Source organism: Clostridium carboxidivorans P7 (assembly GCF_001038625.1).
Lineage (GTDB): Bacteria > Bacillota > Clostridia > Clostridiales > Clostridiaceae > Clostridium_AM > Clostridium_AM carboxidivorans.
Map to the genome: position 1 here is coordinate 2,076,176 of NZ_CP011803.1, position 115,343 is coordinate 2,191,518.

At 29.1% G+C, this 115,343-nt stretch carries 116 protein-coding genes and 2 pseudogenes (1 of these 118 cut by a window edge); 35 read left to right on the top strand and 83 right to left on the bottom strand.

The window, feature by feature from the left end:
- A protein-coding gene (locus Ccar_RS08900) for an FAD-dependent oxidoreductase (RefSeq protein WP_007062420.1) crosses the window boundary here: on the bottom strand, positions 1–1,088 show its 5' portion. The gene continues 475 nt to the left of window position 1, outside the view; only the first 1,088 of its 1,563 coding nucleotides appear in the window; its start codon is at positions 1,086–1,088; its stop codon lies beyond the left edge, outside the window.
- Positions 1,089–1,323: 235 nt separating this feature from the next.
- Between Ccar_RS08900 and Ccar_RS08905 the strand changes: the two genes are divergently transcribed.
- Together Ccar_RS08905 and Ccar_RS08910 are read left to right on the top strand one after the other, a co-directional pair.
- The gene (locus tag Ccar_RS08905) at positions 1,324–1,893 is read left to right on the top strand and encodes a TetR/AcrR family transcriptional regulator (RefSeq protein ID WP_007062419.1); all 570 of its coding nucleotides are present in this window, start codon (positions 1,324–1,326) and stop codon (positions 1,891–1,893) included.
- Between the two features lie 42 nt (positions 1,894–1,935).
- Positions 1,936–3,300, top strand: coding sequence for a Na+/H+ antiporter NhaC family protein (locus Ccar_RS08910; protein ID WP_007062418.1), 1,365 nt, complete (start codon positions 1,936–1,938; stop codon positions 3,298–3,300).
- 18 nt (positions 3,301–3,318) lie between these two features.
- Here the strand turns inward: Ccar_RS08910 and amrS are convergent, their stop codons facing one another.
- Entirely contained in the window at positions 3,319–4,173 is an 855-nt protein-coding gene (gene amrS, locus Ccar_RS08915; RefSeq protein WP_007062417.1) for an AmmeMemoRadiSam system radical SAM enzyme, read from the bottom strand.
- 216 nt (positions 4,174–4,389) lie between these two features.
- Here amrS and Ccar_RS08920 point away from each other — a divergent pair, with 216 nt between their 5' ends.
- Positions 4,390–5,712, top strand: coding sequence for a transglutaminase domain-containing protein (locus Ccar_RS08920; RefSeq protein WP_007062416.1), 1,323 nt, complete (start codon positions 4,390–4,392; stop codon positions 5,710–5,712).
- Between the two features lie 631 nt (positions 5,713–6,343).
- On the opposite strand, the gene Ccar_RS08925 is transcribed toward Ccar_RS08920, so the two are convergent.
- Together Ccar_RS08925 and amrA are read right to left on the bottom strand one after the other, a co-directional pair.
- Positions 6,344–7,738 carry a hypothetical protein gene (locus Ccar_RS08925; protein ID WP_007063313.1) on the bottom strand — a complete coding sequence of 465 codons (1,395 nt, stop codon included), beginning with the start codon at positions 7,736–7,738 and terminating at the stop codon, positions 6,344–6,346.
- 119 nt (positions 7,739–7,857) lie between these two features.
- Positions 7,858–9,264 (bottom strand): AmmeMemoRadiSam system protein A, encoded by a 1,407-nt coding sequence (gene amrA, locus Ccar_RS08930; RefSeq protein WP_007064650.1) that lies wholly within the window; start codon positions 9,262–9,264, stop codon positions 7,858–7,860.
- A 333-nt stretch (positions 9,265–9,597) separates the two neighbouring features.
- Here amrA and Ccar_RS08935 point away from each other — a divergent pair, with 333 nt between their 5' ends.
- Both Ccar_RS08935 and Ccar_RS08940 read left to right on the top strand, forming a co-directional pair.
- Entirely contained in the window at positions 9,598–10,554 is a 957-nt protein-coding gene (locus Ccar_RS08935; RefSeq protein ID WP_007063310.1) for an L-lactate dehydrogenase, read from the top strand.
- A gap of 303 nt (positions 10,555–10,857) precedes the next feature.
- Positions 10,858–11,559: a DUF6033 family protein gene (locus Ccar_RS08940; RefSeq protein WP_007063309.1), complete on the top strand. Its 702-nt coding sequence runs from the start codon at positions 10,858–10,860 to the stop codon at positions 11,557–11,559.
- Between the two features lie 96 nt (positions 11,560–11,655).
- Here Ccar_RS08940 and Ccar_RS08945 read toward each other — a convergent pair whose 3' ends face one another.
- The 7 genes from Ccar_RS08945 to Ccar_RS08975 all read right to left on the bottom strand — a co-directional run bounded on the left by Ccar_RS08945 (position 11,656) and on the right by Ccar_RS08975 (position 17,968).
- Complete coding sequence (locus tag Ccar_RS08945) at positions 11,656–12,006, bottom strand: SdpI family protein (RefSeq protein ID WP_007063308.1); 351 nt, start codon at positions 12,004–12,006, stop codon at positions 11,656–11,658.
- Between the two features lie 38 nt (positions 12,007–12,044).
- Entirely contained in the window at positions 12,045–12,953 is a 909-nt protein-coding gene (locus Ccar_RS08950) for a DMT family transporter (RefSeq protein WP_007063307.1), read from the bottom strand.
- An 86-nt stretch (positions 12,954–13,039) separates the two neighbouring features.
- Complete coding sequence (locus Ccar_RS08955; RefSeq protein WP_007063306.1) at positions 13,040–13,429, bottom strand: hypothetical protein; 390 nt, start codon at positions 13,427–13,429, stop codon at positions 13,040–13,042.
- 115 nt (positions 13,430–13,544) lie between these two features.
- Positions 13,545–14,453 carry a DMT family transporter gene (locus Ccar_RS08960; protein ID WP_007063305.1) on the bottom strand — a complete coding sequence of 303 codons (909 nt, stop codon included), beginning with the start codon at positions 14,451–14,453 and terminating at the stop codon, positions 13,545–13,547.
- Positions 14,454–14,741: 288 nt separating this feature from the next.
- Positions 14,742–14,957, bottom strand: a complete 216-nt coding sequence (locus Ccar_RS08965; protein WP_007063304.1) for a heavy-metal-associated domain-containing protein — start codon at positions 14,955–14,957, stop codon at positions 14,742–14,744.
- A gap of 46 nt (positions 14,958–15,003) precedes the next feature.
- Positions 15,004–17,664 carry a heavy metal translocating P-type ATPase gene (locus tag Ccar_RS08970; protein ID WP_007063303.1) on the bottom strand — a complete coding sequence of 887 codons (2,661 nt, stop codon included), beginning with the start codon at positions 17,662–17,664 and terminating at the stop codon, positions 15,004–15,006.
- Between the two features lie 37 nt (positions 17,665–17,701).
- On the bottom strand, positions 17,702–17,968 hold the full coding sequence (locus tag Ccar_RS08975) for a metal-sensing transcriptional repressor (protein ID WP_007063302.1): 267 nt from the start codon (positions 17,966–17,968) through the stop codon (positions 17,702–17,704).
- 396 nt (positions 17,969–18,364) lie between these two features.
- Between Ccar_RS08975 and Ccar_RS08980 the strand changes: the two genes are divergently transcribed.
- Positions 18,365–18,550 carry a hypothetical protein gene (locus Ccar_RS08980; RefSeq protein WP_007063301.1) on the top strand — a complete coding sequence of 62 codons (186 nt, stop codon included), beginning with the start codon at positions 18,365–18,367 and terminating at the stop codon, positions 18,548–18,550.
- A gap of 128 nt (positions 18,551–18,678) precedes the next feature.
- Here the strand turns inward: Ccar_RS08980 and Ccar_RS08985 are convergent, their stop codons facing one another.
- Entirely contained in the window at positions 18,679–19,794 is a 1,116-nt protein-coding gene (locus Ccar_RS08985) for an NAD(P)/FAD-dependent oxidoreductase (RefSeq protein WP_007063300.1), read from the bottom strand.
- 279 nt (positions 19,795–20,073) lie between these two features.
- Between Ccar_RS08985 and Ccar_RS08990 the strand changes: the two genes are divergently transcribed.
- A complete protein-coding gene (locus Ccar_RS08990; RefSeq protein ID WP_007063299.1) occupies positions 20,074–20,478 on the top strand; it encodes a YgaP family membrane protein in 405 nt (134 codons plus the stop codon).
- 460 nt (positions 20,479–20,938) lie between these two features.
- Positions 20,939–21,592 (top strand): pentapeptide repeat-containing protein, encoded by a 654-nt coding sequence (locus Ccar_RS08995; RefSeq protein WP_007063298.1) that lies wholly within the window; start codon positions 20,939–20,941, stop codon positions 21,590–21,592.
- 196 nt (positions 21,593–21,788) lie between these two features.
- On the opposite strand, the gene Ccar_RS09000 is transcribed toward Ccar_RS08995, so the two are convergent.
- Positions 21,789–22,079 (bottom strand): spore coat protein, encoded by a 291-nt coding sequence (locus Ccar_RS09000; RefSeq protein ID WP_007063297.1) that lies wholly within the window; start codon positions 22,077–22,079, stop codon positions 21,789–21,791.
- A gap of 15 nt (positions 22,080–22,094) precedes the next feature.
- The gene (locus tag Ccar_RS09005) at positions 22,095–22,301 is read right to left on the bottom strand and encodes a hypothetical protein (protein ID WP_007063296.1); all 207 of its coding nucleotides are present in this window, start codon (positions 22,299–22,301) and stop codon (positions 22,095–22,097) included.
- Positions 22,302–22,491: 190 nt separating this feature from the next.
- On the opposite strand from Ccar_RS09005, the gene Ccar_RS09010 reads away from it, so the two are divergent.
- Positions 22,492–22,899: a bacteriohemerythrin gene (locus tag Ccar_RS09010; protein WP_048030036.1), complete on the top strand. Its 408-nt coding sequence runs from the start codon at positions 22,492–22,494 to the stop codon at positions 22,897–22,899.
- Between the two features lie 71 nt (positions 22,900–22,970).
- Here Ccar_RS09010 and Ccar_RS09015 read toward each other — a convergent pair whose 3' ends face one another.
- Positions 22,971–23,393 carry a DUF2000 domain-containing protein gene (locus Ccar_RS09015; protein WP_007064275.1) on the bottom strand — a complete coding sequence of 141 codons (423 nt, stop codon included), beginning with the start codon at positions 23,391–23,393 and terminating at the stop codon, positions 22,971–22,973.
- Positions 23,390–24,220, bottom strand: coding sequence for a helix-turn-helix domain-containing protein (locus Ccar_RS09020; RefSeq protein WP_007064276.1), 831 nt, complete (start codon positions 24,218–24,220; stop codon positions 23,390–23,392). Before Ccar_RS09020 ends, Ccar_RS09015 begins: the two co-directional genes overlap by 4 nt.
- A gap of 226 nt (positions 24,221–24,446) precedes the next feature.
- Here Ccar_RS09020 and Ccar_RS09025 point away from each other — a divergent pair, with 226 nt between their 5' ends.
- Positions 24,447–24,779 (top strand): PadR family transcriptional regulator, encoded by a 333-nt coding sequence (locus Ccar_RS09025; protein WP_007064277.1) that lies wholly within the window; start codon positions 24,447–24,449, stop codon positions 24,777–24,779.
- 3 nt (positions 24,780–24,782) lie between these two features.
- Positions 24,783–25,496 (top strand): DUF2812 domain-containing protein, encoded by a 714-nt coding sequence (locus tag Ccar_RS09030; protein WP_007064278.1) that lies wholly within the window; start codon positions 24,783–24,785, stop codon positions 25,494–25,496.
- Between the two features lie 436 nt (positions 25,497–25,932).
- Here the strand turns inward: Ccar_RS09030 and Ccar_RS09035 are convergent, their stop codons facing one another.
- From Ccar_RS09035 to pdxR, 14 genes are all read right to left on the bottom strand, one after another.
- Positions 25,933–26,466 carry a GNAT family N-acetyltransferase gene (locus tag Ccar_RS09035; RefSeq protein WP_007063227.1) on the bottom strand — a complete coding sequence of 178 codons (534 nt, stop codon included), beginning with the start codon at positions 26,464–26,466 and terminating at the stop codon, positions 25,933–25,935.
- Between the two features lie 35 nt (positions 26,467–26,501).
- Entirely contained in the window at positions 26,502–30,062 is a 3,561-nt protein-coding gene (locus tag Ccar_RS09040) for a DUF4132 domain-containing protein (protein WP_007063226.1), read from the bottom strand.
- Positions 30,063–30,105: 43 nt separating this feature from the next.
- A complete protein-coding gene (locus tag Ccar_RS09045; RefSeq protein WP_007063225.1) occupies positions 30,106–30,429 on the bottom strand; it encodes a hypothetical protein in 324 nt (107 codons plus the stop codon).
- Between the two features lie 22 nt (positions 30,430–30,451).
- Positions 30,452–32,131, bottom strand: coding sequence for an SWIM zinc finger family protein (locus Ccar_RS09050; RefSeq protein WP_007063224.1), 1,680 nt, complete (start codon positions 32,129–32,131; stop codon positions 30,452–30,454).
- Entirely contained in the window at positions 32,107–33,231 is a 1,125-nt protein-coding gene (locus tag Ccar_RS09055) for a VWA domain-containing protein (RefSeq protein ID WP_007063223.1), read from the bottom strand. Before Ccar_RS09055 ends, Ccar_RS09050 begins: the two co-directional genes overlap by 25 nt.
- Before the next feature lie 126 nt (positions 33,232–33,357).
- On the bottom strand, positions 33,358–33,729 hold the full coding sequence (locus Ccar_RS09060; protein WP_007063222.1) for a DUF3307 domain-containing protein: 372 nt from the start codon (positions 33,727–33,729) through the stop codon (positions 33,358–33,360).
- A 27-nt stretch (positions 33,730–33,756) separates the two neighbouring features.
- Entirely contained in the window at positions 33,757–36,180 is a 2,424-nt protein-coding gene (locus tag Ccar_RS09065; protein ID WP_007064644.1) for a DUF5682 family protein, read from the bottom strand.
- A complete protein-coding gene (locus tag Ccar_RS09070; RefSeq protein WP_007063219.1) occupies positions 36,141–37,256 on the bottom strand; it encodes an ATP-binding protein in 1,116 nt (371 codons plus the stop codon). Before Ccar_RS09070 ends, Ccar_RS09065 begins: the two co-directional genes overlap by 40 nt.
- 339 nt (positions 37,257–37,595) lie before the next feature.
- Positions 37,596–38,504, bottom strand: a complete 909-nt coding sequence (locus tag Ccar_RS09075) for a sensor histidine kinase (protein WP_007063218.1) — start codon at positions 38,502–38,504, stop codon at positions 37,596–37,598.
- A 27-nt stretch (positions 38,505–38,531) separates the two neighbouring features.
- On the bottom strand, positions 38,532–39,287 hold the full coding sequence (locus Ccar_RS09080; RefSeq protein ID WP_007063217.1) for an ABC transporter permease: 756 nt from the start codon (positions 39,285–39,287) through the stop codon (positions 38,532–38,534).
- Positions 39,280–40,200 (bottom strand): ATP-binding cassette domain-containing protein, encoded by a 921-nt coding sequence (locus Ccar_RS09085; protein ID WP_007063216.1) that lies wholly within the window; start codon positions 40,198–40,200, stop codon positions 39,280–39,282. Before Ccar_RS09085 ends, Ccar_RS09080 begins: the two co-directional genes overlap by 8 nt.
- Positions 40,201–40,318: 118 nt before the next feature.
- On the bottom strand, positions 40,319–41,017 hold the full coding sequence (locus Ccar_RS09090) for a response regulator transcription factor (RefSeq protein ID WP_007063215.1): 699 nt from the start codon (positions 41,015–41,017) through the stop codon (positions 40,319–40,321).
- A gap of 234 nt (positions 41,018–41,251) precedes the next feature.
- Positions 41,252–42,436 (bottom strand): alanine racemase, encoded by a 1,185-nt coding sequence (alr, locus tag Ccar_RS09095; RefSeq protein ID WP_007063214.1) that lies wholly within the window; start codon positions 42,434–42,436, stop codon positions 41,252–41,254.
- Between the two features lie 85 nt (positions 42,437–42,521).
- Entirely contained in the window at positions 42,522–43,919 is a 1,398-nt protein-coding gene (pdxR, locus tag Ccar_RS09100) for a MocR-like pyridoxine biosynthesis transcription factor PdxR (protein WP_007063213.1), read from the bottom strand.
- A gap of 133 nt (positions 43,920–44,052) precedes the next feature.
- Here pdxR and Ccar_RS09105 point away from each other — a divergent pair, with 133 nt between their 5' ends.
- The 3 genes from Ccar_RS09105 to Ccar_RS09115 all read left to right on the top strand — a co-directional run bounded on the left by Ccar_RS09105 (position 44,053) and on the right by Ccar_RS09115 (position 48,014).
- Entirely contained in the window at positions 44,053–44,721 is a 669-nt protein-coding gene (locus tag Ccar_RS09105; protein WP_007064223.1) for a phenylalanine--tRNA ligase beta subunit-related protein, read from the top strand.
- A gap of 34 nt (positions 44,722–44,755) precedes the next feature.
- Positions 44,756–45,310 (top strand): flavodoxin family protein, encoded by a 555-nt coding sequence (locus tag Ccar_RS09110; RefSeq protein ID WP_007064222.1) that lies wholly within the window; start codon positions 44,756–44,758, stop codon positions 45,308–45,310.
- Between the two features lie 130 nt (positions 45,311–45,440).
- Positions 45,441–48,014: a RyR domain-containing protein gene (locus tag Ccar_RS09115; protein ID WP_048030039.1), complete on the top strand. Its 2,574-nt coding sequence runs from the start codon at positions 45,441–45,443 to the stop codon at positions 48,012–48,014.
- Between the two features lie 171 nt (positions 48,015–48,185).
- Here Ccar_RS09115 and Ccar_RS09120 read toward each other — a convergent pair whose 3' ends face one another.
- A complete protein-coding gene (locus tag Ccar_RS09120) occupies positions 48,186–48,719 on the bottom strand; it encodes a GNAT family N-acetyltransferase (protein ID WP_007060385.1) in 534 nt (177 codons plus the stop codon).
- A 270-nt stretch (positions 48,720–48,989) separates the two neighbouring features.
- Positions 48,990–50,462 (bottom strand): protein adenylyltransferase SelO, encoded by a 1,473-nt coding sequence (locus Ccar_RS09125; protein ID WP_179945244.1) that lies wholly within the window; start codon positions 50,460–50,462, stop codon positions 48,990–48,992.
- Between the two features lie 435 nt (positions 50,463–50,897).
- Between Ccar_RS09125 and Ccar_RS09130 the strand changes: the two genes are divergently transcribed.
- The 8 genes from Ccar_RS09130 (at position 50,898) to Ccar_RS09165 (ending at position 58,517) form a co-directional block, all read left to right on the top strand.
- Complete coding sequence (locus Ccar_RS09130; RefSeq protein ID WP_007060383.1) at positions 50,898–51,584, top strand: response regulator transcription factor; 687 nt, start codon at positions 50,898–50,900, stop codon at positions 51,582–51,584.
- 1 nt (position 51,585) lies between these two features.
- Entirely contained in the window at positions 51,586–52,509 is a 924-nt protein-coding gene (locus Ccar_RS09135; protein WP_007064641.1) for a sensor histidine kinase, read from the top strand.
- A gap of 271 nt (positions 52,510–52,780) precedes the next feature.
- Entirely contained in the window at positions 52,781–53,692 is a 912-nt protein-coding gene (locus Ccar_RS09140; protein WP_007060381.1) for an ABC transporter ATP-binding protein, read from the top strand.
- The gene (locus tag Ccar_RS09145; protein WP_007060380.1) at positions 53,693–54,457 is read left to right on the top strand and encodes an ABC transporter permease; all 765 of its coding nucleotides are present in this window, start codon (positions 53,693–53,695) and stop codon (positions 54,455–54,457) included. It begins immediately after the preceding gene.
- Positions 54,458–54,476: 19 nt separating this feature from the next.
- Positions 54,477–55,202 carry an ABC transporter permease gene (locus Ccar_RS09150; protein WP_007060379.1) on the top strand — a complete coding sequence of 242 codons (726 nt, stop codon included), beginning with the start codon at positions 54,477–54,479 and terminating at the stop codon, positions 55,200–55,202.
- Positions 55,203–55,229: 27 nt separating this feature from the next.
- Positions 55,230–56,513, top strand: coding sequence for a S41 family peptidase (locus Ccar_RS09155; protein ID WP_007060378.1), 1,284 nt, complete (start codon positions 55,230–55,232; stop codon positions 56,511–56,513).
- Between the two features lie 199 nt (positions 56,514–56,712).
- Complete coding sequence (locus tag Ccar_RS09160; protein ID WP_007060377.1) at positions 56,713–57,081, top strand: hypothetical protein; 369 nt, start codon at positions 56,713–56,715, stop codon at positions 57,079–57,081.
- Positions 57,082–57,365: 284 nt separating this feature from the next.
- Positions 57,366–58,517: a methyl-accepting chemotaxis protein gene (locus tag Ccar_RS09165; protein ID WP_007060376.1), complete on the top strand. Its 1,152-nt coding sequence runs from the start codon at positions 57,366–57,368 to the stop codon at positions 58,515–58,517.
- A 347-nt stretch (positions 58,518–58,864) separates the two neighbouring features.
- On the opposite strand, the gene Ccar_RS09170 is transcribed toward Ccar_RS09165, so the two are convergent.
- The 5 genes from Ccar_RS09170 to Ccar_RS09190 form a co-directional block, all read right to left on the bottom strand.
- Positions 58,865–61,336: an ABC transporter substrate-binding protein gene (locus Ccar_RS09170; RefSeq protein WP_007060375.1), complete on the bottom strand. Its 2,472-nt coding sequence runs from the start codon at positions 61,334–61,336 to the stop codon at positions 58,865–58,867.
- Between the two features lie 302 nt (positions 61,337–61,638).
- Positions 61,639–62,850, bottom strand: a complete 1,212-nt coding sequence (locus Ccar_RS09175) for an ABC transporter permease (protein WP_007060374.1) — start codon at positions 62,848–62,850, stop codon at positions 61,639–61,641.
- Positions 62,850–63,557 carry an ABC transporter ATP-binding protein gene (locus Ccar_RS09180; RefSeq protein WP_007060373.1) on the bottom strand — a complete coding sequence of 236 codons (708 nt, stop codon included), beginning with the start codon at positions 63,555–63,557 and terminating at the stop codon, positions 62,850–62,852. Before Ccar_RS09180 ends, Ccar_RS09175 begins: the two co-directional genes overlap by 1 nt.
- Positions 63,554–64,654 carry an efflux RND transporter periplasmic adaptor subunit gene (locus Ccar_RS09185; protein ID WP_007060372.1) on the bottom strand — a complete coding sequence of 367 codons (1,101 nt, stop codon included), beginning with the start codon at positions 64,652–64,654 and terminating at the stop codon, positions 63,554–63,556. The genes Ccar_RS09180 and Ccar_RS09185 overlap by 4 nt, the downstream gene beginning before the upstream one ends.
- Positions 64,655–64,823: 169 nt before the next feature.
- Positions 64,824–65,504, bottom strand: a complete 681-nt coding sequence (locus Ccar_RS09190) for a YIP1 family protein (protein WP_007060371.1) — start codon at positions 65,502–65,504, stop codon at positions 64,824–64,826.
- A 334-nt stretch (positions 65,505–65,838) separates the two neighbouring features.
- On the opposite strand from Ccar_RS09190, the gene Ccar_RS09195 reads away from it, so the two are divergent.
- The 5 genes from Ccar_RS09195 to Ccar_RS09215 all read left to right on the top strand — a co-directional run bounded on the left by Ccar_RS09195 (position 65,839) and on the right by Ccar_RS09215 (position 70,212).
- The gene (locus Ccar_RS09195) at positions 65,839–66,555 is read left to right on the top strand and encodes a lantibiotic protection ABC transporter ATP-binding protein (protein WP_007060370.1); all 717 of its coding nucleotides are present in this window, start codon (positions 65,839–65,841) and stop codon (positions 66,553–66,555) included.
- Positions 66,555–67,316 (top strand): lantibiotic immunity ABC transporter MutE/EpiE family permease subunit, encoded by a 762-nt coding sequence (locus Ccar_RS09200; protein ID WP_007060369.1) that lies wholly within the window; start codon positions 66,555–66,557, stop codon positions 67,314–67,316. The genes Ccar_RS09195 and Ccar_RS09200 overlap by 1 nt, the downstream gene beginning before the upstream one ends.
- Before the next feature lies 1 nt (position 67,317).
- A complete protein-coding gene (locus tag Ccar_RS09205; RefSeq protein WP_007060368.1) occupies positions 67,318–68,079 on the top strand; it encodes a lantibiotic immunity ABC transporter MutG family permease subunit in 762 nt (253 codons plus the stop codon).
- Between the two features lie 118 nt (positions 68,080–68,197).
- Positions 68,198–68,860 (top strand): response regulator transcription factor, encoded by a 663-nt coding sequence (locus Ccar_RS09210; RefSeq protein WP_007060367.1) that lies wholly within the window; start codon positions 68,198–68,200, stop codon positions 68,858–68,860.
- Positions 68,851–70,212, top strand: coding sequence for a sensor histidine kinase (locus Ccar_RS09215; protein ID WP_007064638.1), 1,362 nt, complete (start codon positions 68,851–68,853; stop codon positions 70,210–70,212). The genes Ccar_RS09210 and Ccar_RS09215 overlap by 10 nt, the downstream gene beginning before the upstream one ends.
- Before the next feature lie 151 nt (positions 70,213–70,363).
- On the opposite strand, the gene Ccar_RS09220 is transcribed toward Ccar_RS09215, so the two are convergent.
- The 6 genes from Ccar_RS09220 to Ccar_RS09245 all read right to left on the bottom strand — a co-directional run bounded on the left by Ccar_RS09220 (position 70,364) and on the right by Ccar_RS09245 (position 79,468).
- A complete protein-coding gene (locus Ccar_RS09220) occupies positions 70,364–71,470 on the bottom strand; it encodes an XdhC family aldehyde oxidoreductase maturation factor (RefSeq protein WP_007060364.1) in 1,107 nt (368 codons plus the stop codon).
- A gap of 240 nt (positions 71,471–71,710) precedes the next feature.
- Positions 71,711–73,762 carry a leucine-rich repeat domain-containing protein gene (locus Ccar_RS09225; protein ID WP_007060363.1) on the bottom strand — a complete coding sequence of 684 codons (2,052 nt, stop codon included), beginning with the start codon at positions 73,760–73,762 and terminating at the stop codon, positions 71,711–71,713.
- 360 nt (positions 73,763–74,122) lie between these two features.
- Positions 74,123–75,178 carry a C40 family peptidase gene (locus Ccar_RS09230; RefSeq protein ID WP_007060362.1) on the bottom strand — a complete coding sequence of 352 codons (1,056 nt, stop codon included), beginning with the start codon at positions 75,176–75,178 and terminating at the stop codon, positions 74,123–74,125.
- A gap of 272 nt (positions 75,179–75,450) precedes the next feature.
- Positions 75,451–76,437 carry an endonuclease/exonuclease/phosphatase family protein gene (locus Ccar_RS09235; RefSeq protein ID WP_007060361.1) on the bottom strand — a complete coding sequence of 329 codons (987 nt, stop codon included), beginning with the start codon at positions 76,435–76,437 and terminating at the stop codon, positions 75,451–75,453.
- Positions 76,438–76,782: 345 nt separating this feature from the next.
- The gene (locus Ccar_RS09240) at positions 76,783–78,888 is read right to left on the bottom strand and encodes a HAMP domain-containing methyl-accepting chemotaxis protein (RefSeq protein WP_007064636.1); all 2,106 of its coding nucleotides are present in this window, start codon (positions 78,886–78,888) and stop codon (positions 76,783–76,785) included.
- Positions 78,889–79,267: 379 nt separating this feature from the next.
- Positions 79,268–79,468: an alpha/beta-type small acid-soluble spore protein gene (locus Ccar_RS09245; protein ID WP_007060359.1), complete on the bottom strand. Its 201-nt coding sequence runs from the start codon at positions 79,466–79,468 to the stop codon at positions 79,268–79,270.
- A gap of 189 nt (positions 79,469–79,657) precedes the next feature.
- Here Ccar_RS09245 and Ccar_RS09250 point away from each other — a divergent pair, with 189 nt between their 5' ends.
- Positions 79,658–80,473, top strand: coding sequence for a MerR family transcriptional regulator (locus Ccar_RS09250; RefSeq protein WP_007060358.1), 816 nt, complete (start codon positions 79,658–79,660; stop codon positions 80,471–80,473).
- A gap of 113 nt (positions 80,474–80,586) precedes the next feature.
- Here the strand turns inward: Ccar_RS09250 and Ccar_RS09255 are convergent, their stop codons facing one another.
- Positions 80,587–81,054: a hypothetical protein gene (locus Ccar_RS09255; RefSeq protein ID WP_007060357.1), complete on the bottom strand. Its 468-nt coding sequence runs from the start codon at positions 81,052–81,054 to the stop codon at positions 80,587–80,589.
- 212 nt (positions 81,055–81,266) lie between these two features.
- On the opposite strand from Ccar_RS09255, the gene Ccar_RS09260 reads away from it, so the two are divergent.
- Positions 81,267–81,707 carry a nucleoside triphosphate pyrophosphohydrolase family protein gene (locus Ccar_RS09260; protein ID WP_007060356.1) on the top strand — a complete coding sequence of 147 codons (441 nt, stop codon included), beginning with the start codon at positions 81,267–81,269 and terminating at the stop codon, positions 81,705–81,707.
- Between the two features lie 83 nt (positions 81,708–81,790).
- On the opposite strand, the gene Ccar_RS27550 is transcribed toward Ccar_RS09260, so the two are convergent.
- Together Ccar_RS27550 and Ccar_RS09265 are read right to left on the bottom strand one after the other, a co-directional pair.
- On the bottom strand, positions 81,791–81,922 hold the full coding sequence (locus tag Ccar_RS27550) for a hypothetical protein (protein ID WP_007060355.1): 132 nt from the start codon (positions 81,920–81,922) through the stop codon (positions 81,791–81,793).
- Between the two features lie 140 nt (positions 81,923–82,062).
- A complete protein-coding gene (locus Ccar_RS09265) occupies positions 82,063–82,629 on the bottom strand; it encodes a hypothetical protein (protein ID WP_007060354.1) in 567 nt (188 codons plus the stop codon).
- 205 nt (positions 82,630–82,834) lie between these two features.
- On the opposite strand from Ccar_RS09265, the gene Ccar_RS27360 reads away from it, so the two are divergent.
- On the top strand, positions 82,835–83,377 hold the full coding sequence (locus Ccar_RS27360; protein ID WP_007064635.1) for a spore coat protein CotJB: 543 nt from the start codon (positions 82,835–82,837) through the stop codon (positions 83,375–83,377).
- 3 nt (positions 83,378–83,380) lie between these two features.
- Positions 83,381–83,575: pseudogene (locus tag Ccar_RS09280) on the top strand (manganese catalase family protein); the annotation flags it as partial.
- Positions 83,576–83,723: 148 nt separating this feature from the next.
- Here Ccar_RS09280 and Ccar_RS09285 read toward each other — a convergent pair.
- From Ccar_RS09285 to Ccar_RS09295, 3 genes are all read right to left on the bottom strand, one after another.
- Positions 83,724–83,909, bottom strand: a complete 186-nt coding sequence (locus Ccar_RS09285; RefSeq protein WP_007060350.1) for a hypothetical protein — start codon at positions 83,907–83,909, stop codon at positions 83,724–83,726.
- A gap of 95 nt (positions 83,910–84,004) precedes the next feature.
- Entirely contained in the window at positions 84,005–84,421 is a 417-nt protein-coding gene (locus Ccar_RS09290) for a hypothetical protein (protein WP_007060349.1), read from the bottom strand.
- A gap of 48 nt (positions 84,422–84,469) precedes the next feature.
- On the bottom strand, positions 84,470–85,225 hold the full coding sequence (locus Ccar_RS09295) for a hypothetical protein (RefSeq protein ID WP_007064633.1): 756 nt from the start codon (positions 85,223–85,225) through the stop codon (positions 84,470–84,472).
- A gap of 300 nt (positions 85,226–85,525) precedes the next feature.
- On the opposite strand from Ccar_RS09295, the gene Ccar_RS09300 reads away from it, so the two are divergent.
- Both Ccar_RS09300 and Ccar_RS09305 read left to right on the top strand, forming a co-directional pair.
- Complete coding sequence (locus tag Ccar_RS09300) at positions 85,526–87,115, top strand: recombinase family protein (RefSeq protein ID WP_007064632.1); 1,590 nt, start codon at positions 85,526–85,528, stop codon at positions 87,113–87,115.
- Between the two features lie 28 nt (positions 87,116–87,143).
- Positions 87,144–87,539, top strand: a pseudogene (locus Ccar_RS09305) (manganese catalase family protein); the annotation flags it as partial.
- A 114-nt stretch (positions 87,540–87,653) separates the two neighbouring features.
- On the opposite strand, the gene Ccar_RS09310 reads toward Ccar_RS09305, so the two are convergent.
- Entirely contained in the window at positions 87,654–88,295 is a 642-nt protein-coding gene (locus Ccar_RS09310; RefSeq protein WP_007064631.1) for a DUF2238 domain-containing protein, read from the bottom strand.
- 78 nt (positions 88,296–88,373) lie between these two features.
- The gene (locus Ccar_RS09315) at positions 88,374–88,841 is read right to left on the bottom strand and encodes a DUF3189 family protein (protein ID WP_007060341.1); all 468 of its coding nucleotides are present in this window, start codon (positions 88,839–88,841) and stop codon (positions 88,374–88,376) included.
- Positions 88,842–88,981: 140 nt separating this feature from the next.
- Here Ccar_RS09315 and Ccar_RS09320 point away from each other — a divergent pair, with 140 nt between their 5' ends.
- The gene (locus tag Ccar_RS09320; RefSeq protein ID WP_007060340.1) at positions 88,982–89,410 is read left to right on the top strand and encodes a DUF2935 domain-containing protein; all 429 of its coding nucleotides are present in this window, start codon (positions 88,982–88,984) and stop codon (positions 89,408–89,410) included.
- A gap of 130 nt (positions 89,411–89,540) precedes the next feature.
- Here Ccar_RS09320 and Ccar_RS09325 read toward each other — a convergent pair whose 3' ends face one another.
- Positions 89,541–90,236, bottom strand: coding sequence for a manganese catalase family protein (locus Ccar_RS09325; RefSeq protein WP_007060339.1), 696 nt, complete (start codon positions 90,234–90,236; stop codon positions 89,541–89,543).
- Between the two features lie 172 nt (positions 90,237–90,408).
- Here Ccar_RS09325 and Ccar_RS09330 point away from each other — a divergent pair, with 172 nt between their 5' ends.
- A complete protein-coding gene (locus tag Ccar_RS09330) occupies positions 90,409–91,443 on the top strand; it encodes an alpha/beta hydrolase (protein WP_007060338.1) in 1,035 nt (344 codons plus the stop codon).
- A 132-nt stretch (positions 91,444–91,575) separates the two neighbouring features.
- Here Ccar_RS09330 and Ccar_RS09335 read toward each other — a convergent pair whose 3' ends face one another.
- The 31 genes from Ccar_RS09335 to Ccar_RS09485 form a co-directional block, all read right to left on the bottom strand.
- Positions 91,576–91,971, bottom strand: coding sequence for a hypothetical protein (locus Ccar_RS09335; protein WP_007064630.1), 396 nt, complete (start codon positions 91,969–91,971; stop codon positions 91,576–91,578).
- A gap of 248 nt (positions 91,972–92,219) precedes the next feature.
- Entirely contained in the window at positions 92,220–92,801 is a 582-nt protein-coding gene (locus Ccar_RS09340) for a hypothetical protein (RefSeq protein ID WP_007060336.1), read from the bottom strand.
- A gap of 15 nt (positions 92,802–92,816) precedes the next feature.
- Positions 92,817–93,323, bottom strand: coding sequence for an endonuclease V (locus tag Ccar_RS09345; RefSeq protein ID WP_007060335.1), 507 nt, complete (start codon positions 93,321–93,323; stop codon positions 92,817–92,819).
- Between the two features lie 70 nt (positions 93,324–93,393).
- Complete coding sequence (locus Ccar_RS09350) at positions 93,394–94,200, bottom strand: DUF2262 domain-containing protein (protein WP_007060334.1); 807 nt, start codon at positions 94,198–94,200, stop codon at positions 93,394–93,396.
- Between the two features lie 136 nt (positions 94,201–94,336).
- Positions 94,337–94,747, bottom strand: coding sequence for a hypothetical protein (locus Ccar_RS09355; RefSeq protein WP_007060333.1), 411 nt, complete (start codon positions 94,745–94,747; stop codon positions 94,337–94,339).
- A gap of 54 nt (positions 94,748–94,801) precedes the next feature.
- Positions 94,802–95,656: a WD40 repeat domain-containing protein gene (locus Ccar_RS09360; protein ID WP_007060332.1), complete on the bottom strand. Its 855-nt coding sequence runs from the start codon at positions 95,654–95,656 to the stop codon at positions 94,802–94,804.
- 142 nt (positions 95,657–95,798) lie between these two features.
- Positions 95,799–96,578, bottom strand: a complete 780-nt coding sequence (locus Ccar_RS09365) for an alpha/beta fold hydrolase (protein ID WP_007060331.1) — start codon at positions 96,576–96,578, stop codon at positions 95,799–95,801.
- 109 nt (positions 96,579–96,687) lie between these two features.
- Positions 96,688–98,082, bottom strand: a complete 1,395-nt coding sequence (locus tag Ccar_RS09370) for an MATE family efflux transporter (RefSeq protein ID WP_007060330.1) — start codon at positions 98,080–98,082, stop codon at positions 96,688–96,690.
- Between the two features lie 50 nt (positions 98,083–98,132).
- The gene (locus Ccar_RS09375) at positions 98,133–98,915 is read right to left on the bottom strand and encodes an ankyrin repeat domain-containing protein (protein WP_007060329.1); all 783 of its coding nucleotides are present in this window, start codon (positions 98,913–98,915) and stop codon (positions 98,133–98,135) included.
- A gap of 282 nt (positions 98,916–99,197) precedes the next feature.
- On the bottom strand, positions 99,198–99,689 hold the full coding sequence (locus Ccar_RS09380) for an SMI1/KNR4 family protein (RefSeq protein ID WP_007060327.1): 492 nt from the start codon (positions 99,687–99,689) through the stop codon (positions 99,198–99,200).
- Positions 99,690–99,717: 28 nt separating this feature from the next.
- A complete protein-coding gene (locus Ccar_RS09385; protein WP_007060326.1) occupies positions 99,718–100,335 on the bottom strand; it encodes a hypothetical protein in 618 nt (205 codons plus the stop codon).
- A 44-nt stretch (positions 100,336–100,379) separates the two neighbouring features.
- Positions 100,380–100,943 carry a hypothetical protein gene (locus Ccar_RS09390; protein ID WP_007060325.1) on the bottom strand — a complete coding sequence of 188 codons (564 nt, stop codon included), beginning with the start codon at positions 100,941–100,943 and terminating at the stop codon, positions 100,380–100,382.
- 89 nt (positions 100,944–101,032) lie between these two features.
- Positions 101,033–101,473, bottom strand: coding sequence for a hypothetical protein (locus tag Ccar_RS09395; protein ID WP_007060324.1), 441 nt, complete (start codon positions 101,471–101,473; stop codon positions 101,033–101,035).
- A gap of 32 nt (positions 101,474–101,505) precedes the next feature.
- Positions 101,506–102,282 (bottom strand): YwqG family protein, encoded by a 777-nt coding sequence (locus tag Ccar_RS09400; RefSeq protein WP_007064628.1) that lies wholly within the window; start codon positions 102,280–102,282, stop codon positions 101,506–101,508.
- Between the two features lie 31 nt (positions 102,283–102,313).
- A complete protein-coding gene (locus tag Ccar_RS09405) occupies positions 102,314–102,967 on the bottom strand; it encodes a hypothetical protein (RefSeq protein ID WP_007060322.1) in 654 nt (217 codons plus the stop codon).
- Positions 102,968–103,010: 43 nt separating this feature from the next.
- A complete protein-coding gene (locus tag Ccar_RS09410) occupies positions 103,011–103,763 on the bottom strand; it encodes an AAA family ATPase (RefSeq protein ID WP_007060321.1) in 753 nt (250 codons plus the stop codon).
- Positions 103,764–103,824: 61 nt separating this feature from the next.
- Positions 103,825–104,472 carry a hypothetical protein gene (locus tag Ccar_RS09415; protein WP_007060320.1) on the bottom strand — a complete coding sequence of 216 codons (648 nt, stop codon included), beginning with the start codon at positions 104,470–104,472 and terminating at the stop codon, positions 103,825–103,827.
- A gap of 52 nt (positions 104,473–104,524) precedes the next feature.
- Positions 104,525–105,094: a DUF4303 domain-containing protein gene (locus Ccar_RS09420; protein WP_007060319.1), complete on the bottom strand. Its 570-nt coding sequence runs from the start codon at positions 105,092–105,094 to the stop codon at positions 104,525–104,527.
- Positions 105,095–105,217: 123 nt separating this feature from the next.
- Positions 105,218–105,550 carry a hypothetical protein gene (locus tag Ccar_RS09425; protein ID WP_007064627.1) on the bottom strand — a complete coding sequence of 111 codons (333 nt, stop codon included), beginning with the start codon at positions 105,548–105,550 and terminating at the stop codon, positions 105,218–105,220.
- Positions 105,551–105,606: 56 nt separating this feature from the next.
- Complete coding sequence (locus tag Ccar_RS09430; RefSeq protein WP_007060317.1) at positions 105,607–106,098, bottom strand: SMI1/KNR4 family protein; 492 nt, start codon at positions 106,096–106,098, stop codon at positions 105,607–105,609.
- 255 nt (positions 106,099–106,353) lie between these two features.
- Positions 106,354–106,869, bottom strand: coding sequence for a hypothetical protein (locus tag Ccar_RS09435; RefSeq protein ID WP_007060316.1), 516 nt, complete (start codon positions 106,867–106,869; stop codon positions 106,354–106,356).
- Positions 106,870–106,904: 35 nt separating this feature from the next.
- Positions 106,905–107,522: an SMI1/KNR4 family protein gene (locus Ccar_RS09440; protein WP_007060315.1), complete on the bottom strand. Its 618-nt coding sequence runs from the start codon at positions 107,520–107,522 to the stop codon at positions 106,905–106,907.
- Between the two features lie 16 nt (positions 107,523–107,538).
- Positions 107,539–108,453 carry a tetratricopeptide repeat protein gene (locus Ccar_RS09445; RefSeq protein WP_007060314.1) on the bottom strand — a complete coding sequence of 305 codons (915 nt, stop codon included), beginning with the start codon at positions 108,451–108,453 and terminating at the stop codon, positions 107,539–107,541.
- 80 nt (positions 108,454–108,533) lie between these two features.
- A complete protein-coding gene (locus tag Ccar_RS09450) occupies positions 108,534–109,373 on the bottom strand; it encodes a tetratricopeptide repeat protein (RefSeq protein ID WP_007060313.1) in 840 nt (279 codons plus the stop codon).
- Positions 109,374–109,415: 42 nt separating this feature from the next.
- On the bottom strand, positions 109,416–109,832 hold the full coding sequence (locus tag Ccar_RS09455) for a hypothetical protein (RefSeq protein ID WP_007060312.1): 417 nt from the start codon (positions 109,830–109,832) through the stop codon (positions 109,416–109,418).
- Positions 109,829–110,407, bottom strand: coding sequence for an SUKH-4 family immunity protein (locus tag Ccar_RS09460; RefSeq protein ID WP_237737325.1), 579 nt, complete (start codon positions 110,405–110,407; stop codon positions 109,829–109,831). Before Ccar_RS09460 ends, Ccar_RS09455 begins: the two co-directional genes overlap by 4 nt.
- 86 nt (positions 110,408–110,493) lie before the next feature.
- Complete coding sequence (locus tag Ccar_RS09465; protein ID WP_007060310.1) at positions 110,494–111,156, bottom strand: DUF1963 domain-containing protein; 663 nt, start codon at positions 111,154–111,156, stop codon at positions 110,494–110,496.
- Positions 111,157–111,167: 11 nt separating this feature from the next.
- Entirely contained in the window at positions 111,168–111,692 is a 525-nt protein-coding gene (locus Ccar_RS09470; RefSeq protein ID WP_007060309.1) for a hypothetical protein, read from the bottom strand.
- Positions 111,693–111,757: 65 nt separating this feature from the next.
- Positions 111,758–112,174: a hypothetical protein gene (locus tag Ccar_RS09475; RefSeq protein ID WP_007060308.1), complete on the bottom strand. Its 417-nt coding sequence runs from the start codon at positions 112,172–112,174 to the stop codon at positions 111,758–111,760.
- Between the two features lie 71 nt (positions 112,175–112,245).
- Positions 112,246–112,734 (bottom strand): GNAT family N-acetyltransferase, encoded by a 489-nt coding sequence (locus Ccar_RS09480; RefSeq protein WP_007060307.1) that lies wholly within the window; start codon positions 112,732–112,734, stop codon positions 112,246–112,248.
- Positions 112,735–113,514: 780 nt separating this feature from the next.
- Entirely contained in the window at positions 113,515–114,810 is a 1,296-nt protein-coding gene (locus tag Ccar_RS09485; protein ID WP_007064310.1) for an IS110 family RNA-guided transposase, read from the bottom strand.
- Between the last annotated feature and the right edge of the window lie 533 nt (positions 114,811–115,343).

Here is a 115,343-nt window from a genome sequence, read left to right on the forward strand (position 1 = left end):
CCTGTAGCAACATAAATGTTTTTTGATGAGGAAGTTAAATTACCTACATAAGGAATACCGTCTATGGTTATGTAATCCTGGGTTGACCATACATACATAAACTTTTCAATATTAAAGGTGTTTTCAGCATAATTTTTTAAATTCATATAGCATTCTGCCATATCATTGCCATGAGCAGTTTTGTGATCTTGACCTCCTATAATTATCATCTCACCATCTCTGTATTTTTGTGAACGGAAATACCATCCTGCTTCTCCTGCATCTACAAAAGTACCTTTTGGTAATTTATCCTTTATTTTTGCAGTTATTACATATGACCTTTGTGGACGCAGTTTTGCAAAGTATAAGCCTAGACCATCATAAAAAGGAAAATGAGAAGCCAAAACCACCTTTTGAGCTTTTATCTTAATACCTGTATCTGTTATCAAAGTATACACTTCATCATGTTCTATATCTACAATTCTTGTATGTTCATATATTTCGCTTCCACTGCCTGGAATATTTTCTGCAATTTTAAGAAGATATTTTCTAGGATGAAATTGTCCTTGGTTTTCAAAACATAATGCACCCTTTACTTGAAATGGCAAATCTAAATTTTCAACATACTTTGCATTTATTCCTAAGCTTTTAGCTGCTTCAGCTTCTTTTTTTATAGTATCAACATAATTCTCATCTGTGGTATAAATATATGCTGGCAGCCTATAAAAATCACAGTCAATATTATATTTGTTTACCATGTTCTCTATAAAATCTATAGCACCTTCATTGGCTTCTGCATATTGCCTAGCTTTTTCATTTCCCATACTGTTTATTAAATCATTGTATATTATATCGTGTTGTGAAGTAACATAAGCAGTAGTATGACCTGTAGTTCCTTGAGCTATCCTATCTGCTTCAAATAACCCAACTTTAAAACCCTCCTCTTTTAAAAGAATAGCAGTAGTAATGCCTGTAATACCTCCTCCTATAATTGCAATATCAGTTTCAATATCTTTCTTTAAAATAGGATACTTTGTTTCATAAGTTGAATCAAGCCAATAAGATTTTGATATTAAACCACTATTATTAATACATTTATTTTTATCCATAACTTCACTTCCTTATTATTTCTTTAAACAAATACATGTTTTTATTTTGTGTTTCCCTAAGTAAAAATATTTATATTATTAACATTACTTATACTCCATTATTTCAAACTACATTATGTATTTTATAACCATACATCTACCATAACAACAAATATTAACATTTTTAAGGTTGACTTTTCCAAATATTTATTATATTATGAAATAAATTTACGAACGGTCGTAAGGAGGAACTTAAATGACTATTAAAGAAATAAAGAAAGCTGCTCTACTAAACTTTACAGAAAAAGGCTATGATGGTGCTTCACTTTCTGACATTGCTGAAGAAGTTGGAATAAAAAAGCAATCAATTTATTCTCATTTTAAAAGTAAGGATGAATTATTTATTACAGTTATGAAAGAAGTTATTGATGAAGAAACTAAATTTTTACATCAGTTTTTTTCTCATTATCATTCTGACTTAAAAAGCTATTTGGAAGATTTTATATTAAAATTTAAAGAACGATATGTGAACAATGAGGAATGTAATATGAAATTTGTACTACGTATGGCTTATATGCCGCCAGTTCATTTAAGAGAAGAAGTTGTTTATAATTTCAAGCTATACTTTTCAGAACTTGAAAATTTACTAAATGAATTATTTTTAAGTGAAAAAGCTTTTTCGAAAAAAGCTGAAAGAGCTACTCTTTCTTTTTTGACTATTTTGGATGGACTATTGGTAGCATTGATGTATGGAGGAATTGAAAGATTTAATCAAAAATTTAAAGTTTCATGGGAAATATACTGGAATGGATTATTAAATGATTAAATTCTTAAAATCTTCATTTAGAAAGGATTGGTGGGATGGTACATGAATGAAAATAAAATTTCCGAAAAATACACTTACATTATTTTAATATTTACCCTTATTTCAATCACTAGCTGTATTATATTAAACGCATCCTTATTTTATGGTTTTGTTGCTAGCATAATTGTTTCCATATGCTTGTGTGTAAAAAGCGGTTTTTCAATAATTGAACTTTTAAACATGATAAAAAAAGGACTTTATGAATGTAAATCTCTTTTTATTTTAATGCTGCTAATTGGAGCTATGGTTTCCATATGGATGTCTTCTGGAGTTGTACCAACTATGCTGTACTATGGACTTAAATATATGCAGGGTACAAATTTTTTACTTTCTGCTTTTATACTTACGTCAATAGTATCAATATTTATGGGTACAGCATTTGGAACCATAAGCAGTATAGGAATTGCATTATTAGCACTATCAAAAATATTTGGTATACCCAATTATATTCTTTTAGGAGCCATAGTTTCCGGAGCTTTTATAGCAGATAAGAGTTCTCCCTTATCAAATCTTTTTAACCTTACCATTGAAACTGTAAAAATAAATTATAAGGAAGCCATAATATCTATACTAAAGACACTAATTCCAACTTATTTTATATCTGCATCAATATATTATTTTATAGGGAAAAAATACAGTATAGTTGCTGCAAATTCTAATATAGATACCTTTATGTATGCTATTGATAAAAACTTTGTTGTTTCACCTTTAATATTGCTTCTACCCTTAAGTATTATAATCATGTCATTTTTAGGAATTAAAATGTTAAAATCAGTATTTTTAGCATTAATTGCTGGAATAGTTGTTTCTATTGTTTTTCAAAAGGCAGGCTTTAATCATATTATTACAGCTATATTAAGTGGTTACAGTATAAATACCAATTCTGTTCAGTTAAATACAGTATTAGTTAGCGGCGGTATGGTGTCTATGATACCTGTATTGCTTATAATAGCAGGTGCAGTGAGTTTAAGCAGCATATTTCAAGAAACTGGGCTTATAATTCCTATAATTAAGAAAATAACTTTTAAAATTAAATCAAGTGAAGAACTTATTTTAAAAACAGGATTAATAAGTGGTGCCTTAACAGCCATAAGTGATCAAAGTGTTGGCATAATACTTCCCGGAAAACTTTTAAGTGATAAATATAAAGAGTTAGGAATTAAAAATTCTACTTTAGCTAGAACTATGGCTGACACCGGTGCAATTATTGCGCCCCTTATTCCATGGAATGTAAATTCATTATTTATATTTATAACAACGGGAGTTCCTACTACAGCCTATGCTCCTTATGCAATATTATGTTATCTTTCACCTTTAATTACATTTATTTTTGGTTATTGTGTTTTTAAATTCTGCCATTCATATTAATAACCTTATATAATCTATTTATACATTACCCAAAATTACTTTACTCAAGTGTTTTTTAGCAACCTTTTCCGCTTCCATCATAAAGTTTACATCTGTAGGCGAATTTTCAAGTTTATATCTTGGAAAATATCTTGAAAGATGTAGGGGAATATCATGATTTACAGAGTTTATAAACTTTGCAATTTCCTCTACTTCGTCTAAATTATCATTTTCACCACTTACCAGTAATGTGGTAATCTCCACGTGGCAGTGTTTTGCAGCTATTTCAATGTTTTTTAACACAGGCTTTAAACTCCCTCCACAAAGATCTTTATAGTATTTAGTATTAAAGCTTTTTAAATCAATATTCATAGCATCTACATATGGAAGAAGCTTTTTTAAAGGTTCTTCACTAATATATCCATTAGTAACAAGTACTACTGCAGAAGCAGGGTCTGTTTCTTTTAGAAGTTTAGCACAATCGTATACATATTCATACCAAATACTTGGCTCATTATAAGTAAATGCCAATCCTATATTGTTTTTCATAGTTAGTGAAGTTTCTACTAAATTTTCTTTAGGTACAAACCTACTTTCAGCTTTAAATTGTGAAATGTTGTAATTTTGACAAAAACCACAAGTGAAATTACATCCAAAACTTCCTACTGAAAAAATTTCAGTGTTAGGTCTAAAATAATGAAGAGGCTTTTTTTCTATGGGATCCAAAGATGCTGAAGTTATTTCTCCATAATTTATAGTAAAAAGCTCCCCATTTTCATGAGTTCTAACATTGCATTTCCCAAAATGTCCATTTTCAATAACACAATTGTGCGGACACAAAAAACAGTGAATTTTATCTTTAATTTTTTCATAAAACATAGCATGTGTCTTCATAAATTTCACCTCAAATTTTTATGTATTATATACTTAATTTTGTAAATATTAACGCTACAATTTTCTTATAACTACTAACAAAAATAAGTTTTTGTTACATACTATAATCATATATAATTCTCACCTAACTTCCAATTTATGAATAAATTTCCTTAATAACAACGTTAAACCTAATATGCTATAATATAATTAATATGACTCAAAAGGGGTGAAATTATGTTTCTAAAAAATGGTGCTAAAAAATTCTCAATATTTAAAGTACATCTTTTTCTAATTTCATTACTAATATTACTTTCCACTAGTACTGTTTTTGCCCAAAGCAATTACACTATTTTTACTTCCAAGGATAATGTAAATACAGATAAAACTTGGAATATTAAATTTTCAAAAAATATTGATAAGAATACTGTAACTAGTGAAAATGTAAAAATTGTTGATGAGACTGGTAATCCTATAAAATTAGACTTAAATTCTAATGAAAATATTGTTTTCTTAAAACCTTCAACTAAATATACTCCAGGTAAGACTTATACTATGTATATAAACAACATAAAAGCTTTAGATGGAGCTTCTCTTGAAAATCCTGGAACTATGAAATTTACCACTAAAAGTGGTGTACAAGCTATCGATCCTTCCAGTTATTCTTTACTGGATACACATACCTATAAAATTACTGATACCTTAACTTTTACTAGTGATAATGATACAAAATTAGATGTAACCTATAATATCGGAAGTCCAAGTGATTCTCCTTACCAGAAAGAAGTGGACTTAAAAGTAGCTGGTGATAATGCAGAAATTACTTCCTCAAATTCTGTAAATAAAAAACTTACAGCTTCTACTTATTTAAAAGCTGGAGAAAAGTCACAATATCAAGTTACTAGAACTATACAGGTCAGCGGAATAAAATATATAAAAGATCTATCTAAAACCTCTGGAGATTATAGCAACTTTAGTGATTATACTAAATATACATCAGCTTCTGATAAGATAGAAAGTAATAATTCAGCTATTATAGACAAATCAAAAGAATTATTTGCTGGAATAGATAATCCTTATTATAAGGCAAAAAAAGCCTATGAATTTGTAAATAGCTATATGAATTACGATCAAAATAATAAAAACAAAGGAGCTTTAAATGCTTTACAAACATCTAAAGGAGTATGTGAAGATTATTCTGAATTATTTGCTGCACTTTTAAGAGCTTCAGGCGTTCCTGCTAGAATTGTTACTGGATATTGGATTGATGGAGAAAACTTCAATAGTAATATAGCAAGTGGAAATAACTATAGGCATGCTTGGGCAGAGTATTACTTGCCAGAATTCGGATGGATAATTGCAGAACCAACTAATCTATATTATTATGATGGAAATAGAACTATAGATTATGGTTATTTTTCAAACTTAAGCGGTCCAACTCATTTTATTTCTGGTTATGACACAGCTGGTGAAGATAAAGATAATACTATATATTCCCGATATTTTCAAGGAAGTAATGTAAGCAGCAGCATACAAACACAAATTGAAAAATTAAATTAATAAGCATAATGCGACGTAAGTTGCAGTAGATGTTTGGATTTTAGCTTTTATTCCATGATATATGATAAGGGTTAAAATTCAAACTAGCAAGTCAAAATGTACGCACATAATTACATTGTCATAAGTAGTTTTAGTAAGTCAAAATTATATTTATAATCATAACTTATAATGCTTAAAAATTAAGGCGTAGCCTACTGCTAGGCTAATATATTTCATTTAAAAACAAGCTGCGCTTTTTATTGAGAGTCATACAATAATGTATTATGTGTACAAGCAATGTACTAAGAAGTAACTTTCAACTGTACGCAGACTGATATATGCTGTGAAGGAAGATGCGAACGAATTTTAGAAGTTCTTTGCTTGAGATATTGAAAAATGGCGTAATTTTTGCCAGGACGGCAAAAGCTCCGAAAGCGACAGGACGTCGCATTTGAGGAGGTAGCCATTTTTCAATATCTCAAGCATTAGAACTTCTTAATGAAGTGAGTTTTCCTTCACAGCATATATCAATCGGAGTACAGTTGAAAGTTACTTCGTTTAAATTCGGTTGTATCCCTTAATTTTTAAACTGCGAAAGTTAAGTTAGATATCTAAAAACATTTCAAAATTATGCATATTCATAATTTTGAAATCATATAATAAACATGGCAACCACCGTGGTAACAATCAAACCTATAATAACCGGTTTTAAATTCTTCTTAGCTAACTCAAAAGGATCCACTCCACATATAGCTGCTACAGGTATTACAGCCCATGGTATTATGGTTCCTCCACCAACCCATATAGCTGCTATTTGTCCTAATGCAGTAAGAGTTGCTACTCCTCCGCCTAAAGCTGTAGAAAATAGCTTTGCTACAGAACCTGCCAGAGATATTCCTGAAAATCCTGATCCATCCAAACCTGTGATTGCACCAACTATAGTAAGAGTTGTAGATGCAATTGCAGAATTAAGAGGTACTAAATTAGCTAAGCATACACCCAAATCATTAACTATACCATTAGAATGAGCTGGTAATATCTTTCCAAATATTTCAGTAAAAGCTGAATCTCCTAAATAGAAAAATGCAGCTATAGGTATAACTATACCAAATATTTTAAAACCAAACTGTAATCCTTTAACAAGATTATTCGTTATTTTTTCCAAAGCCTGATTTCTATAAGTTACTATAGATAGCAAACTCATTATAAATATAGCTGTTCCACCTATAAGTGCAGTAGCATCTCCTCCTTGTAGTTTAGCAGTATACATAACAAATATGTCTACAATAAATAAAGCCAAAGTTATTAATGCTAAAATTCTCTTAAAATTTTTTGAAAGAGCAACTAAATTAGGTTTTTCTTTGTCACTTTCCTCTTCCATAGTATATTCTGTGGATATTTTTCCTAATTTGATGTCCTTCCTAAGTAAATAAAATGCTGTTATAGTGGTTACTAATCCCATAGTAATTACTAAAGGAATACTTGCGCTAACCACACTAGATACTGGAATGCCTGCTGCATCTGCCGTAAGTTTAGGTGCTGCTTGAATTATATAATCCCCTGACAAAGCTATTCCATGACCAAACAAATTCATTGATATTGCCACCCCTATAGCTGGAAGCCCTACCTTTTTTGCTATAGGTAAAAATAACGCTCCAATTAAAGCTACTGCTGGAGATGGCCAGAAAAACCAAGAAAGTATCATCATAACTATACCAATAACCCAATATGCAATCCAGTAATTTTTTATTATTCCTTTAAAAGGAGATACTATTTCTTCATTTATGCCAGATTCTATTAAGACATTACTCATAGCAACAATAACAGATATAATAAATATAGTTGGCATAAGTTCTTTAGTAGCATAAACAAAGCTGTTAAACACTCCCATAGTAGAATGATACAAGGAACCTGTGCCTATTAATCCAAGTAAAAATATACCAATTATACAGATTAGTGAAATATCTCTTTTCTTGGCCATAGCTGCAATAATTATAAAGATAAAGATTAAATAGATATAGTGAAGGGGCGTTAATACTACACTCATTTTTTCCCTCTTTTAAAATTACTTCACTAATAGATTATGCAAAGCTTATATAAAGTGATATTGTATATTATAGCAATATAATATTTAATTATTTTTTAAAACATAATCTGTATCTATATTTATATTTCTTTATGTCTAATCACTCTAAATTTTTCTATTGTATACTCTTCATCAGATGCTATACCAGCCTTTTGCAAAGCAATTGATAACTGTTCTTCTACAGTGTCTACACCTTCTAAATCTGGAAGCAGCAAGCCTGTTTTTCCCTTACTCCTTACAATTACACCATATTCCTTTGGATCTAATTCTTCCTTGGAAGATGCTTCAGGTTCTGTTAAGACATCCACTGAAAAGATAATATCCAAAAGTTCTTCTTCCTGTACCTCATAAAATCTAGGATCATTAATTCCAGCTTCAATGGCATTTCGTATAATTTCTTCTGCAACACTTTCAGTTGTAGGAAATATAGTTCCAATGCAGCCTCTTAATTCTCCTTGCTTTTTTAAGGATACAAATACTCCTCTTTTATTATTTTTCATTTCTTCTGTTACATAACCTGGAAGCTTTTTCATTTGCTTTCCTACACTTAAATAACTTGTAAGACTTTCCCTAGCTAGTTTTACATAAGCATCACTATCCTTCTGCCTTTTTTCCAAGTAAACTCTTCGAAGCTCCTCTAACTCTCCTAACTTAGGTGAATCTTCAGAAATAATATTGAACCTCATTACACCATAACCTACCCCAAAAGTACCTTCATAACTTAAAAGGTCTCCATTAAATTTTTTACCTTCTAATGTACCAAGTAAAATTACAGTGGAAGGTCTTCCGCACTCTCCAGCATTACATATGGTTTCTCTATCCATATTAAAAACACCCTTCACATCTCCTTGTTCTAAATGATTAAGAAACTCTTTATCAAATTTTTCACCAAAAGGGTTATAACCATAAGGTCCATCTTCCTTTAATCTATGTGACAAATCCCCACTTGCTATGACAACAGCATTTTCGCCTAATTCCTCTACTGCTTTGCTAATGTTAATACCAAATTTATACAAATCAATATCACCTAATCCTGTATAAGTAATATGTACAAGTTTATAATTGTTATAGTATTTATTAATAAAGTACAAAGGAACCATAGCTCCATGATCTAGAAAAACACAAGTATTATACTTATTTAGAAGAGAATCTGTAGCCATTGCAACAGCTATATCTTCTTTATATGATAATTCATAAATTTTACTAGTAAGCGCTTTATTAATTGGAAATTTCATAGAAACACCAGAAACTCCAAAGTTTTTTAAATCTCCAGAAACTTCATCTTCATGACTGAGTGCAATGGCATCCTGGAACATGGTGCCATGAGGAGTTATTATTACAATAGTATCAGGAGATTTTTCAGCAATTTCCTTTCCTATGGTATGCAAACTACTACTAGTACTAGTAATCTTTTTTTCTTCTCCCTTTCCTACCTCTGGAATCACAATTGGTGGATGTGGCATTAAATAAAAACCTTGTAAGCTCATAAAAATCACCTCTATTAATATTTTAATTTTTTTAAATAACCTTATCTAAAGTTTTTCTCATATTTTAAGAATTTACCTGGCAAAGTATTATCTTCATAATTTATTGTACATTTCGATGAAGTTCTAATATAGTTTATGTTTCAGCTGTTATTTTAACCAAAAAATAAAATTTACCCTATGGCAAAAAAACAAAAATACTAATTCCAATCACAATATAAGTGCTTTTGCTTAATGTGGTTTAAATTTCAAAATAAGAGTAAAATTAAAATAAAAAAACAGTTGTAAGATATAAATAATGTTAAAATAAACAGCAACTATTTACGGAGGTATATCATGAGTATTAAAAATGCAAAAGTATCTATTATTGGAGCAGGTGCTATTGGTGGACAAACCGCCTGTAATCTTATGCAGTGTAATGTTGCATCTGAAATTGTTATTATAAATAGAAATAAAACTAAAGCTGAGGGTAAGTCCATAGATATTTCTCATGGTGCTGCATTGTTTGGAAATACAAGAGTAAGAAGTGGCAGCTATGAAGATATAAAAGATTCTCACATTGTTGCCATTACTGTAGGGCAAGTTGCAGGGAAAAATGGCTCAAGACTAGATGTACTTAAGGATAATATTGAAATATACAAATCAATTATCTGCAACATAATAAAATATAATAAGGACTGTATTATTGTACTTGTCACCAATCCAGTAGATATTATGGCTTATACAGCTTTTAAGCTTTCTTCTTTTCCTTCAAATCACATTGTTGGTACAGGCACTCTTCTTGATACCTCAAGATTAAAATATTTCATTGGAGATTACTACAACATAAATTCCAGCGAAATTGAAACATGTGTAATTGGAGAACATGGTGATTCACAAGTAACATTGTGGAGCCATACAAAGATAAATAATGTTCCAATTAAAGACTATATTAACAAAAATTGCAATAAGGATTTCGATGAAAAAGTTAAAAGCTTCTTAGAAAATAAAACTAAAAGAGCAGGTTGGGATATAAGAGCTTGTGACGAACACAGCTGTTTTGGAATATCCATGTGTATTTCCAAAATAATTGAAGCAATTATTTTAGATAAAAAAATAGTGCTGCCTGTTTCAACTTTCTTTAAAGGTGAATACGACATAAGTGACATTTTCATGGGAACACCTGCAGTTTTAGGCAAAAATGGTGTAGAAGAAATTGTAAAGCTCCCTATTTCTTCATCAGAAATTGAGCTTTTACATAGTTCAGCCTTGAACATAAAAAATTATATTAGTAGTATAAAAAATCTTATATAAAACATAGGATTCATTTGGTCAATAAATAACCTACATATAAAAGATTGCTGACAAACATATATTTTATCAGCAATCTTTTATATGTATTAGGTGTAAATATGTTTAACATTTTTACCACACACAAACACTATTCATTGCCTTAAATTAAAGTATTTCCTTTTAAATTCGATACAATAAATAGGAATATTTAGTTTAAAAATGTTAAATAATCCAATTTACTACACAGAAAAAAGTAATCAAATATTATATTAACATTATTGCTAAAAAGTTAATTAAACACATTTAAAGAAAGGTGGAATTTTTATGACATCAGTATCATCTACTAATTATAATTATAATTTAAATAATAACATTGAAACAAAAAATACTGATCCTACAGCTGCTTCAAAATCAACTACTGAATTAACATCTAGTAATAAAAATAGTTCTGTAGATGACTATATTAAAGAACTTTCCAGCAAATTTCCTAATTTAAAATTTCAAGCAGGATTAGGAGGTCTTGCACCAGGTAAACTTATGCCTCCTGATGTTAAGGGTTTGGGAAATATTAGAATAGACCCTACTTACTTAAAAAAGGTAGCATCCGACCCTAAAGCTGCAGAAGATTTAGAAGCAAAACTTCAATGGGAACCTGCTGCAGAAGCCTGGCTAAAAAGTATGTATGCTCTGCAGGGCAAGAGAGTAGTAGCTACTGTTACTGGTATTGATAAAAACGGTGATTTTTTTGGTGGAGCAATTACCGAACCTATTAATCCAAAGTCAAATTCGGATTCCGACTCAAAATCCAAAAAGGAACCTGGCAAGCTCTCACCTATAGATCTTAATGAAATATTACAAGAAAAATATAAAAAATTAGAAGAACAAAAAGAAGCAGAAGCTAAAAGATTGGAATTAATGTCTGAAACAAATACTAATGCTGCAAACTTACAGAAAAAAGTTGCTAAAAATTATAATAGAAATCTATTTAATAATTTTAATGCAAATTTGATTAATTCAAATAGATAATCTAAGCTATAAAATTTTACATAAAATCAAAATCTGTTTTTTATTTAAATCAGATTTTGATTTTTTTAATTTATCATATTTATTAATGTATAAAAATCACACTTTTCTATTTCCATTTTTATCAAATAACCTTCTTAAGTGAATTTCTGTTAATGGTATGGAACATAAAAGCCCTATTATCGATATAGTTGTTGAAATTTTAAATGCTTTATCAAAATTACCTATATATATTACATCACTTAATACTGCCACTATTAAAGATGAAGCACCAATGTATACAAGCAAAATTGCTGTGAAACGATTTCCCTCATCCCATATAGCCTTATTTTTCATAGAAAATGGCGTTCTATATCCGTACCAGCTATTTATATGCTCTGGGGGAAACAATTTAAGTATAACTCCAACAGTCATGAGAACTATTCCAATTAAATATTCGGAATGTAACATAATAAATGCCTCCTTTTAGCATACTATATATTTCCTATTTATATGCTGTTTTTTCCACATAACTCATTAATAAAAGTTGTACCTAATATTAAAATACCACCAAACAGCTGTATTATTGTCATTCTCTCTCCTAAGAACACACTGGACATAATTATTGCTGATATAGGATCAATATAACTAAATACTGCTATAGTTTGTCCTTTAAGTTTTAATATAGCAGAAAAATATAAAAGGTAAGCTATTCCTGTATGCACAATTCCTACTACCAAAATTAACAAAATAGCTTTAAAGTTCAATTGTATAATTGATATTTTTTCGGTAACAAATACATAAGGTAATAAAACCACTGCAGCTACACCTAGTTGAACCATGCCACTTTCCATACCTGATAAGTTTTTTATAAACTTATTTGTTATAATTACACTTGCATAAAGAATTGCTGCAGTAGTGCCATATAAAATACCCAAAAATTGATTTTTTTCTGCTGCACTACTTCCAATTCCCACTATTAAAAACATACCTATCATGGCACCTATAATACACATAACCTTTGTTGCATTTAATTTCTCTTTCAATATAAATGGTGACAGAAATATCACAAGTACAGGTGCAAAGTAATAACATAAAGTAGCTTTTGCTATTGTAGTATACTTATACGCTTGAAATAGAAAAATCCAGTTAAAACCTATAGCAGCTCCAGATACCATTAATGGCAGCAAATTAGCTTTAATAGCCTTAAATGATGCATTTCGGTGCATTACATAACTTATTATAAATAGAAATGTGCTTCCTATTATTCCTCTAACCAATGCAATTATACTAGAAGGCATATCTATATTTCTAACAAATAATCCAATACTACCAAATATAAGCATTGAGGCTACAAGTTTTATCTTTGCATTTTTCATTGATTCAAGATTCTCTGCATTTGCTTTGTCTAAATTCATATAAACGACCTCCAATTAGTAAAAAATAACACTTACTTGATTAAATGACATATGTTTTGAGAAATAATAAGCTTCTTCTAAATATACTAAATTTCCTTTTTCTTCAATATAATATCACTAAAAGAATTTCCAAATGCCAAACCTAATGCAATAGAAAGATTTCTAAATAAATTTATGCTTGAAGATCTAAAAATATAATCAAATGCATAGTTTAAAGTTCCAAACACAATAAATGAAATAAAAAACTTATACAATCTTTTCTCTACATAAGACCATTTAAATTTTCTCAAACTAAAAATTGTAACAATAGGAACATATACAATTAAAAACAAAGTTAAAAATACATATGCTATTCCAAAATGGAGAGCCATTTTCCCATCTATGTGATTATAAACCATCCACAGTAAAATTATAGTTCCAATTGCAAATAAAATATAAAGTGATTTAGTTAACATTGGTAATATACTCTTTTTCAAGCTATCCCTCGTTTCTATACTATTTTCTTTATTATAACTGATTTTATATTCAAATTCATTAAAAGCTTTGCAATATTTTTAAATACTGATAACTCAACTTTAAAGTGTTATTAAATTAAGCTGTACCTTTCTTATTTTTCATACATGACAATATTATAATGGTAGTTATAATACATATTGTTCCTATCCACTGCCATATACCTAACGGAACATGTAACCATATTACAGATAAGAAAGCTGCAGATAAAGGTTCCACAGAAGATAGTACACTTGTTTCTGTTGGTTTTATATATTTTAAACTTTCCAAATAACAATAGAAGGCAATAACAGTTCCAAATAGTACTACAAATATAACTGCAATTATTGAATTAATACACCATATACCTGTAAAATTCCAAGGTGCATGAATAAAACTAAAGGCAATTCCTCCAACTAGCATCCCCCATCCAACTACAAGAGTAGAGCCCCATTTAGCAAGAAGTTTATGAGGCTGCAGTGTATAAAAAGCTGCTGCAAAAGCAGAACTAATTCCCCAAAATAATGCTAACTTAGAAATTGATATGCTATGGATATTACCTTTTGTGATTATAAAAAATGTACCTAACATTGCTAAAGCAATAGCTAAAACTTCCTGCAGACTTGGAATCTTTTTAGTACGAATAGATAAATAACAAGTGATTATTACTGGCGACAAATATTGAAGTATTGTAGCTGTAGCTGCATTTCCATAGTTAATAGCAGCAAAATATGTATATTGTACTCCTAACATTCCTATAATGCTAAAAAGTATAAGGCTAAGTACATTGTATTTAGTACTCCAAATCTTCCATATATCTTGTCCTTCTTTTATTAAAGCATACAATAATAATATTATACCTGATAGTAATAAACGAATTACAGTAAGCCATTCTGCAGTAAAGCCTTTTTGTTGAAATAAATATTGAGCAGCAGTACCTGATACTCCCCATAACATAGCACCTATAATTACAAGTATTATTCCTTTTACCCTTAATTGAAATTGCATTTGTTATCACCCTTACTCTTTTATATTAACTTCTTTTGTTTAAAGATTTTATCAAAGATGCTATGACTCTATTTTAAGCAATTCCATGAATATACATTGTCATACAAAATCACATTTTACTCACTTTATAGTTCATAACATTTACTATAATAGTTTATATGAAAATGCCATAAAATTCAAAGTTAAATTAGTATAATTACTATAAAAAAAGCTATTTTACCATATAAATGAATTTCTATAGTAAAACAGCTTCTTTATATTTTTAAATTTAATTTTGGTATATAAATACTATGCTTGTTCTATTGAAACTACTTCATAACCTGCATCTTCAATAGCAAATTTAATATCAGAATCTTTAATTTCACTACTAGCTTCAACTACAGCTGTTTTAGAATCTAAATCTACAGATACATTAGTTGCACCATTAATTTCCTCTAACGCTGTTTTTACATGATTAACACAATGTCCACAACTCATTCCTTCAACAATTATCTTCTTTTTCATAAATTATTCCACCTTTCATTTTATAAGTTTATATAGATAATCTATATTATATTGATGGCTTAAAGCCTTTCAATCTTAAAGCATTGCTTAAAACTGATACAGAACTCAAGCTCATGGCAAGGGCTGCTATCATTGGATTTAAAAGTGGTCCTCCAAATATGTGCAGTACTCCCATGGCTACTGGAATTCCCAAAGTATTATAACCAAATGCCCAGAATAGATTTTCTTTTATATTTTTGATGGTTTTTTTGCTTAAATCTATGGCTGTAACTACATCCATTAAATCACTTCTCATTAAAACTATATCTGCAGATTCCATAGCTACATCTGTACCAGACCCTATGGCTATACCTATATCAGCTTGTGCTAAAGCTGGTGCATCATTTATGCCATCTCCAACCATAGCAACTTTTTTCTTTTCATTTTGAAGTTTTTTAACTTCATTAGCCTTATCTTGTGGTAAAACTTCTGCAAGTATTCTATCTATTCCAACCTGTTTAGCTATAGCTTCAGCAGTTTTCTTGTTATCTCCAGTTATCATTGCCACTTCAATTCCCATAGAATGAAGTTTATCTATAGCTCTTTTGCTGTGTTCTTTAACTGTATCTGCTACAGCAATTACACCAATTGCCTTATTTTCAACAGCAACATACATAGGAGTTTTGCCTTCATTTGCTAGAGCTTGAGATTTTTCCTCTAATTTTTCTAAGGAGATATTACTTTCAACCATAAGTTTTCTATTGCCAAGCAATATTTTACTGTTTTCTATGGTAACTTCTATTCCATGACCTGGTATAGCCTTAAATAAATCTAATTTTTTTAACTCAATTTTCCTATTTTCAGCTTCTTTAACTATTGCTTCTCCTAAAGGATGTTCTGATGATTTTTCTCCTGAAGCTGCTAATTGCAGTAAATAGTTTTCATCTATATCTGGAATTGTAACTATATCTGTAACCTTAGGATTACCTTCAGTTATAGTTCCTGTTTTGTCAAATACTATAGTTTGAATTTTATGTGCTGTTTCAAGTGCAGTACCACTTTTTATAAGCACTCCATATTCAGCACCCTTTCCAGTACCAACCATAATAGCTGTAGGTGTAGCTAATCCTAAAGCGCAAGGACAAGCAATTACTAATACTGATATAAATATAGTAAGTGAAAATACTCCACTTTCACCATATATATACCATCCTAAAGCACCAATTATAGCTAAGCTCATTACTACAGGCACAAAATATCCTGATATAACATCTGCTAACTTTGCAATAGGAGCCTTTGATCCTTGAGCTTCCTCTACCAATCGAATGATTTGTGCTAGTGCTGTATCTTTGCCAACTCTCGTAGCTTTATACCTAATGGAGCCATTTTTATTTATACTTGCTCCAATAACCTTATCTCCAGCATTTTTTTCTACAGGTATACTTTCGCCTGTAAGCATAGATTCATCTACTGAAGTGATTCCTTCTGTAACCTCTCCATCTACAGGTATCTTTTCACCAGGCTTTACTACAATTATATATCCAACCTCAACTTCTTCTATGGAAATTTCTATTTCTTTATCTTCTTTAACTATAGTCGCAGTCTTTGGCGCAAGCCCCATAAGCTTTTTTATAGCTTCTGAAGTTTTTCCCTTAGCAACGGACTCCAGATATTTACCTAGCGTAATAAGAGTAAGTATTGTACCTGCTGATTCAAAATATAAATGATAGTTTGTGTTTCCTATAAAAATTTCATATACTGCAAAGACACTATAGATAAAAGCAGCTGATGAACCTATTGCTATAAGTGAATCCATATTAGGACTTCTTCTAAATAATGATTTAAAGCCAACAGTAAAATACTTTTTACCAACAATTATTATAGGTAATACTAAAAGTAACTGTATTATAGAAAAAATTTCAGGATGCTCCATTGGATCTATAGCCTGTGGAAGCATAAATCCCATCTTCTCACCAATCATTGGTACCATAGCTATTATAAGCAGTGGAATTCCAAACACGGCAGATATTACGAATCTGTTCCACAAGGCCTTTATTTCTCTTTCCTTTTTTTCCTTATCTGTATCAATAGAAACTTCTTCTTCCAAAGCTTTATATCCTGCCTTCTCTATTGCTTTTTTTATATCTGAAAGCTTTACTTTTGAAGGCTCAAAGCTTACATTTAATTTTTCTGTGGCAAGATTTACATTTGCCAAAGTAACACCATCCAATTTTTTTGAAGCTCTTTCTACTGCCTTTGCACAAGCTGCACAAGTCATTCCTTCTATTTTTAAAGTTCTATTAACTGCTTCTGCTGCAACCTTATATCCAGCTTTCTCTACTGCTTTTTTTATATCGAAAGCAGTAACTTTTGAAGCATCAAAGCTTAAGCTCAACTTTTCTGTTGCCAAATTTACATTTGCTTCATATACACCATCTAATTTTTTTGAAGCTCTTTCCACTGCCTTTGCACAAGCTGCACAGGTCATTCCTTCTATTTTTAAAGTTTTAACTACAGCTTCTGATACCGCCTTATATCCAGCTTTCTCTATTGCTGCTTGTATATCCTTAACATTAATCTTTGCTTCATCAAATTTCACATTCAATTTTTCTGTTGCTAAATTCACACTAGCATCTTCTACACCCTGCAGTTTTTTTGAAGCTCTTTCTACCGCTTTTGCACAAGCTGCACAGGTCATTCCTTCTATTTTTAAGGTTCTGCTTGCCATTTTTTCTTCCCCCTTTTGTTTAAATATGAATAATATACTAATCTTTTAGTAGTTTGGCTAGTAATTCTATTATTTCATCTACTTTTTCATCACCCTTATTATTTATAAAAGCATCTTTTACACAATGATTAAGATGTTGCCTTAAAATAAGTAAATTGGCCTTTTTCAATAATGATTGAGCAGCAACCATTTGATTAGATATATCAATACAATATCTTCCTTCTTCAATCATTTTAATTATTCCTTCTATTTGTCCTTTGGACGTTTTTAAGGCTTGTATTGCTTTCTTTTTTTCTTCATTCATATTACGTGCCTCCCCACCCCCCTAGGGGGTGTAATTAAATTATATATCATTCTTAAATTTAATTCAATATCAATTTAAGAATAATTTTTTATTTTAACTTACAATGCTATAAAAATATTTCAAAAAACTAATAAGTATGTTACTATTGTACTATTAATACACGCTTCGCACTTATTTAATATCTACAGAGATAATTATCTTGTAAAAAGTACAAATTAAAACATTTCTTATAACCTATTCCTACTTCAGAACAAACTTATTTTATAAGTTTACATTTCGTAACCATTGTTACAGAATTTATGGTTATTATATAATATAATACTTATATTACATAATAATATTTAATTTACATTTAAATAAGTTTAATAACATTTAGGAAAGAGGATGATTAAAATTATGAAATTCGGCAAACTAAACCTTAATGGTATAAATAAAAAAAATAGTAAAAGTTTAATAAAAAGAATAGCAACAGGCTCAAAAGTAGAAAAAGAAACTAAAAGAGATAGCTATGGCCATTGCGGTAATTATTCCACTAGAGTTTGCTTATTTTGTGGTAAATGTTGGTACAATGATCATACATAAATTAGTGAACAATTAATAGTTAAGGTGGATTTTTTTGCAATAGCTAAAAATCATCCTTCACTATTAATTCTTTATTATTAGTTCTTAACTTGCGAAGCTTTGCTTCGCATTATGCTTAGACTTCGAAATTACAATTTTTCATTTTTATAGTTATTCCACATTTTCATAGTAGGTGTTAAAATTTTTAGCACTTCAAGTTTACTTTCATTACTAATTATCTTGTTAATTAGTTTATCTAATAATTTATTATCCAAATTTTTAGTTATTAAATCTATATTTTCATCACTTAGGTTTTCCAAAAATCTTCTTAAATTAATTGAATTGCCATAATTTTTAAATAAAGGTTTTGCAAGTTTTTCATACTTATCTAAATCACATAAATCATAAGCTGAATAAATTCCTGTTAATACTGAAGTAAACTGTCCAAATCCAAGTCCTGGTGAAATCGTTCCAAAGCAATTTCCAACAAAATATGTATTTTCAATTATAGGCTTATCACATATACCCATCATATATCTTGTAATTTCAAACCTGTCAGTTATCCTAAAACTTTCATCTAAATCTCTACATGCCATATTATAAAACTTTTCCCATATGGTATTTATATCTAACCTTATATTATTTGGATAATCAGGATAAGCAATAACCAAATTGGCTTCCTTTTCTGAAAAAGGTATTAACCACGCATATCCTTTTGGTATTACATCATAATTAAACCACACGTGAGCAATATTTGTAAGGAATTTTCCCTCAACTGTAGCTCCTTTTATGGTACATGTAAGATCACATCTATAGTTTCCTAATTTACAAGCATATGCTCCATCACCAGTTGCTAATATCACATATTCAAATTCTTTACACAATTGCTCATATTCATAAGTTGAATTAAAGTTTATTTTAGATTCAACTTGTCTTTCCAATTGACATTCATAGGAATTTTCATGCCTCCCTCTAATATTTACATACCCTATAGTTCCATCAATGCATCCTATTTCATTCTTAGAGTGAACTACTAGTTTATTGACCATATCTGTAGGCTTCAAGTGTATATCATAATTTTCTTTAAGATATTTAAGTTCATCCTTGATAGGTCTATTCAATATGCTAAATGTAGCTTCTCCATTAACAAATCTATCTCCTACACGATTTCTTTTTTCAAAAATAGTTGGTTTTATTCCATGTTTCTCCAATGTTATAGCACAAGATAATCCAGACATTCCTGCTCCCATAATAGCAACTTCCACAGCAAACACCTCCACTATATATAGTTTTTATCCTTATAATTTTTCTATACATAATACCTATGTTTTATATAAAAATATCCTCTGCTTCAAAAAACATTTACTAACCTATTATTACTTCTGTATAAATTATCTATAATCTATACATATACATATAAAATTTCACATATTTATTTTCTGCACTATAGTATGTCACTTAATCTATTGCTGTAATTATTATTTTACTTCTGTACATAATAACTATAACTATTTGTTATAAAAATAAGTTATAGGAGGTTTATTATGATGTTTCACTTTCCATCCACTTCAAAAAGAGTGGAATTAAATACTGATAAAGATATTAATAATGAAATTAAAAGAGAAACTTTAGAAAATATTGCATACTTTATTGGCAAAGATGATGAAGAAATTTTATCTAGAATGGAAGAACTTGATGAAGAATGGGATATTGAAAGATTACTAGAAGCTAATGCAGCATCCATTGTAGCTTTGAGTACAATACTTGGATTTACAACAAATAAAAAATGGTTTGCTATTTCAGGAATGGTAGGATGCTTTCTACTACATCACGCCCTTTATGGATGGTGTCCCCCAGTGCCTATTCTTAGAAGATTAGGTGTAAGAACTTCTTCAGAAATTAATTATGAAAAAGAAGCACTTAAAAATTTGCTTGAATTTCCATATTAAAAATTTTAATAACTAAATTATTTTAAATTTTATTAATACTATAGAATTCAAGATTAAAATGCGTTGGTAAAACAATTCTTCATATTAATTATCAACGCATTAAAATTTTAATTTTTCATTAATCATCACTATTTTCTAATGATTTTCTTAGTTTAAATAGTTTTTCCTTACTTGTTACTTTATATCTCCACTTTTCTGATATACTATATTATCCATAATATTCATATGCAACTCTTCTACTAAATTACAAATTATATCTTTTAAGCCTAATTGCTTATACTGAATTTTTTTTAAATGTTATTAATTATTTTTAAAATATACATGGTAATAATGTGATTTTTAAAATATAATTAATAGAGATATTAACTAGAAAATTGCCTTATATTATACATCATAAATTAATTTTTAACATTAACTTTTTATAACTTAAATTTATAAGCTAAAGTGGAGGTACGACCATATGGAAGAGAAAAAAATGAAAACAAAAATTCTAAAACCTAAACTTGATAATGATCTAGATGACATAAAATTATTCTGTGAAAATATAATAGATGAAGCTATATTTTCCCTTGGAAAGATTGTTGATTGTTCTTTAGAAAATTATGAAGCAGATAGAATCAATTTTAAACAAGTACTATTTAAAAATGTAGTTTTTAATAATGTAACCTTTAGGCGTATAGAAATGGTAGATGTAATATTTGAAAATTGTGATTTATCAAATGTAGATTTTATGGAAGCTTCGCTACATAAAGTGGAATTTATAAATTGTAAGATTATTGGTATTAATTTAAGTGAATCTACTTTAAGAAATGTTATTTTTGAAAATTGTAATGGTGAATATTCATTTTTTAGTTATTCTAACCTTAAGCAAGTTGCATTTCTTCAATGTCAATTACGTTCTTCAGATTTTCAAAATTCAACATTTTCAAAAGTTGAATTTCAAGAATGCAGTTTAATTCAAGCCCAAATGAATTTTACAAGTCTTAATGGAATAGATTTTACAAGTTGTAATATTGAAGGATTGGCAGCAAACATTAATGATGTCAAAGGTGCTTTAGTTACTACTATGCAAGCAGTTTATCTTTCTACTTTACTAGGCTTAATTATTAAATAAAATCAACCAATATAGAATAAATTAAGCTGTTTTTAACACAGCTTCTCCACCAATTGCTAGTATTAGGGAAACATGCTCATTTATCATAAGTTTCTTTGTTCCTTCAATTGAAAGCATTATTGTAATTTATCAAATAAAGAAGAATTGCTGCAAAATTTTGATTTTGCAGCAATTCCTTATTATACTTACTAATTTACTAAATTGTTGATTGGGATTTATCTACAACATCTGAAAGTTGTTCAGTTGGTGAATTATATGGATTAACCCAACCTTTGTTTACAGCTAATTCAGTAAGTGCTGAATGACCACCAACCACCTCATTAAGGCTAGCTGAATAAAGTGCTCTTAATTCTGGTGTAGTACTTGTCATTGTTGCATTTAGATAAGCATCTGCGGCACTTTTAGCAGATGAAAGCATACTTCCTGATATAACTTCATCATTTATATCAGTAGTATTTTTAACTATATTACTTAGAATAACTGACATGACGCTTTACCTCCTTTATACACTTGTAACACTATTCTCATTAATAAATTGCTGTATACCCTTAACTCTACCTTCAGCCGCCAATATACCTGCTTCTGCTTGTTTTTTTAATTCATCATCTGTTATAAGTGTTTGCATTGTTCTTAAAATTGCCAAACCATCACTCTCAAACTTTAATAATCCTGTTAATGAAAGCACTTCTCCTTCAGCAAGTTTTCTCATTTTCAAACCTCCATTTCTTATATGTATTAATTCTGAATTAGTATATGTAGTTTAGATTATATTAAACGCTGCATTTATATTATTTTGTAAAAATAAAAATTATGTAATAATTATTATTGATTTATTTTTTAATTCTGTTATAATATATATTATTAGGAAACAATTAATAAAACTTTGAGGAGGCATATAAATGTTTGAATGGAAAGAAGAATATGAAACAAAAATAGAAATTATAGATGAACAACATAAGGAATTATTTAATATTGCAAATGAATCTTATGCTCTTTTAAAAAATGATTTAATTTTAGATAAATATGATAAGGTAGTAGAAATAATAAATAGATTACTTGATTATTGTGAATACCATTTTTCTACAGAAGAACAATACCAATTAAGTATAGGTTATAAAAAATTTCTAAGTCACAAAGTACAACATGAAGAATTTATTAAAAAACTTAGAGATGAAAATTTAAAAAAAATGGATGAAAATCAAGATGAATATCTAATGAACATATTGGAATTTTTCATGAAATGGATCACAGGACACATATTAGCTAGAGATATGGATTATGTTCAATATGCTAGAACACTAGCTTAATTAAAAAAGCTATGAAATTATAATAAACATTGTAATTTCATAGCTTTTTTATACATTTTCAAATGTAATTATTACCTAAGTAAAGGCATGCTTCCTGTAAGTTTATTAACTTTTTTCTTATTTCCACATATAGTAAGTCCAAAATAAGTATGCTCTTCTTCTAAAGTACCTGATGCCTTTTCAATATACTGACTGTAAACATTGCAGCTTTGAGCAACATCAGAAAAATCTACTACAACCATATCCTGAAAATCAGTAGTATAAAGTTTTTCCCTTAAATCTCTAAGAATTTCTTTATTGCCTTTTAAGATTGGTACGGGTATTGTTGTAATGCCTAAATGTGTTTTTCCTGAAGCATCAACAACATCTTCACCTACCAATTCTGGAACATATTTTCCTAGTGTAATACTCAATATTGATGCGGTATTTGCAATAATTCCTAGTGGAAGATTTTCGTTTATAACTATAACACATTTTGTATCCTTTTCCTTCATTCTTTATCTCCTTCTTGTATAAAAATTTTCATATACTGCTTTGGTGTTAAACCAATAAATTTTTTAAAAAAATTTGTAAAATGGCTTTGATCTGTAAATCCAGTTTGCAGGGCAACATCTATTGGTGCAATTCCCTGTTCTAAAAGCTTCTTGGCCTTACTAATACGAATGCTTTCAAGATAACCATATGGTGTTATTCCTTTTTGTTTTGTAAAAGAACGTAATAAATAATATTTATTTAATCCTGTTAATTCGCTCAATTTGTTTAATGTAATACTTTCCATGTAATTTTCCTCTAAAAAATCACATATAGTTTTAATTTCTGTATTGGCCTCCCTTAAAGTGTCTACAGTAACTGCATCTGCATATTCAGTTATCAACTGTTCAATTATAAATAAAAAAATTTCTTCTTTCTTAAAATCTCTTTCCTCATTCATAATCATAAGATACAATTCCTGTAAAGAAGGTACAATATCGCTATTAAAAACTGCATTTTCTTTAAAATATGGCACATAATCTTTCCCTGTTATTTCAAACACCACTTTTTTCATTACCTCAGTCTTTATGTTCATACATCGATAGTCAAGGGTTCCACCATCAATTTGCTGACAGGTATGATTATCACCAGGATTGAATAATAACAGATCTCCTCTTTCAATTACATATTCTTTGTTTTTACAAAATAACTGCCGTCGTCCACTTTCAATAAAACCTATAACATAATATTCATGAAAATGATTGGGAAACTTCTGCTTAATGCCTTTAAAATTATAAGCTTCTATATCCAAATCTATATCAAAACAAACAGTTCGATTCTCTTTTTGCACTTATGTTCCTCCTTTCCTTTTGTTTTTTATAGAATAACATAAACAAGTTCAATGTTTCTTGTATAATATTGACTAAATTCTATCTTAAATAAAAAAATATAAAATCACAGTATATACTTTTAGTATATAAAAAGCTATATCATTTATTGACATACATATCATTAAATGATATAGTTTATTTAACGATATATCATTTAATGATATATGATAGGAGGTGAACATAGTTGTGGCTAGAAATGATTCTTTAAAAATGGGTGAACTCACTGATGCTTACTATTACATTTTGCTTTCTTTAATAAATCCTAAACATGGTTATTTAATTATGAAGTCCGTAGAAGAAATGTCTGAAGGCAAATTTTCAATAGGTCCTGCATCATTATATACAAGTATAAAAAAACTTCTTGATGCAGAATTAATAAATCTTACAGAAGAATCAGATCAAAAAAAAATTTATATTGCTACAGATAAAGGAATTAAATTCTTAAAAAATGAAATTGAAAGAAAAAGAAAAATGATTGAAATTGCTGAAAAGGTATTTAATGATAAGGAGATGTTATAAAATATGTCAGATACTAAATATGTTATGAGCAAAGGAATAGCATTTTCAGAACATGAGGAAATGCAAATATTATCTGAATATGCTAGTAAAGGTTGGATTTTATATAAATTTGCTTTTTTAGGATATAAATTAAAAAAGGCCAATCCCCAAAAATTACAATATGCTTTAGATTATAGAAATAATACCGATAAAGAATATTTTTCATATTTTGAAGAAGCAGGATGGCATCATGTATGTTCCGCTGCGAATATGATTCATATATTCAGTGCTCCTGAAGGAACAAAACCAATTTATACTGATAATAATACTGAATCAGAAAAATATATAAGTGAATATAAGTCTATGAAGAAAGTAGCAATACCATCTTTGTTATGTTCTATTTTATTTATCGTTTTGACGCTTATTGCTGTATATAATCATATACCGTATGCATATGGAATAATTTTTGGTATTCTTTTATTACCTACAGTAATACTTGCTGTTATTACAACATTACCATGTATAGCTTATTATAAAAAAATAAATGAAACTGAAAGAGTTTATTCTTCTAGTAAAAAGCACAAAATAGTAGATAAATTATCAGTACTTATGGTTATAATACTAATATCTTTAACTACTTTAATGTTTCTTGATGTTATACACATGAGTGGCATAGTATTTTATCCTATTATCTTAATTACTCTTCTGTTAACATCATTTAGCTGTTTTATGAAGTAAAAAATTTATTAGAGAATAATGTTCAATAATAAACTCAACTTTCGCACATATAAAACTTTAACTTAATATAAAAAGCATATTGCGACACAAGTGTATGTAAGCGAAGTAACTTTTATGCAGTGATATATGATAATGGTGTCATCACATTAGCTAAATTGTTTTAGTATTATTCTTAGCTCAAAATTTTTGAAAGCCTTAGAACTTTAGTCCTGTTTGAGGGAACCGAGTTTGACAAAGTTCTTAGGCTTTCAAAAATTTTGAGATTTAGAATAAATCAGAAACTCCTCTTCGTTTCCTCAGAGGAGTAAGCGATTCGCACAAAATCGTAGATTTTGGCTCTCTGCTTAAAACATTTAGCTGTGATGACACCCTTATCATATATCACGGAATGAAAGTTAAAATCCAAACTTCCACTGCATCCTTACATCGCATTATTTTAATCAATTAAAAGTCCCATAGCTACAGAATCATAGAAAACTCCATTTACACAAAAATCTCTCTTTAATATTACTTCTTTTACAAATCCAAGCTTATTATATAGTGCAATACCTGTTTTATTATCACTTCTAACTCTTAAATTAATTTTCCTAATTATCCCTGAATTTTTACTCCAGTCAATTAGATATTTAATAAATTCTTTTCCTATTCCATTTCCCCAATATTCTTTAAGAACACTTACTCCAAATTCACCAACATGAGAAGTCCTTTCTCGAGGACCTCCAGAAAAGTTTAAATTTCCAACTACCTTACCATCAATTTCAGCTATAATAAATAATGCATTTTCTTTATTTAAAGCATTTACAATAAATTTTTCTTCCTCGTGAGTAGTCCTGTTATACTCATCTTTTCCAAAAGTCAGAAAGTCTGACTCTCCTCCAATTATATTAAGATATTCTATTAATGCTTTTCCATCTTCTTTAACAGCTTTCCTAATTAAAAAATCTTTCTTACTGCATTTTATGTCACTCATTACACTCAAACCTCTCATAATATTTTATATAATCTTTAATCAATCTTAATTTCTTTTCTCCAATTTTCATTTACAGTTGTACTTGATGAAAGTGCATTATCAACTTGATACAATGTTTCACTAAAATACTTTTCAGGAACCTTACTTAAAGAAAGCAAGTGCTCTTCCTTTATTTCATCATATATATAGCTTCCTCTTTCCACTGTACCTGAATTATAAAATCTTAAAATATAAATTGTGGTGTCTTCATTTTCATCTCCCACATATAAGCCTTCAAATCTTAATTCTACTCCTATGCCTAAATTTTTATCTTCCTTGTACAATTCATAGTATCCACCTGCATCTTGAACTGAACCTCTATACCAACCATAGCTCATTAGCTTACCTGCAAGTGAAAGTCCATTTACAATTTTTCCACCAAATCTATCTACATACTTCATGCTCTTTTCTTTTTCTGTTAAAGCAAATGTCTTTCTATTGAGCTGTTCTATAGGTTGTACAATTTCATAATTTTCAAGCTGCTCCTTCCAAAGTGCTAAATCTTCATCATTAAGTTCAAGTGGATGTACAAGCCCTATGCTGCAATCATCAAGCATTTCAAATTCATCTTCATCCTTGGTATTAAAGCTTCCATCTTCCATATATCTGAATGTATCTACTAACTTTGAATCCTTATATATTCGCCAAATAAGTCCTATGGCAAATTGATGCATAATTGGATTTTCAACAAATAAATTCATCCATGCGCTCTTTGTCCATTTTCTATCATTAGATAGTGCTAAATCCATTCTTGTAGTTTGTATTGAAACTGTTGTCTTTAACTGCTTTTTAAAGGTTTTAAACTCACTATGTGCTTCTTTAGCCTTTTCTTCATCATCTCTTTTACCTGGAGAAGGTAAATTTTTAAGTTTCTTTTTATTTTCATCATATACTTCAATAGAAAGATCAGGTGTAAGATTTACAGTAAATTTTCTACTTCCATAATCAAATATTCTTTCACCATTTATATCAAAGCCTAAATTTGGCACAATCTTATCAGAAAGTTCTTCTCTGTCTACCCCCATTTGCTCTGCAGCAAAATCAAGAGCTTCTGAAGCTGCCTTCTTTACCTGTTTATACTTGAACTTTCTTGAAATACCATCAACTATTAAAAGTGCACTAGAACTTCCATTTAAAGCAAGAGCCTTTACAGCTTCACTGGCTATTGCCCCTCTTGAATTTTTAGCCCAGTTATTTATATCCTTTTCTAATTTTACAACAATTTCATCTCCACCATGAACTGCTGAAAATCCAAGCACCCATCTCTTTTTGGATTCAGCACCTTTTTCAAACCATCTATCAAAAACTTCATTTGCAAATAACTTCATATCAAATTCATTTAATTTTTCTGCAAATCTATCTCCATCTACACTTATTCCTATATTGCTGGATGCAGAATAACAAAGCAAAATAGCTTTTAAATAATCCTCTTCGCAATAATTATCATTTTCCTTTAATCTAACCTTTGGCAATGATTCAAATTCAAGCCATGAAAGTGACTTTTTCTTGTTGCCTTTTAACAAATTTTTAATCAAATCATCATCTTTTAATTCTTTTTCTTCACCTTCTTGTTCAATACCTAAAACTTCCATAAGCAAAGTTCTTATTTTTTGACTTTTTTCAACTTCTAAAGTATAACTTAAAGAATCTTTAATAAGCTTCTTTCTTTCCTCCCTAATATTTTTGTCATGCCATTTTGATAGTATCTTTATGGCAACTTCTCTTTCGCCCTGCTTTTGAGCTTTTAATTTATTAAGCACATTATCCATATAACAAATATTATTTAAATCATTTGTAAATAATTCTATGATTTTTTCCTTAACCTTTTTTGAACTATCGCCAAACTCATCTAATACTGCTTTTATATTGTCTTCTGACTTAATTTTAAATATATATTCTATAAATATACATCTTGCATCTGCTGAAACATTTTTTATATTTTGTATAACTTCATCTCCATCTTGTATTACTATGTCTTTTAAAACAACAGTCATTGCATCTGCTATCCTATTTCCATAATCATAATTGGTTAGTATCTTATCAATAAGCTGCATTTTCATATTTACAGATACATTGTATTTTCTTAAAATATCAAATATTAACTGAAATTTTTCTTTACTATAACAATTGCCACTTTGCTTATTATATACAGATGCAAGTCTTAAAATATATCTTTGATATTTAAGTACAGATAAAACTACAATTGAACGCTCATATATATCAACATTCTCTCCTATTTTTTTACACAAAATAGAAAGTAGATCTATAAGTTCATTATTTACCCTCCAGTAATTTGCTTCCTTAGGGTTTATTAAATAAAGGGTATTCTTAACTTCTTCAAAGGAGCTTGTACCATTCAAAAATGCTTCTACTATACTTATATCTCCTTCATTTATTTCATCTTCTCTTAGAATCTTTGAAAATATATTTACACAGTTATTCTCAAGACTTTTTACATAATCTAACTTTTTATCATCATCAAGCATAAATGAAATTAAATAATTTTTTGCAGAGCCTTCGCATAAATCTATGGCATCTTCAAAAGATTTTTTATCTTTTTTGAGCTTTTCATTTAGCTCTTTCGCAGCATTTTCATTGTCTGAAAATTTTTCTGCATACCATGCTATATGATATTTTGAAGGTATTTCAAATATCATGTCAAAATTATTTACTGTGTTAGAATAACAGCTTGTTACAGACATAATACTATAGGCTGAATTTAAAGCAAATCTAAAATCCACTCTTGTGAAAAATTGAAAAATTTTCTTTAAGGTTGCAGATTTGTCGGCGTTTAATGCTGAAAGTCCTATTAAAAATTTAAATAAATAATCATTAAACTTATATATTTTAACCTTATCTATAATACTTTCAAGTAATTTATAATCATTTTTATTTATAAAGTCTTGAATTTTCTTAACTAAATCCTCTGGCATCTTATTTTCATAAAGATTATCTATAGAATCTGTAAAATCATCTTCTACAACTTTTAAAAGCTCCTTATGTGTATCATCTCTTTCTACCATTTTACAGTTGCAGTATATTGAATAAAGCAGCATTTTTTGATTTGTCTTTACTAAGCTCGCTGCTTTAATTAAAGCTTCAGGGGTTTCACTGCATATATCATATATTATTTTAAAATACTTGCTTTCCAATTTATTAAAGTTGTAGGTTAAAGGTTCTATATAAAGTACTAATACTATATATTTTTCAATTCCTGCAGCTATAAATTCTTTTGCATTGTATTCTGAAAACCAATAGTAAGCTCTATTTACTATAAGGCTGGCACTTGGACCACCCATTTTAAATAGCATATTTATATATTTTCTCATATAATCATTATTCTTATATTTTTTTATAGAACTAAGTGCATGAACAGTTTTTTTAATGTTGTCATCTGAAATTGAATAAAATTTTATATCAGGTAATATATTTAAAAATTCATTTTCATCCACTGCATCTTCAAGATAATCTTCTAATTTATCTATAACATTTTCAGATACATTAAGTTCTTCAAGTGCATCCATTATTCTATTTAATAAGTGTTCTTTCATATTCATAAAACGTCATCTCCATTTCATATATAGCTTTCCATAACAATAATCAAAGCTTTGCTATTTTGTCTTTTAGGTTTAACATATGCAATTTTTTACTACAAATTAAACAATACTCATTTAACTCTGAGTAATTTCTCACAGTTTCTTCATAATCAAAGTCAAAACTGTGCCTTTTACTTGAAAGTTTATCATGTATGCTTTTTAGCTTCTTTGCACCATAGGTCATTCCACAGCTTTCCATGAGCAAACTTATCCTTGAAAATTCATTTAAAGTAAAATCACCTGGTGAATTAAATCCACTAAAAAAAATTTCCTGTAAAGCCTTTTCAACTTCCTTTAATATTTCAAGTATTTCTTCCTTTTCATTCATATATATCACCACCAAACAGTTGCTATACTGTTAAATTTTCAACTTCCCCTGCATCATCATAATAGCTAATTGGATAAAACATAAGCTTTTCTTTATCTATATAAACTTTTCCCATAAATAAATGAGTCTTTTTATATTTCACTAATCTTTCCAAAGTTCTTATAAGATTTTTGCTTTCACTAGAAAATTTAACAAGTATTTTGCAGAGATTATTTTCTTTATCATATATTGGAAGTGAAAACTCTTGAGTTACATTATCAAAATTAGACTCTCCAAATTCATTTATATTTAAAAATACTAAGTTATAATTTTCATTTTTCTCGTTGTCATTTAAAAATATCTTTTCTAAAAGCTGCTGCCAGTTATCATAAGTAAAATTTTCAGCATTTAATTTTGTAAAATGACTTTTATCTATAATTGTCCCTTTTGATTCACTACTGGAAGATATTCTGTTTCCAGAATTTATTTTGCCATGAACAAGCTTAAAGGTTATTTTAGACAATTCCTGTACACTACAATTTAGCTCCCAGGGTGCAGCTTCATTAAAATTTCTTGTAATTTTCACATTATCATAATATGTAGGAAGTGCATGAGTATAAGTATAAATTTGATTTCTCTTGTTTTCTAAAAAATAATAAGTAATACCTTCATAACCTGATTTGCTCTTCCACTTTTCAGCACCAAAACCATGAAGCTCTACTAGGGGAATTTCATAATAAGAACTTTTAAATTCACCAACTAGTGAGCTCAATTTATTTAAATCTTCTATATTTTCCAGTGCAATTGTCCTAGTATAAACATTAGTTAGTTTATTTAACAAATTTTTTGCAGTAAAAGAAGCATTTTTATTAAAATAAAGTAAAAATTCCTCTCTTATATCCCTTATACTTTTTTCAAAATTAGGCAGCTCATAATTATGACATATAACTGCAATACTGTTTAGCTTGTCCAAAACTGTTATAGGAGTTCTTGAAAGACCTGTTATAAATATATCTTCAATGGTCTGTCTTAACTTTACTGCTGCTTTTTTCATTTCATCTCTATTAAAAAGCAATTCACTTGCAGTAAAATCTTTGAGTTTTTCAAAGCTCAAATATCCCTTTTCAAGCTTATATAAAATTAAAGCTTCAGCTTTATGTGTACAAAGTTCTTTTGACTTACAGCTGCAAATTGAGTTTTCTATATCATCTAAAAGCTTAACTAATATATCTTCATCATTAAAATTCACTTCTATAATAGAGCCTTCTTTTATTGTAAAGTTTATTCCGTATTCTATTCTTTTAACTATATTTCCTAAGCTTTTTTCTCCTATTTTCTTTTTTATATCCTCTATTTTAAACTCTTTTAATTTTAAAAATTCTTCCTTCTTTTCCTCACATTCATCTTCACTATTTTCTAATTTAAATATTTCTTTTTGATTTTCAATTAAATATAAATAGCACATAATAACATGCTTACATATACTTCTTGAAGGACAGCTGCATTGATATTTTTGAATGTCTTCACTTATAAAACAAGTTATATCATCAATTTTAAATTCAATGCCTTCATCTTTTGTTTCATACTCAAGGTTTGAAACTTTAGCTAAATCCTTTTCCGCCCTATTTGTAATACCTTTATTACTTATTCCTATAAGATATTCTTTATCAATAGTTTTAATGAATTTCCCAAAGGATTTTAAGAAATTATCTTTGCTATCCAATCTGATAACCCCCCCGGCGTCATTGCTGCAACTTCTGCTCCAAGAGAAGCCATTTTTAAGCCAGCATTTTTATCATATGAAGGTGATGCTTCCATATCCAGTGCTGTGAGTACAATTAACTTTGCTCCACTTTCAACAATGGATTTTGCCCTAGCATACATGTTTCCATAACCTCCTCCTTCATATAAATCCGTAACTAAAATAACTATAGTTCTATGTGGATTTTCAATTAAGCCTTCACAATAGGTTAAAGCCTTGCTTATATTAGTACCACCACCAAGCTGTACACTCATAAGAGTTTCCACTGGATCATCAATGTATCCAGTTAAATCCACTACTGTTGTATCAAATATAACAAGATTTGTTTTAAGCATTGGAAGCTTTGCAAATATTCCAGCCATTATGGCACTGTGAATTACAGAATCAAGCATAGAGCCGCTTTCATCCACTGCAATTACCACATTCCAAGGATTAAATTTTTTAACTCTTTCATTGAAATATATTTTATCTACTATAATTTTATTTTCATTTAAATCGTAATTTTTTAAATTTCTCTTTATAGTTTTCTTAAAATCTATATTTCTTGAACATTTAATTATAGAGGATTTATTTTTATTTATCCTTCCTGTAATAGACTTCTTAACATCATTTTCAAGCTCTTTAGTTATTTGATCTGCAATGTTTTTTACAATGGTCTTTGCAGTATTTAAAACATCACCCCTCATGAGGTGCTTCATCTGGAGTATGTTTTTTAAAAGCTCCTTATTAGGCTCCAGCTTCTTAAGAACTTCTTTGTCTGTTAAAAGCTCTGTGAGATTATATTTTTCAATAGCATGCTTTTCAAGGATTTCAACAGTTTCTTTTGGAAAAAGTTCTCTTATCTTAGTTATCCACTTTGGCACAGTTAAATCTGAAGCCGATGAACCGCCTTGACCTTTACTTCTTCTTACACCATCTTTTTCGCTGTATTCCCTAGAATATAAAAAATCCAACAAATCGTCCATATCCATATAATTAACACTTGAATTACCACTTTCAAAGGAAATTTGATTTTCTGCATATTTTCCAAGTATTAATCTCCATCTATTTATATTGCTCACTAAACTCTCCCACCTCCTATTTCATTATTCTGTTTTCTCCAAAACGAAATTCATTGTCCTCTGAAAAGTTGTGCAGCATTATTCTTATTATATTAAATCAAAGTTTTGTATGTTTGAAAGTTGAAACTATAACAAATGACCACTATATCTTGCAATTAAAACTAAAATACTTATATGCAGCAATTGATCAATTAAATTAACTGCATAATATTTTAAGGACTTATGTATGTATGAAACCTTATAACATTTTATATAGTCAATAATAAAATGGCTGATAAAAACTATAAAGATGTTGTATACAGTAAACAACTTCAAATATAAAAATGCTAAAGAAACTGACAAAGTATATAAAATTACATGTATAACTATAAACTTTACATTCTGCCTTTTTAGTATTCCAAAATCACTACATTTAAAAATCTTCCTTATAAATAAGCTTCTTTGAAGAATTACATCTCCAAATAAGTGAAAAAATATTAGTATAAAGTATATTTTCATTTTAAACCTCATGTTGCATATATAAATCTAAGAATCACTTGATATTATTCCCATTTGTTTCATTTTACTAACTGCATATTTATCGATTTCCTCTCCAAACTTCAAAATTTCAGGTGAAATAGTTACCAGTTCATCAAAATGACTTTTGGAGGTTCCATAAGCTTGTGCTACTCTTTCCCCTATTTCATCTATTTCCCTTGGTATGAAGTAACTGAAAGCAATTCTAAGGTTTGGGACAATTCTTATGAACTCTTCTTCTGAAACATTTCCTACAAATTTATCAATGGATTTTAAAATGGAGTCCTCCACAAAAATCAAGTCTCTAGCCGTTGAAAACAATCCATTTAAAAATAAAGGGGCTTTTAAAGCTTCATCTTTGGTTCCCATAATGTATCCTTCTAAAGTTTTTGCTATTTTATTTACTTCCATTTCGCCAAATCCATATAATATTCCATATGAAGCACCTTCAATTCCAGCATTTATAGAATTTTTTCTTAAAAGTGAAAATAGTGCTTCTTTGAAAAGGGTACTGTCCAATTTAATTTCCCTGTTAAATACAATATTAAATACTTCCTTTAAACAATTTACTGCTTTTACGGTTTCTTCTTCATTAATGGAATTCATGTCTGAAATCAATATGCATATTTTACTATAAGCATAAAAAATCATATTTTCTATTTCATTCATACAATCCATTAAATACAATTCTCTTACTCCATAAATGTGATTCAAATAATACAAACATTCCACTAGTGAATAAAAACTTCCATCCTCTGTAATATTCTTTTTTAATGAACTTATGGTGAAATTGAAAATTTCATCCAGCCCCATGTTAAATGCCTGCACCAGCATTTTAGAAATACTAGATGAATTTTTTGCACTTTCGGATATTTCCTTTTTTATAAGAGAAGTGCAAGCTTCTTTTAAGGTTCCTCCATAAACTGAGTTTTCAATGAGAATAGAATCCACAGAAGTACTCCATTTATAATTCCAGGTTTCCCTTATTAAATTAACATTTTTTTTAAGTAAAATATTAGGTCCCTTTAAAAGGTTACAAAAGTTAGTATCCATAAATTTCATTCTATGCATAAGGCAGCTTATCTCTCTATGTCTCTTAGATGAAAATATTTCAAGAACAATTTCCTGGCCTATAGTTGTATTTATCTTTAATTTAAATTTTGAACAACTATTTTTAAAATCATTTACAAGAGGGGGTACATCAGCTAAGTCACAAAGCTTACCAATTTTATTACCTGTAAGCTGTTTATACAAAATCTTTAAGGGTTCTTCTGTAGATATATTTAAATCACCTTTTATAAATGAAGAAGTTACAGCATCTATAAGTTCATAAACTCCTATTTGAGATTTTCCTCTTAAGCTGGCAAGTCCTCTACACATATCGAAGGCACATATTTCATCAAAAGTGGAAAGGCAGCCATCACTTTTTCTTACCTTTTTACCGCTTTCAATAATATTTGAAAGTACAGAGTTATTGTAAGGAGTTTCACATTTTTCCTCTATGTTATTCCATATTCCTTCATAAAAATTAGAAAATGGCATTCCACTAGCATATCCATTTAATTGATCTGCTGCCTCCATAGAATAAGGCATAACATATACTCCCTTATCCTTTTCATCAATTTTAGAAAGTTTCATTTTATTATCCTTGTCTAAAAGTCCAATTATCCCTGAAGTGTGGAAGCCTCCTGTAACAACTAAAATTTTATTGTAACTTTTAAGAGCTTCTTGTATTCTAGAAGTCATAAAGGCTTCTCTTGCTAAGCATCCTTCCTCCATAAGCTCTTCTTCTTTACTGTAAGCTCTTGAAAAATAACAGTAGGAAAGCAAATTATATACAAACTTTTCTTTGTTTATATTAAGTCCTTGAATTTCAAATAACTTTTCCCAAAGTTCATTAAAATTTCTACAGCCTTCCTTTTCACAAATACTTTTTAAAAATTTACTTCTTTCTAAAAAATAATCATCATTGTAGTTCAATTTATCCTGCTTTTTCAAAAGCCCTTTTCCTTCACTGCTGTTTATTAAAATGTCACTATAAGAAAGATCAATAAACTGTGTTTCTATTTTTCTTTCTCTTCCCTGTCTTAATGCTACAAGCTCTGGTGAATAATCCAAAAAAGGATAATAGCATCTATATTTGCCTTTAGTATCATCTATAACCCCTTTGGAATCAGAATAGGAATAATAAATTGCAAAAGGTGCTTTACTTTCCTCATGACATAAAACATCCTTTATTCTATTTCCATCTATAGGTCCTTCAATTAATATAATATCTGGCTTATATTCCTCAATGGTATTCTTTAAATGATAAGAACATGCAGGACTATGATGCCTTACAGGAAAAAATACAAGCTTTGAATTCAAATTAAAAGCATTTTTAAATAGTTCATCTATTTTATCCATTTCCTTGCTTCGTAATACTTCTGCCATAAATTACCACCTTCTACAGCTTTTGATTTTACAATAACATTAAAATAATTTTTTAACTTTTCAAGATCATCTCTGCTCTCTTTTAAAGCAGCACCCATTATGTTTTGAACCATGGAATCCAAACTTATTTTAGAATCCCCATAATAATAGGATGTCATCATGGTTTGGTAGTAAACAGACACAGCTTCTGCAGTACTCATTACAGAAGAAGGCTTGTCTATTCTTATTCCATTAGAAGATATTCCTTCTCTTAATTCATGAAAAGTTGATGCTAAAAGATTTGCTACATCTTCATCCACTTCCATTTCTACATTGTTTTGAGATGTAAGTTTTTTTACTTCATTTGTTATAATCTTAGCTTCAAGAGAAACATCCTTTATTGGGAATATGGTTTCAAAGTTAAATCTTCTCTTTAAGGCACTGCTCATTTCATTGACACCTTTATCGCGGGTATTGGCAGTACCAATTACGTTAAAACCAGACTTTGCAAATAAAAGTCCTTCACTTTCTCCAAGCTCTGGTATGTTCAATACCTTATCACTTAATATACTTATTAAACTATCTTGAATTTCAGAAGGACATCTTGTTATTTCCTCAAATCTTGTAATAATGCCCTTTTCCATCCCTACAAATAATGGTGCTTTTACTAATGCCTCTAAGGTTGGTCCTTTAGCTAGAAGCATAGCATAGTTCCATGAATATTTAATCATATCCTCTGTGGTACCTGCTGTTCCTTGAACTGTATTTGTACTGCATCCACATATTGCTGCAGACAAAAGCTCAGAAAGCATAGTTTTTGCAGTACCAGGTTCTCCAACTAACATCAATCCCCTATTTCCAGCAAGGGTTATAATACATCTTTCAACTAATGAATCATTTCCAAAAAACTTTTTATTTATATGCATAGTTTTATTCTTATAATTTAAAGGTTCTGAACTTCCTAGTATAAACTTTCTAACAGCCTTTGGTGACAAAATCCAGTTACTAGGCTTAATACCATCATCGTTTTTCTTTAAAGCTGCAAGTTCTTCCTTATATAAAACCTCCACAGGAGGCTTTAACATTTTCTCTGCCATACAATCACTCCTACATTTTATGAAATAATATGTTAAAACATATATTATTTCATTCTTTTTTAAAATTTACCATATTCATATATCGGATATTTTTGATTATAGTTTAGATTAATGTGATTTTACACTACAGCAACTATTGTCTGCATATTCTTCAACTTACAAAACTTTATAATATTAACTTAAATCAACATTGTTTTTAATATAAAAATGTAAATAGCTACTTAAGCATAAAAAACGTACTGGATTTTTCCAATACGCTTATCAATTAAACTTTAATTATACCTTTTATTCCTCTATTAACAAGTTCATACACTATTAAAAGACGACTCACAACATGATTTAATTTACACATTTCCATTCACATATTATAGAAATTCTATTTTGTTCAATCGTCGCCTTTGCTGTTCCATTCATTTTTTCCATTAAACTTTTTACAATAGACAATCCAAGTCCTGTTCCTTGTCCTTTTCTTACCTTGTCTGCCATATAAAATCTATCAAATATATGTACTTCATCTTCTTTGTCAATGCCTAAGCATATATTTGATATTTTTAAAACAGCCTTATTATTTTGCTTTTCTAGATTTATTTCAATATCTTTATCTGCGTATTTCAAAGTATTGGAAATTAAATTATCTATTATTCTTTCTAGACTTTCCTTATCCCCCATTATAAAAACTGGATTTTCTAAAATATCCACCTTAGGTTCAAATCCTTTACTTTCAAAGGCTTCATAAAATGATAATATTTCATCATGTACTATATTAGTTATATTTATTCTTTCCATATTTAACTCATAATCTTCACTTTCTATTGAAGCTAATTCAAAAAAATCATTTATAAGTATGTTCAATTTATCAGCTTTATTTTTCAGTATCTTTAGTGCTTCTTCTTTATCTATTTCGTCTTCCTTAAGAAGCTTTAAATATCCTATAATTGAAGTCAAAGGTGTTCTTAAATCATGAGACATGTTAGATATCCCCTGCTTTAATGTATCTTCAAATATTATTTTTTCCTGTTCAAGCCTTTTGTACAACTCTAAATACTTATTAATTTCAAAAGCCAGTTCTTCTATGTCCTTATCAGCTATTTCAATATTAATTTTTTTATTGTTTTTTCTATCTCTAAATTCTCTAATCTGGCTTGTAATATCTCTTATTTGTTTCTTATATGAAGATAATTTAATACACATTACTGCAGAAAATATAATTATAAAAAATATAGTCAAAATAACAACTAATAAGTACATACCATTTCTCCTAATTTGTTTAATATTTTACTTAATATCCTCATACTTTCCATATAACAAACTTCCTGCAATAGCTATAGTTAAAATTAAAATTGATGAAGCTGCTCCAGCTATAATATCCAGCATAGGTGCAAATCTTCCCATTGCCCATATTCCTCTTATATAAGGGTGAATGTATGATATTACTACAAAAAGCTTTTTAGAAACAAGTGATGAATCAAAGAATAAATAATAGCCTATAAATAATATGATAGGTGAAATAAATGTAAAAAAACTATTCTTTGTTATTATAGCAACTGCACCTATTACAGTTATTGTAGCTATATTATATATTATTCCAATACTGATCATTCTAAACAAATACATTATAGCATTAGTATCTAAAGTATCACAAAAGCCATATTTCATTGAAGCATATATGACTAAAATTACTGTGTAAATTAATTCTAAGAATAAAGAAAACATTATAAATACTATTAATTTGCTTAATATAACCTCTTTTCTTCCATATCCATAAGCAAAACTTTTACTTATATTCCTATTCTTAAAATCTTTAGCTATAAAATCTTCAGCTGATAAAGCAAATAGAATACTACTAAAAGATATGAACATAAATGAATAATGTATTGAATACATTCCATGCTGCAGCATTTTACTGCTTTGTATATCTCCACTCCATATCTCAATGAAAGGAAATGAAATTGCTATTGACATTATTATCATTCCAATAAAATATTTACTTTTTCTTAACTTATAAAATTCTCCCCTAATTAAATTACTCATTATCTTTACCTCCAACTAACTTAGTAAAATAATCCTCCAGTGCTTCACCCATTGGCAATATTTCTTTAATTCCTATATTATGTTTGGCCAATGTTAACGTAATTTTTTCCGAATCAAATTCATCATATATTTTTATGATATCGTCTGGAAAAATTTCATAATCTTTTATTCCAATTTCATTTTCTAAAATAATCGAAACATCTGAAGCATTTCTTACTTTTAAATGAAGATAAGTTTTGCATTTATTTGAAAACTCAACAGCTGTCATCTCTTTAATTAATTTACCATTATTTATAAAACCATATCTATTTGAAATTTGGGTAAGCTCAGATAATATATGACTTGATATTAAAATAGTTGTTCCTCTTTCCCTATTTAATTTAATTAAAATTTCTCTTATTTCTTTTATTCCAATTGGATCTAATCCATTTGTAGGTTCATCCAAAAGTAAAAGTTCTGGATTGCTTAAAAGTGCCATAGCAATTCCTAACCTTTGTTTCATTCCTAAAGAAAAATTCTTTGTTTTCTTTTTGTTGTCATCTTCAAGACCTACCAAATTTAAAGCTTCATCAATACATTTAGTTCCAGGTATCCCTCTTTGAATCTTAATAAGTTCAAGATTTTCCCTAGCAGTCATATTAAGATAAATAGCTGGTGATTCTATTAATGTACCAATTCTTCTTCTTTCCTTTGTAAGTTCTTTTTCTTCATTATATCCAAATAGTTCAACTTGTCCTTCATCAGGTATTGCAAGTCCAGCAAGTACTCTAATCATCGTTGTTTTACCAGCACCATTTTTCCCTATAAAGCCATATATGTCACCCTTCTTAATATTCATACACACATGGTCTAACACTTTATGCTTTCCATATATTTTTGTAACATTATTAGATCTAACTGCATATTCATTCATTTTTAAGCTTCCTCCTTCTTATAAATCATGCTTTTATGATAAACAATATTTTATAAGAAAAACTTACTAAAACCTTTCAAAAGTATTAAATTTTTCATTTTACAGCAAACTTTGATTTTTATTTTCTTAATCTATATCCCATTCCCCAAACTGTTTCTATATAATCTTTACCATCACCTGCATTACATAATTTAGTTCTTAATCTGCTCACATGCACATTTATAGTGTTATATTCGCCTAAAAATTCTTCTTCCCATATGCTCTCGAAAATATTGGATTTGCTGTACACCTTACTAGGATTTTTTAGTAACAACTCTAATATATCAAATTCTCTTGCGGTTAATGTTATTAATGTTTGTCCAACTTTTACTTCCTTACTTTCTATATTTAAACTAATATCTTTGTATACTAAAATATTATTTTTCTTTTCTCCACCTGTGGAAAATTCCAAATACCTTCTTAAATTAGATTTAACCCTTGCCACAACCTCATCCGGATCAAATGGCTTACAAATAAAATCATCTGCTCCTTTTTCTAATAATTCTAATTTAGTTTTCTTAGATGTCTTTGCACTTACCACAATTATTGGTGCTTTTGTAATCTCTCTGATTTTTAATATAACTTCTTCCCCATCAATTCCTGGAATCATTAAATCTAGTAAAATCATGTGCCATTTTTCGTTTTCCACACGCATTAAAGCTTCTGTACCTGAAAAAGCTGGTATAACATTGTATCCTTTATTTTCAAGAATACTGCAAATCAATTTATTAATATCATTTTCATCTTCAACTACTAAAATTTTAGCTCTTTTATCCATAATATTCTCCTATTCCAATAAATATAAAGTTATTTTCATTTTATAACTTACATATATATTTTATCATAGATTATTTTTACATAATTACAGAAGTTTAATAACATTCTAACCTTATCAACAAAACTAGACTTTATTCCATATGTAATAAATAAGTTTTCTACTAATCTAAGTAAATATCAATACTACTTTTAAGAATAATTTTAAAGGAATAGCTATTACACTATTCCTTTGAAATTATTCTCTATATACTATTTTCACTAACTTATTGTCCTTTATATAATGACGTGGAACCCTTTTGCTTATATTGCTAGTTACTTCTTGGGGTATAGTACCTGTTAACTTTGCTATATTCTCTACTGTTGTCTTTTCACTTAAGCTTTCTCCCATTAATATTACTTCATCCGAAACTTTAATATCACCAATATCTGTTACATCACTCATACACATATCCATACAAATACGACCTACTATAGGAGCTGCCTTTCCTTTTACAACAATTTCACCAACATTAGATAGTCGTCTATCATATCCATCAGCATATCCTATGCCAAGAGTAACTATTCTGCTTGCTCTTTCTGTTCTAAAGGTTCTTCCATAACCTATATACGAACCTGCTTTAAGGGTTCTGCTTGCAACGACATTGCATTTTAATGTCATGGTTGGTTTCAATTTTATAATATCATGATTAACATCTTCTGAAGGATAATAACCATAATTTGCTATTCCTGGTCTTACTGCATCCAAATGAGTATATGGCAAGTCTATTAATGCTGCACTATTAGCAATATGCTTTATATTAATCCTTATATCTTTCTTTTCAAGTCTTTCATAAAAATCCAAATATCTCTTAAATTGCTTATTGGCATAACTTTTACTTTTTTCATCTGAAGTTGAAAAATGTGAATACAACCCTTCAATTATTATATTAGGCAATTGGCTTATTTTATATATATCCTCTACACTTTGGGTAGTTGGTAAAAATCCTATTCTTCCCATACCAGTATCCACATTTATATGAATCTTTACATTCTTATTTAATTTCTTAGCCACTTTGGATAACTTCTTTGCATAATCATAAGAAAGCACAGTTACTTCTAATTCATTGTTTATTACATCTTCAGCATTATTATGAATAATATCCTTGCCATACTTTAAAGGAGTGTATCCAAAAATGAGTATAGGTGCCTTAATACCACTTTTTCTCAATTGTAATGCTTCTGAAAGAAGTGCTACTGCCAGCCTATCTGCTCCATTTTCAAGTAATATAGGAGCTAATTCTACAGCTCCATGCCCATAGGCATCAGCTTTAACTACACTTATTATTTCTTTACTTTTAGCAACTCTTCTTATTTCTTTAATATTATGAATTACATTATCAATATTTATTTCTGCCCATGCAGGATTGAAATACTTAAACATAAATATCACCCACTTTTTATTCTTTAGTTATTATTAATATATTCTCTTAAAATATAAGTGGTGAATATTTATATTATTGTGTACTTTATAGTTTTTCCTTGATGGCCCTTCTAATTCGTTTTATTCCCTCTTCAATCTGTTCAACACTAAGATGTCCATATCCTAAAATAATTTTATTATTATGTCTTCCTTTATGGATAGAATATTTTTCCACTGGATATACCTTTACTTTTTCCTTAATAATTTTTTTCATTATGTCTTCTGTAAATAAAATATTTTTAAACTGTACAACTAAATGCAGTCCAGCAGCCTCTCCTTCTATTGTATATTCACCTGCAAAATTATAATTTAAACTTTTTATTAGTGCCTGACGCTTTTTACAGTACTCCTTTTTCATTTTTAAAATATGTCTTTCAAGTTTTCCTTCATTAATAAATTTTGCAAGCACAAGTTGTGATATGGATTCAGTATGCACATCTGAATACATTTTTAAATTTAAATACTCAGGTATTAATGCTTCAGGTAATAAAATATATCCAAGCCTTAATGCTGGTGCTAAAATTTTACTAAATGAACCTATATATATTACTCTATTAGGATTCAACTCATAAACTGAACTTATTGGCTGACCTTCATAACGAAATTCACTATCATAATCATCTTCAATAATATAGCAATCTTTTTTCTCAGCAAATTTAATAAGTTCAATACGTCTTTGAATAGGCAGTACGCCTCCTAATGGAAATTGGTGTGAAGGTGTAACATAAACAAATCCTACGTCATTTTCTGTTTTAATCATATCTGTCCTCATACCTTTATTATCAACTGGAACAGGATTTATTAAGTATCCCTGAGATGAAATAACTTTTAATAGCCCATAATGAACAGGGTCTTCCACAATAGCTTCCTTTTCTCTACTATATAATAATTTTGATATCAAGGATAATCCTTGTGTAGAACCTGAAACAATCATTATTTGTTGTGGCTTACAATTAATTCCTCTTATTCTAAAAAGATATTTTGAAATTGCTTGTCTTAATTCCATTTTTCCTTCCGGATCACAATATCTGAAGTATGAAAAAGGTATATCTCTGTATATATTATTAAACAATCTTCCCAATTCTTTCTTAGGAAACATTTCAAGTGCAGGAATGCCTGAACGAAACTTAATTAAGTTATCATCATTCTCATATTTAAAGTTTTTAAAATGTTCTTCCACATTTACTTTATTTATCTGAAAATTAATGCCTTTTGATACAGTAGTACCTGATCCCATTTTGCTTTCAACATACCCTTCTGCCATAAGCTGTGCATAAGCTTCTAGCACAACATTTCTAGACACTTTTAAATTTTGTGAAAGCCATCTAGTAGAAGGTAATTTTTCTCCAGCTAATATTTTTTGTTCCAATATCATTGATTTAATTTGTTGATAAATCTGTCTTATGATGGAGATTTCCATATTTTTATCAATATTCAACCACATAATTCAACATCTCCTAATCAAGTGGTTCTACTATATTTTGTATAAAGTGGATCTATTTAAACCACTTTATATCTGTTAAAATTATAGCATACATAATATGAATTTATAATAAAACTGTAAGGAGTGTTACAAATTGCTGACTAAATCTGAATATTTCAAAAAAACTTATCCTGATGCTAAATTAGGAATCCTTGTAATGAATGATGTAAAAAACTTGAAGACGAACCCAGAATTTATTAAAACTAAATCATTATTAAAAGAACAATTATTAGTACAATATAAAAATTATGATAGAAAAGAATTTGTTAAATCTGAACCTATGTGCTATTACAAAAATTATTATAAAAAATTCAAAAAAACTTATCCCGTTTTACTTCAATTAGAATCAGTGGTGTTAAAATCAAATCCTATACCTAATGTTTCTACTATAGTCGAAGCCATGTTCATAGCAGAATTAAAAAACATGCTTTTAACTGCAGCACATGATCTTGATAAAATTGAAATACCTATTCAATTGAATTTAACCCATGGAACTGAAAGTTTTATTGGCATTTCTAACAAAGAACAATTTACTGCTGCAAATGATATGATGCTATCAGATCAAAAAGGTATTATATCTAGTATCCTAAATGGACCTGATTATAGAACCAGAATTACAAATGATACAAAAAATGTGCTTTTTTCTGTTTATGCTCCTACTGGTATCGATGATATTACTATACATAACCATTTAAATGACATTATTAAATATGTTTCTATTTTTTCTCCTAATACAAAAGTTCACTCACTTAACATATTCTAGAAAATTTTAACAATATTAAAGGAGGATAACTAAATTGGAAAAGAAAAATATATTAGTATTGACTGGAAGTCCAAGAAAAAATGGAAATAGTGATAGAATGGCTGATGCCTTTATAAAGGGCGCACTATCAGTAGGCCATAAAGTTGTAAAATTTGAAACAGCAATGAAAAAAATTCATGGCTGTAAAGCTTGTGGAACTTGCTGGATTAAAGGAAAACCTTGCTCTTTTCAAGATGATTTTGATGAACTTACACCTTTATTAGAAGCAGCAGATATGCTAGTAATTTCCACACCGTTGTATTGGTTTAGCTTTCCTACATATATCAAAGCTGCTATTGATAAGATGAATGCTTATTTGAAAGAAAATTGTAAACACCATTTAAAAATCAAAGAGACCATATTGCTTACATGTGGTGCAGATGAAGGAATGAAAATATTTGATGGAATAATAGTAACATATAAACAAATTGTAAGCTATATGAATTGGGAAAATAAAGGAGTGCTGGCAGTACCAAATGTTAAGGAAAAAGGTGATATTGAAAAAACAGATGCACTCTGGAACGCAGAAGAGTTAGGAAAATCCATATAAAATGCTTTTTACCTATATTTCACAAACAATTATTGTATAGATTATATTTTAAGGTTGTAAATTGTGTAAATTTAAGATATTATTTATAAATACATACTTATAATTACATTACAATAAGGAAGTGAATATCATGGATAACAAAAATTTAAAAATTGTTGTAACTGGAGATATATGCATAAATTCGCTGCAGTGGATAACAGAACCACAAAATAATAAAGGTTTAAACTGGCAAACCCATTTAAACGTACACAGTATGCTAAAATCAGGTGAATCCTTACTTTTAGCAAAACTTATATCATTAGCTGTAGATGCAGATGTACATTCACCTAAAATAGATGATATTGAAGCAAGCTTATCAAAAGATTTTCTACGTTCAATAGCTGAATTAGATCTTTTTCCTGCATATGCTGATGGAAAAAGTAATGACAAAGTATATAGAATAAAACGATTTTTGGGATTTACTGGTCCATCAAGTGATACTCCAAAGCTGCTTTCCATAGATGATGATGATTCTAATGCTGATATAGTTGTAATAGACGATGAAAATAATGGTTTTAACTCTAATGAAGAATTTTGGCCTTCAGCATTAAAAATACCTGAAAAATCTCCAATAGTTTTATATAAAATGAATAATCCTATTGGAACTAGTATCCTTTGGAAACAATTAGAAGAAGCTCATATTGAAAAAACTATAGTTATCATAAATGGAGATGATTTGCGTTCAAAGGGAGTTAATATAAGTAAAAGCCTTTCTTGGGAAAAAACAGCACAAGAATTTTTATGGCAAATTCATAACAATCCTAATCTTGCCTTTCTAGCTAATTGTCATCACCTTATAGTTCCTTTAGGCCTTGAAGGTGCTATCTATTATAGAGATGAAGGAATAAATGAAGCTTATCTATACTTTATCCCTTATGAATTTGAGGGAAGTTCTTTTAAAGATAATCAGGGTAAAATGTACGGCCTTACTTCTTGTTTTGCTGCTGGACTTGCTCGCAGTATTGCTTCAGGAATGTATAATAACGAAGAACTATCTTCATTAATATCAGAAGGAATACGCGAAGGAATTGTTGCTGCACAAAAATATTTTGTAAGTGGCTTCGGCAAAAATGTTGAAGAATTTCAATTTCCTAATCCCTCAATATTCATTGAAGATGAAAATGACTTTATATACAAGGATTTAATACAAGATGTAAAAATACCTGATAAGGAAAACAGCAGCTATTGGTATATCCTCAGCGATAAAAGTTCTGCTAATTTAGCTGAAATAGCCTATGATATAGTAAAAAATGGAGTAAAAAATGTACTTAATTCCATACCTATTGCACAATTTGGAAATTTACAAACTGTAGATAGAACAGAAATTGAAAGTTACAGAAGTATTAAAAACCTTATGTGCGAATATATTTCTAAAAAAAATGTTGTTAGACCTCTTTCTATATCTGTCTTTGGAACTCCAGGTTCAGGAAAGTCCTTTGGTATAACAGAAGTAGCTGATAGTATTGCACCAGAATTAATTGAAAAATTAGATTTCAACTTATCTCAATTTAGAACTCCACTGGACTTAATCAGTGCTTTTCACAAAATGAGAGACTTTTCATTAAAAGGTAAGATTCCACTAGTATTCTTTGATGAATTTGACTCTGCTTTTGAAGGAAATTTAGGCTGGCTAAAATACTTTTTAGCACCTATGCAGGACGGCATATTTAGAGATGGGGATTCTGTTCATCCTATAGGAAAAGCTATTTTTGTATTTGCTGGAGGAACAAGCAGTACTTTTAAAGAATTTATTGGTGAAGACATAAAGGAAGAAACTGAAAAGAAAAAATTCTTTATAGATTTTAAAGGTGCAAAAGGACCTGATTTTACAAGCAGATTAAGAGGATATGTAAATATTTTAGGTCCAAATCAAACAAATGAAAAAGATCAATTGTTTATAATTAGGAGAGCAATGCTTCTACGTTCACTGCTTGAAAGAAAAGTTCCCCACCTCATAAATGATGATGGAGAAGCTCAAATTGATAATGGTGTATTAAGAGCTTTATTAAAGATTAAAAGATATAAACACGAATCAAGGTCAATGGAAGCAATACTGGAAATGAGCATGTTAACTAATGCTAAAACTTGGGAACAATGTGACTTACCTTCTAAAGAACAGCTTAAATTACACGTAGATGAAGAACAATTTTTAAGACACTTAATGCAAGATGCTTTTTATGGAGAAAAAATTGAAAATCTTGCAATAGCTATTCACAATAAATATAGAATGCTTAATGAAAATAATACAAATATGGATCTTATAGATTTCCTTGTGCCATGGGAAAAACTTAGTGAAGAACTTAGAAATTCTAATCGTGAGCAAGCTATGTATATTCCAAATTCACTGCTTAAAATTAACTATGACATTATATCCGTTAAGAAAAGTCCAGGATATATTCAATTTACAGAAAGCGAATTAGAAATTTTAGCTAAGGATGAACATAAACGCTGGTGTCGTTACAGAAAAAGAAATGGTTGGAAATATGGGGAAGTTAAAGATAATAAAGAAAAAACTGATCCAGCCCTTGTCTCCTGGAATAATTTATCACAAGAGAGAAAAAACAAAGTATATCAAATGGTTAATATTTGGCCAGAAATATTGGCAAAATCAAATTTCAAGTTAGAAAGATTAAAATTTTTATCAAACTCCAATGCCAGTGTTTAAGCATTTTTTAGATTTTATGAAAAGTTAAGTGATAGTATTATTATACATTTCTAGAATTGACTAAATTGTGATGTTAAATAAATGCGTTGGTTTTAAAATTTGTATTTTTATATCAACGCATTTAATATTTATAAATACATATCAGTATTTTAGATAAAACAACTTATATTTTTAGCCTGTAGCAATATGATCATATCCAGCTGTTATTGTATCTTCAACAGATTCATTACCATATTCCTTGCATAATAATGCTCTAATATATCCTCTATCTTTATTTGTTGATTCAATATAAAATCCTCTACCATAATAAAATCTAACAAGTGATAGCATTCTAGAAGCAGTATGAAGATATAAATTTGTAACTCCCGCTTCCTTCATTTCAGTATCCACTGCATTCATCAATATTTTTCCTATACCTCTATTTTGAAAGTCTTCTTTAACAGCAAATCTACTTAGATAAGCAGTTTTATCTGACTTTATTTCAACTCTTACACTTCCAACAAGAACTCCATCTACAATTCCTACAAGCATAACCCTATTCTCTATTTCTTTTTTTAAGCTCTCATAACTTTCATTAAGCGGACTAACAAATTCTGTTATTCCTGCTCTTTCTGCATACATTTTAAAAGCTTCCTTAGACACCTCTTTTATTTGAGGAACATCCTCAAAAGTAGCTCTTCTAACTACAAAGGCCATATTTTTCATCGATCTACCCCCAATTCATATTTGTTAAAATAAAAAAATCAACCACTATATGTGGTTATGCTTATAATTTATTTATGTATAATTATACAATTATATGATTAAAAATTCAATATTTATTTTAAAAAAATTTTTAGTTAATACGTAAGAATGAAGAGTTAAGAGTTAATAGTTAGTGTTGATTTTTTTGCGACAGCTAAAAATCATCCTTCACTATTAACTCTTCATTATTACTTCTTAACTTGCGAAGCTTTGCTTCACATTATGCCTATATCAAGTTCCACAAAAAGTTCTATAAGCACAATTTCTTTTTTTAGGAAGTTTAGCATATTCATCCTGCTTTGCAGAGTATTCAAATGGATTTGAAAGAGCATCATTAAGTTTTTCCATTACACTATAATCTCCATTTACCGCAGCTTCCAGTGCCTCTTCTACCCTATGATTTCGTGGAATTATTGCAGGATTGCTGCTTTTCATTAACTCATATGAGGATTCCTTTGGCTCCTTTTGTCTCTCTAGCCTTGCCTGCCACATTTCATGCCACTTAACAAATTCTTCAGTATCAAATATCATCATATCTTCTAATTTATTAAGAGCTAATGCACGGAATGTATTTGTATAGTCTGCACCATATGTCTCCATTATGCTCAGCAGTTTTCCAATAAGAGCTTCATCCTCTATTTCTGTATTAAATATTCCAAGTTTTGCTCTCATTCCTGTTATCCAATTATTATGATACAAATCATCAAAGCTTGAAATAGCATCCTTTGCTAATTTTACAGCTAGCTCCTCATTATCACTGATAAGTGGAAGTAATGCTTCAGCTAATCTAGATAGATTCCACGCAGCAATATTAGGCTGATTACCATAGGCATATCGTCCATAAATGTCAATGGAGCTAAATACTGTTTCTGGATTATAGCTATCCATAAAGGCACAAGGTCCATAATCAATGGTTTCCCCACTAATAGTCATATTATCTGTATTCATAACTCCATGAATAAAGCCAACTAGCTGCCATTTAGCAATTAACGAGGCCTGACGTCTAATTATTTCCTCAAGCATAGAAAGATAGCGATCTTCATCATTATGAATCTCTGGAAAATGTCTTTTTAATGTATAATCAGCTAGTGCTTTAAGCTCCCCTACACTGCACCAGTTTGAAGCGTATTGAAAAGTACCTACGCGCAAGTGACTAGCAGCTACACGTGTTAGGATTGCACCAATCTCTTCTTTTTCACGAAATACTGTTTCACCAGTTGTAACTACTGCTAAACTCCGGGTTGTAGGAATATTAAATCCATGCATTGCTTCACTTATAATATATTCTCTAAGCATAGGTCCAAGCGCTGCTCTGCCATCTCCTCCACGAGAATATGGTGTTCTACCTGATCCTTTAAGCTGAATATCAAATCGTTGTCCTTTTGGGGTAATTTGTTCACCAAGCAGCAAGGCCCGGCCATCTCCAAGCATAGTAAAATGTCCAAATTGATGTCCTGCATAAGCTTGAGCAATAGGTACAGCTCCTTCAGGAATTTCATTTCCAGCAAATATAGCTGCACCATCATTATCTTTTAGCTCTTCAAAGTTAAATCCCAAAGACTTTGCAAGTGGATGATTGAGAATGATTAACTTTGGTGAAGATACAGGGTTTGGATTAAGTCTTGTAAAAAATGATTGTGGCAATTGTGCATAACTATTGGCTAAGTTCCATCCTGCTTTTACTACTGTTTTCGTCTCTGTTATCATATCTCTCTTTTCCTCCTATCTTTATCTAATAGCTGCCTTAAGATTTATTTATATAAAAATAGTGAAGCTATTTTTAGTGTCCTCTTCTTCTAATCTTATTATGCGTTTATCAATTTTATTTTCTTTAGCAATTTTGCACTTTACTTTATATGAAAAAACTGTATTTTTAACATGTAAGGTTCTTATAATGATAACATTGGAACATACAGCAAATTTATTCTTATATCTTTGATAAATTTCTATCTGTGTTTAAGAATAGGTGGTTATGTTATAATAAAGAAAAAAGTTTTTATAATGCTATATTAAATATTTTTTCAATACTTAAAACTTTGTTAGTCTCATATCTCTTAAATGAAGCATGTAAAAGGAGGTTTTGATTGTGTTAATATACCCATCAAAATCTTATAAATAAGCTTAAAGTAGGTGTCAAATTTGGAAAAATCAAAAATTTTAATTGTAGAAGATGATGAAGAAATAAACAATTTAATCTTTCATACTTTAAAAAAGGAAGGCTATGATATAGTGCAATTTTTTGATGGCAAAGAAGCTGTTGAAAAATATAATAATTCCTTTAATCTAGTAATACTGGATTTAATGCTTCCTTATGTTGATGGAATAGAAGTACTTAGACAAATTAGAACCGTTAATAATGCTCCAGTTATCATCCTTTCAGCTATGGATGAAGAAACAGATAGAATTATCGGACTAGGTATGGGCGCTGATGACTATATGGTTAAACCATTTTCAACAAGAGAATTGGTTGCAAGAGTTAAAGCTCAGCTTAGAAGATACGTTTATTACAATGAAGATAAACACAATTCCCTTCTAACCTATGATAAATTGAAATTAGATACTTCAAATTATAAAGTATTTAAAGAAAATAGAGAATTAAATTTAACCCCAATAGAATTTGAACTTTTAAAATTCTTTCTTGAAAATCCTGATAGAGTATTTACTAAAGCTCAAATATTTAATAATGTATGGAAAAATGAATATGTAAATGATGATAATACCGTAATGGTGCATATAAAAAGATTAAGAAATAAAATTGAGGACAACCCTAATAACCCTAAATATATAATCACTGTATGGGGAATTGGTTATAAGCTTGGTGAATAAGATGAAGTTATTGATATATATTTTGAGTATTATAATAATCCTTCTTATAATTTTGATGGTATCACTGATTAAAAAGATAAACTACATAAGCAAAACAGTAGATGAAGTTGTGCAGGGAAACTTCAACCAGAGAATAAGGTTTCAAAATCACATAAAACCTTTAAATACATTATGCATAAAAATAAATAGCTTAATCATGAAAATGCAAAAAATATTTAAAAGAAACAAAGTAAATGAAGATTCAATAAAAAAAATGATATCTAACATATCACATGATCTTAGAACTCCATTAACCTCAATGCTTGGATATATAGAACTTGTACTTAATGATAATACATTAAGTGAAGAAGAAAAAAGAAAATATATAGAAATAGTCTACAATAAGGGCAATCATTTATATAGTCTTATGGAGGAGTTTTTTCAAGTTTCCAAGCTTGAATCTAAAGATGTTAAATTGGATATAAGAAAAGTAAATATATCTGAAATTATAAGGCAAAATATAATATCATTTTTTAATGAATTAAAGAAACGTGACATGGAGCCGCAAATAAATATTCCTGAAGAGGATATATATGCTTTTGGAAATGAAAAAGCAGTAAATAGGATACTAAGTAATCTTATAAATAATTCTTTGAAATATGGATCTGAAGGTACCACAATAGGGGTTAATTTAACTTACGATAAGAACAATGTTTTTATATCTGTATGGGATAATGGCGTAGGGATACCTAAAGAAGAAATAGATTATGTATTTGATAGACTATATACTGTTGAAAAGTCAAGAAAATTAAATTTGAAAAGCAGTGGATTGGGACTTACCATAGTTAAAAAATTAGTAGAGGCCCTAGGAGGAACCATTTCTGTAAGTAGTATACCCTTTGAAAAAACAGCTTTTACATTTACTCTTCCAAAAAAACAAAAGTAAGGTTACAAAACAGACATTGTTAAATCTTACCAATAAAAGCTATACATATAAGAAAATTTGCTTTCTTATTATGCATGGCTTTTGTTTTTGTATATGATTTTTATATATTTATCAACAACTTCCATCTTAAATTTAAGAAAATTGTAAGAACTGTGTAAAAGCCATGTAAGGATTATGTTGTATATTATAAGTATGGAACAGTGATAACTTCACTGAACTAAAATTTAAATAAGCAGCAGCAAAAATATTTCTGCTCTCATAGGAGGATGACATGGAAAATATTCTTAAAACTTATAACTTAACTAAGGAATTTAAAAACTTTTCTGCAGTTAAAAACTTAAATATGACCATACAAAAAGGTGATATATATGGTTTTCTTGGAGAAAATGGTGCAGGCAAAACCACTACTATAAGAATGATCATGGGACTTATAAAAACAACTTCTGGAGAAATAGAACTATTTTCAGAAAAAGCTTCAAGTAAAAATAGAAGACTTCTTCAAAGAATAGGATCTATGATAGAATATCCAGGCTTTTATCCAAACCTTACAGCTAAAGAAAATTTAGAAATACACAGACGAATGATGGGTATGCAAGGGAAAGATTGTATAGCAGATTCTTTAAAAATAGTAGGAATAGAGGATGTAAAAGACAAGAAGGTAAAAGAATTTTCCCTTGGTATGAAACAAAGGCTTGGGATAGCTAGAGCCCTCTTACATCATCCAGAATTTTTAATATTAGACGAGCCCACCAATGGTCTTGACCCTATAGGAATAAAGGAAATTAGAGAATTAATCATTGATTTATCCCATAAACAAGGTATTACCTTTTTAATATCTAGCCACATATTAAGTGAAATTCAACAAATGGCAAATAAAATAGGAATAATTCATAAAGGAGAACTTTTAGAAGAAATAGCTTATGAAGAATTACAAAAAAGAAATAGACACTACATTAATGTTAAAGTGAATGATGATAAAAAAGCTTCCTTTATTTTAGAACAAAAATTAGATATAAAAGATTATGTTATATGGGAAAAGAATAATTTGAGAATTTATGAGAAACTTCAAGAAGCTTCAAATATAAATAGAATATTGGTTTCAAGCGACTTATTTGTAGATGAGATATGCTTAAAAGCAGACAGCTTAGAAGATTACTTTTTAAGACTTACAGGAGGAAATTAAATGTTTAATATAATATACTCTGAATTTTTAAAGCTAAAAAAATCTTATTTGTTTACTACAGCAGTAATTGCTTCAGTTTTTTTACCTTCAATTGCATTTATTGTGTCACTTTCAAATGATTATAGTGGTATTACAAGTGTTTTAAAATATACACTTATTAAAGATTACAGAGCTAATATAGAAGTCAATTGTTTTTGCTTTTTATATACAGTTTTATTCTCTTTGATTGCCGGATATGTCTTTTCCAGGGAGTTTGCTGATAAAACAGATAATGTAATATATACTTATCCAATTAACAGAACAAAAATATTTATAGGCAAATTAATAACCTTATATATAATAATTTCATTTATATATATTCTTCAATTCTTAGCTATGTATTTAAGTTTATGTATAGCCTGGCATGAATTTCCTTCCAATAACTTTATTATTACAGATATGAAGGTCAACGTATATTCATTGTTAATGCAATTTATATTGGTGCCTATACCTATATTAATTGCAAATATAACCAAAAATATTATTTTCCCAGTAGTATATGGGGTATTAGGAGCACTTTCTTGCATGTGCGCTATAGCTGTAGGTTCTGTGTATTCAGCTATTTACATGCAGTTTTCTCCTTTAATGCTTCCTATACTTCCTATGTATTATTTTCATGCAGGAGATCCCATTGATTTTATATTAACTACCATAAGTGTAGTTCTCACTTTCAGTATATTTATGTTTTTATCTATTTACCATTACAATAAAATGGATGTAAATTAAGTTTAGTGGAGGAATTTAAATGTTAAATATAATATATTCAGAATTTTTAAAGTTAAAAAAATCCTATATTTCATCTATAGCATTAATTGCTGGAGTAGTTATGAGTATACTTATGATAATTGGAAATTTGGCTGCAGGTATAAGTATGCCCTTTGAAAAATTTGCATGTAATATAGAACAGATGAATCTTATAATATTAAATCCAGTTTTATTTTCTTTAATAGCAGGGTATGTACTTTCTAGGGAATTTATAGATAAAACTGCTAGCATATTATATTCTTATCCCATTAGTAGAATGAAACTCTTTATATCAAAATTAATTACAATATATGTCCTGATTTTTCTGGTTTATTCTATTCAAGGGATATCTACAAGTTTAAGTTATTATATAGCAAATGGAATAGTACCTTCATATGCTCCTATAATCAATTATATAAAAGCTAACATAGTTTCTATGCTATTTCAATTTTTATTAATTCCAATTCCAATATTAATTGCAAATATCACTAAAAATATCATAATGCCAACAGTATACGGTATATTAAGCTTCATCACAGCAGGCTTTATAGGAAGTAATTTTGCTTATGCTGACTATATTCCTTTAATGGCACCTTATATTTCTACACAATATTTTTATTTTAATAAAGATATTAATCTTAATCATATTATATTTTCTACAGCCTTTTGTTTTATTATATTTATGCCAATTTGTATCTATGAATTCAATAAGAAAGAGATAGATTAAATTTTTTATACAAAAAGGAGTTCAACAATGAGTAAATTTATAAAAATTAGTTTTTGTTTTGTTTTAATTTTTTCAGTTATATTTTCTACTGGCTGTGAGTCCCAATATTTAGGTGGAGACAGAAATGCTAAGTGGAAAAAAGATTTAAGCTATTTAGAAGAAGCTCTTCCTAAAAAGCATGCAAATTTATTTTTTAAAACTAGTAAAGAGCAATTTCATAATGATATAAGCAGCTTGAAAAACTCTGTAGATAAATCAAATGACGATGAAATTGTAGCCGGAATTTATAAGATAATGGCATCTATTGGTGATGCACACTCCTCTGCCTATAAGGAATTTTCTAAAGTATATCCTATACAATTTTATTACTTTAAAGAAGGAATATATGTAATTAACACCACTAGTCAATATAGAGAAGCTCTTTATTCTAAGCTTATAAAAGTTAATGGAATAGATATAGAAAAAGTTAAAGAGTCTATTATTCCTCTAATTGTTGCTGAAAACGAAGGAATGGTAAAAAAAGGTATACCCAAATACCTAATTATGCCTGAAATTCTTCATGGAATTAAAATTGTACCGGACACAGAAAAAGCAGTATTTACCTTTGAAGATGATAAAGGTGAAACTTTTGATGTTAATATAAAATCTGTAGAAAGAGGCAAAAGCGATAAACTAATTGTAAATCAATCCTATGACAGCTCTTATCCTTTATATATGCAAAAACCAGAGTCAAATTATTGGTACAAGTATTTAGAAAAAGAAAAAACTTTATATTTTAAGTATAATCTGTGTTCACCAGATAAAGATGAAAAGGCACCTAAAATAGAAGATTTTATGGAAGATATGTTAAAGTTTATTGACAAACATCCTGTAGATAAATTTGTAATTGATATGAGAAGTAACGGAGGCGGCAATGATAAATACATAAAGCCTATTATAAATAAATTAAAAAATAGCAAGCTGAATAATAAAAATAGTTTATTTGTTATAGTTGGAAGAGGTACTTTTTCTGCAGCTATGGTTGATACAGTTGTTTTTAAGAAACAAACTAATGCAACCTTTGTAGGTGAATCTACTAGTGCTAAGCCTAGTCACTATGGTGCTGTGAAACATCTTACTCTTCCTAATTCAAAAATAGAGGTAGGATATTCTACACAGTTTAATGAAGCTGATGAAATTGATGAAAGCAATAAAGAAGGTAGTATGGATAATAACTTAAACACTTTTATACCAGACAAAACAATTGAAATATCCATAAAAGATTATGTAAATAAGAAAGATCCTGTTTTAGATTATATCCTAGGACTTTAACAACTTAAAACTCAAAAGACTAAAAGTTGAAATTTCTATATAAGACATATGAACACTTTGTGTTAATTATTCATATTCTATTATTGAACATTAGCACAATTACTAAAAAATTAATTATCACAAAAGTATGGACAAAATCCTAAATACCAATGTAATAAAGGTTAATAAAAAACTAATTGATTAAAAGGTGGTGTCTATTATGTCTGATAAGAAAATACTTTCAACAGGAGTTCTTGGTAAAGATATTAACGTAGCTTTTGCTGGAATAACTTTAGTCAATCTTGACCCTGATGACATCAGAAAAGTAATTGTCCACGTTTATCGTTGGGATTCAGGTTCTTCAACACCATTACCACTTAGTGCACCTAACCCTATTGTTTTAAATCCTAATACTTCTGTAAGAATAACTGCAAATCTACAAAATGCTTTCTTTTATGAAATAAGAATTATCCATCCAGGTGACAAAGATGTTTTAGTAAATTGCTATGGTGTTAGTAATTTCCCATTTGTAAATGGAGAAGGAGATACTGTACTGCAGCATGATCTTGTGGAAGTAAAATTAAAATAAATTAGTATGCACCCTAATGGTATGAAATTAACATCATTAGGGTGCTTTAATAATACTATAAAGAAGTTCCTGTTTAGATTACATATTGATTTTATAATAATTTTAAAGATATCCTCCAAAATTACACAATATTTTATAATAAAAATTTATTACTATTTAATTTCATATTATATATTTTAAATAGAAACCAATAAAATATTGTATTTAATTCTAATATTTTGATATAACTAAGGAAAATCAAGAATTTTATCTAAATTTAGAATTATCGCAACAAGGAGGATAATATGATTAATATTAAATGTGAGGAAGTTTTAAAATTAATTTCTCAATTAGAAGCTAAAATAGTTCCTACTGGAATAATGTTCCTATTTATCGAAAATCGTACAATTAAATGGAAAGTGAATTCTCAAAAATTTGATATTGATATTTTTAAAGAAGGCTCTAGTGTATCTGAAACTGCTATTGCTGTAAGGGCAATGAATGAAGGAAAAATTCTAAATGAAAAAATACCAAGAGAAAAATATGGACAAAGATTGATTACTATTGCAATACCACTTGTTGATGATTCAGATGCACCAATAGGTGCTTTTTCCATAGTACTACCAAGACTTCATCCTGTTGCCGCTAGCTTCCCAAACTTTGCACCTATAGTAGCCGAACTCTTTCCAGAAGGAGCTTTCTTATATATGTCCGATTTAACTAAAATAGCATATGTCCAAGGCTCTAAAAAGTTTAATTTATCTAACATGCATGTAGGTTATGAATTAAAGGAAACAGACATTGCATATCAAACTATTCATTCAGTAAAAGCTCAAGTAAGAGAAATAGATGCAGAACGTTATGGCATTCCCGTTTATATAGCAAATCATCCATTATATGATGAAGATACAGGTAAAAATATAGTAGCAACCCTTGGTGTTGTGGTTCCCAAAAGTGCTTCTAGTAAATTAAAAGGTATTGCCGGAAATTTATCGACAAGCTTAAATGGTATAGCTGCAACTGTTGAGCAGTTGGCTTCCAGTGCAACAAATATACATGAAAATGGACAAAACTTATACAATCACATAAGCTCTGTTAGTGAAGTTTTAGACAAAATAAATAGTATCTCTGAGTTTATTTCCTCAGTAGCTAACCAATCAAATATGCTTGGACTTAATGCTTCAATAGAAGCTGCACGTGCTGGAGAAATGGGACGAGGTTTTTCAGTTGTAGCTAATGAAATTAGACAACTATCCACACAATCAAAAGAAACTGTACCTCAAATTAAAGTATTAACGGAAGAGATAAAAAATAAAATAAATGAGATTAATAAAGAAAGTAGTGAATCCTTAGCAGCAAGTGAAGAACAAGCTTCTGCTACAGAAGAAATTTCTGCTAGTGTTGAAGAATTATCAGCCATGGCAAATGAATTAGAGAATATTGCAAAAGACTTATAAAACAAAAATATTGAGCCATAAGAGTACAGTGGAAGTTTAAATTTTAACTTTTACTCCGTGATATATGATAAGTGTTTCATCACGGCTAAATGTTTCAATTATTCTAAAGCTCAAAATTTGTGAAAGCCTAAGAACTTTGTCAAACTCGGTTCCCTCAAACAGGACTAAAGTTCTAAGGCTTTCACAAACTTTTCGCTAAGAATAATAAGAAACAATTTAGCTAATGTGATGAAACACTTATCATATATCACTGCATAAAAGTTAAAATTCAAACTAGTCACTTTGCTTACATGTGCTTGTATCACAATATTTTCAAACTGTAAAAATTGAGTGGTTTATCTTTTATGCTATTTTACACTTTCCATAATTATATCTTCATACCTAACTATTCCAAGGGGATTAACTCTTACCCCTATAATTCCATCTCTAAAAACATATCCTACCTGTGGATGATATAAAAATATCCAAGGAGCATCATTTACTATTATTTTTTGCAAATCTTTATATATTTCCATTCTCTTATGGGGATTTACTATTTTTTTGGCTTTATTCATCATACTTGTCACTTCTGAATTATTATATCCAGTGAAATCTGTAACATTGGTTGGATTAAACATTGGCTGAAGAAAATTATCCATATCTCCAGTATCTGAAATCCACCTGCTTAAAAACAAATCACATTTATCAATTGATTCAGGTTTTAAGTACTTGTCTGGACTTACCTTATCTAAAACACATTCAACTCCTATGCTTTTTAGATCACTTATAATAAATTGCGTTATTTTATTAAAAGTAGATTCACTACTTTCATCTCTAACTAAAACTCTAAGCTTTGTATTTCCTATTAGTCCATACTTTTTATTTAAAATTTCTCTTGCTAATGAAGGATTATATGTTAAATCTTTTAAATATCCATTGTCAATCATGTTAGAAGGCATAGGTCCTCTTGCCTCTTCTCCAAGTCCTCCTAAAACTTCATCAATAATTTTCTTCTTGTTAACTGCTAAATTAAAAGCATACCTAATTTCATTGTCCTTTGCAAAAATAGAATTAGACTTCAAATTAAATCCTGCATAATAAGTTCCCATAACACTTTTATACTTTATATTTGAAACTTTAGCATTTGATAATTCACCTATCTGTTTCTTATTATCTATTGTTATAAAATCACAATCTTTTTTTATAAAACTATTAGTAGCTTGTCCTCCTTCGAATTCTACAATAATCTTATCTATGTACGCCGTTCCACCAAAGTAATCTTTAAATGCAGTTAGTATACATCTATCCTTTTCTTTACTTTCTATGATGTATGGTCCACACCCTGTAAGTTGTCCTTTTTCAAGATCTTCTTTAGACAATATACAACAAATATACTGTCCTAAATTAAGTAGAAATCCACTATATGGAGATGTTAATTTAATGGAAATTCTATATTTATCAAGTACTTTTATTCCTTTTACTTCTTTTGCTAGTCCTTTTGAATATTCTGCAGAACCTTCAATTTGTTCCAGGAACCAAGCATTAGGTGATTTTAATGACGGACTTAACAATCTTTCATAAGAATACTTTACATCCTCAGCGGTTATTTCTCTTCCATTATGAAACTTAGCACCTTTTCTTAAATTGAATATCCAAGTTAAATTATCCTCTTCAACATACCAACTCTTAGCAGCGCCTGGAGTGATCTCACCTGTTGAACTAATTAATAATAATCCACCATGGACATTATATAAAATTTGACCACTTTGTGCATCAAAAGCTAATTGGGGATCATATCCTAATGGAGCTTCACTCAAAAAAGTTTTAATTACTGATTCACTTTTGTCTTCTCCTTGAATTTTTCCAAGAAGCTTAGTTGATATACTTTGAAGATCTTTCGCAACATTTGAAAGAATGTTCAAAGTAGTTTTTGTATACTGAGTATTTAATGTAGTTGTTTCTATCATTTCCATAACTTTTTCGGAAGTTTTATTCATTTCTTCTGTTGAAATGATAATACTCTCTAAGCTTTCCGTTTGTTTTGAAATGGCAGTGTTGATTTCTTCTGTTACATTACTAGTAGTACCAACAGCATTTATTATATTATTGAATACTTCCTTAGTATTGTTTGAAATTTCATTTCCTTCCTGTACCTTACCCATACTTTTATCCATAGCATCTATAGTTTTATCTATACTCAAATTTATTTCATTAATTGTACTTGAAATCTGCTCTGCTGATTCTGAACTTCTTTGAGCCAGCTCTTTAACCTCTTTAGCAACTACTGCAAAGCCTTTACCAGCTTCTCCAGCTCTTGCTGCTTCAATAGATGCATTTAAAGATAATAAGTTTGTATTGTCTGCTATGTCTTTTATAATTGTGAGCATTTCATTTATGTGCTTTGCCTTTAAGCTTAATTCATTTACAACTTCTTTAACAGCTTTAACAGATATCCCAATATCATTCATAGCTTGTATAGAATTATCCACGGCCTTACTGCCTTCTCTAGCTATTCCCATTGTTTTTTCTGCTATTTGTTTTGAATTTTCAGTACTTGCAAAAACTTCTTCTGCCAAAGCTGAATAATTATTTACTTCATTCACAACCTTTTCTATAGATTCCATTTGCACTTCTACATTTTCTCCAATATTTTGTGTTAACGATATCAAATTTTCAGTTGCAAAATCAGTTTCCTTAATTTTTTCACTTATTCTTGTTACTATGCATTGTTGATTACGCTTTAATAAATTTAATTCACCTGTTTGTTTTATATTCTTATCATCCATTTGTTTAATATCTTTTTCAGTTAATTTTCGTTTATTTTTTATCCATCCTAACATTATAATTTCCTCCCATTTGGTTGATGAAAAAATAAAATTTCACATGAAAATTATACCACAAAATAATGCAAAATGCGCAGTATTTATTCCACATATTAATAAAATACAAATTATGTAACATAAATGTATATTTATTACAAAACAGATAGCTATATTCTTATTATTTTATTAGTATGATATAAAAATTAAACTTGGATGATATAAAATATCCCAAATGGATATTTTATATCATCCAAGTTATTTAGTATTTTATCATTTTATTTAATAAATTCCATTAACTTATCTACAAAAAACATTTCATATTATTCATATCTTAAAGCTTCAATAGGATCTAACTTTGCTGCTTTGGTGGCTGGATATAATCCAAAGAATATTCCAATTGCCGATGAAAATGAAAATGCTATTAGTATTATCCCAATGGATATTGGAATGTGTATTTTTAAGAAGGCTCCAACAATCTTACCTGTAGTTATACCAAAAATGGTACCAATTATTCCTCCTATAAGACATAGTATTATAGATTCCATAAGGAATTGTACTTTTATATCACGTGTTTTTGCTCCAATTGCTTTTCTTATACCAATTTCTCTAGTTCTCTCTGTTACAGATACAAGCATTATATTCATAACACCTATTCCACCTACTAAGAGTGATATAGCTGCAATAGCACCAAGTATAGTTGTTATAACACTTAACCCTTTGGTTACAGCTTCAAGTCCTTTAAATCCATTTTCAGCTACATATATACCTTTACTCTGATGCTTACTTTCAAGAGTTCTTATTATACTAGAGCTTATCGCATCTGCTTTACTCATATCTGATAACATTACTGACATATAGCTAATATTAGTATTTGTAATCAGCCTATCTGCTGTTGTTATAGGTATGAATACTTCACCTGGCGCATTATCTGATGCTTCTCCTAAATTTGAATTAGGATCCTTATATACACCAACTATATGAAAATTTACTTCTCCATTATCCGATGTGAGCTCAATATCCTCTCCAATTGCATTATCAGTTCCACGAAATAACTTTCCAGCTGTCTTTTCATCTATAATTGCTGCACTAGATCTTGCATCTACATCATGTTGATTTAGAAATCTTCCACTGATCATTTTTATACCTGAAAGCTTGTCATACCCTTGTGTTGATGCTACAATCCCTGCACGCCTAGATTTATTCTGGACCTTCAAATTCCCACTACCTGAAAGCATTGGAACAACTTGTGTAACTTCAGGTATCTTATCCTTTATTAGATCAATATCATCCATAGTAAAGTAGTCCTTCCTTTCTATGGATTTATCTGAAGATTGATTTAAACGCACATTAACTACATTACTGCCTACCCCCTGAAACTCCCCGGCAATATATTCTTTTGCTCCAGCACCTATAGAAACTATAGTTATTACGGAAGATATTCCTATTATTATTCCAAGCATAGTTAGCAAAGATCTTAATTTATTTGACTTTATGCTCTGTAATGCAGATTTAAAGCCTTCTTCTACATTCATTAGTTCTGCCCCCCAACTATAGTCCTATTTGCAACTAAACTATCAGAAATTATAGTTCCATCCTTAAAAACTACATTTCTTTTTGTGTGCATAGCTATATCAGGTTCATGTGTAACCATAACAATAGTTACACCTTCATCATTCAAGCTTTGAAAAATACCCATTATTTCTTCACTTGAAACACTATCTAAATTTCCAGTAGGTTCATCTGCAAGTATTATAGAAGGATTATTAACTAAAGCCCTTGCAATAGCAACCCTCTGTTTTTGCCCTCCTGACATTTCATTAGGTTTATGCTGAATTCTGTTAGATAATCCAACCTTATCTAATGCCATTTTTGCTTTCTTTTCTCTTTCATGCTTAGGTATTCCTGCATACATCATTGGAAGTTCAACATTTTCCATAGCTGTAAGTTTGGGAAGTAAATTAAAAGCTTGAAATACAAATCCTATTTTTTTATTTCTTATTTCAGCTAAGCTATTGTCATCCAGCGAAGACACATCCACATCTTCCAAGTAATACTTTCCCTCTGTAAGTTTGTCCAAACATCCAAGGACATTCATAAGAGTAGACTTTCCAGACCCAGAAGCACCCATTATAGCTACATATTCTTCTTTTTCAATTTGTAAATTAATTTCCTTTAAAGCTCTAAGTTTTATTGATCCAGTATCATATACTTTAACTAAATTCTCCAATTTAATTATCACTTATTGGTCCCTCCTGTTTGGGCCTTTGAAGCATCTTTTACAATTTCACCATCTTTAAGTGAATCGGAAGGATTGGTTACATATTTTTCTCCCTGTGCAAGACCGCTTATAATTTCTACTGCATCATCAGTTTCAATTCCAGTTCTTATATATTTTTTTGAAACTTTATTTTCAGAATTTACTATGTAAACATACTTTCTTTTTGTAGCCTTATCTTGTTTTATGTTATCCACACCCATAACAATTGTATTTTGTCTTTCATTAAATACAACTTCTACATCAGCCTTATATCCTGATTTTATACTGTCACCTGTACCTGCACCATCAAGAGTTACTATAACATTTACCTTAGCTTCCTGCTGTGCATTTTTATCATCCATCTTTGTTTGGGCTATTTGACCAACATCCGTAACAGAACCAATATACTTCATTTTGTCATTTCCTTTTATTTTAACAATAGCCTTTTGTCCCTTTGAAACCTTCATAGCATCATATTGACTCATATCTATAGAAACTTTATACTTTGAATTATCATCTACTATTATCTTATCACCTGTTTGTGGAACTTGGCCTTCTTTTGCATCAACTTTTACCACTTTTCCATCTACACCAGATTTTATGTCACATTGAGCTATTTTTTCATTTAAGCTATCAATTTGAGCTCTTATAGAACTTGTTGAAATTGACTCATTACTATTTTTTCCTTGTCCTCCTGGAACTTGTGCCTTTGACATTGCACTTTGAGCATTGCTTAAATCTGCTTGTACTTTATTTAATTCATTTTTATAATCAGATGAATCCATTTGAACCAAGACATCATCCTTTTTTACATCTTGTCCTTCTGTTACTAATACTTTTGACACTTTTTGAGTATTACCCAAAGTTATTTCATTTCTATAATTAGGTTGTATAGTTCCAGAAACCATAGTACTTTGAGCTATATTTTTCTTGATAACCTTAGATATACTCACACTTTTTATTTGAGATTTTTGAGCCTTTGAATAAGAAGATATTCCAATTATTATAATTATAATTATGACAATTGCTATAATCCCCAATTTCTTCTTGTTTTTTATAAATTTAAACTTGGATTCCATTTTTCCTTTTCCTCACCTTTCTAAGTATAATATACAGATTATTTAAAAATACAATACATCTTCATTATAACAATTATTACAAAATTATGTAAACAAACACAAAACTGACATTATATAAAATCCAATGCCAGCTTGTCTATTATGAAAACTTAATGACAGTACCTTTAAGTTAAACCCTTAATAACATTGAAAATTTAACAATAACTGAAACAATATAAATTACCAAAACTATTATTGCAGCTTTCTTAATCTTCATCTTAAATACAACTGAAGTTCCTATTGCCGCTAATATACTGCTCCATATATAGAAAAAATCTATAGATGAAAATAACTTATAAATAGCACTTTTTGTATCTACTGACGAGCTCAAAAACAATGCAAAGCTTGTGGAAACATTTTTCACATTTTGTGGTTCTGTAAACATCGTTATTATTGCAGTTAAAATTAATCCTATTAGCATTGGAACATAAGCTAAAAGATTTATGCAATATAAGTTTTTAAAATTTCCATTTTCTTTTGTAATATATGCAGCAAGTTTAATAAATGCACTTGATATCAATGCCGCTAAAGCTGGCATAATTAATGCTCCAATTATTCCAGAAATTACAACTCCCATTTTTATCATTGGAAGTGCAGCTTGAGAAACATTTGTCATTTCTTGAGTTTTTGAAATAGTATAACTTATAAGTTTAGGCAGCTTTACTATAGTAACAATTAATTGAATAAACGTTATGGGGATTAAGTATCTCCACACTTTTGGATTTTGATTAACTTTCTCCATTGTTTCTTTTGGCGATATTACAGCACCAATAAGAGTTTTTAAAATTCCATCTTTACTTTCTTTTGACATTAATTCTCCTCCTAATTTGAAATAATTCAGTTCAATACAGGCATTAGCTATTCATATTTATTATGTGAATGCTTGTAAATTTTGTGTTTATACTGTGCATATATATTATATACAGTATGAACACAAAAATCAATTAACTTATCCATAAAAGTAAAACAAAACTACTTATGGAAAAATATAATTATTGATACATCTTATTGTAATAATTATATTTCTTTAAATTTAATTTCACTTTTTTGATAAAATCTTGATTTTTATTTGATATTCTTATTTTGCAAACAAGAAAGCAGTTATTTAACTGACTGTAAAGTTTATTATATGAGGAGCGTTAATTATGCAAGAAAATTATTTATTACAAACTGAAAAATTAACAAAAAAATTTAAAAAGGAATATTCGGTAAATTCTCTTTCCATTTCAATTCCTAAAAATCATATTTATGGATTGTTAGGTGCTAATGGAGCAGGAAAATCTACCACACTAAAAATGATAACAGGATTGTTAAAGCCAACTTCAGGTGAAATTATATCTGATGGTCACAAATGGAATCGTAATGATTTAAAAGATATAGGTTCTTTAATTGAACAGCCACCTATTTATGGAAATCTAACTGCAAAAGAAAATTTAAAAGTTCATACTACTCTTTTAGGATTACCAGATAAGCGTATTCGTGAAGTATTAAAAATTGTAGATTTAACAGATACCAGCGATAAACAAGCTAAAAATTTCTCTATGGGCATGAAACAACGTTTAGGTATTGCTATTGCAATTTTAAACCATCCAAAATTATTGATTTTAGATGAACCTACCAATGGCTTAGATCCTATAGGAATTCAAGACTTGCGAAAATTAATAAAATCTTTTCCAGAGCAAGGAATTACCGTAATTTTATCCAGTCACATCTTAGCTGAAGTAGAACAGGTTATAGACTATGTGGGAATTATGAGTCATGGTATTTTAGGCTACCAAGGCAAAATCAATCCTGGTGAAGATTTAGAAGCCTTATTCATGGACGTTGAATACGAAACTAGAAAAAAGAGAGGAATTATATAATGATTAAATATTTAATTGCTGAAAATTTAAAAACTAAAAAAACTATACTTCGCAAACTATTAATTTCTATACCAATGTTATGTGTAAGCCTTGCTCTTATTTTTGACTTTTTAGGTTTTGGATATTTTACTAGTAAATCTGCTTTTACTTCAATAAATCATTGGTCATTATCCTGGATGCCACTTTTAGTTGTTTTTCTTACAGGTATGTTTCATAAAATTGAGCAAAACAGTACAGGCTATAAAACCATTCTTTCTTTTCCAATTGATTTAAAGAAAAGCTGGATAGCTAAAATTGCAATTTTATCATTTTTTACATTAATAGCTTCCTTATTTTTAGGAATACTTACAATCATATTAAATATTGCATTTACTAGTACAGAAGCAAGTGTTGTTCCATTTTATAATTGTCTTATATCAATTATCATAAGCTGGATTACATCACTTTGGCAAATCCCATTGTGCTTATGGTTAAGTAGAAAAATAAACTTTTTTATCTTATTAATTTTAACTTATGGTGCTAATTTGGAACTTGGTGCAAGCAGAGCTCCCTCTTCTTTATGGTGGTTATTCCCATGGAGCATACCTCTTAGATTGCAATGTCCATTACTACACTTACACCCTAATTGTTTACCACTAGATTCAAATAGCCCATTATTAAATTCTTCAGTTATTCCAGTTGGAATTGTATTAAGCATTTTGTTGTTTTTTATATTAGTCCTTATTACAAGTTATTCATTTAATAAAAGCGAGGTATGTTAGTATGATTACATTTTGGCATAGTTATAAAGCAGAATTTTTAAAAAATAAACATGGTGTTTTTCTATGGACACATATTATATTGCTTTTACTATTAGTTATTTTTATGACCTTTTATAGATTTGGAAAATTAAATGATTTAGCTTTATTTGATTATTTCTTTAAAGCAATTGGCTTTTTCTTTCCAATAATTTCTGCAGTACTTTGTGGATTAATTGCAGACCAAGAAAAACAAGCTGGGCACTGCCAAATAATGCTCAGCAAACTTCCTCATAAGGCAACTACCTTTCTAAGTCAATTGTGTATGCTTCTTACTATGAGTTTATCTTCTATCTATTTAGCAATTATATTATTTATAATATCAATGAAATGTATAATCCATGTAAATAACACTAATTATCTTTTATATTTTAAAACAGGTTTTTTCATATTTTTAAGTGTTATTTTCCTTTACACTTTATATTTAGCTTTGGCCTATCATTTTAGTACTGGAGTTTGTATTGTAACTGGATTTGCTGGTTTAATCATTGCTGCTTTAGCCTCTACAGGCCAAGGGGACGGTGTTTGGATGTTCTTACCATGGGTATGGCCTATGAGAATTATAAACTTTATACTTAAATTTCAATTTAAAGTTTCAGGAGAAGTACTGTCAGCTTATACCTATGATGAACTAACTACAGGCTTAACATTTATGACAGTAATGACAATTTGCTGTATTGTCATTTATATTCTTTCATTTCATTTTTGGGAAGGTAGACAAAAGTAACTAAAATTTAGTAAAATAAATTCTATGTAGTTTCACTCAATTTTCGCACATACAAAATTTTGACTTAATATACACTAATCCAAAAGTTGAGTTATTAAATGTACAAGGATGTGAAAACATGGCAAAAATTTTAGCTGTAGACGATGATAAACGAATTTTAAAATTAATAAAAAATGCTTTAGAAATTAATAATCATGAAGTAGTTACATTGCAAAATGCAGAGGATACTCCTATAGAAAAATTTTGTGAATATGATTTGATTTTGCTGGATGTAATGATGCCGGGAATAGATGGATTTAAACTTTGTGAAAAAATACGTAATTCAGTGGATTCTCCAATTATTTTTTTAACAGCAAAAACAGAAGAATCTGCAATTGTTAAGGGTTTAGCTCTTGGGGGCGATGATTATATATCCAAGCCTTTTGGTGTAATGGAGCTCAATGCCCGTGTTGAAGCATATCTTAGAAGACAAAATCGAGGAAAATCTACCAGAAAATTAATATATGAAAATATTACAATTGATTTTGATAAAAAGGAAATCAGTATTGGAGGTAATGCTGTTAATTTCACTAAAAATGAATACAACATTTGTGAATATTTAGCATTGAATCGTGGAAAGGTTTTTACAAAACAGGCAATTTTCGAATCAATTTATGACCTTGATAGTGATACTCAATTCTCAGTAATCACTGAATATATAAGATTAATTCGTAATAAGTTTAAAAAATTTGATTGCTCTCCTATAGAAACAGTTTGGGGGGTTGGATACATGTGGAAATAAAAAAAACATCTATGCAGGCATATATTATTAAATTCATTTTTAAAATAGCATTTTGTTTTATAGCATCCTTATTAGCCATTTTTCTTATTTTTAATTATATGATAAATTTACACATACTGCTGCCTTCTAACTATTCACAGCAAATGGTAGAAAAGTCTAAAGAAACTATAAAAAATGCTAAAGAAGTAACTTCTGAGTTAATACCAGAAAACTTAAACTATGTTATTTTGGACAAACAAACTTTAAATGTAAAGAACGGCAGTATGAGTGACTCAGAAATAAAAAAAGCTAAGTTAAGCGTTAAGGACCCTCAAATTGGAACTAATGTTTATGAGGTAATTGAACGCTCAAAAGAATACTGTGTAATACACTACCACTTGGCTGTTCAATTTAAAAATCCTATGCTTAGGAAATTGATACCTTATCCTGAAATAGCTCTAATAGCACTTTTTATTATTATTTTATTAATTGCACTGTACATTCTTTCTTTACAGTTTTCAAATAGAATAAAAAATGAATTAAGCAAATTCAGCTATGTTACTGAAAAAATTGAAAAACAAGATCTGGATTTTGAAGTGCAAAATGCATACTTTATAGAGCATCAAAGAGTTATGGATTCCTTGGACAGTTTACGCTATAGCTTAAAAAAATCCTTAACAATTCAATTTGAACAGGAAAAAAACAAAGGAGAACAAATTAGTGCACTAGCTCATGATATTAAGATACCTATTACCGTTATCAAAGGAAATGCAGAACTACTAAATCTTACACAAAAAGATGAAAAAGCATTAGATTTCACAAATGAAATTATGGAAGCAACAGGTGAAATAGAACATTATACCCAGCTTTTAATTGATGCATCTAAAAATGATGAAACCTTTATAATACATAAAGAAAAAAATTGTATAAATGAGTTTTTAAGTATAATTGAAAAAGATACGCTTTCCTCTATTGGAAATAGCAATATTTGTTTTAATTTTAATAACAAGATACCTGATGAATTAATATTCAATATTGATTGTATGTCAATGAAACGTGCATTAATGAATATTATTATAAATGCTATTGAATACACTAAAGATGTATTAACTTTAGATACTTATTTAAAGGATAATTTAGCTTATTTCATAATTACCGATTCTGGAGATGGTTTTTCTCCTGAAGCATTAAAAAAAGCTACAGAATTATTCTACACTGGTAATAAGAGCCGAAGTCAAACAGGCCATTATGGCATTGGATTATCCTTTGCCAATAAAGTAATTAAAGCTCATAATGGTAAGCTTAATATACAAAATGATATAAATACTGGTGGTGGACAGGTTATAATTTCACTACCTATAGAACTTGATTAATTAAATTTCTGCAAAATCACAAAAGAATTCTTCTTTGAAACTTATAAATATTGATATAAATATCAAATATCACATAAAGAAAATTTAAAGCCTTCAGTGTAATTAATACTGAAGGCTTTAAGCTTGATTAATTCATAAAAACTTTATCTTATTACTCTTCCTTTAGATGACAACAAGCTCCAGAAGCGTTATCTTTTTTCTTGGCACCTGCATTTTCTCCTTCTGCCCTAACTTTGATCAATTCACCTACAATACTTACTGCAATTTCTTCAGGTGTTTCAGCACATATACTGGTACCAATTGGTGAATAAACACGCTTAATTTCCTCTTCTGTATATCCTTTACTAAGTAATCCATTATAAATCTTATCTCTTTTGCTTCTACTTCCTATCATACCAATATATCTTGCATTACTTCTAAGTACCTGTTCTAAAACAATCTTATCATAAAGATGTCCCCTGGATACAATTACCAAGTAACTATCCTCATTTATGTGTAAATCAGGTAATTTATTAAAAGAATCAATTACCATAAGTTCTGTAGGTTCTGAAAACCTTTTGCGGTTAGCATACTCTTCACGATCATCTAATACTACAGTTTTAAATCCTACAGTTTCACATAGAGGTGCAATTCTTTGAGATACATGTCCTGCCCCAAAAATATAAACTGTACCTGCTGGTCTTAAAGGTTCTACTAAAAAGCGTTGATTATCTATTACTTCAGCATGAATAGATATTTTTGCTGGACCGGCTATGAGCTTTTCTAAAATATATGGATCACAATCAATGCTGCCAATAAGAGTTTTGTCTGATTTTACTATGCACTGTTGTCTTCTAAGACCATTTTTATTAGAATCAATATCTAAAATTGTAATAAGCCAAGCCTTTTCTCTATTCTCTTGAATTTTTTGTGCAGCTTCATAAACCACTTTGTTATTTTCATCATGAGCATCAATAAAATCTACTAATATTTCACCTTTCCCACCACAAATCATATCCATTGCATCTACATCTTTATTAGTTAAATCAAATGACTGCATTTTTGTTTCTCTAACTTTAAATGCTTCCAGTGCAAGCTTTATGGCATTTGCTTCCAAACGTCCTCCTCCTATAGTACCTACAATTGAGCCATCTTCATGGACTACCATCTTAGCTCCAGCAGTACGTGGTGCTGAACCAGTTTTATCAAAAATAGTTGCAAGTACAAAGCTTTCCTTTTTATTTAAAAGCTCTACCATTTCTTTATACAACTTTTTCATTTACATTTCCTCCACTTAATTAATTATTCCTAATGCTAATATTCTACATATTCCATGTAAATCCTTCATATATTGTGCAAATTTATTACAATTGTTTCAAAATTGCAAAAAATAAAAATATGAATATTTAAAATTAAAAAACCACTTGAATATTAATTCAAAGTGGTTTTCAAATATATTTATATCATTAAATAAGAATTTAATTTTAAACTAGCATAAAATTAATATGTTTCAACCTTTTTAAGATTCGCTGTCATAATAAATATTGCAATTTGATAATGCATCTTTTAATGCTTCTTTATCAGAATCACTCATTTCATTATTATTTAACCAAAGAGTTTTCAAATTATTTAATCCTTTAAGTGGATTTATATTGCTTATTTTACAATTGGACAAATTAAGGGATTTTAAATTATTCAATGTTTGTATAGCACTTATATCTCCAATTTCATTACTGTTTAAATTAAGAGTTTCTAATTTGCTTAATCCTTTTAGCTTACTTATGTCACTAAATTCATTATAACTTAAGTTTAGCGTTTCCAAATTTGTTAAACTACTTAGTACACTTATATCACTGACTTGGTTATTTCCTAAATCAAGAGTTTGCAAACTTGTTAAATTTTCTATTCCACTAATATCTTTTATATTCTTATGTGAAGCATTTAAAGATACAATATTTTTAACATCTGTTATATAAATATCTCCTGTTTCCTTATTTATCTTATCCCTTACTGCTTTTTCTAAATTTTCATCCTTAAAGGTAACTATATCCTTTGAATCAGTAGAATTTGTCATATTGAAATCTTTATCCGTAAGATTATCATAGTACCTTTTTACAGGACTATAATCTGAAATTTGATTTTGAGACAAATAAAGAATCTTTAAATTAGTTAACCATTCCAATTTACTTATATTGGTAATTCTATTATTCTTTAAGTAGAGCTCATTCAAATCACTTAGATACTGTAGTGGAGTTATATCACTAATTCTATTCTCTTCTAAATCAAGCTGCTTTAAATCAGTTAAATTTTGCAGCGGACTTATATCACTTATTTCATTGTCGTTAAGCAAAAGTGTTTGAAGCTTAGTTAAATTTTTTAATTCACTTATATCACTTATCTTGCTTTGAGATAAATCAAGGAACTGTAAATTAGTTAAATTTTCTATTCCACTGATGTCCTGTATATTCTCATGATAAGGCTGTAAAGACACAATTTTTTCAACATCACTTTTATAAATATCTCCTGATGGTTTGTTTATTTCGCTTCTTACTGCTTTCTCTAAATTTATATCCTTAAATGTTACTATATTGTCATCATTAGAATCTATTAAATCAAAATCCTTATTAAGGATTTTGGCATAATATGATCTTGTAGGACTATAATCTAAAATTTCATTTTGCCCCAAATAAAGAAGATTTAAATTAGTTAATCCTCTCAATGCATTTATATTATTAATTCTATTATTTTTTAAAGAAAGCTGCTGCAGATTAATGAGCTTTTGTAATGGAGATATATCTGTTATTTCATTATTGTTTAACAAAAGTGTACGCATATAAGTAAAATATTTCAATTCGTTTATATCACTTATTTCATTGTTATTTAAATTAAGAGAATATAAATTGTTTAATCCTCTTAATTCATTAATATCACTTATTTTATTTTGTGACAAATCTAAATCTCGTAAATAATCTAAATATCGTAATACACTTACATGACTTAATTGATTTTGAGATAAATTAAGAATTTGTAAATTAGCTAAATTTTCTATTCCGCTAATATCATCTATATTACTGCTGGAAGCATCTAAATTTGTAATCTTTTCAACATCACTTTTATAAATATCCCCTGTAGGTTTATTTATGCTATTTCTTATTGCTTTTTCTAAATTCTTGTTTTTAAAAGTAATTACATAACTACTTTTAATATTAAAATGAACTTTATATTCATTTTTTAACGCTTTTCCTGATTTTGAGTTTGCATTAGTTCCAATATTTAATGTATAATTTTCTCCTGGTATATAACCACTTTGAGGTGCTTCTACTAAAAGTGTTTTATTATCCTGACCTTGTTTAATTTCTACATCTGCCTCAGTTCCCTTACTATCAGTTACAGTAATACTCTTTTTAGTCACATCATCAAATCCAACTTCACCAGTAAATTTTAAAGTCCAGGTTTTATTAGAATCTACCGTTTGCCCATCAATAAATTTTGCGGCTTTAACAACATTTGTTACAAATAAGCTTGTACATATAATACCTAATATAATGAATAATCTAAACTTTTTAATCATACATCTTGTCCTCCTACTCTATATATTTATCTATTGTTTCTATAAATTTAAATCCAAAAACACAGTTAAATGATTTCTATTTTATTTAGAAAGAACTTAGCTTATCTTTTATTAACTTAATTTTAAGATGTATAGCTCAAGATTTTTAATACAGATTGTATAATTGTATTATAAACCTTGTTTTTATTACTTTCCATAAATTTCATCCTAATTTTAGTTTTATATTTAAAATTTTCATAAGTAAAAGCTATGAAATTAAGGGTATTATACCTAATTTCATAGCTTTATAAACTTTTCAAGTTCTATTAACTTTTATTTTTACCATTATTACACATTTAAAATGTTTTGTTTTTTATTAACCTAATTTACTCTTCTAGCTGTTACATAATCGTTTCTACTCATTGGTGATATCTTAATCACATCTCCTGTATGAGGTGCGTGTATATAGGCACCATTACCCACATAAATACCCATATGATGAGGGTTGCTTCTGGTACCAAAGAATACTAAATCTCCTGGCTGCAATTGATCTCTAGATACCTCACTACCATCATTTATTTGATCATAGGTTGTTCTTCCTAAAGATACTCCAAAATGTGCATACACATATTGAGTAAAACCAGAACAATCAAATCCAGGATTTGGAGAAGTTCCACCCCAAACATATGGTGTACCTAGGAAATTGGAAGCATATGCAATAATATTATTACTGCTAGCACTAGTCGTAGTTGTTGTTCCTCTAGATAGCCTTGGAGCTGCGCTTCTTATATCTGACACTTGTTCCACTGCAGTACTCACTTGTGCCTGCTCAGCAGCAGCATATAGCTTTTCTTGTTCTTTGGCTTCTTCAAGTAATTTTTTCTGATTAATTTTATCTGAATTAAGTTGATTTAATTTTTTCTCATTATCAGATTTTAAAGCCAACAACCTATTGTTTTCATCAGTTAGCTTGTCCTTCTTTTTAGCAATGTCAGCTTGCTTCACCTTATATTCTGATATAATCCTATTATCAAAATTAATAATCCTTTTAACTGTATCAACTCTTGATAGAAAATCTCCAAAGCTATTGGCTTCTATAAGCATATCAACATATCCATTAGAACCACTTATGTAAATTGCTCTCATTCTTTTATTAAATAAATCTTGTGAATTTTTCATATCATTCTTAGATTTATCAAGTTCAGTAGATACATTCTTTATGTCATTTTGAACTTCTAATATTTCCTTGCTGCTTTTATCTACTTTATTCATAGTTTCTTCTATTTGGTTATCTAATTTTTCAATGTTCATTTCTATACTTTCAACTTGTTGTTTAGAATTACTTCCATTAGTTGAAGAAGGTTCTGCCATTACTGGACTACTAGTTATCAATGTTAATACACCCGCTGCTATAATCTTTTTCAATATCTTATTCAACATATCACTCCTAACTTAAATAAATCCTCATCAACCAAATTCTACTTTATTACTTTTGAAGAATACTGCAACTAGTTTACATCATACACTTTTCTTATGAAGATTTTATGAAGATAATATGTTATTAACTAATTTCTATTTGGATAAACTGTAAAATTAACGTAAAAAATGATACATTAGGTATTATCTCAAAATGACTTATGCAGTGGTTATATTGAAATAATACCCAAAATTCTATTTATAGAATAATAAAGTGCTTTTAATATTTACTATTATTCTTGCATATTCGTTTTACAATTTTTTAATTTTAGTTTTACAAATACCCCTGCATGATCAGAAGGCCATAATCTTGTTTTGGTTCTATCCAATTGGGATTGTCCTATAGCTTCAGCTTTAACTGCACCCCAATATTTCTTATTTTTCAATAAGATAAAGTCAATTCTTTCATTTAAACTGGATTCTGCATTTAGCAAATCACTGTCCTGACAACAAGTAAATCCTTTATTCTTACCTGCTTCAATCCAACTATCCTTAAAGCCTGCAGCAATTAAATTTGCATAGGTTGTTTCATTCTCATTTGCATTAGAATTAAAATCACCTATAAATATAAGTGGAAGTTCTGTTTTTCCTGGTCCATCTAATAATTCATTTGCTTGAGCCGCTTGTACTTCAAGTGAATCTGTGTCAAGATGAGTGTTAACTATTCGAAACACATTCTCTTGGAAACAAACATCAAGAGCAGACCATCCTCGTAAAGTTGTAAATGTTTGTTTAGAAATGTTAATCTGAAAATTATTTTTAAAATTGGCCTCTTGCTTTTTTATAACTTTCATATCATCCCTGTCACGAATTAAAATAACATCCCTATCACTTAAACTTATAGTATTACCAGTGCTACTTGGCAGTGCAGCTTGAGCATTTTGATTTACTGCTGCTACTTCATATTTTAATCCTCTATATCTTAATTCATGGATAAGTATATTTACAAAATCATATGAAACCATATGAGAATCAGGTGAAATAAGTTTCCATATCACTGCCTCTTGTAATCCAATAATATCTGGTTTTTTTAAATCAATTTGATTAGCTATAACTTTAGCACGTTCTGGAAAATTAGTTGCAAGAAACTGGCGAAATACTTGGGTTGCAAGTTCTGGAATTTGCTCAGCTGAGCAGGCAGTAAACACTGGCGTTAATTCTGCACCTAAATAAATATTCCATGTCATAACAGAAAGCTTAACATTTCCTGTTCTTTTCAATCTATCCCCTTCTTTTTTACAATCATAATTTAGTATATGTCCTTATAGTGTTTTTGTGAGTTTTCAATGCTTACTTAAATTTATTACTTATCTCCATATAATTCAAAACTATCTCATTTAAATCCATAATTTACATTTTTATCCACATAATCCACAGCTTTATCCACAACCTTATACTTTATTTTGGAAAAATTATTATTTCTAGTTTACCTTTTAGGCATTTTGAGACATGTCATTTAAATATACTGTATATTTTTAAAATATTTCATAAATTTAACATAGGGAAAAGTAAAATAATCAACTTCTCCCTATGCTTTTCAATTCTTGTTGTTTATACAAAACTTTTTAGTACTTTCCAAACTCTGCATCACTTAAAGATATTCTAGGCTTATTTGTAGATACAGCTGCCTCATTGTAAGCTAAAGAATTATCTCTAAATTGTTTCCTATTTTCATGATTTGATGATACTATTCTGTTATCGGCTAATAAGCTGCCTCCTTTTAATTTAAACTTTCCTACCATACTTTTGAGCATCAATGCTTGACTTGAAAGTTCTTCACTAGCTGCTGCACTTTCTTCTGCAGTTGCTGAATTAGTCTGCACAACACTTGAAACCTGCTCTATGCCTTTGTTTATTTGAGATATTGCTGTTGCCTGTTCATTTGAAGCTGCTGCTATTTCCCCAACTAAAGTTGATGCCTTAGATACTCTCACTACCATTTCATCAAGAGATTTAGCAGTGTTATTGGCAATTTTTGTTCCAGCTTCTACTTTTTTAATAGAACCTTCAATTAAATCCGTAGTTTGCTTAGCTGCACTAGCACTTCTTGCGGCAAGATTTCTCACTTCTTCTGCTACTACTGCAAAACCTTTACCATGTTGTCCTGCCCTTGCTGCTTCAACTGCTGCATTTAAAGCTAATATATTAGTTTGAAATGCAATATCATCAATAACCTTAATTATTTTAGAAATATTAGAAGATGCTTCATTAATTTCTTCCATGGATTTAAGCATATCCTTCATATGAGAATTTCCCAGTACAGCTCCATCTTTAACGCTGTTTGCAAGCTCACTAGCCTGAGTAGCATTAGCTGCATTTTCCTTAGTTTGAGTTGCCACTTCTGTAATAGAGACGCTCAATTCTTCTATGGCACTTGCCTGTTCTGTAGCACCTTGTGAAAGAGCTTGGCTGCCATCTGAAACCTGATTTGAACCTCCAGAAACTTGATCTGCAGCACGATTTATTTCTGTAAATACTTCATTAAAGGATTGGATTATAAGATTTAATGCATCTTTAATTCTGCTAAAATCCCCTTTATATTCATTATTGATTGACAATTGGAGATTTGAATTGGACATTTCTTCTAAAACCCCTGAAATTTCAGTTATATAAGAATATAATGAATCTATAGTATCATTTAATGCATTTTTAATCTTAGCATGTTCTCCTTTATAATCTCCTTTAACACGTACCTTTAAATTACCATTTGACATTTCATTTAATACTTCTGCTGACTCCTTCACAGGTCTTATTACTTCATCTAATGTTTTATTTACTCCTTCAACTATCTTTTTATAATCCCCACTATGCTTATCTGCATCTGCCCTCACATCCAGCTTACCTTCAACTGCTGCATCTACTAACATATTAGTATCACTTACTAATGACTTTATAACCATAATCATTTTTTTAAATGATTGTGCTAAATTTCCAACTTCATCCTTAGAATCTATGTCTATATCAATATTTAAATTGCCTTCCGAAATGTTATCTGCTGATTTAAGTAATTTTTTAATAGGTTTACTTATTATATTTGATATATAATATCCAAGTAATATTGATGCAACTACTGCAACTACTGCTATAATGATAAGTATTAATATGGTTTTATTTGCTGAACTTTGAGCTTTGTTGTTTAATTCTCCTCCAGTAGTTAAATTCTGTTTTATACTCTCATCAATATTAGCTGAAGCTATGGCCCCAATTGGAACTGCAGATTTCTTTAAAAGTTCATATGCTTCTGATTTTTTGTTTTCAATAGCTAATGATGCAACCTTATCCCTAACAGCCTTGTAATCATTTATAGCCTTTTCCAATTTATTATAGTCTTCAAGTTCTGTTTGATTTTGTACAGTTTTTTTAAACTCTGTTAAATTTTTTGATATTGTTACATCATTATTGGATAGTGTATCCTGATAGGTTTTATAATTATTAGGATCAGTTTCTATTATTAAATCCCTTACGGCGGCTCTAGATTGTTGAAATGCTTCAACTATAAATCCCAACTGTCCTTGTGAATTACCATAATTGGTCATGATATGCTGAGAAGTTTTTTGAGTTGATTGAATGCTAAAAATACCAATTACTCCTATGAAACCCGCTAATATTGCAACTGTAATAAATCCTAATATTAGTTTTGAACTAATTTTCATGTTATAGTACCATTTCATAATTTGTCCCCCCTTAAATATTAATTTTTGTTTTTTCGCAATTAATTCACTTTTCTGAAAATTATCTTCGAAATTTTTCCTTTCATTTGAAATTCTTACAAATAGCATACTATAAATATTTTCACATTTCAACGAATTTTGATTAAATTTTATAATTATTCTTCTCTTTTTCTCAAAATAAGTCTATATCCTATAATAAAGTATAAATTTATTATATTTTTTCCGACATAATATTATCAATTAATATATATTCTTTTAATTGTGCTATTATTTCATATATAATTATCATAGTATATCCATAAAATCTATTTCATTTGTAATCTTTTATATAATCAAAAACTAAAAAAAGTCTGTACCTAAAAAGATACAGACTTTTCTACTATTTTAATTTATTTTCGTAAGCTTCAACCATTTTTTTTACCATGTTTCCTCCTGTAGGTCCAGCCATAGCACCAATTTCCTTAGTTTTTAAATCTGCTACATACTTTTTATTTAAATTAACACCTAATTCATTTGCAGTTTCCATTTTTAATTTATCAAGCTTACTTTGTGCCTCTGGAACTAAAGGTTTATTTGACATAAATAACTCCTCCTTTGTACTTTAACTTTATTGACATTTTATTTTATGTAGTTTTATAAAAAATTAATCTAAAATATTTGCTTAAAATTTTAATTTTTTATGTAAAAAACATATTGACTTTGCCATTATGGTAAAGTTTAAAATATAGTTAATCACTTCGAAGGAAATTAAAAATTTAGGAGGTTTCAAATGTATACAATAGGACAATTTTCGAAAATTGGAAAGGTTTCAACAAAAATGCTAAGGCATTATGATAAAATTGGATTGATAAAGCCTAGCTTTGTAAATCCTGAAAATCAATATAGATATTATGAAAGATGCCAAGTTAAAGATATTCTAAAGATAAATAAGCTTAAAATATACAAATTTTCCTTAGAGGAAATAAAACAAATTATTGAAGATAAAAGTAATGAAACTTTAAAAAAATTACTACAAAAACAAGTAGATTATATTACAAATGAAATACATCAAAACAATAATATTTTATTTGAATTGGAAACTTGCGTAAAAAGTTTGAAGAAAGGTGATGATATAATGGCTTCTAAAAGGAGTTTCAAAATTTCAATGGATAATTTAAATGACAAATTAATTTTAAGCTTAAGAGATAGAATTTCAATGGATAATATAGCAAACTTGATTGGGAAGATTTTTGAAAATATATATCAAAATAACCTAAAAGTTTGTGGAAATATAATGACTGTTTATTATGATGAAGATTTTGATGAAAATAATGCAGATATAGAAGTTTGCATACCTGTAGATAGGAAACTTGAAACAAATTTCATAAAAACAAGAGTTTTAAAAGGAGGCTTACATGTCCATACTACCTTTATAGGTGCCTACAGTGAAATTGGAGAAGCCTATGCAGAACTTACTGATTGGATTGAAAAAAATAATTATGAAATAATTGGTGCTCCTTATGATAAATATATTAAGGGTCCAGATTCCAAATGCAGTCCTGATGAATTTATAACTGAAGTATATTTTCCAATTAAACAAAAATAAATAAAAGTTCTCTCTATAAATGGGCTACTACACTAACTAATTGACATACAAGTATTGAAATATCCTTTTTTTATGCAGCAAACCCATCTATTTTATATACATGTTTGTAAAAATTATGGACTTACAGGTTCTTTAGGTTGTGTAGGTTCTTTAGGACCTGTAATTGTAAGTTTGCTGGAACTGCTTTTATTATCCGTACCTGAAGTCTTACTTTCTACTTTATCAGACTTATCTGCATTTTGCTTATTTGTATTTGGTGTACTTGTTTTTGATTCCTCTGTTTTTTGTGTATTCGTTTTTGATGTATTTGTACTTTGTACATCAGTTTTTGAATTATTGCTTTTTGATGTTCCCACGTTCTGTGTTCCTGTATTTGATGTATTTACTTTTGAAGTATCTGATTTCTGATTGTCTGTTTTTGTTGTAGTTGACTTTCCTTCATCTGACTTTTGTGTTTCAGTTTTTGATGTACTCGCCTTTTGCTGAGAAGCATTTTTATTACTAGAACATGCAGAAAAGCAAAATAATAAAGATGCCATAGTTACCAATCCAGTTAAATATTTAATTATTTTTTTCTTCATATGTATTCCCTCTCTTCTAAGCTACATTAATAAATATTCTACAAACTTACATATAATCCTTCATTATTATACAAATAAACAGCAAACTTACTTTACCTAACATTTGCAGTTTAAAAATTATGCAAAAGTTGAGTTACTTTACATTTAATGTTATAATAAATTACACATAGAGAAAATAATGTAAATAATTCTTAAAAATTGGAGGTTTATATATGAATAATTGTGCAGAAATTCTATCTAAAAGTAATTCAATTAATAAAAGAAAAATATCAAATGCTGCTAAAAGCTTAAAAGGGGACTCCTTTGGTAGTATTTTCAATAAAATTGTCACTGATAAAATTGCCGATTCAATAAAACAAAACTCAACAATTACATCAAATTCTTCTGCTCAAGAGCTAGACGAAAATTTTAGTGAAAAATTAGAAGAAGAAATGAATCAAAGAGCTGATGATGATGTAGAAAGATTGGCTAATTTTTTTGGAATTGGAAAACATTTAATGAAGGCTATATTGCAAGGATTACATATTGATCCTAAAGATTTACTTGATCCATCCAAGAAAAAAAAGATAGTGGATACTTTAATAAAAAAATTTGGATTAGACAAAAATAGAGCAGAAGCTCTTGCTAATGTAATAACTGACTTTCAAAAATAATTATCTTAGTACATAAAAACTAAAATAATTGCTGCAAAAATATAGATTGCAACCAGCTTATAAAAATGTAAGCTGGTTTTAATTTACTTCTTAATTTCTTTATATTTTGATCTATTTTTATCTTCCGGATTAATGTATTCAAAATCTCCATTTGAATTTTTTCTTATTCCTAATTTTGCATACTGATTACTCTTTGTCTTACGCTTATTTACCACACTTATCACCTCTATTGATTATTATGTTCAACACACAAAAAATTATTTATCTCATATTGCTAGTCTACAATTCTTATAAAAAGTAAAAGCTAGCAGCTTTAGTTTCCTGCCAGCCTTTTCCAAACGCTATCTGTAATGGATTAATACATCCATGGATAATATGGATAATATGAATAAGGATAATAATATGGATAGTAATATGGATAACTGTAGAAGTTATAATATGGATAAAATCCACCAAATCCTCCAAATCCTCCGTGATGGAATCCTCCATGATGCATTCCCCCATGATGCATACCACCACCATGCATTCCTCCATGTGCAGGTCTATAAAGATCATCGAACATACTAAAAGTTGGCTGCTCGCCTTCTTCTCCCTTCTGCATTCCAGCTTGTGGAAGAGTTTGCTGCATCATAGCATTTTCCTGCATTGGAGCTGTACCTTGCATAGCAGGATTTACTCCCATCATTGGGTTTTGTCCCATCATTGGGTTTTGTCCCATCATTGGATTCATACCCATCATTGGGTTTTCTCCCATCATTGGATTCATGCCCATCATTGGATTAGAATACATCGGATTGGAATACATTGGCATATAACCTTGCATCATTGGACAATTGCACATAGCTGAACCTGAGCATGAACACTCCCTTTCGAAATCTTCACTCTCATTAACTTCTCTAGTGTCGGAATTCTTTTCTTCCATATTTTACCTCCAGTAAAGTTTCTTCATTAACTATTATATTAAGAAATTTTTAAATTGTGACTATTTAATTACATTTTTTAAAATAAATTTATATTAGTAACACAATAGTGCTATATCATTTATTTTTAAATTTTTGTATCAATTACATAATAATTAGAATATTTTATAACTGTATGAATAATAAATAAGGAGTTAAAGTACAACTATGGCATATCTAAGAACCCCAGCAAATAACATGTTAAATGCAAATCATCCACCAATGATGAATTGCATTCCACAAGAAACCATAATAAAAAATGTTAGATTAGCAGCTGCATACGTTCCTTATCAGATACTTTGTACTATTTTTCCTCCTATTGAATCTCTAATGAAAGGAACTGTCTTCCCAGAACTCTTCAGTCCATATAACAAAATGGAAAAAAGATATAATTCTTTTGATAACCTGCGTGATAAATGGAACCCAGAAGATAAAATAAGCAGAATGGAGCTTTTAAAAAAAATTACTGCCACCAATTTTATGAAAGAAGATCTTTCTTTATATCTTAATACCCACCCTATGGATGGAAATGCTTTGGCAAAATATAATTTTTATGTAACTCAATGCAAAAAATTAACAGAAAAATATGAAATGCATTATGGTATGTTAACTGAGCATGGCTCTTCTAGTCCAAATCCATGGCAGTGGATAAATGAACCTTGGCCATGGGAATATGATGCTAACTTTGAACTTAATGGGGAGGGGATGTAGCCTATGTGGACATACGAAAAATTCTTAGAATATCCTATAAAAATAAAAAATCCTAATCCTAATATGGCAAAAACTATTATAACTCAATATGGCGGGCCTGATGGTGAATTAGCTGCATCATTAAGATATTTAAGCCAAAGGTTTACTATGATAACTCCTCAAGCCATAGCAACTTTAAATGACATAGGAACAGAAGAATAAGTACCATAATGTTATAAGTTATTATATTTCTCAATTTACAACATGAAATATTAAAGCACTTAGCTTTCTTATTATATTAATATATTTAAATATTTTTCATTTAAACTAAAATCTTTAGTATACTTATCTTTTACCTTATGATTTTTTAAATATCCTTTCCAAGTGTTCTTGCAGATCTTATACACTTCCATCCAATAAGCGTCACTCTTTCAAGTATCTTACTTATATCTTCTGAGGTCTTATCCTTATATGCTTCATCACATATTTTTATAGTTGTATTTCCAATTTTATATTCCTTCACGATATTTTTATGACAATCCTTTGAATACATTTAAATCACCTTAAAAATACAATACTGTACTTATTAATTTATGAATCTTATAAGTCATATGTGATTTCATATTCAAAGCATCTCTTTTTCATCTCTTATTTTCCTAGTACTATTAATAGAATAACCACGGCTGTAACAAATACTGCGCATGGAAAATAAAACCACACTTCTGTAGGTGAAAAAAAGCAGTTTTTAAATGTTGTCTTTTTCGTATTGTGCTTCGATAATATCTTCATTGAAAAATCAATATCATTTTCATCTCTTTTACGAACATCATCAAATAAATTTCTATATTGGCGTTCTAATTTTAAATAGTATGTGTCTAGTATCCAGAAAAAAACAACTGGTATATATGCTATAAATGGATATACCAGTTTACTATCCTTTACTGATAATGCAAAAACTCCAGTTACTAGTGTCACTGACCAGCTTTTCAATTTAAATGAGTTAGATGCCATACGCGTTATGTCTGTTTCAATCATTTCCAAATGCTTGATTTTCTTTTCAGACATTTTTATATGCCTCCATAATTATTTTTTATATTATATTTACTAAACTTATTAGGTTAGTATTATGTTTTTAATTTTATACAATTCATCCAACTTTTCAAATTTATCTAACTCTTTCCCATACTTAAAACATTTAATTCTCCATTTTTCTAAATCCTGATGGTTAATTTCATATAAATGTTCCATATCTAAGTTATAATTAACATTAAAATTTTGTTTACTTACAAATATCTCCCTAGGTGTTTTTCTAATTAATTTTGCTGCTGCAATCTCCATGTATATCCATGGTGATTGAGTTTTTTTTATTATATCCGAAGCTTTAATTAAATTTGGAGTATTAAGAAAAAATAAACACTCCGCTTTATCCATCATCATAGCCAAAGCAGTACATAACATCATATGAACATGACTAGTAGAATAATTTCTTTTTACATAATCATAATCTCCATCATCTGTTAAACAGTATTTATTATCTATTTCCTCAAGTAAATCTTCACAATAGCCCCATACACAAGAGTCTACAAATGCATTTAGTTGAAAGTTTCTACTTAGCCATCCCGATAAAGCAATTGCCATATCCTTATCCTTATATAAGTGAGAAATAAAAATATCTGCATCAATTTGCGGAAACCAATCTGATTGAATATTGGAACCATCCAAAGAACCATCTTTTAAAATAAAATTATCTAAGCTTTTTTCAACCTTTTTTCTATTTATATCAAAGGATTTTTTGCCAGTATTATAACAATAAATATCATGGTCATTAAATAAATTTCCATCAACGTTTAGTTTAAATCCTACAAACATAATATATCTCCCTCTTTCATTCACCTCATCTTCAAATAAAAAATTTTGATTTATTACTATACCAGATACAAAAATTAACTTATAGCATTGAATACAATAAGTTAATCTTGTAAATAATATTTTACCATATATTTACTATTTTTTCTATGTAGATTTTTTATTCATCTACTAACCTTTTTAGATTTTAAGTAATTCAAAAATTATAACATCTATTTTAAAAAAATAATCTATTTAGCAGCTATACAAAATATGATTATTATATAAGATAATTTGTGCAAGAAATGAAAGGTGGATTTTTTCATGCCATATTGTTTATATTTAAGAAAATCTAGAGCAGACATGGAAGCAGAATCTAGAGGTGAAGGTGAAACTCTTTCTAGGCATCAAGAAACTTTGTTATCTTTAGCTCAAAAGCTAAAGCTTAATATAACTAAAATATACAAAGAAATTGTTTCAGGAGAAACTATTGCTGCTAGACCTGTTATGCAGCATCTTCTTTTAGAAATTGGAGAAAATTTCTGGGATGGAGTTCTTGTTATGGAAGTGGAACGTTTGGCTCGTGGTGACACTATGGATCAAGGTATAGTTGCTCAAACCTTTAAATATTCAAATACTAAAATTATAACACCAATGAAAATATATGATCCAAATAATGAATATGATGAAGAATATTTTGAATTTGGGTTATTTATGAGCCGTAGAGAATATAAAACCATAAATAGAAGATTGCAGCGTGGAAGAATTCAATCTGTAAAGGAAGGTAAATTTCTAGGAACAAAACCTCCTTATGGATATACTAAGAAAAAAATTAAAGAAGGAAAAGGATATACTCTGGAAATAAATGCAGAACAAGCTGACATAGTAAAATTAATATTTGAACTGTATGTAAAAGGTGAAAAACAACAAAATGGAGAATTTAAAAAATTAGGAATATCACTTATAGCTAAAAAATTAAATAACCTTAAAATCCCCCCAATGAAGTGTGATGTATGGGTTAACTCTTCTATTCAAGGAATATTACACAATCCTGTTTACATAGGTAAAATTCGATGGAACTGCCGCCCTGAAAAGAAGAAAATAGTTGAAGGTTATGTTAAAAAGCAGCGTCCTAGAGCAAATCCTAATGATTGGCTCCTTGCTGATGGCCTGCATGAAGCTATAATTGACACTGATACTTTTAATCTTGCACAAGAACTTCTTGCAAATAACTCGTCAAATCATTGTCCAAAAAAACGACAAATAAAGAACCCTCTTTCTGGTTTAATTATATGCGGCATTTGCGGACGTAAAATGATACGCAGGCCATATATAAAAAGAAAGCAGCCAGAAATCCTATTATGTCCAAATACAGCATGTTCTAATATAAGTTCGCAACTATCTTATGTTGAGGAAAGATTGCTAAAAGCTCTTAAAAATTGGCTAAAAGATTATAAACTTCATTGGAAATTGAAAAATGATGAAACACCCAATGAAGATGTGCAATTAAATATAAAAAAGAAAGCTATTAAAAATTTAGATGAAGAATTAAAAATTTTAAATAAACAATTGAATAATATACACAACTTACTGGAACAAGGCATATATTCAACAGACATGTTTATTAAACGTTCCAAAATTATTAATAACAAAATTAATACAACTGAAAAAACTATGAAAGCTCTTATTGATGATTTGCATTTTGAAATATTAAAAAATGAAAAAGTAACTATTCCTAAGGCTGAAAAAATACTTGAATTGTATACAATTACAGAAGATCCATCCCTAAAAAATGAGCTTTTAAGAGAACTAATTCTTAAAGCTGTTTATATAAAAAAGGTAAATGGACGCTGGCATAACAATCCAGATGACTTTGAACTTATTTTATATCCTAAACTCCCTACAAGATCTTGATAACTTACAACATTGAGGCACAGAAGAATTAGCACATTTAGAAATGGTAGGTTCTATAGTTCATCAGCTAATGAAAGGTGCAAGTATTGAAGAAATTGAAAAAGCAGGAATGGGTGCTTACTATGCAGATCACGGAAAAGGTATTTACCCTTCAAGTGGTTCAGGTGTTCCATTTAATGCCTCATATATTCAATCAAAAGGTGATCCTATTGTAGATCTCACTGAAGATTTAGCTGCTGAACAAAAAGCAAGAGCTACTTATGAATATCTAATAAATATGGCTGACGATCCTGATGTTATAGATCCTTTAAAATTCTTAAGAGAAAGAGAAGTTGTTCACTATCAAAGATTTGGTGAAGCTCTTAGAATTGTTCAAGAACGCTTACAAGAACCTCATTTATTTATAATGCCTAATATAAAATAGACCTATTAACTGCTTGTAAATAACTCAAATTTCGCACATACAAATTTTTCACTTAGTACAGCATATTACTAAGTTCAAACTTTATATGTGCGGAATTTGAATAAATAATAAATACTATTTTTTGTGATTTTCTAAATTATTTATATTTGTATCATGAATTTTATAAAACTTAGTTACCATTAATATAGATCCTATTAATGCACAAAACATATCCCATTGAGTATCCAATTTATCTCCTTGATACTCCAATAAATCCTCTGGGGCTCTTTTATATACAATACATGCTGCACCTTCTAATATTTCATAAAAACCACTTATTGCTAAACAAATACAAACAACAATTATAGATAATATTATCCCTTTTTTTAACTTTATCTTTCTTATTAATAATTCTCTAATAATAAAAGCTGGTATAAAGCCCTGCATAAAATGTCCAAATCTATCGTAATAATTTCTTTTTAAATTATATGCTTGTTTTATTGAATTAAATATAGGTACACCACTGTATTTATAATGTGCTCCAATCAGCATTATTATTGTTAAGATTAAAATGAGTTCATAAACAAAGTCTGTAAATTTAAATTTATTATAAGTAAATATAAGTATTATAAATCCTATAAAAGCAGGTAAAAACTCAAAAAACCATGCAGAATAATTTTTAGGATGAATGGCCGATATAATAGAACATAAAACAAATAATATTAACAAAATTAAATGCAGTTTTTTAGGTTTACTATCTTTTTTCACTTTAGTCATAGCCATTCACTCCAATTATATTTCCATTATAAAACTTAAATAATTTTCTAATATGTAATTTATAAAAAACAAATACATTCACTTTATAAACTTTTTCATATTATCTTTTACGCCTTTAACTATATTAACTATATCCATATAAGCCTGCTGAGTTCCTTTTGTTACAATAGGTCTTCCAATGCTTACTAAGTGGAGTCTTCTTGAAGTATATCCTCCTATATCCATAAGCAAATTAACTGCTGGCTTTGTATCAGCAATAAAAATCCCCTTATTGTTTCCATGTAAAATAGAATACATATCACTAATAGCAGGTATTACTAAATCAGGTTTATATTTTCTAGCCAAAGTATATACTTCTGCATTAAATTCGTCTTTACCAATATATATTAATCTTCCAATTTGGTCCTTTTCTATTTTATCAAAGGTTGGCAAATTAAGCAGCTCAGATTCACTAGGCACTCTATTAACTGGTAAGTTGTTAATGTGTATATTAGCTGCAACTGCTGTAGAATGAGCTCCTCCAACATCATGATATACCACTATCATACTATTTTATACCTCCCTAAACTTTTGTAAGCACGTTTATAGTATGGTCTATATTATAAAAAATATAATTAAGATTCAATGTAACAATATTTATAAAAACTGCATACTATATATTGTGTATATTTTTCAGGAGGTAACCTATGTATTGTTATACTCATGTAAATCAATTTACTTGTGTTTTTAACGAACTTCAATTGTGGACACACATTTCAGAGGATCATCCAAACTTTTTTAAAAGAGTAGCTAAACTTTCTGGTATTAATCTTCCAAAACCTGTAATAGATAACCTTACCAATATCCACATGATGTTTTCAAAATTGCATAATGATGTAATGTACTTAAAGAGAATTGTAAATTCCAATCCTGCCCTATATGCTAGAAATATTGCCAATGTAAGAAGACTAATTGATGAATTTATACTTCATGACAAACATGCTTTGTCATTTTATCCACAATTGCTGAGATATGGACGAGGAAATGCTGCTTGGCAGGAATTAGTTAAACATATCATTGATGAACAAAATTTTATGCTTGAGCTATTTACAAACTTAAGACAGCAGATACGATAATGATCTTAATCAATAATACTTACTATAACTTTAAACTTCATACTTAAAACAATAAATAATGAAAGCTATGAAATATTTAAATATTTCATAGCTTTTTAGGTTAAGAATATATTTTAACCTAATCCTTCAATTAATGCTTTCCTGCCAATTCAGATTCTTTTCTAGGATTTGCAAAGCTTGGTTCTGTAGGATTAGGATTTTGATAGAATCTACCTGGTGTTGATAAATCAAAGTACAATTTTGAGTCCTCTGTAACTCCAAAGTTCTTATTTGATCCAGTATCTTTAACATTATTAAGAGCTTCTCTAAATAACGCATTGTGTGCTTCTTCTCTTTCTAATAAAAAGTTTATAGTTTCTCTAACATATTTATCATTAACTTGACGATAAAGATATTCGTATACAACCTTTGCTCTTTGTTCTGAAGCAATATTAGAAAGTAAATCTGCTACCAAATCACCAGTTACTGTTACATAGTTTGCTGTCCATGGTTCTCCAGAAGAATTAGTTAACACTGGTGATAACCCTCCAAGAACATGTGTTTCAATTTCTCCGCTAGTTACAGTATTAAAATCCACTGCATGACCATTTAGCAAATTGATAGTTTGCGCTACCATTTCCATATGGCTCAATTCTTCTGAACCTATATCTAAAAATAAATCTTTAATTGCAGGATCCTTTATCCTAAAACTCTGAGATATATATTGCATAGCAGCTTTAAGTTCTCCATTACCGCCACCAAGTTGTTCTTGCATTAATACCGCATATTGAGGATTGGGTCTTTCTACCTTAACATCCTTAAGCAATTGCTTTTCATGTTTAAACATTTAGATCACATCTCCTTTTTGTATTCTAAATATAATATTTCATAAATGGATATATTAAATGCATACTGCAAATGAAAATTTTTCGGTAATTTTAGGTATATTAAAATAGATTCAGCAAAAAATACACACATGAATCTAGCTTTATAATATAATTGTTGGAGGTGTAAATATAATGAAAAAAAGTATTAAAACAATATCCGTTATTTTATTTATCATAGCAATCTTTTTAGGTATTAAGAGCTTAGTTAAAACAAGTGTTGGTAAACTTGATACATATCTTTCAATAAATTTAAGATTAAATAAACTACTTAATCCTAAGTCAATTGATAATAACTCTATAAAACAAATTAGGGAAGCTTTAAATACTCAATCCATTATATGGTCCAAAAAACCCATACCATTTTCCAACATTAAAAATGTTACTGTTTCAGAAAACTCTAAGAAGATATCAATACGTATATATACACCTAATAGTAACAATAAACTTCCAATAGTTATTTATTCACATGGTGGCTTTTGGATTGGAGGAGACCTTGATACCCATGATGCTGTTTGCAGAAAGCTTTCTCAAAATTCCAAGGCAATAGTGATCTCTGTAGGCTATCATCTTGCTCCAGAAAATCCATTTCCTATTGCAGTGGACGATGTATACACCATACTCAATTGGACTTATAAAAATGCAGAAAGTATAAATGGAGATAAAAATCATATAGCTGTTGCAGGAGACAGTGCAGGTGGAAATCTTTCTACTGTAGTTTCTTTAATGGCAAGAGATAAAAACGGTCCTCCTATAACTTGTCAGGTGTTAATATATCCCTCCACAAACATATTTGAACTAAATAGTAACTCTTGGTCACAATTTTCTAATACTATTAATCTTTCAGTAAATGATATGGAAAAGTATATATCACTCTATATTCCTAAAAAAGAAGACAGAAAAAATGCTTATGCTTCTCCTCTTTTATCTAAAGATTTAAAAAAATTACCTGATACTCTTATAATAACAGCAGAAGTTGATCCTTTAAGGGATGAAGGAGAATCTTATGGAAACAAATTAAAAGAAGCAGGAAATAATGTAACTATCACTGAATATAAGGGTGTTTCTCATGGATTTATTACAATGGATAAAATTACAAGCAAAGCAGATGGAGCAATAAATCAAATTTCATTATATCTACAAAAAGAATTTAAAATTACCAAGCCATAACTATAAAAATACCATATGTAGATTTAATTTTTGTAAATCTACATATGGTATTACTTTTTAAACAAAGTATGGATTTAAGCATACTTGGTTTATTATTTTCCTTATATATGCCTAAGTTATTATCATAAATTCTTATTTTTTATTTTGTCTGGATTTTTCATTTAGTTGTCTTGCTTCTTGTAAATCATCAGCATTAATTCCGCTGTTCATTCCGCTATTTACTGAACTACTCATTGCTCCACCAGATAAATTTGCTCTAGATTGTTGATTTAATGCTCTTGCTTCCTGTAAATCAGCATCATTCATTCCACTAGTCATTCCACTGCTTACTGAGCTATTCATTGATCCTGCAGATGAATTTGCTCTAGACTGTGCATTTAATGCACTTGCTTCCTGCGTTCCAGCATCATTTAGTCCACTAGTCATTCCGCCGCTTACTGAACTACTCATTGCTCCACTAGTTGAATTTGCTCTGGATTTTTTATTTAGTTCTTTTGCTTCTTGTAAATCGCCTTGATTGTTATTCATAATAATTTTACCCCTTCCGTTAATATATATATTTTTAAACAAAAGCTCTTTGGTAAACCAAGGAAACTCAATCCTTAATTCCAACATTATATTACCCATATATTATTTATATATTCATAAATTAGCACAGGTATAAAATCTCAATTGCAAATTTTACAAGAAGTTAAAATTCATATTTTATAAAAATAATAATACTTATTCTTGAATTCCCTTATATAAAACAGAAATTCTCCTATAATCAGGAATATCTAAATACTCATGGAATCAATATAAAACATTTCAATACTACCATCCCTAAAAATAACAAATCCTCCTGATGGACTAAACCAATCACATTTACATTCAATTTCAATTGAGTCCTTAAACACTCTCAATCTTTTTAACTCCAATGAAGCTAACTTTTCTTCTCTTGTTCTAGCTTGAAAAACTCTTTTTGCTTTTTCCTTACCTACTATTTCAGAAAAAGTCTTTTCAGTTTCATCCTCCAGCATTTCTTCTCTTTTACACAATGCTGCTTCTTCTATGTTGTAGCAAGTTTTATCAATATTATCTATTAGATATTTTTTATACAATGATTTTTGATCACTTTTTATTTTTTCCGCTTCATCAGCTCTAAGAAGCTCTGGATTTTCCCTATGGAACTTCATTAACCCTTCACTCATTAGTTCCATATTAAAATTTTCATAAATTGAATTATAAACATCTATCTCTGCCTTAGCAATGTTTTCTTTATTATTTATCTTAAATGTTACTCTATCCTTTAACAACCAATAGTCTTCTTTATATGTAATTTTTCCATATACTTCATCATTAAATGTTTTCTTCGCCATATGTAGTTTCTCCCTTTATGCTTCCCTAGATAATTGATCAACTCTTTTTAATACTTGCGGCATCCTATATTCACCATTTAGTTCTTTTATAAATTGTGCAGCATAATTTAAATCCAAGTTAGCAGCACTAACATACAAAGGTTTATTACTATTTCCACGATATACTTCTAAATAATTTGTACTATCCTTAAAAAATGTTTTTGCTACTCCAATAACAGGTGTTTTACAATTTAAAGCTTCATATAGATATCCACCTAATCCTTTTTTACTATCATTAAGCCAAACAAAACTATCGACAATAATAAAATCTAAATTTTCTTTTACCTTATCCAAAAGTTTTAATATACATGGCAGTTCTCTTTTATAAAATTGTCCTGGAATATACTCATTTATCTCATCAATTAGTACATTGTACTCAGCTAGAATACGTTCCTCTTCATCTTTTTGAAAAACAACGCAGCTAGCTTTTGCATAATTTTCATAATAATAAACATCAAAACATGCTGCAATTACACTTTTCATTACTCTTATCCTCCTAAAATTTATATATTTCATATCTAGGATATCCAACTGCCGCTTTCAATTTATCCTATTATCCCGCAATTTCTGCTGAATCTAAACTTCCGCTTATATTTCCACTGACTATGATGCAGTGTCCTGCAAACAAGCCTCCATCAAAGAAGAAAATCTCAAACTCACCTTTAGGATAAACGCTTATGGTATCTAGCTCTATGGATTCAATAAACATTTCTTCTGTGATCTCGTCAATATCATCTTCTTCGTCAATCCAATCATTGGCAAGATCTAAAAGCTCACTTGCGGCATATGCTTTAATTTTATCACTCCAGTGCTTTTGATTTTTGAAAAGCTCATATGCAGTCTTGAGAGAAGCTTTCATTGTTTCTTCCTCATCTAGATCAAAATATAATCGTCCTTTTTCTCCTGCCCAAGTGATATCAGTCTCAAAAAGCTTAATGCCCTTATCTAATTTAAATTTTCCAAGGAGCTCATCTTCATAAAATACTGGTTTTAGGTCTTCCAACAGTATGTTTTTAAGTTCTTCATCCTTGTAATCTGCATCTATAAGCTCCACCAACATAAAGGATCTTTCTCCTTTTTTAAGTTTAATTTTAATTATAGAACTTTCCTTAATAGTCTTTTGCCATTCCTTTAAACCTTTATCATCAGTAAGCCAGGCTAGTCTTACTTCCTTTTTTACTAATGGTTCACTGCTGTTTAAATCTTTCCAAACAATAAGATCTATGGAAGCTTCCCATAACTCTTCTCCTCCTGCCTTGCCTGCACCAACTCCTAAAGAAGCTGTTACAGCAGCCACCTCAAATATCTCCTCTGAAAATCTATTTTCAAAGCTTTTTAGTTCGCTGTTTTTTTTACTCATAACTTCCTCCTATTTTAGCTAACGCTGCTTTTTCTATCAATCCCACCAAACATTAATGATCCTGTACTTCTTAGGGACATATGACAAATTGAATTTTTGAAATTGATCCATAATGAACCGCAAACTTTAATTATTCTCATTCATCTTTATTTTCTTCATATTCTGATCGCACAGCTTCTAAAAATTCTATAATATCCTTATATACTGCTCCATCTATATCTGCACCACTCTCATGATCCCAAGATGTAAATGATAGGCCATCATCATCAGGTGTAAACAAACACAGCCAATAAGAAAAGTATCCATCAAAACCAAAGGAAAAAAAGCCTTCACTTTTAAAAGGTTCAGCTTGTGAATCTTTTAATGAGTTTTCAATAGAATATATATATCCAAATGGTAAATCCACCTTTGAATATTCAGCGTAAAACTCTCTTAAAGCTTTGGGTGACAATGATAAGGTCCTTTCATCATAAGTACTTTTAGTAAGTTCTACCTTATCACCATATATCTCAAGCATTTCCTTCATATATTTACTAATTCTGCTCACATTAAATTCCTCCTAAGAAATAGTTTTAATTGTTCTTTGAAATCCAATAATAAATTAAAATTTAATTTTTTTAATAACATCAGCTCCAGCTTCATTCAACTGAAACACTCTTCCACTTCCAGAAATAATTTGTTCTGATTCTCTAATAAAAGCATATGAAAATCCATCATCTAAATCATGTGCATACTTTAAATCCCCTGTTTCAGCATCATAACAATAAACTACATAATATGGTGTTGTCCTTGGAGAATTATATTTATATACAATTCCACAAACATAGTTATATTTCTTTAAATATGAAATACTGACAAAATGCTCATTCTTATTGTTATCTGCTTTCCACACAAGCAATCCTCCAGTATTATATACATATAATCCTTCACCAACAGTTGAACATGCAAAACCATTTGGTAAACAGCACACATCTAAAATTAATTTTTCTTTCTTTGGTTCTATCCTGTAGTTATCATATTTTATATAATAATCATTCATAATTAGATCACTGCCATATTTGTTATATATAATGTTTCTTGCTCCATTTGTTTTAGATATTATTTTTCCATCTGCTAAATCTAGTACAAATGTTTGATTCTCATTATTACTCACAGATAAATTTTCATCGTTTCCAGTAAATCTTATTCTCTGAATATGTTTAATCTCTTTAATATTCCAGGTAATTTCTCCACTTTTTGCATCATATAGTGTTACCCCAAACCTGTTATAAGCTGCAGCTGCACAAAATTGACCATTATCAGATATAGCCAAACGTTTTCCACCTGATCCATACTTTGTTTTTAAATCTATAATTTTTGTATATGTTCGCATATTCCATACTTGAGTATCCTTCTCAAAGGCCCCTGCAATAAGATAATTTCCATTTGCTGAAGAATACAATTCGTAAACTTTCATATATAATCTCCTCTTAAAAAATTGTTTTATTTCTTTTTAAATAATTTACTCTTTATAATACTTAACTTGAAATTTATATTAATTACTCATTGTAACTTTTTTCTATATTATTAGGAATTAAATGTGAATCTATTTTTAAAATCTATAATTCTCGTGCATAAAGAATACCTTTCTCAATTGCTTCTGCTAATCCTTTTGGATTTTCCCAAGCCATAGAATGTCCCGCTGATTTTACGATTTCAATATTTATCATGTGTTTCTTAATTTCAGTTTGGTCATCATCTGGTAAAGATTTTTCACCAAAAATAAATGTTCTTTTGCATTTCAATGAATATAATATTTCACGCCAGGATGGCTCTGCTCCCGTAACTGCTGACTTTGAAATCCTACTAGCTGCTGTAGAAGACCAAACTGATAATGTGGCTGCCCACATAGAATTTTTACTTGAATTCTTATTGACAATTTCATCAAATATTCCATTTATAAAATCTTCTTCCTGATAAGTTCCAAATTCATAAGTTGATGAGCCTTTATTACTTTTGTCTAAGTTAGCTTCACTAAGAATGATTGTCTCAATATTATCTTTGCATTTATTAGCAAGTTCAAGTGCAACAGCACCGCCTAAACTATGGCCAAAAATAATAAACTTAGAAAGCTTTAAATCCTGAACAAAATTATACAAATAATTTGCATGCTCTTTTACAGTATATAAATAATTATCTGGTTTATCACTAAATCCACTGCCAAGTAAATCTATTAATATTCGTCTGTGATTTATTAAATCAGTTTGTGCTGCTACTTCAGGATAATCAAATGATCCAGCACAGCCTAATCCATGAATAAATAATATAGGTGTATCATCACCAGGTAAATCATGATATCTCATCTTGTTTTTCATGTTATCTACTATGTATTCTTTCATAAAACGTTCATTCCTTTCAATGTACTCAAAACACAAAATATATTAAAATAATTACAAACTAAAAATCTTTTCAAGCAAATTACATTCTCCTTTTGGCACTGCTGCTAGTCTAATTCTGCAAAGCAATTCTTGAATCTATTGATTTATGATTTTTATCCAACATTTTCTTAAATTGAATTTTAAATGTAATTACAGTTACAGTAGTTGCAATTAAATCTGATACAGGCTCTGAGAGAAATACAGCAAAAACTTTATCTGAAAAGAAATTTGGCAATATATATATAAGTGGAATAAGCAAAATTACTTTACGCAATAATGCAAGAAATATAGACCATTTTGCTTGTCCAACTGCTATAAAAGTTTGTTGACAAGCAGCTTGGGCTCCTAATACAAATGAAGTTGCCATATAAATTTGTATAGCCCATATACCGGTTTTTAAAAGCTTAGGATCGCTATTAAATATTGAAATAAATGCTCCTGGTTTTAACATTATACATGCCCAATATACCAAGGTAACACCTAGTGAACAGCTTATAAGAAGCTTAAATGCTTTTTTTACACGTTTATTATTCTTAGCACCATAATTATAGCTAATAATTGGCTGTGCTCCTTGGGTTAATCCTGTTGTTAAGGTAAATGATATTTGCATTAAGCTAGATAAAATAGTCATAGAACCTACTGCTATGTCCCCACCATATTTTTGTAGTGATGAATTAAATGTAACATTTAAAAGGCTTTCTGTACTTTGCATAACAAAAGGGGATACACCCAAAAGAATTACAGGTATTATTATGGACTTTTTCATCTTCATATTTTTTTTACGTATTTTAAGTTTTGTTTTGTTTCCAAGTAAAAACTTTAGTACCCATATAGCCGAAATAGCTTGTGCTATAACATTTGCAAAAGCTGCTCCCTTTACACCCATTCCAAAAACAAATATAAAAATAGGATCTAGTATTACACTTAAACCAGCCCCTATAATAACTGATAGCATACTAATTTTAGAGAATCCTTGAGTTGAAATAAAAGCATTTAATGCCAAAGTAATTTGCACAAATATTGTTCCAATAACATAGGTATTTAAAAAATTTAGTGCATAAGGCAGCGTTTCTGTGCTTGCACCAAAAGCCATTAGCATATTTTTTCCAAAAAGTAAAAATATTATAGTTAATAATATAGAAATTATAATAATTGATATGAAACAATTACCTAGAATTTCTTCTGCTTCCTCATACTTATTTTCTCCCATTTTTATAGCAGCTCTTGGTGCTCCTCCCATCCCTATTAATAAACTAAAGGCTGCAATAATCATAGTAATTGGGAAGGTTAATCCTACTCCTGTTAAAGCATGTACTCCTACATTAGGAATGTGCCCTATATAAATACGATCCACAATATTGTAAAGCATATTAACTAATTGAGCTATAATAGCTGGAGCTGCTAATTTAAATAGTAATTTTCCTATACTGTCCGTTCCTAATTTAGTAGTTGTATCTTTCTTCATATAAAAACCTTCCTTCAACTAAACATAATGCTTTACTATATCCTTCAAATCTAATCTTCATCATCTAAATCAAAAAATTCCCAAGACAATGATCCATCAATAAACTTAGCAGGACTTTTCAAAAATTCACTCCAAGTCATTTCTTTAATAAAACCAAACATTCCATGTTCCATGTCTAAACATGCAAAGCTTTTATGTTCTGTAATCCAGGATATTACTCCTATATTCCCATAATCATCTACATCATATATCAAGTCAACGAAAGTCATGTCCTTCCACTTAAATGTTCTTACCTCATCAAGTGCATAAAATTCAACATAGTTTGTCCATTCAGATTCCTGCAAATCTATCCTCCTATTTTGAGAACCTAGAAATTCAATAGCATCATTTGGCAATCCTAATTTTTTTAATCTTTCAATACACCATTCACGCTGATGCCATTCTTTAGGTTCACAGCTTTTAATAAGCTTAAGTATTTCTTTATCATCTTTTCCTGCTGATTCATTATAAAGTCTATGGCACCACCTATCATTACTTGCTTCAACCGCTTCATTAAAAGGTCTATATCCCCATTTGTCTGTTATTGATACATCTGCACCATTTTGTAGTAAAAATTTAACAATATCTAAATTTCCTCCTATTACAGCACATTGAAGAGGAGTAGGTTTACATACAAATACTTTATCAGCACCATTATAATTTATATCCGCTAAGCCTTTATTTATAATTAATTTAACTAACTCAAATTCGCCTTCTTCTGCCGCATTCCTTAGCATATCTCCAAGTTCACTAGGATCATTACATTTTTCTATTTCTTGCTTATTCAAATTCATTTTTTAACTCCTTCTATGCAATACTAATTCCTTGTTTTTTCATTGACTCTTAAGCTTTGATTTTAAAAACATTTCTTTTAAATCATCTATTGAAAATTCATCATTTCCGTTTCTCTCAATAAAGTTTACAAACTCCTCCACCTTACCTCCCATTGGCAAACAATCAAAATCAGTAGAAGACTTGGTTAAATTATATAATTCCTCTTCAGAATAACTTATTATTTTAACTCACCCCTTCTATATAAAAGAATTTGTTATATTTTTATCATCCTCTATTTGCAGTCAATTACTATTTTCACTTTTGTCATTCACAATAAAATTGCTCTTTCTTTCGACTTTGTAAAGACAATCTATTATTTCACAAATATAATCATAAAATGTTTTTCCGATTCTATATATACTACCTAAATCATCGTCCCAAATTTCTCCCACTTCCCAATTCTCATCAATTAGAAAAACTAAAGCTTTACCAGAAGGGTCACATCCAAATTGTACTACTCTTTCTTCAAAATCCAAAAATTCTAAAAGACTCTCATCATAAAAATCTTGGATTTCACATAGTTCCCCCCAAATAGTAGAAAACTCCTTTCCAAAACTGCCTGCTCCTATTTCTGAAAGATAATCAAGATAATCCTCAGGAATTTGAGGATATTCCTTTCGCAGTTCTTCTATCTGCTTTTTAGAGTACAATTCTCTTTCTTCTTTATGTGAATTTAGTTGAGCATCTAATTGGTCTATATATTTTAATGCCTCAAGTTCTCTTTTGTATCTCACAATATCACCATCTATTTAAATTTTGTAACTAATCCTGAATTGTAAATTTATAAGTTTTACCTATTGGAAATCCATTTTCTTTGTCAAATGGATATATTATATTGAGCTTATCCATAAAATCTACAACTTGCCAATCTTCACCAAAGCCAAATTCATCTTCTTCATAAGCTTTCTCCTCATTAAAATCATCCTCATCCCAAACCTTATAGTAATTTTCAATATCCTTTAATAAAACACCCTGTATAAAGTTACAAATTATTTCTGGCTTACCTCTCCATTCTTCAATTTCAGTTTGGGATAATTCTTCCCAATAGTTCGGAATGGGATTAAACTTATCTTCAACATTACCGCAATTATAGAAAATATACATCCAAAGATCACTGTCGTGAATATGAAATGAAAATACACTTGTATTCAATACTTTGGATAAATACTCTGATGCCTCATCCCATTCAAAAAAATCATCTGGATAAACAACTGTTGTATTTTTATCATTTCCACCAACAACACATAAGTCAAAAGTTTCATTCACTACTGCTGCTTCCTCCATAGTTCCTTTTTTGAATTTAGTATAATCCTGCAAAGCTTGTATTACTTCCTTTGTACTTTTTCCTATTACACCTGACATTGCTAGAAACATGCCCATTAAAACCACTTCCTTTTCTATTCTATTTATAATTTTTTATTATTTTAATTATTAAATATTTTAAATACAGGATTACTTGATATCACAAGCATTCTTTCAGCACTCTCTCTAACATTAACTTCATCAAAATCCATACAAATCACCTTAAAGTCCCTAGTTTTTGGTATTAAATGATATTCTTCAGTATCTAAAAATTCAATAAGAGCTTGCGAAAATGTATTAAGTAACTTGTAACTCCAATCCTCATCTTCCATCAATATCTCATATTTGCTCTCTCCAAAATAACCATTTTCCGCATAATTTTCAGAAGCAAAATCAGCATTGGACCATTCTGCAGGAATATACGTATTGTTTAATGCATTATCTTCTCTGTTCATTAGCTTCTTAGCTAAACTAGAAATGTTATCATAGTTTTTTAATGCTTTTTCAAAGGCACTACGAAAATGTTCCTCTGTCTCTAAGCACAAATTAATAGTGCCGTAAAAACCACTTACATCAAAACCAAATGCTTTATATGTATTTCCAGGATTCTGCTTCAAAAAATTAAGAACCTCAATTTTTGCAAATTCAACAATTTTTTTCTTTAATTCTATGTAATTGACCTCCATCTTCCGCTTCCTCACTTCTAAATTATTATTTTCTTTAAAATTTCCGAAACTTATATCTTATATTTCATTGGTGTAACTTTTTCTTAAAGTTATTCTCTTGTATCCTCGCCATTCTCATCCATTAACATTTGTTCTCTTATATATTGTTGAAAGGTTTGTCCATAAACATGTAGTTCTTCACATTCATGCCAAAACTCAGCAACTTTCCAATCTTCTTCAATAAGAAATCCTGAAAAATCTCCACTAAAGTTATCTCCAAAAACTAGAAATTTTTTATTTTCCAAATCATACAAGTCATACCCTGTAAGATCCTCTATAGTTTCTAAAGCTCCATGAACTACAAATTGACATTCCCTAAAGGATCCTGTTCCTATTTCTTTAAGATAATCCAAATAATCCTGAGGTATACCTAAATGCTGGTCAACTAATTCCTTTATTTGTCCATTTGTCCATTTTTCACGACTGTTCATTTCAAACTCTTTTTTATCTTCAACTATTTCTAAAAAACTAATTTCTTCTTTATATCTCACAAAATCACCTTCATTTTAATAATACTATTTTATTAACAGCAGTCCCAATTGTACAAAACTTTTGTAAAATCTAATTTCTTTAAATCTTCTTCATTTATAAAAAAGTTTGCAATACCTGCATCTCCAAACATCAAATCACATTCTTTTTCATAATCAAGCTGAAGAAGTAAAGTATTAAAACTATTTAATTCTTCTTCATCTCTTGGATCATCTTGAGTAAAAGTAGCATATCCTCCCATTTTACATCCATCAATGTTTAATTTCTCCATATAATCATCATCTTCTTCATCTGTTAAACTTATATCCTTGTACGCATTGTTAAATCTATATTCTCCCCAAGGTATAGGCATATATTCTAATGAAAAGTTCATTTTACCTTCGCTGCTAAAAGGCATGTACCAATCTTCTTCTAAGTCTCCTAAAAATGAAAAATCCTTTATTAAATTGTCTTCATTTTTTTCAACCTTAGGTATATATATTACTCTAAATGTATCCTGTACACATGGTTCACTAAGTCCATACATATCATCAGCAAGTATGAAAAATTGTAGTATACCTTTTTTAGGAAAATATTCTAAATGGGGAACTTCCTCAAAGTTTATTTGGGCTAATAATCTTAAACTTTCTCCATTAGATGCTTTAGGATATTCCATGCCAATTTCTAAATAAGGATTTCCTCCTAATTTACTTTCCCAAGGTTTGGTTTCTTGTTCTTTTAATTTAATCTTCACATATGGTTTTATAGTTTTTTCTATTTTATTCCTATATTTTTCTAAACTTTCTGGTAATTCTATAATTGAATTTTTCATCATTATTCACCTATCCTTAAATAAAATTTTATTAATCTTCTTCGCAAAAATCACAACTGTCACTTAAAGCATATACTATACCACTTCTATCTTTTATTGCTTCTTTAAAAAATCCTTTTAAAGAATTTATAAATTCAATATCCCCTTCATCAATTGCATCAAAAGAAATCCCTTGCGAATTAAGTTCTTTTTCTATACTTCTACATATGCTTAATACATCTAAATGCTCTAAATCAGAAATTACTCTTTCTATGTTTTCTACTGACATATATCTTAAGCAAAGATTATCATGATTTACAAAACTACTTGCTATCATTTCAATTTCTTCTTTATTTTCCGGCGCTATACCCCACATCTGAACTACTCTTTCTGCAATTTGTTCTTTTGCCTGATTTTCTATTCCAAGTTCAGTCTCCCAGTCACTATATGTATAATTGAAATCACTCCCTCCAAATAATAAAGCATGAACAGCTCTTTCTTTTTTATATTCCTTATCATCCTGATAATTCTTAATATAATAGTCCTCGCGAAAAATTTCACTTATAGTGTAGTCGCTGATCTCATACTTAATTAATTCTTCACAATTAATATCACCATTTATGATATTAACTAACTTATTTTGTCCCTCCATAGAATTCATGTATTCTTTTTTAACTTTAATAACTTTTACGCTTTCTATTTCCATTTTTATCTCCTCTGCTTAACAATTATGTATTATCTTCACTGAATTATGGATTCATAATTATATCCAACATTTTTTCAGTGTTATTTACAAATTGCTTCATAACTTGAAAATGCTCAGTATCTTTATATCCTACTTTTCTAAATTCACCTTTTAATTCATATATTAGTGAATCAGGATAAGCCATTATTATAGGAGAATGAGTTGCAATTATAAATTGTGAACCCTGCTGAACTAATTCATGTATTCTTGCAAGCATAGTCATCTGTCTTGATGGTGATAAAGCTGCTTCAGGCTCATCTAAAATATATAAGCTATTTCCCCTAAATTTATTGATCAATAATGATAAAAAAGCTTCTCCATGAGATTGTTCATGAAGTGAAACTCCTCCATATGAATCTATAATTTTAGGCATATCACCTTCTCTATCCAACTCTTCTATATTAGTTGCAACATTATAAAAACTTTCTGCTCTAAGAAAAAATCCATCTTCTGGACGTTTAACACCTTTTACCAACCTTAAATACTTATATAATTCCGAATGAGTATTCATTGTGGAAAAGGTAAAGTTTTTTGTTCCTCCCTCAGGATTAAAGCCGCAAGCTGTCGCTATTGCTTCAAGTATGGTTGATTTACCAGTTCCATTTTCACCTACAATAAATGTTACTTTTGGGTGAAAATCTAAAGTATTTAAATTTTTCACTGCCTCTAAAGAAAATGGGTATATATCAAATGAATCTACATCTTCCCTACATAACCTAACTGTTCTTAAATATTGATTTAATTTAAACTTTTCCATTCGTAAATCTTTCCTCCAATCTATTTAGAGAAATTGATATTGGGTTTAACATCCACTTTATTTAACAATTATGTGTAACTTCTAATTTGTTATTTTCATGTATAGTTCCATAAGTGGCACAAAACAATAATCCTCCACATACTTCACTGCTAACTTGAAAATGTATTTTCTCTTCATAAGTATCAAGGCTGTCAGCTTCAATTGTAGCTACAAGCTTTTTAAAATCAAGCATTGGCAAATATTTATCTACAATTTCATAACTTGTTAAATTGTCCTTATTGGTATACGCATTGTATTCCTGTATTTTTTTATAAACTGGACTTGGATTATTTAAGTCATGAATTACTTTTCCATTTTCATCTTCAAACTTTTTCATTTCCTCTTCAACTATATAATCTGGATATTTTTTATTGCTTTTATCTCTAAATCCAAACTCCCAAAAAGGATATTCTATATCACATAAATGAGTTATAATCCACATTAAGAATTGCTCATTTATATACTTCACATCAGCTTCTAACTCTTTAAACCTCTCACCATAGTATTTTGAAATCTTTGATAATTTCTCTTCTTCAACCATGTTTTCTGTTACTCCTGCTGTATCACAGCCATATAAATCTATAGAAATATCCTTAAATTTCCCCATAACACCTAAATCAACAATCTTATCCCAAAACACTTCTTGTTCGTCTTCACTAATTTTAAGCATAAAATCATCTCCTAATCGTTTATTCTTCTTCCTCTATATATTTGATTATTTGCTAAATAAAATCTTCTATATGTTCTTTATATTCTTTCACTATTTTTCCACTATTAAGTTTTCTAAAGATTTCTATTGAATCTTCTTCATCTAAATACTCAGGCATCATAAAATTAATAAAGAAATCTTCATTACACTTATTTTGAAAAAGTCCTTCATCCTTTATTTCTATTAATGCTTGTACACATGTATCGAAAATTTTTTCTCTGTATTCCTCAAAAAATTCTGTGTATATGCATGTTTCCGAATCGCTTATTTCATCTTCATTATTTTCTTGAAATTCTACTAACATATTTCTAAGCTTCTGAAATTCGTCATCTGCAGCATCCCATATTTCCCATTCCTGTTCACAAAATTTATAATAATAGCTATCTTCTTCATCTTCTATTTGTTCCTCTAATGACTCCTTTGTATTTGCCACAACTCCTATAGATCTAGCAGCCGAATCACAAGTTAGTGAAAATGCATATACTGTAGAATCTTTATATTCCTCCATAATTTCTAAAAAAGCTTTCTTTACAGCAAGAATAACCCCTTCTTTAAATTTTTGAAAATTAAATTCTGATTGCATTAAATTTATCCTCCATCAACTTTATATTCTTTTATTTGCTTACATTAATAATAAAATTATTCGTAGATTCTGATATTTTTATTGCATAATCTTTCTGAGCTTTATCAATAATTTTTAACACGTTTATAATTTATAAAACCATTTTCTATTTGTAATTAATATTTCTTCAATATACTTATAGATTTTTGTTTCATTCTTAGTAATCCAATGGTCAATTTCAGACATTACTTCTTCATTATTATAATTGTTTATACCTGCACTATATTTGCTTAGAATTTCACTTTCATTTTTGGCTTTTAAATTCTTAATTAATATTTGTTTAGAGTCAATATTCAGCACCTCATAATATGTCCAAACTCCTGATCTATCAGACATTGCTTGCCAATTCATAATTTCACTTAATTCAATAATCCACTGCAGCGAAGGATCTTTGCATTTCTCAAATTCTGCATACATCTCATTACCATCCTTTATCTACATACAATTAAAGCTGCATCTTTAAAATCACAGTATCATAGTTGCCTTTCCATATTCACTATCATCTGCAAAAATTCTATAAAATTATCTGCAGCTGCATCTACTTCTTCAAATTCTGGTTCACATCCATAAACTATTGTTCCATTTTCACTTTCCATATCTATAGCGTAAAAAGAATAGCCATTATCTACCGATATCAATATTGGAAAATATCTATTCCACCAGTTTTTAATTTCATTTTTCCATTCACTATCATCCCCTGCAGCCTCTAAGCTTAAGATTTCAAACTCATTCCATTTAAATACAATATCTGATTTTCCATCATATTCTTCTTCACATAGAAACCAACTTTTTTCATTAGATGATATACACTGTTTTACTTGCTTAAGAAATTCAAAATATTCATAAGGTATTGCCTTATATCTTTCTCTTACTTCATTAGATAGATTTACATCACATTTTTCATTTTCTTTTATGTTCCAGCAGCTTGCTTTAGCCCATTCTATAAATTCTTTAATACTAATCAATATCTACACCTCTAGCATTTTATCATTCCAATCATCCCATGCTTCAGTGAAAGATAACACAACAGTGTATTTATCACTATCCTCACCAGCATATATGAACCAATTAATATCTCTAATTTTTTTAGGAAACTCTCAACTTTTTCTTTCATAATGTCCTTATCCATTTTTTCTTCTTACTGTTTATCTTTTGATCATGTCATATGATAGTGCAGGAAATATTATATATAATAACTATCTCATTAAGAAAATTTGAGGCTATTCTTTAAAAAGTTGTGGAACTCCTTGCCACATTAATTCAGGCATTTCATCTACTTTATTTAAATATACATATATTTCTTGATCATCACCATAAATTCCCGACTCTGGCAGCTTTGTATTCAAAGTAATATGATATATTCCATCTTCTAACTTGATTTGCTGATCCTCTGGACATTCTGAATCCCAGTCCGATAGCCAAAACAAATCTATCATGCACAGCCTCCCTCCATCTATTACAATAGCTAAACGAATACTAATTGGATACTGCTCATCAATTTCATCGCTAGGATAACCATCCCTAAATTTTAATATATAGTCTCCTCCGCTGCCTGTACAAAAACCAACAATATCACCTTTTCTTATATGCCCAGCTACTTGATCTGGTTTTGCATATTCATTTTCAAAGAAATCTTCTCCTTCTTTAATATTTTTAACTGCTCCATCAGAATAAAAAACTATACCCATTCCATCTATTGAAAGGTTTATATCAAAATTAATTTTTTCCTTATTCATATAACTTGTCCTCCTATATCAAATCTTTTGAATCTTTACATTTCACATTTATGTGTAACTCCAGCAAAAAAACAATCCATAAATTCTTTAAAATCACCAAAAATTGTTTCTCCTAATTCTTCTAACTCTTCTCTAGTTTCACAATTATAATATTCTTCGTGATCAAGCCATACAAGCTTATAGTTATTATGTACATCAAAACAAATAGGACCCCATCCATTAAAATCTCCTATAGGTATATATCCAAATTCTATTATCTCTTCACATTCTTTATAAACATTTTCTATAACCTGCAGTGGCTTATTTGATGGTTGAGTCAGAATATCAACATAAACCTCCTTGACATCCTCACAATGGAAATCATCTAAAACTCCATCTAGTTCTTCAAACATATGAAAATATGTAGAAATAAATGCTTTATATAGAGATGGTAATTTCACATTGAATTCTTTCTCTAATTTAAGAATATCTTCTTCTGACACATTTGATTCTAACAGCACCCATTTATTTGCATCATTGCTATCCTCCATATTTTCTGGAACAATAGATTCTCCATCATCATCAAACATTTCTTCTATTTCAAATTTTTCGGGATGATTTTCAGTTAAGATTTCAAAGTATTTTTTTATAACTTCCTTTTCTTCTTTAATCATTTTCCACCTCGTAAAATTACTTTTTTCTTATGAATTCCTTGTATTTTTTATTTTCTTTTCCTCTAAATAAATATCCCTCAGATTTAGCATCTGCTATATAGAATAACTGCTTAGCTAGTTTCATTTCTCCTTGTTCATATGCTAACTTGCCTGCGATAAATTCTCTCTTGCCATCATCTACTCGTTTTAGCCCCGTAACAAATAATAAACTAATATATTTATTTGCTAAATCAAATTTTTTTGCTGCGGTACATATTTCTATAAAATCTTCAATTAATAGATAAAATAAATCTTGTTCAACCTTGGGTTCAGGAAACCATTCCCACACTTTCCAAATTAATTTTAGTGCTCCATCAATGTCTCCTTCTTCAAACAAGTCCATATATTCAAATTTATCTTTAAAAAATTTATCTTCCATTTTCTTTATTGCTTTCCTGTCTTCTGAAGTTTTATTTTTTACTGATTTTTTGTTTTCAGTAACTTTTTCTTTTGATGACTTCCCATTACTATCCTTTGATACTAATTCTTCTATCAATTGAAAATACTTCTTATTGTCATCACAAAACAAATTCGTGCCGTCCATCATATAGGTTCTTATAAAGTACTCTTTGGCTCTTTCAAAATCATTTTGTATATAAAAGCATTTTCCTAGATTGAATAATATGTACGGATTTGATATTCCATCTGTGCAATTCATAGCATCAAAGTAATAATTTTTAGCATCACTATAATTTCCTTGTAAAAGTCTTATGTCTCCCATGGATACAAGAATTAATGATGATATATCATATTCCTCTATATTTTCTGGTATCATATGGAAAGCTTTTTCATATTTATTAAATGCTTTTTCATATTCACATTTTTCTTCATTTCTTTCCCCTTGCTTATATAACTTCATTATTTTATCATATATATCTTTTTCTAACTCCATATGCTATTACCACCTTCTCTTTCACTTTTCTTATGAGTTTTAGCATTTTTTATATACTAAAAATCTATGTATTCCTCACCTTATCCAGCTAGTCCATTAACTGATATTTTATAGTCGTCTGTTATTGTAACTTCCATTGAATGACCTGCAAAATAATCTGGTTTTGTATCTATAAATGCTTCTATCATTATTCTAGAATCCATTATTTCCTTATCTTCATCTATTCTTATTGACATACTATTAAAATATAGGGATTGGAAAAACTCTTCTTCACTAATTGGCAATCTAAAAATGTCCTCACCATCTACATACACTTTTTCTCCATCAATTATCTCCTCATCTGAACTTTCAGCCCACTCTTCTGCAAGTCCAATCATATCATCCTTAACAAGAGCATCAAAAACTGATTTTTTACTATTTTCAAGCCATGTCAAATACTTTTTAAATTCATCAATGTAGTTTTTTATCTTATCATCATCAAAAGTATCCTCATCTTCAAGGCTTATTTCCAAGGATACTGACATATAGTTATCCCAAATTACGGTATTAACCTCACATTCAGCTGAACCTATATTATTATTTATTTTAAAATCTTCCACTTTAATATCTAGATTTTCAATACTTAAATTCTTGCTTAACTCGGATTTGTAACCATTGCCTTTAAACAAAGATATGTACTTATTTCTGAAAAAATAAGCTCTTGAGTCACTTGGATCTAACTTTATAGATTTATCTAAGTCCATTAAAGCTTTTTCATATTCCTTCATTTTTACATAACAGTAACCTCTAAAGTAATAGCCTTCAGCATAATTGTTATCTATATTTAAAACCTTATTAAAATATGGTTCTGCTTTTTCATACTCTCCATTATTTAAAAATTCTAATCCTTTTTCTACTACACTCTCTGTGTTTTTATCCATTATTGTCCTCCTAAATTTTGATTTTCAAAATTTTCCATTGTGTTAATCCCACCATACTCCAAATACTCTAAATCCATTTTTTAATTCCAATGTTTGTATCAATCCACATTCTTTACAATCAACTTTCCATACTTCGCTTGGAAATCCATATCCAAACCATTTGTATATATCATCTTCATTTGCAGTAGTAGAAATATATATGGTATCAGAATATGGCCACTCCTCATCTATATCACAAATTAATATCCAAACCTCGAAAACATTTTCCTTTAGCTTTATGCCTTTTAGTATTTCATAAAATTCATGTACATCTAGATTTTCAGTACATGCATTAGCAGCAAATGATCCTGCTGCATTGTTGCCTTCAAAAAAATCTTCTATAGAAACTAAAATATCCATACTATATGGAGGTTTAAAACCTCCTTGTTTTTCTATTTTTTCTAAAAGGTCTTTCTTCACTCTAAACACCACTCTCTAAAGTTTCCCAATACTCCATTCCAAAATTGCATGTTATCTTCATCATCATTAATAATTACTTTTCTATCTATCAAACTAAGTTCTTTTTCAGCCTTTTCAAATAACGCTTCAATTTCTTCTACATTTTCCTCTTCTTTAAGCTTAAGAATTTCATTTTTCATTTTCTTAAAATAATTCATACTCTCATGAAATTTAGAAAAAGAAGAATTAACAAAGTATGTTACAACTTCTTCTATAACTTCATGTTCAAGTTCATAAATTTCTCCTGTAACTTCCTGTATCGCTATCAAATTACCACTATCTAAGTTGTCCGCAACAACATAATATGATCTGAATTTCTCAAGATCTTTTAAAAATTCTGATACAAATTTTTCATCTAAATTCGTTACTGTACTATCATTTATCTTTGTCCACTCAACCACATCACATAAAACTCCATGTTCTTTATTGAAAAATTTAATATTTATATCTTGAAATTCATCCTTTTCAATTTTTGTTTTTAGTAAAAAATCCTTTGTCTCTTGTGGAAGTTTTAAATTCATAATAATATCTCTCATGATTTCTTTCCTTTCTTCACTTTCCCTAATTTTTAGTTTATTTCTAACCACTGAAAGTTGATTTATATAGAAATATGCATATCTTATTAACAACTTTCAATAATAAACTTTAAACTACCATTTTTCATATTTATAAAGAAAAATCCCATTCCTGCATCACCGAAATTAAGTTCAAAGGGAACAGTAGTAGCATCTAATTGCAGCAATAACTTCCATGTATCTTCTTCTGGAAGATCATCACAACTCATGAAAAGAGGTGTTCCTCCTATTTTATTTCCATTCAATACCTCACCATAATCTTCTGGAGTATCTTCAAAAACGAGTTCATCACCTACAAAATAAGGTTCTTGATGTACAAAATTATAATCTTGTCCTAATGTCAAGTTAACTGTAAACTCACACTTTACACTAGATAAAAATATATCACTTGCTCTTTTCTTTACCATTTTACAAATACTTGGACCATCACTTTTCTCTTTTGTAATTACTTTTATTTCTGATGGCTGACATATTAAAACATAATTATTCCATCCCTTTGAAACAAATAAATAAGCCATTTTAAGTTCACTATCACCAAATATTTCAGGGTTAAGTTCTATTTGACATATGAACTTCATTGGTTTGCCACTTTCTTCATCTATAGGCCACTGAGCCTTATCTATCCAAACTGGTTGTCCACCAAACTTAGTTATTGGCTTTTCTACTTTTTTCTTTTCTTCAATAAATTCTATTGTATACTTTTTAATCATGTATTTTCCCCTTATAAATTTCTAATTTCTCTTGTTTCAAAAGCCTTCTCAGCAATTTCCCTTGCACTTGGCTCATGTCCATACTCTTCCACATCATACCAATATATTAAATCTGAAATATTATTATGATGAATGCTTTTTTCTAATAATTCTATATAATAGCATATATAGTTATCTACATCTTCTACTTCTTCAATTCCATCTGGTGATTTAAGTTCAATAATCATTTCTATTATCTTAGCAGTTTCTTCAAGCGTTATATCACTGACTATTGGCGGATTAGGTAAAGATATCTCCTTAGCAAATTCCTCAAGAGACATGGCCCCCATATAATTTTGAAAATCCACAGGCTCGTATGCTTTTTGAACCTTTGAATTAAGTATATCTATCTTATCATTTAAAATTGTCTTTTCATTTTTCTCATAATATTCTTCATAGTATTGTTCAGATAAGTTAGAAATTTCCTCAATAAGCTTCTTTAATTCCTCTACTAACTCATTATTAATTTTAGGTGGCTGCAATTCTTTTCTTAACATCCCTCATCCTCCACTTATTACAAATATATATTTTCACAGTCAAAACTTCATTTTATCAAATTAAATCATCCATTTAGCCTAATAGCCTCAAAGTTCATTTGATTGAAATCTACTTCTAAAATATGATCTCTAATAACTTGATCACCACAATAAATTGTGGCACCATAATCCTGAGATGAATTAAATGTTATATCTGTACTATAAACTTCTATATCATTAAACCATTCATCATAAACCTTTTCTCCAAGTTCACCTTCATAATATGTCTTTAATACTGCCTCACATTGATTTAACCATTTCAGATAAGAATTTATAAGAGATATTATATTTTCTAACAAAGTTTCATTTTTAATATTTATTCTTAATTCCTCAATATCTTCAATCGATTTATTAAAAATTTTCACACATTTATTTACATTAAAACAAATGTATCTATCATCCGTTTCTTCATCATTTCTTATAAAGTCTTTTATTTCTAGCAAATACTATCCCCCCAAAACATTATTATAAATATAATTCTCTAAATTCCATTACGCACCATTCTATATCAAAACTAAAATTCTAAAATCATGTCATACCATTTTGCACCACCATGAACTGATTTAGATACTCCTTTATTTTTGTATCCAAACTTCATATAATAATGAATAAGCCTTTCCTTACAAGTTAAAATAACTCCTTTTCGACCTGATGATCTTGCTGTTTCTATCATATGATTCATTAATTTAGCTGCAATTCCCTGATTACGATATTCTGGTATTACATCCAGTCCAAAAATAGTTTGATAGTGTCCATTTGGAACATGAAGTTTAGAATCTTCAAAAAGCTCATCACATATAACAGTTTCATTTATAATACATCCATTAACAAATCCAATTATTTTATCATTTACTTCTGCTACCAAAAAACTTTCTGGAAATGTTTCTATACGCTGCTTAAAAGACTCTTTTGCAGCAGCTTCTGCTTTTGGAAAGCAAATCCTCTCCACTTCTGCTATTTCATTTAAATCATCTATAGATACCTGTCTAATTTTAATCTCCATACTAATCTTCCTTTCCTTTATACATCAAGTGATTCTTAGACTCAGGTAGAGTTTGCTTGTGAGGAATACCTCTTACATGAGCAAAATCTCGTAAAATGCCATTTACGCATTTTACCCATCTGAGTCTTAGAAGAACTTATCCAGGCGCATAGCAGTGCTTATCCCCCACTTGAAAAAGATGGGGGTATTAGCAATGGTAGCGATCGGATAAACAACGACAAAATACACATACTTCCAATATGAAATATTATTGTATTATTTAACACAATTTTTCCGCTTTCTTAAATACATTTTAGCAAACATAAGTTCTCATATCAAGTTCTTTTTTCCTTTTGTTTATCTATTTTGAAAATCATCCCAAATTTCACTGTTTAAAAATAATATGACATAAGGGTGCAGTTGAAGTTTGAATTTTAACTTCAAGTGTACGCATCTAATTGGATTGTTATATGTAATGTTGGTAATCTAAAATTATATTTATACATAGCATTATGTGTACACGTAATGTACTAAGAAGTAACTTTTAACTGTATGGAGACTGATATATGATGTGAAGGAAGATTCGAACGAATTTTAGAAGTTCTTTGCTTGAGATATTGAAAAATGCCGTAATTTTTGCCAGGAAGGCAAAAGCTCCGAAAGCGACAGGACGTCGCATTTGAGACCAGCTAGTAAAAGTCAATAAGTTTTTATAAAAAATTTTATTAATAAAAATAGGCATCACAAAAAATCCATTAAAAAACACGAATAATGGAAATTGGCTCCTAATTATTTTAGCCGTTAGGCTGCTGGTTTAGATTGCTTATTAAGATACATCTTTGTATGTATTTTAGGGTCACGTAATTCATACTCTTTTTGATTTTTAAGAACAGAGAATATGTAGTTAATTAGCTTATGCATTATTGCAACTAAGCCTACTTTTTTACTTTTACCTTTCATATTCTCAGCATAGAAATTAAGTAAAACTTTATTTATTGGTTCACCGTTTCTACTTTTACGTACAGATGCTAACGCGACAACATATAAAGCTCTTCGGCCTATTCTGGTACCTCGTTTAGACATAACATTTTTGTTACTATTAAACTTACCAGATTGACTAACGGAAGGATCTAAGCCAAAATATGCAACTAAATGCTTAGGTTTAACAAAACCTTTAATATTACCGATTTCGCTCATTATTGTGATTGATGTTAAATCTCCAACACCAGGTATCGAGTAAAGCAGTTGTACATTTTTCTTAAATTCATCAGAAATTCTATTACTGCGCATTAATATATGAATTTCAGCTAATAGGTTCCTAATTTGGATTTCCAATGATTCTATTATTGCAATAGTATTAATTACTTTTACAAATAGACTTGGTGATTTAAGACCAATGTAAGCAGCTTCCTCAGCAGCAGCATATAACTTTTTATATATTTTCTCACTATATACTAGTCCCTTTCTAGAATTGCTTGAGATGAGATTAATAAGTTCAACTCTATCAGCATTTAAAACTGCTTCAGCACTAGAATACTTTTTTAAAACGGCTATTGATGTTTTACTTGTAATACTTGAAAAGACAGATCTATAACCAGGAAAAATGACTCTTAAATCCGTAGAAAGTTTTTTCGTAAATGTAGATTTACTATCAGTAAATTTATAATAGTCTCTACAAAGAGATTTTAAAGTGTAGATTTCAATATCAAAATTAGAAGAATATTTGACATCTTGAAATTTACCTATAGTAGCAATGGTTAATGCATCTTTTTTGTCATTTTTCACTTTTCTTATATCCACATTTTTGTTACAATTAGTAATGAGTGGATTAAGGATACATACTTCAAATGTATCTTTAAGAAAGTGGAAAAGAGTAAGATGGTATACACCAGTAGATTCCATGAAAATGGCTGTTTTCATGCTAAACTCTTCTTCCACTTTTTTTATTTGATCTACTAGGTAATCAAAACCATTTCTATTATGCATAATCTTAAAAGGCTTTCTATAAATTTCACCGTTAGGTGCTAGTATAGCAGCTACTGAAAAATCTGCGGATACATCAATTCCAACTGTTGGTCTATAAAAAAATTTACTCATATACATTATCTCCTTTGTTTGTAAGAGATAGAATAGATATTCCATTTCTATCAGTAATTTTGTAACCTTGTTTGTGACACAGGTAATTCCCAAGGGGAAACCTAACCAGCTAAACACAGAATTCTCACTGATGGAATGACATGCTCAGTCACGGGTAATAATGACTCGATAGAGTCACTTCCCAGGAGGTGTCCATCTATCTTCTATTCAGGAGATATTATACATCAATATTTACTAATTTGGTTTCCCCTTAAGGGAAAATAGAAAACTAAGTTAAAGTAGAAACATACACCCTGTCGGGTAAAAGAATTACGAATAATAAGAAAAAACTGAGTTGTAATATTCACAAATGGTATAGATAGTTTTCTATTGAATGTTATGGCTACATTATACAAGGAGGTAGGCATTTTTCAATATCTCAAGCATTAGAACTTCTTAATGAAGTGAGTTTTCCTTCACAGCATATATCAGCCGGAATACAGTTGAAAGTTACTTCGCTTACATTCGCTTGTGTCGCAATGTGCTTATATCAT

Excerpts from the sequence above, each read along its gene's own strand:
- Ccar_RS09295 (WP_007064633.1), bottom strand. The coding sequence starts at position 85,225 with ATGTTTGTAGGATTTAAACTAAACGTTGATGGAAATTTATTTAATGAC.
- Ccar_RS09140 (WP_007060381.1), top strand. The coding sequence starts at position 52,781 with ATGGAAAATATTCTTAAAACTTATAACTTAACTAAGGAATTTAAAAAC.
- Ccar_RS09465 (WP_007060310.1), bottom strand. The coding sequence starts at position 111,156 with ATGATTAAAAAGTATACAATAGAATTTATTGAAGAAAAGAAAAAAGTA.
- Ccar_RS09360 (WP_007060332.1), bottom strand. The coding sequence starts at position 95,656 with ATGAAAGTTTACGAATTGTATTCTTCAGCAAATGGAAATTATCTTATT.
- Ccar_RS09345 (WP_007060335.1), bottom strand. The coding sequence starts at position 93,323 with ATGAAAAGTGTAATTGCAGCATGTTTTGATGTTTATTATTATGAAAAT.
- Ccar_RS09415 (WP_007060320.1), bottom strand. The coding sequence starts at position 104,472 with ATGCTTAAAATTAGTGAAGACGAACAAGAAGTGTTTTGGGATAAGATT.
- Ccar_RS09035 (WP_007063227.1), bottom strand. The coding sequence starts at position 26,466 with ATGAGTGACATAAAATGCAGTAAGAAAGATTTTTTAATTAGGAAAGCT.
- Ccar_RS09015 (WP_007064275.1), bottom strand. The coding sequence starts at position 23,393 with ATGAAGGAAAAGGATACAAAATGTGTTATAGTTATAAACGAAAATCTT.
- Ccar_RS09170 (WP_007060375.1), bottom strand. The coding sequence starts at position 61,336 with ATGTTAGGATGGATAAAAAATAAACGAAAATTAACTGAAAAAGATATT.
- Ccar_RS09435 (WP_007060316.1), bottom strand. The coding sequence starts at position 106,869 with ATGAATAAGGAAAAAATTAATTTTGATATAAACCTTTCAATAGATGGA.
- Ccar_RS08920 (WP_007062416.1), top strand. The coding sequence starts at position 4,390 with ATGTTTCTAAAAAATGGTGCTAAAAAATTCTCAATATTTAAAGTACAT.
- Ccar_RS09195 (WP_007060370.1), top strand. The coding sequence starts at position 65,839 with ATGCAAGAAAATTATTTATTACAAACTGAAAAATTAACAAAAAAATTT.
- Ccar_RS09030 (WP_007064278.1), top strand. The coding sequence starts at position 24,783 with ATGTCAGATACTAAATATGTTATGAGCAAAGGAATAGCATTTTCAGAA.
- Ccar_RS09220 (WP_007060364.1), bottom strand. The coding sequence starts at position 71,470 with ATGAAAAAGTTGTATAAAGAAATGGTAGAGCTTTTAAATAAAAAGGAA.
- Ccar_RS09290 (WP_007060349.1), bottom strand. The coding sequence starts at position 84,421 with ATGTCTGAAAAGAAAATCAAGCATTTGGAAATGATTGAAACAGACATA.
- Ccar_RS09315 (WP_007060341.1), bottom strand. The coding sequence starts at position 88,841 with ATGATAGTGGTATATCATGATGTTGGAGGAGCTCATTCTACAGCAGTT.
- Ccar_RS09065 (WP_007064644.1), bottom strand. The coding sequence starts at position 36,180 with ATGGCAGAAGTATTACGAAGCAAGGAAATGGATAAAATAGATGAACTA.
- Ccar_RS08905 (WP_007062419.1), top strand. The coding sequence starts at position 1,324 with ATGACTATTAAAGAAATAAAGAAAGCTGCTCTACTAAACTTTACAGAA.
- Ccar_RS08945 (WP_007063308.1), bottom strand. The coding sequence starts at position 12,006 with ATGTTACATTCCGAATATTTAATTGGAATAGTTCTCATGACTGTTGGA.
- Ccar_RS09240 (WP_007064636.1), bottom strand. The coding sequence starts at position 78,888 with ATGAAATGGTACTATAACATGAAAATTAGTTCAAAACTAATATTAGGA.
- Ccar_RS09255 (WP_007060357.1), bottom strand. The coding sequence starts at position 81,054 with ATGAAGAAAAAAATAATTAAATATTTAACTGGATTGGTAACTATGGCA.
- Ccar_RS08995 (WP_007063298.1), top strand. The coding sequence starts at position 20,939 with ATGGAAGAGAAAAAAATGAAAACAAAAATTCTAAAACCTAAACTTGAT.
- Ccar_RS09210 (WP_007060367.1), top strand. The coding sequence starts at position 68,198 with ATGGCAAAAATTTTAGCTGTAGACGATGATAAACGAATTTTAAAATTA.
- Ccar_RS08980 (WP_007063301.1), top strand. The coding sequence starts at position 18,365 with ATGAAATTCGGCAAACTAAACCTTAATGGTATAAATAAAAAAAATAGT.
- Ccar_RS09080 (WP_007063217.1), bottom strand. The coding sequence starts at position 39,287 with ATGAGTAATTTAATTAGGGGAGAATTTTATAAGTTAAGAAAAAGTAAA.
- Ccar_RS09205 (WP_007060368.1), top strand. The coding sequence starts at position 67,318 with ATGATTACATTTTGGCATAGTTATAAAGCAGAATTTTTAAAAAATAAA.
- Ccar_RS09365 (WP_007060331.1), bottom strand. The coding sequence starts at position 96,578 with ATGAAAGAATACATAGTAGATAACATGAAAAACAAGATGAGATATCAT.
- Ccar_RS09410 (WP_007060321.1), bottom strand. The coding sequence starts at position 103,763 with ATGGAAAAGTTTAAATTAAATCAATATTTAAGAACAGTTAGGTTATGT.
- Ccar_RS09190 (WP_007060371.1), bottom strand. The coding sequence starts at position 65,504 with ATGTCAAAAGAAAGTAAAGATGGAATTTTAAAAACTCTTATTGGTGCT.
- Ccar_RS09300 (WP_007064632.1), top strand. The coding sequence starts at position 85,526 with ATGCCATATTGTTTATATTTAAGAAAATCTAGAGCAGACATGGAAGCA.
- Ccar_RS09450 (WP_007060313.1), bottom strand. The coding sequence starts at position 109,373 with ATGGATAAAAACACAGAGAGTGTAGTAGAAAAAGGATTAGAATTTTTA.
- Ccar_RS09445 (WP_007060314.1), bottom strand. The coding sequence starts at position 108,453 with ATGGAGTTAGAAAAAGATATATATGATAAAATAATGAAGTTATATAAG.
- Ccar_RS09425 (WP_007064627.1), bottom strand. The coding sequence starts at position 105,550 with ATGTATGCAGAATTTGAGAAATGCAAAGATCCTTCGCTGCAGTGGATT.
- Ccar_RS09340 (WP_007060336.1), bottom strand. The coding sequence starts at position 92,801 with ATGGCGAAGAAAACATTTAATGATGAAGTATATGGAAAAATTACATAT.
- Ccar_RS09075 (WP_007063218.1), bottom strand. The coding sequence starts at position 38,504 with ATGTACTTATTAGTTGTTATTTTGACTATATTTTTTATAATTATATTT.
- Ccar_RS09460 (WP_237737325.1), bottom strand. The coding sequence starts at position 110,407 with ATGAGAGATATTATTATGAATTTAAAACTTCCACAAGAGACAAAGGAT.
- Ccar_RS09470 (WP_007060309.1), bottom strand. The coding sequence starts at position 111,692 with ATGTTAAGAAAAGAATTGCAGCCACCTAAAATTAATAATGAGTTAGTA.
- pdxR (WP_007063213.1), bottom strand. The coding sequence starts at position 43,919 with ATGTGGTTGAATATTGATAAAAATATGGAAATCTCCATCATAAGACAG.
- Ccar_RS08965 (WP_007063304.1), bottom strand. The coding sequence starts at position 14,957 with ATGAAAAAGAAGATAATTGTTGAAGGAATGAGTTGTGGACATTGTGTT.
- Ccar_RS08960 (WP_007063305.1), bottom strand. The coding sequence starts at position 14,453 with ATGCAATTTCAATTAAGGGTAAAAGGAATAATACTTGTAATTATAGGT.
- Ccar_RS09370 (WP_007060330.1), bottom strand. The coding sequence starts at position 98,082 with ATGAAGAAAGATACAACTACTAAATTAGGAACGGACAGTATAGGAAAA.
- Ccar_RS08990 (WP_007063299.1), top strand. The coding sequence starts at position 20,074 with ATGATGTTTCACTTTCCATCCACTTCAAAAAGAGTGGAATTAAATACT.
- Ccar_RS09000 (WP_007063297.1), bottom strand. The coding sequence starts at position 22,079 with ATGTCAGTTATTCTAAGTAATATAGTTAAAAATACTACTGATATAAAT.
- Ccar_RS09400 (WP_007064628.1), bottom strand. The coding sequence starts at position 102,282 with ATGAAAAATTCAATTATAGAATTACCAGAAAGTTTAGAAAAATATAGG.
- Ccar_RS09285 (WP_007060350.1), bottom strand. The coding sequence starts at position 83,909 with ATGTATTCAAAGGATTGTCATAAAAATATCGTGAAGGAATATAAAATT.
- Ccar_RS08950 (WP_007063307.1), bottom strand. The coding sequence starts at position 12,953 with ATGAATTTAGACAAAGCAAATGCAGAGAATCTTGAATCAATGAAAAAT.
- Ccar_RS09155 (WP_007060378.1), top strand. The coding sequence starts at position 55,230 with ATGAGTAAATTTATAAAAATTAGTTTTTGTTTTGTTTTAATTTTTTCA.
- Ccar_RS09070 (WP_007063219.1), bottom strand. The coding sequence starts at position 37,256 with ATGGCAGAGAAAATGTTAAAGCCTCCTGTGGAGGTTTTATATAAGGAA.
- Ccar_RS09375 (WP_007060329.1), bottom strand. The coding sequence starts at position 98,915 with ATGAATTTGAATAAGCAAGAAATAGAAAAATGTAATGATCCTAGTGAA.
- Ccar_RS27360 (WP_007064635.1), top strand. The coding sequence starts at position 82,835 with ATGGCATATCTAAGAACCCCAGCAAATAACATGTTAAATGCAAATCAT.
- alr (WP_007063214.1), bottom strand. The coding sequence starts at position 42,436 with ATGTTTAAGTATTTCAATCCTGCATGGGCAGAAATAAATATTGATAAT.
- Ccar_RS09045 (WP_007063225.1), bottom strand. The coding sequence starts at position 30,429 with ATGAATGAAAAGGAAGAAATACTTGAAATATTAAAGGAAGTTGAAAAG.
- Ccar_RS09040 (WP_007063226.1), bottom strand. The coding sequence starts at position 30,062 with ATGAATATGAAAGAACACTTATTAAATAGAATAATGGATGCACTTGAA.
- Ccar_RS08935 (WP_007063310.1), top strand. The coding sequence starts at position 9,598 with ATGAGTATTAAAAATGCAAAAGTATCTATTATTGGAGCAGGTGCTATT.
- Ccar_RS09225 (WP_007060363.1), bottom strand. The coding sequence starts at position 73,762 with ATGATTAAAAAGTTTAGATTATTCATTATATTAGGTATTATATGTACA.
- Ccar_RS09320 (WP_007060340.1), top strand. The coding sequence starts at position 88,982 with ATGTATTGTTATACTCATGTAAATCAATTTACTTGTGTTTTTAACGAA.
- Ccar_RS09480 (WP_007060307.1), bottom strand. The coding sequence starts at position 112,734 with ATGGAGATTAAAATTAGACAGGTATCTATAGATGATTTAAATGAAATA.
- Ccar_RS09115 (WP_048030039.1), top strand. The coding sequence starts at position 45,441 with ATGGATAACAAAAATTTAAAAATTGTTGTAACTGGAGATATATGCATA.
- Ccar_RS09265 (WP_007060354.1), bottom strand. The coding sequence starts at position 82,629 with ATGGAAGAAAAGAATTCCGACACTAGAGAAGTTAATGAGAGTGAAGAT.
- Ccar_RS09090 (WP_007063215.1), bottom strand. The coding sequence starts at position 41,017 with ATGGATAAAAGAGCTAAAATTTTAGTAGTTGAAGATGAAAATGATATT.
- Ccar_RS09010 (WP_048030036.1), top strand. The coding sequence starts at position 22,492 with ATGTTTGAATGGAAAGAAGAATATGAAACAAAAATAGAAATTATAGAT.
- Ccar_RS08925 (WP_007063313.1), bottom strand. The coding sequence starts at position 7,738 with ATGAGTGTAGTATTAACGCCCCTTCACTATATCTATTTAATCTTTATC.
- Ccar_RS09250 (WP_007060358.1), top strand. The coding sequence starts at position 79,658 with ATGTATACAATAGGACAATTTTCGAAAATTGGAAAGGTTTCAACAAAA.
- Ccar_RS09440 (WP_007060315.1), bottom strand. The coding sequence starts at position 107,522 with ATGATTAAAGAAGAAAAGGAAGTTATAAAAAAATACTTTGAAATCTTA.
- Ccar_RS09405 (WP_007060322.1), bottom strand. The coding sequence starts at position 102,967 with ATGGAAATAGAAAGCGTAAAAGTTATTAAAGTTAAAAAAGAATACATG.
- Ccar_RS09485 (WP_007064310.1), bottom strand. The coding sequence starts at position 114,810 with ATGAGTAAATTTTTTTATAGACCAACAGTTGGAATTGATGTATCCGCA.
- Ccar_RS09335 (WP_007064630.1), bottom strand. The coding sequence starts at position 91,971 with ATGAATAACAATCAAGGCGATTTACAAGAAGCAAAAGAACTAAATAAA.
- amrS (WP_007062417.1), bottom strand. The coding sequence starts at position 4,173 with ATGAAGACACATGCTATGTTTTATGAAAAAATTAAAGATAAAATTCAC.
- Ccar_RS09160 (WP_007060377.1), top strand. The coding sequence starts at position 56,713 with ATGTCTGATAAGAAAATACTTTCAACAGGAGTTCTTGGTAAAGATATT.
- Ccar_RS09310 (WP_007064631.1), bottom strand. The coding sequence starts at position 88,295 with ATGACTAAAGTGAAAAAAGATAGTAAACCTAAAAAACTGCATTTAATT.
- Ccar_RS09005 (WP_007063296.1), bottom strand. The coding sequence starts at position 22,301 with ATGAGAAAACTTGCTGAAGGAGAAGTGCTTTCATTAACAGGATTATTA.
- Ccar_RS09385 (WP_007060326.1), bottom strand. The coding sequence starts at position 100,335 with ATGGGCATGTTTCTAGCAATGTCAGGTGTAATAGGAAAAAGTACAAAG.
- Ccar_RS08910 (WP_007062418.1), top strand. The coding sequence starts at position 1,936 with ATGAATGAAAATAAAATTTCCGAAAAATACACTTACATTATTTTAATA.
- Ccar_RS09260 (WP_007060356.1), top strand. The coding sequence starts at position 81,267 with ATGAATAATTGTGCAGAAATTCTATCTAAAAGTAATTCAATTAATAAA.
- Ccar_RS09325 (WP_007060339.1), bottom strand. The coding sequence starts at position 90,236 with ATGTTTAAACATGAAAAGCAATTGCTTAAGGATGTTAAGGTAGAAAGA.
- Ccar_RS09165 (WP_007060376.1), top strand. The coding sequence starts at position 57,366 with ATGATTAATATTAAATGTGAGGAAGTTTTAAAATTAATTTCTCAATTA.
- Ccar_RS09185 (WP_007060372.1), bottom strand. The coding sequence starts at position 64,654 with ATGGAATCCAAGTTTAAATTTATAAAAAACAAGAAGAAATTGGGGATT.
- Ccar_RS09175 (WP_007060374.1), bottom strand. The coding sequence starts at position 62,850 with ATGAATGTAGAAGAAGGCTTTAAATCTGCATTACAGAGCATAAAGTCA.
- Ccar_RS08975 (WP_007063302.1), bottom strand. The coding sequence starts at position 17,968 with ATGAATGAAGAAAAAAAGAAAGCAATACAAGCCTTAAAAACGTCCAAA.
- Ccar_RS09135 (WP_007064641.1), top strand. The coding sequence starts at position 51,586 with ATGAAGTTATTGATATATATTTTGAGTATTATAATAATCCTTCTTATA.
- Ccar_RS09085 (WP_007063216.1), bottom strand. The coding sequence starts at position 40,200 with ATGAATGAATATGCAGTTAGATCTAATAATGTTACAAAAATATATGGA.
- Ccar_RS09330 (WP_007060338.1), top strand. The coding sequence starts at position 90,409 with ATGAAAAAAAGTATTAAAACAATATCCGTTATTTTATTTATCATAGCA.
- Ccar_RS09390 (WP_007060325.1), bottom strand. The coding sequence starts at position 100,943 with ATGGAGGTCAATTACATAGAATTAAAGAAAAAAATTGTTGAATTTGCA.
- Ccar_RS08970 (WP_007063303.1), bottom strand. The coding sequence starts at position 17,664 with ATGGCAAGCAGAACCTTAAAAATAGAAGGAATGACCTGTGCAGCTTGT.
- Ccar_RS09060 (WP_007063222.1), bottom strand. The coding sequence starts at position 33,729 with ATGAAAATATACTTTATACTAATATTTTTTCACTTATTTGGAGATGTA.
- Ccar_RS09350 (WP_007060334.1), bottom strand. The coding sequence starts at position 94,200 with ATGAGTAAAAAAAACAGCGAACTAAAAAGCTTTGAAAATAGATTTTCA.
- Ccar_RS09145 (WP_007060380.1), top strand. The coding sequence starts at position 53,693 with ATGTTTAATATAATATACTCTGAATTTTTAAAGCTAAAAAAATCTTAT.
- Ccar_RS09245 (WP_007060359.1), bottom strand. The coding sequence starts at position 79,468 with ATGTCAAATAAACCTTTAGTTCCAGAGGCACAAAGTAAGCTTGATAAA.
- Ccar_RS09420 (WP_007060319.1), bottom strand. The coding sequence starts at position 105,094 with ATGCAATCAGAATTTAATTTTCAAAAATTTAAAGAAGGGGTTATTCTT.
- Ccar_RS08940 (WP_007063309.1), top strand. The coding sequence starts at position 10,858 with ATGACATCAGTATCATCTACTAATTATAATTATAATTTAAATAATAAC.
- Ccar_RS09120 (WP_007060385.1), bottom strand. The coding sequence starts at position 48,719 with ATGAAAAATATGGCCTTTGTAGTTAGAAGAGCTACTTTTGAGGATGTT.
- Ccar_RS09150 (WP_007060379.1), top strand. The coding sequence starts at position 54,477 with ATGTTAAATATAATATATTCAGAATTTTTAAAGTTAAAAAAATCCTAT.
- Ccar_RS09200 (WP_007060369.1), top strand. The coding sequence starts at position 66,555 with ATGATTAAATATTTAATTGCTGAAAATTTAAAAACTAAAAAAACTATA.
- amrA (WP_007064650.1), bottom strand. The coding sequence starts at position 9,264 with ATGAGCTTACAAGGTTTTTATTTAATGCCACATCCACCAATTGTGATT.